General features: G+C 72.6%; 102 protein-coding genes, 2 pseudogenes and 1 riboswitch (2 of these 105 running past the window's edge). Of the genes and pseudogenes, 49 read left to right on the forward strand and 55 right to left on the reverse strand.

Annotated elements, in window-relative coordinates:
- Together BAY60_RS24260 and BAY60_RS24265 are read left to right on the forward strand one after the other, a co-directional pair.
- Positions 1 to 1,116: the 3' portion of an amidase gene (locus BAY60_RS24260; RefSeq protein ID WP_112283320.1), read on the forward strand. The gene continues 378 nt to the left of window position 1, outside the view; 1,116 of the gene's 1,494 nt are visible here — the last part of the coding sequence; its start codon lies beyond the left edge, outside the window; the stop codon is at positions 1,114 to 1,116.
- Between the two features lie 156 nt (positions 1,117 to 1,272).
- Complete coding sequence (locus tag BAY60_RS24265; protein WP_112283321.1) at positions 1,273 to 2,610, forward strand: MFS transporter; 1,338 nt, start codon at positions 1,273 to 1,275, stop codon at positions 2,608 to 2,610.
- Between the two features lie 28 nt (positions 2,611 to 2,638).
- Here the strand turns inward: BAY60_RS24265 and BAY60_RS24270 are convergent, their stop codons facing one another.
- From BAY60_RS24270 to BAY60_RS24280, 3 genes are read right to left on the reverse strand one after another with little or no spacing between them, the layout of a single operon-like run.
- On the reverse strand, positions 2,639 to 3,142 hold the full coding sequence (locus BAY60_RS24270; RefSeq protein ID WP_112283322.1) for a Pycsar system effector family protein: 504 nt from the start codon (positions 3,140 to 3,142) through the stop codon (positions 2,639 to 2,641).
- A gap of 27 nt (positions 3,143 to 3,169) precedes the next feature.
- Positions 3,170 to 3,859 (reverse strand): hypothetical protein, encoded by a 690-nt coding sequence (locus BAY60_RS24275; RefSeq protein WP_112283323.1) that lies wholly within the window; start codon positions 3,857 to 3,859, stop codon positions 3,170 to 3,172.
- A gap of 60 nt (positions 3,860 to 3,919) precedes the next feature.
- Positions 3,920 to 5,068, reverse strand: a complete 1,149-nt coding sequence (locus BAY60_RS24280; protein WP_112283324.1) for a glycosyltransferase — start codon at positions 5,066 to 5,068, stop codon at positions 3,920 to 3,922.
- A 129-nt stretch (positions 5,069 to 5,197) separates the two neighbouring features.
- On the opposite strand from BAY60_RS24280, the gene BAY60_RS24285 reads away from it, so the two are divergent.
- The 3 genes from BAY60_RS24285 (at position 5,198) to BAY60_RS24295 (ending at position 8,522) form a co-directional block, all read left to right on the forward strand.
- Entirely contained in the window at positions 5,198 to 5,572 is a 375-nt protein-coding gene (locus tag BAY60_RS24285; RefSeq protein ID WP_112283325.1) for a hypothetical protein, read from the forward strand.
- A gap of 324 nt (positions 5,573 to 5,896) precedes the next feature.
- Complete coding sequence (locus BAY60_RS24290; RefSeq protein ID WP_170160528.1) at positions 5,897 to 7,564, forward strand: hydrogenase maturation protein; 1,668 nt, start codon at positions 5,897 to 5,899, stop codon at positions 7,562 to 7,564.
- Between the two features lie 52 nt (positions 7,565 to 7,616).
- Positions 7,617 to 8,522 carry an aldo/keto reductase family oxidoreductase gene (locus BAY60_RS24295; protein WP_112283327.1) on the forward strand — a complete coding sequence of 302 codons (906 nt, stop codon included), beginning with the start codon at positions 7,617 to 7,619 and terminating at the stop codon, positions 8,520 to 8,522.
- A 6-nt stretch (positions 8,523 to 8,528) separates the two neighbouring features.
- Here BAY60_RS24295 and BAY60_RS24300 read toward each other — a convergent pair whose 3' ends face one another.
- Both BAY60_RS24300 and BAY60_RS24305 read right to left on the reverse strand, forming a co-directional pair.
- Positions 8,529 to 9,860, reverse strand: a complete 1,332-nt coding sequence (locus tag BAY60_RS24300) for a YjiH family protein (protein WP_112283328.1) — start codon at positions 9,858 to 9,860, stop codon at positions 8,529 to 8,531.
- A 114-nt stretch (positions 9,861 to 9,974) separates the two neighbouring features.
- Positions 9,975 to 10,643 (reverse strand): ArsR/SmtB family transcription factor, encoded by a 669-nt coding sequence (locus BAY60_RS24305; RefSeq protein ID WP_245992779.1) that lies wholly within the window; start codon positions 10,641 to 10,643, stop codon positions 9,975 to 9,977.
- An 85-nt stretch (positions 10,644 to 10,728) separates the two neighbouring features.
- Here BAY60_RS24305 and BAY60_RS24310 point away from each other — a divergent pair, with 85 nt between their 5' ends.
- Positions 10,729 to 12,087, forward strand: coding sequence for an MBL fold metallo-hydrolase (locus tag BAY60_RS24310; protein WP_112283330.1), 1,359 nt, complete (start codon positions 10,729 to 10,731; stop codon positions 12,085 to 12,087).
- On the forward strand, positions 12,084 to 13,355 hold the full coding sequence (locus BAY60_RS24315; protein WP_112283331.1) for an MFS transporter: 1,272 nt from the start codon (positions 12,084 to 12,086) through the stop codon (positions 13,353 to 13,355). The genes BAY60_RS24310 and BAY60_RS24315 overlap by 4 nt, the downstream gene beginning before the upstream one ends.
- Here BAY60_RS24315 and BAY60_RS24320 read toward each other — a convergent pair.
- Positions 13,347 to 14,528: an MFS transporter gene (locus tag BAY60_RS24320; protein ID WP_112283332.1), complete on the reverse strand. Its 1,182-nt coding sequence runs from the start codon at positions 14,526 to 14,528 to the stop codon at positions 13,347 to 13,349. The two genes, BAY60_RS24315 and BAY60_RS24320, sit on opposite strands and share 9 nt — an antisense overlap.
- A 130-nt stretch (positions 14,529 to 14,658) precedes the next feature.
- Between BAY60_RS24320 and rraA the strand changes: the two genes are divergently transcribed.
- The 3 genes from rraA (at position 14,659) to BAY60_RS24335 (ending at position 16,872) form a co-directional block, all read left to right on the forward strand.
- Positions 14,659 to 15,129, forward strand: coding sequence for a ribonuclease E activity regulator RraA (gene rraA / locus BAY60_RS24325; protein ID WP_112283333.1), 471 nt, complete (start codon positions 14,659 to 14,661; stop codon positions 15,127 to 15,129).
- A 102-nt stretch (positions 15,130 to 15,231) separates the two neighbouring features.
- Entirely contained in the window at positions 15,232 to 15,615 is a 384-nt protein-coding gene (locus BAY60_RS24330; RefSeq protein WP_112283334.1) for a YciI family protein, read from the forward strand.
- Between the two features lie 6 nt (positions 15,616 to 15,621).
- Complete coding sequence (locus BAY60_RS24335) at positions 15,622 to 16,872, forward strand: RNA polymerase sigma factor (protein ID WP_281272760.1); 1,251 nt, start codon at positions 15,622 to 15,624, stop codon at positions 16,870 to 16,872.
- A 54-nt stretch (positions 16,873 to 16,926) separates the two neighbouring features.
- Here the strand turns inward: BAY60_RS24335 and BAY60_RS24340 are convergent, their stop codons facing one another.
- Entirely contained in the window at positions 16,927 to 17,529 is a 603-nt protein-coding gene (locus BAY60_RS24340) for a TIGR03086 family metal-binding protein (protein ID WP_112283335.1), read from the reverse strand.
- 158 nt (positions 17,530 to 17,687) lie between these two features.
- On the opposite strand from BAY60_RS24340, the gene BAY60_RS24345 reads away from it, so the two are divergent.
- Positions 17,688 to 18,605, forward strand: coding sequence for an AurF N-oxygenase family protein (locus BAY60_RS24345; protein ID WP_112283336.1), 918 nt, complete (start codon positions 17,688 to 17,690; stop codon positions 18,603 to 18,605).
- A 4-nt stretch (positions 18,606 to 18,609) separates the two neighbouring features.
- A complete protein-coding gene (locus BAY60_RS24350; protein ID WP_112283337.1) occupies positions 18,610 to 20,127 on the forward strand; it encodes an FAD-dependent oxidoreductase in 1,518 nt (505 codons plus the stop codon).
- Positions 20,128 to 20,196: 69 nt separating this feature from the next.
- Here BAY60_RS24350 and BAY60_RS24355 read toward each other — a convergent pair whose 3' ends face one another.
- Positions 20,197 to 21,159 carry a sensor histidine kinase gene (locus tag BAY60_RS24355; RefSeq protein ID WP_112283338.1) on the reverse strand — a complete coding sequence of 321 codons (963 nt, stop codon included), beginning with the start codon at positions 21,157 to 21,159 and terminating at the stop codon, positions 20,197 to 20,199.
- Positions 21,156 to 22,058: an MEDS domain-containing protein gene (locus BAY60_RS24360; protein ID WP_112283339.1), complete on the reverse strand. Its 903-nt coding sequence runs from the start codon at positions 22,056 to 22,058 to the stop codon at positions 21,156 to 21,158. Before BAY60_RS24360 ends, BAY60_RS24355 begins: the two co-directional genes overlap by 4 nt.
- A gap of 116 nt (positions 22,059 to 22,174) precedes the next feature.
- Here BAY60_RS24360 and BAY60_RS24365 point away from each other — a divergent pair.
- The 3 genes and pseudogenes from BAY60_RS24365 to BAY60_RS24375 all read left to right on the forward strand — a co-directional run bounded on the left by BAY60_RS24365 (position 22,175) and on the right by BAY60_RS24375 (position 25,685).
- Positions 22,175 to 23,239: pseudogene (locus BAY60_RS24365) on the forward strand (LLM class flavin-dependent oxidoreductase).
- A 257-nt stretch (positions 23,240 to 23,496) separates the two neighbouring features.
- Complete coding sequence (locus BAY60_RS24370) at positions 23,497 to 24,636, forward strand: S1 family peptidase (protein WP_112283590.1); 1,140 nt, start codon at positions 23,497 to 23,499, stop codon at positions 24,634 to 24,636.
- A gap of 125 nt (positions 24,637 to 24,761) precedes the next feature.
- Positions 24,762 to 25,685: an AraC-like ligand-binding domain-containing protein gene (locus BAY60_RS24375; RefSeq protein ID WP_112283340.1), complete on the forward strand. Its 924-nt coding sequence runs from the start codon at positions 24,762 to 24,764 to the stop codon at positions 25,683 to 25,685.
- 17 nt (positions 25,686 to 25,702) lie between these two features.
- Here the strand turns inward: BAY60_RS24375 and BAY60_RS24380 are convergent, their stop codons facing one another.
- The 7 genes from BAY60_RS24380 to aztB all read right to left on the reverse strand — a co-directional run bounded on the left by BAY60_RS24380 (position 25,703) and on the right by aztB (position 34,247).
- Positions 25,703 to 27,142, reverse strand: coding sequence for an aldehyde dehydrogenase family protein (locus BAY60_RS24380; protein ID WP_112283341.1), 1,440 nt, complete (start codon positions 27,140 to 27,142; stop codon positions 25,703 to 25,705).
- Positions 27,143 to 27,170: 28 nt separating this feature from the next.
- Complete coding sequence (locus BAY60_RS24385; protein ID WP_112283342.1) at positions 27,171 to 28,295, reverse strand: NDMA-dependent alcohol dehydrogenase; 1,125 nt, start codon at positions 28,293 to 28,295, stop codon at positions 27,171 to 27,173.
- 137 nt (positions 28,296 to 28,432) lie between these two features.
- Positions 28,433 to 29,791, reverse strand: coding sequence for an MFS transporter (locus tag BAY60_RS24390; RefSeq protein WP_112283343.1), 1,359 nt, complete (start codon positions 29,789 to 29,791; stop codon positions 28,433 to 28,435).
- Positions 29,792 to 30,007: 216 nt separating this feature from the next.
- Positions 30,008 to 31,195: a zinc metallochaperone AztD gene (gene aztD, locus BAY60_RS24395; protein ID WP_112283344.1), complete on the reverse strand. Its 1,188-nt coding sequence runs from the start codon at positions 31,193 to 31,195 to the stop codon at positions 30,008 to 30,010.
- 39 nt (positions 31,196 to 31,234) lie between these two features.
- The gene (aztC, locus tag BAY60_RS24400; RefSeq protein ID WP_112283345.1) at positions 31,235 to 32,173 is read right to left on the reverse strand and encodes a zinc ABC transporter substrate-binding protein AztC; all 939 of its coding nucleotides are present in this window, start codon (positions 32,171 to 32,173) and stop codon (positions 31,235 to 31,237) included.
- Complete coding sequence (locus tag BAY60_RS24405; RefSeq protein WP_112283346.1) at positions 32,170 to 33,378, reverse strand: hypothetical protein; 1,209 nt, start codon at positions 33,376 to 33,378, stop codon at positions 32,170 to 32,172. Before BAY60_RS24405 ends, aztC begins: the two co-directional genes overlap by 4 nt.
- Entirely contained in the window at positions 33,375 to 34,247 is an 873-nt protein-coding gene (gene aztB / locus BAY60_RS24410; protein WP_112283347.1) for a zinc ABC transporter permease AztB, read from the reverse strand. Before aztB ends, BAY60_RS24405 begins: the two co-directional genes overlap by 4 nt.
- 50 nt (positions 34,248 to 34,297) lie before the next feature.
- Here aztB and aztA point away from each other — a divergent pair, with 50 nt between their 5' ends.
- The gene (aztA, locus tag BAY60_RS24415) at positions 34,298 to 35,014 is read left to right on the forward strand and encodes a zinc ABC transporter ATP-binding protein AztA (RefSeq protein ID WP_112283348.1); all 717 of its coding nucleotides are present in this window, start codon (positions 34,298 to 34,300) and stop codon (positions 35,012 to 35,014) included.
- Positions 35,015 to 35,133: 119 nt separating this feature from the next.
- On the opposite strand, the gene BAY60_RS24420 is transcribed toward aztA, so the two are convergent.
- Positions 35,134 to 36,084 carry an AraC family transcriptional regulator gene (locus BAY60_RS24420; RefSeq protein WP_112283349.1) on the reverse strand — a complete coding sequence of 317 codons (951 nt, stop codon included), beginning with the start codon at positions 36,082 to 36,084 and terminating at the stop codon, positions 35,134 to 35,136.
- An 82-nt stretch (positions 36,085 to 36,166) separates the two neighbouring features.
- Between BAY60_RS24420 and BAY60_RS24425 the strand changes: the two genes are divergently transcribed.
- Positions 36,167 to 36,595, forward strand: a complete 429-nt coding sequence (locus BAY60_RS24425; RefSeq protein WP_112283350.1) for a pyridoxamine 5'-phosphate oxidase family protein — start codon at positions 36,167 to 36,169, stop codon at positions 36,593 to 36,595.
- Positions 36,596 to 36,600: 5 nt separating this feature from the next.
- Here BAY60_RS24425 and BAY60_RS24430 read toward each other — a convergent pair whose 3' ends face one another.
- Positions 36,601 to 37,542: an AraC family transcriptional regulator gene (locus BAY60_RS24430; protein WP_112283351.1), complete on the reverse strand. Its 942-nt coding sequence runs from the start codon at positions 37,540 to 37,542 to the stop codon at positions 36,601 to 36,603.
- A gap of 142 nt (positions 37,543 to 37,684) precedes the next feature.
- Here BAY60_RS24430 and BAY60_RS24435 point away from each other — a divergent pair, with 142 nt between their 5' ends.
- Together BAY60_RS24435 and BAY60_RS24440 are read left to right on the forward strand one after the other, a co-directional pair.
- Entirely contained in the window at positions 37,685 to 38,908 is a 1,224-nt protein-coding gene (locus BAY60_RS24435) for a cytochrome P450 (RefSeq protein ID WP_112283352.1), read from the forward strand.
- A 1-nt stretch (position 38,909) separates the two neighbouring features.
- Positions 38,910 to 39,920 carry a 2Fe-2S iron-sulfur cluster-binding protein gene (locus BAY60_RS24440; RefSeq protein ID WP_112283353.1) on the forward strand — a complete coding sequence of 337 codons (1,011 nt, stop codon included), beginning with the start codon at positions 38,910 to 38,912 and terminating at the stop codon, positions 39,918 to 39,920.
- Here BAY60_RS24440 and BAY60_RS24445 read toward each other — a convergent pair.
- Genes BAY60_RS24445 through BAY60_RS24455 form a run of 3 tightly spaced genes read right to left on the reverse strand, consistent with a single transcriptional unit; the run spans position 39,917 to position 43,187 of the window.
- A complete protein-coding gene (locus BAY60_RS24445) occupies positions 39,917 to 41,131 on the reverse strand; it encodes a dihydrolipoamide acetyltransferase family protein (protein ID WP_112283354.1) in 1,215 nt (404 codons plus the stop codon). The two genes, BAY60_RS24440 and BAY60_RS24445, sit on opposite strands and share 4 nt — an antisense overlap.
- Positions 41,128 to 42,120 (reverse strand): alpha-ketoacid dehydrogenase subunit beta, encoded by a 993-nt coding sequence (locus BAY60_RS24450; protein ID WP_112283355.1) that lies wholly within the window; start codon positions 42,118 to 42,120, stop codon positions 41,128 to 41,130. Before BAY60_RS24450 ends, BAY60_RS24445 begins: the two co-directional genes overlap by 4 nt.
- Positions 42,117 to 43,187 carry a thiamine pyrophosphate-dependent enzyme gene (locus BAY60_RS24455; protein ID WP_112283356.1) on the reverse strand — a complete coding sequence of 357 codons (1,071 nt, stop codon included), beginning with the start codon at positions 43,185 to 43,187 and terminating at the stop codon, positions 42,117 to 42,119. Before BAY60_RS24455 ends, BAY60_RS24450 begins: the two co-directional genes overlap by 4 nt.
- 114 nt (positions 43,188 to 43,301) lie before the next feature.
- Here BAY60_RS24455 and BAY60_RS24460 point away from each other — a divergent pair, with 114 nt between their 5' ends.
- The 3 genes from BAY60_RS24460 to BAY60_RS24470 all read left to right on the forward strand — a co-directional run bounded on the left by BAY60_RS24460 (position 43,302) and on the right by BAY60_RS24470 (position 45,618).
- Complete coding sequence (locus BAY60_RS24460) at positions 43,302 to 43,784, forward strand: Lrp/AsnC family transcriptional regulator (protein ID WP_112283357.1); 483 nt, start codon at positions 43,302 to 43,304, stop codon at positions 43,782 to 43,784.
- A 54-nt stretch (positions 43,785 to 43,838) separates the two neighbouring features.
- Positions 43,839 to 44,501, forward strand: coding sequence for a transcriptional repressor LexA (gene lexA, locus BAY60_RS24465; RefSeq protein WP_112283591.1), 663 nt, complete (start codon positions 43,839 to 43,841; stop codon positions 44,499 to 44,501).
- Between the two features lie 220 nt (positions 44,502 to 44,721).
- A complete protein-coding gene (locus BAY60_RS24470; protein ID WP_112283358.1) occupies positions 44,722 to 45,618 on the forward strand; it encodes an LLM class flavin-dependent oxidoreductase in 897 nt (298 codons plus the stop codon).
- Positions 45,619 to 45,628: 10 nt separating this feature from the next.
- Here BAY60_RS24470 and BAY60_RS24475 read toward each other — a convergent pair whose 3' ends face one another.
- The 10 genes from BAY60_RS24475 to BAY60_RS24520 all read right to left on the reverse strand — a co-directional run bounded on the left by BAY60_RS24475 (position 45,629) and on the right by BAY60_RS24520 (position 60,172).
- Entirely contained in the window at positions 45,629 to 46,399 is a 771-nt protein-coding gene (locus tag BAY60_RS24475; RefSeq protein WP_112283359.1) for a group II truncated hemoglobin, read from the reverse strand.
- A gap of 40 nt (positions 46,400 to 46,439) precedes the next feature.
- Complete coding sequence (locus BAY60_RS24480) at positions 46,440 to 48,107, reverse strand: PucR family transcriptional regulator (protein ID WP_211330436.1); 1,668 nt, start codon at positions 48,105 to 48,107, stop codon at positions 46,440 to 46,442.
- 76 nt (positions 48,108 to 48,183) lie between these two features.
- Positions 48,184 to 49,290: an o-succinylbenzoate synthase gene (gene menC, locus BAY60_RS24485; RefSeq protein ID WP_112283360.1), complete on the reverse strand. Its 1,107-nt coding sequence runs from the start codon at positions 49,288 to 49,290 to the stop codon at positions 48,184 to 48,186.
- Entirely contained in the window at positions 49,287 to 50,222 is a 936-nt protein-coding gene (locus BAY60_RS24490; protein WP_112283361.1) for a GNAT family N-acetyltransferase, read from the reverse strand. The genes menC and BAY60_RS24490 overlap by 4 nt, the downstream gene beginning before the upstream one ends.
- A complete protein-coding gene (locus tag BAY60_RS24495; RefSeq protein ID WP_112283593.1) occupies positions 50,219 to 51,370 on the reverse strand; it encodes a M20/M25/M40 family metallo-hydrolase in 1,152 nt (383 codons plus the stop codon). Before BAY60_RS24495 ends, BAY60_RS24490 begins: the two co-directional genes overlap by 4 nt.
- Before the next feature lie 19 nt (positions 51,371 to 51,389).
- Positions 51,390 to 54,722 (reverse strand): serine hydrolase, encoded by a 3,333-nt coding sequence (locus BAY60_RS24500; protein WP_112283362.1) that lies wholly within the window; start codon positions 54,720 to 54,722, stop codon positions 51,390 to 51,392.
- A 23-nt stretch (positions 54,723 to 54,745) separates the two neighbouring features.
- A complete protein-coding gene (locus BAY60_RS24505) occupies positions 54,746 to 55,687 on the reverse strand; it encodes an ABC transporter ATP-binding protein (protein WP_112283363.1) in 942 nt (313 codons plus the stop codon).
- The gene (locus BAY60_RS24510; protein ID WP_112283364.1) at positions 55,680 to 57,581 is read right to left on the reverse strand and encodes a dipeptide/oligopeptide/nickel ABC transporter permease/ATP-binding protein; all 1,902 of its coding nucleotides are present in this window, start codon (positions 57,579 to 57,581) and stop codon (positions 55,680 to 55,682) included. Before BAY60_RS24510 ends, BAY60_RS24505 begins: the two co-directional genes overlap by 8 nt.
- A gap of 3 nt (positions 57,582 to 57,584) precedes the next feature.
- Positions 57,585 to 58,577, reverse strand: coding sequence for an ABC transporter permease (locus BAY60_RS24515; RefSeq protein WP_112283365.1), 993 nt, complete (start codon positions 58,575 to 58,577; stop codon positions 57,585 to 57,587).
- A gap of 14 nt (positions 58,578 to 58,591) precedes the next feature.
- On the reverse strand, positions 58,592 to 60,172 hold the full coding sequence (locus BAY60_RS24520) for an ABC transporter substrate-binding protein (RefSeq protein ID WP_112283366.1): 1,581 nt from the start codon (positions 60,170 to 60,172) through the stop codon (positions 58,592 to 58,594).
- A 181-nt stretch (positions 60,173 to 60,353) separates the two neighbouring features.
- Here BAY60_RS24520 and BAY60_RS37605 point away from each other — a divergent pair, with 181 nt between their 5' ends.
- Positions 60,354 to 60,971 carry a YdcF family protein gene (locus BAY60_RS37605; protein ID WP_245992780.1) on the forward strand — a complete coding sequence of 206 codons (618 nt, stop codon included), beginning with the start codon at positions 60,354 to 60,356 and terminating at the stop codon, positions 60,969 to 60,971.
- Positions 60,972 to 60,984: 13 nt separating this feature from the next.
- On the opposite strand, the gene BAY60_RS24530 is transcribed toward BAY60_RS37605, so the two are convergent.
- The 3 genes from BAY60_RS24530 to BAY60_RS24540 all read right to left on the reverse strand — a co-directional run bounded on the left by BAY60_RS24530 (position 60,985) and on the right by BAY60_RS24540 (position 63,622).
- Complete coding sequence (locus tag BAY60_RS24530; protein WP_112283367.1) at positions 60,985 to 61,860, reverse strand: LLM class F420-dependent oxidoreductase; 876 nt, start codon at positions 61,858 to 61,860, stop codon at positions 60,985 to 60,987.
- Between the two features lie 88 nt (positions 61,861 to 61,948).
- On the reverse strand, positions 61,949 to 62,281 hold the full coding sequence (locus BAY60_RS24535) for a YnfA family protein (RefSeq protein WP_112283368.1): 333 nt from the start codon (positions 62,279 to 62,281) through the stop codon (positions 61,949 to 61,951).
- 42 nt (positions 62,282 to 62,323) lie between these two features.
- Positions 62,324 to 63,622 carry a flavin monoamine oxidase family protein gene (locus BAY60_RS24540; RefSeq protein WP_170160529.1) on the reverse strand — a complete coding sequence of 433 codons (1,299 nt, stop codon included), beginning with the start codon at positions 63,620 to 63,622 and terminating at the stop codon, positions 62,324 to 62,326.
- A 73-nt stretch (positions 63,623 to 63,695) separates the two neighbouring features.
- Here BAY60_RS24540 and BAY60_RS24545 point away from each other — a divergent pair, with 73 nt between their 5' ends.
- Positions 63,696 to 64,058: an ArsR/SmtB family transcription factor gene (locus tag BAY60_RS24545; protein ID WP_112283370.1), complete on the forward strand. Its 363-nt coding sequence runs from the start codon at positions 63,696 to 63,698 to the stop codon at positions 64,056 to 64,058.
- On the forward strand, positions 64,055 to 66,049 hold the full coding sequence (locus tag BAY60_RS24550) for a heavy metal translocating P-type ATPase (protein ID WP_112283371.1): 1,995 nt from the start codon (positions 64,055 to 64,057) through the stop codon (positions 66,047 to 66,049). The genes BAY60_RS24545 and BAY60_RS24550 overlap by 4 nt, the downstream gene beginning before the upstream one ends.
- Here the strand turns inward: BAY60_RS24550 and BAY60_RS24555 are convergent.
- Both BAY60_RS24555 and BAY60_RS24560 read right to left on the reverse strand, forming a co-directional pair.
- The gene (locus BAY60_RS24555) at positions 66,039 to 66,452 is read right to left on the reverse strand and encodes an OsmC family protein (RefSeq protein WP_112283372.1); all 414 of its coding nucleotides are present in this window, start codon (positions 66,450 to 66,452) and stop codon (positions 66,039 to 66,041) included. The genes BAY60_RS24550 and BAY60_RS24555 overlap by 11 nt on opposite strands.
- Positions 66,449 to 69,915: pseudogene (locus BAY60_RS24560) on the reverse strand (indolepyruvate ferredoxin oxidoreductase family protein). The gene BAY60_RS24555 and the pseudogene BAY60_RS24560 overlap by 4 nt, the downstream one beginning before the upstream one ends.
- A gap of 183 nt (positions 69,916 to 70,098) precedes the next feature.
- Here BAY60_RS24560 and BAY60_RS24565 point away from each other — a divergent pair.
- A complete protein-coding gene (locus BAY60_RS24565) occupies positions 70,099 to 70,563 on the forward strand; it encodes an Lrp/AsnC family transcriptional regulator (RefSeq protein ID WP_112283595.1) in 465 nt (154 codons plus the stop codon).
- 25 nt (positions 70,564 to 70,588) lie between these two features.
- Here the strand turns inward: BAY60_RS24565 and BAY60_RS24570 are convergent, their stop codons facing one another.
- The 3 genes from BAY60_RS24570 to helR all read right to left on the reverse strand — a co-directional run bounded on the left by BAY60_RS24570 (position 70,589) and on the right by helR (position 73,812).
- Positions 70,589 to 70,843, reverse strand: a complete 255-nt coding sequence (locus BAY60_RS24570; protein ID WP_112283373.1) for an Atu4866 domain-containing protein — start codon at positions 70,841 to 70,843, stop codon at positions 70,589 to 70,591.
- 78 nt (positions 70,844 to 70,921) lie between these two features.
- Positions 70,922 to 71,521, reverse strand: a complete 600-nt coding sequence (locus BAY60_RS24575; RefSeq protein ID WP_112283374.1) for an LURP-one-related family protein — start codon at positions 71,519 to 71,521, stop codon at positions 70,922 to 70,924.
- Between the two features lie 86 nt (positions 71,522 to 71,607).
- On the reverse strand, positions 71,608 to 73,812 hold the full coding sequence (gene helR / locus BAY60_RS24580; RefSeq protein WP_211330437.1) for an RNA polymerase recycling motor ATPase HelR: 2,205 nt from the start codon (positions 73,810 to 73,812) through the stop codon (positions 71,608 to 71,610).
- 321 nt (positions 73,813 to 74,133) lie between these two features.
- Between helR and BAY60_RS38060 the strand changes: the two genes are divergently transcribed.
- The 4 genes from BAY60_RS38060 to BAY60_RS24600 are packed head-to-tail and all read left to right on the forward strand — an operon-like array spanning position 74,134 to position 77,901.
- The gene (locus BAY60_RS38060; protein ID WP_112283375.1) at positions 74,134 to 74,961 is read left to right on the forward strand and encodes an Rv1678 family membrane protein; all 828 of its coding nucleotides are present in this window, start codon (positions 74,134 to 74,136) and stop codon (positions 74,959 to 74,961) included.
- A gap of 32 nt (positions 74,962 to 74,993) precedes the next feature.
- Positions 74,994 to 76,124, forward strand: a complete 1,131-nt coding sequence (gene fadE16, locus BAY60_RS24590) for an Rv1679 family acyl-CoA dehydrogenase (RefSeq protein WP_112283376.1) — start codon at positions 74,994 to 74,996, stop codon at positions 76,122 to 76,124.
- On the forward strand, positions 76,121 to 76,933 hold the full coding sequence (locus BAY60_RS24595; protein WP_112283377.1) for an Rv1680 family SBP-like protein: 813 nt from the start codon (positions 76,121 to 76,123) through the stop codon (positions 76,931 to 76,933). Before fadE16 ends, BAY60_RS24595 begins: the two co-directional genes overlap by 4 nt.
- Positions 76,927 to 77,901 carry an Rv1681 family radical SAM protein gene (locus BAY60_RS24600; RefSeq protein WP_112283378.1) on the forward strand — a complete coding sequence of 325 codons (975 nt, stop codon included), beginning with the start codon at positions 76,927 to 76,929 and terminating at the stop codon, positions 77,899 to 77,901. Before BAY60_RS24595 ends, BAY60_RS24600 begins: the two co-directional genes overlap by 7 nt.
- Before the next feature lie 15 nt (positions 77,902 to 77,916).
- Here the strand turns inward: BAY60_RS24600 and BAY60_RS24605 are convergent, their stop codons facing one another.
- The 6 genes from BAY60_RS24605 to BAY60_RS24630 are packed head-to-tail and all read right to left on the reverse strand — an operon-like array spanning position 77,917 to position 85,016.
- Complete coding sequence (locus BAY60_RS24605; RefSeq protein ID WP_112283379.1) at positions 77,917 to 78,969, reverse strand: LLM class flavin-dependent oxidoreductase; 1,053 nt, start codon at positions 78,967 to 78,969, stop codon at positions 77,917 to 77,919.
- Positions 78,970 to 78,988: 19 nt separating this feature from the next.
- Positions 78,989 to 80,413, reverse strand: coding sequence for a gamma-aminobutyraldehyde dehydrogenase (locus BAY60_RS24610; protein WP_112283380.1), 1,425 nt, complete (start codon positions 80,411 to 80,413; stop codon positions 78,989 to 78,991).
- On the reverse strand, positions 80,410 to 81,930 hold the full coding sequence (locus BAY60_RS24615) for an APC family permease (protein ID WP_112283381.1): 1,521 nt from the start codon (positions 81,928 to 81,930) through the stop codon (positions 80,410 to 80,412). The genes BAY60_RS24610 and BAY60_RS24615 overlap by 4 nt, the downstream gene beginning before the upstream one ends.
- Positions 81,931 to 81,982: 52 nt before the next feature.
- Entirely contained in the window at positions 81,983 to 82,240 is a 258-nt protein-coding gene (locus BAY60_RS24620; RefSeq protein ID WP_112283382.1) for a hypothetical protein, read from the reverse strand.
- Positions 82,237 to 83,754: an FAD-binding oxidoreductase gene (locus tag BAY60_RS24625; protein WP_112283383.1), complete on the reverse strand. Its 1,518-nt coding sequence runs from the start codon at positions 83,752 to 83,754 to the stop codon at positions 82,237 to 82,239. Before BAY60_RS24625 ends, BAY60_RS24620 begins: the two co-directional genes overlap by 4 nt.
- Positions 83,751 to 85,016 carry a (Fe-S)-binding protein gene (locus tag BAY60_RS24630; protein ID WP_112283384.1) on the reverse strand — a complete coding sequence of 422 codons (1,266 nt, stop codon included), beginning with the start codon at positions 85,014 to 85,016 and terminating at the stop codon, positions 83,751 to 83,753. Before BAY60_RS24630 ends, BAY60_RS24625 begins: the two co-directional genes overlap by 4 nt.
- A gap of 207 nt (positions 85,017 to 85,223) precedes the next feature.
- Between BAY60_RS24630 and BAY60_RS24635 the strand changes: the two genes are divergently transcribed.
- The 6 genes from BAY60_RS24635 (at position 85,224) to BAY60_RS24660 (ending at position 91,772) form a co-directional block, all read left to right on the forward strand.
- On the forward strand, positions 85,224 to 85,973 hold the full coding sequence (locus BAY60_RS24635; RefSeq protein WP_112283385.1) for a FadR/GntR family transcriptional regulator: 750 nt from the start codon (positions 85,224 to 85,226) through the stop codon (positions 85,971 to 85,973).
- Positions 85,974 to 86,019: 46 nt separating this feature from the next.
- Positions 86,020 to 86,766 (forward strand): cache domain-containing protein, encoded by a 747-nt coding sequence (locus tag BAY60_RS24640; protein WP_112283386.1) that lies wholly within the window; start codon positions 86,020 to 86,022, stop codon positions 86,764 to 86,766.
- 116 nt (positions 86,767 to 86,882) lie between these two features.
- The gene (locus BAY60_RS24645) at positions 86,883 to 88,586 is read left to right on the forward strand and encodes a CocE/NonD family hydrolase (RefSeq protein WP_170160530.1); all 1,704 of its coding nucleotides are present in this window, start codon (positions 86,883 to 86,885) and stop codon (positions 88,584 to 88,586) included.
- A 21-nt stretch (positions 88,587 to 88,607) separates the two neighbouring features.
- The gene (locus BAY60_RS24650; protein ID WP_112283388.1) at positions 88,608 to 89,696 is read left to right on the forward strand and encodes an LLM class flavin-dependent oxidoreductase; all 1,089 of its coding nucleotides are present in this window, start codon (positions 88,608 to 88,610) and stop codon (positions 89,694 to 89,696) included.
- The gene (locus BAY60_RS24655) at positions 89,693 to 89,938 is read left to right on the forward strand and encodes a hypothetical protein (RefSeq protein ID WP_112283389.1); all 246 of its coding nucleotides are present in this window, start codon (positions 89,693 to 89,695) and stop codon (positions 89,936 to 89,938) included. Before BAY60_RS24650 ends, BAY60_RS24655 begins: the two co-directional genes overlap by 4 nt.
- 34 nt (positions 89,939 to 89,972) lie before the next feature.
- Positions 89,973 to 91,772: a sigma-54-dependent Fis family transcriptional regulator gene (locus tag BAY60_RS24660; RefSeq protein WP_170160531.1), complete on the forward strand. Its 1,800-nt coding sequence runs from the start codon at positions 89,973 to 89,975 to the stop codon at positions 91,770 to 91,772.
- Positions 91,773 to 91,777: 5 nt separating this feature from the next.
- Here the strand turns inward: BAY60_RS24660 and BAY60_RS37295 are convergent, their stop codons facing one another.
- Positions 91,778 to 91,936 carry a hypothetical protein gene (locus BAY60_RS37295; RefSeq protein WP_170160532.1) on the reverse strand — a complete coding sequence of 53 codons (159 nt, stop codon included), beginning with the start codon at positions 91,934 to 91,936 and terminating at the stop codon, positions 91,778 to 91,780.
- A 128-nt stretch (positions 91,937 to 92,064) separates the two neighbouring features.
- Here BAY60_RS37295 and BAY60_RS24665 point away from each other — a divergent pair, with 128 nt between their 5' ends.
- A complete protein-coding gene (locus BAY60_RS24665) occupies positions 92,065 to 92,985 on the forward strand; it encodes an intradiol ring-cleavage dioxygenase (RefSeq protein ID WP_112283597.1) in 921 nt (306 codons plus the stop codon).
- 160 nt (positions 92,986 to 93,145) lie between these two features.
- Here BAY60_RS24665 and BAY60_RS24670 read toward each other — a convergent pair whose 3' ends face one another.
- On the reverse strand, positions 93,146 to 93,976 hold the full coding sequence (locus BAY60_RS24670; protein WP_112283391.1) for a helix-turn-helix domain-containing protein: 831 nt from the start codon (positions 93,974 to 93,976) through the stop codon (positions 93,146 to 93,148).
- A gap of 57 nt (positions 93,977 to 94,033) precedes the next feature.
- Positions 94,034 to 94,579: a dihydrofolate reductase family protein gene (locus BAY60_RS24675; RefSeq protein WP_112283392.1), complete on the reverse strand. Its 546-nt coding sequence runs from the start codon at positions 94,577 to 94,579 to the stop codon at positions 94,034 to 94,036.
- Positions 94,580 to 94,662: 83 nt separating this feature from the next.
- Here BAY60_RS24675 and pdxR point away from each other — a divergent pair, with 83 nt between their 5' ends.
- From pdxR to BAY60_RS24695, 4 genes are all read left to right on the forward strand, one after another.
- The gene (gene pdxR / locus BAY60_RS24680; protein WP_112283393.1) at positions 94,663 to 96,105 is read left to right on the forward strand and encodes a MocR-like pyridoxine biosynthesis transcription factor PdxR; all 1,443 of its coding nucleotides are present in this window, start codon (positions 94,663 to 94,665) and stop codon (positions 96,103 to 96,105) included.
- Positions 96,106 to 96,314: 209 nt separating this feature from the next.
- The gene (locus tag BAY60_RS24685) at positions 96,315 to 96,605 is read left to right on the forward strand and encodes a hypothetical protein (RefSeq protein WP_112283394.1); all 291 of its coding nucleotides are present in this window, start codon (positions 96,315 to 96,317) and stop codon (positions 96,603 to 96,605) included.
- Between the two features lie 67 nt (positions 96,606 to 96,672).
- Positions 96,673 to 97,479, forward strand: coding sequence for an arsenate reductase/protein-tyrosine-phosphatase family protein (locus BAY60_RS24690; protein ID WP_245992781.1), 807 nt, complete (start codon positions 96,673 to 96,675; stop codon positions 97,477 to 97,479).
- Positions 97,480 to 97,481: 2 nt separating this feature from the next.
- Positions 97,482 to 97,874, forward strand: coding sequence for a VOC family protein (locus BAY60_RS24695; protein ID WP_112283395.1), 393 nt, complete (start codon positions 97,482 to 97,484; stop codon positions 97,872 to 97,874).
- 27 nt (positions 97,875 to 97,901) lie between these two features.
- Here BAY60_RS24695 and BAY60_RS24700 read toward each other — a convergent pair whose 3' ends face one another.
- The 3 genes from BAY60_RS24700 to BAY60_RS24710 form a co-directional block, all read right to left on the reverse strand.
- Positions 97,902 to 99,482, reverse strand: coding sequence for a CocE/NonD family hydrolase (locus BAY60_RS24700; protein ID WP_112283396.1), 1,581 nt, complete (start codon positions 99,480 to 99,482; stop codon positions 97,902 to 97,904).
- 152 nt (positions 99,483 to 99,634) lie between these two features.
- Positions 99,635 to 100,321: a glycoside hydrolase family 11 protein gene (locus BAY60_RS24705; protein WP_245992782.1), complete on the reverse strand. Its 687-nt coding sequence runs from the start codon at positions 100,319 to 100,321 to the stop codon at positions 99,635 to 99,637.
- 320 nt (positions 100,322 to 100,641) lie between these two features.
- Complete coding sequence (locus tag BAY60_RS24710; protein ID WP_112283397.1) at positions 100,642 to 101,766, reverse strand: hypothetical protein; 1,125 nt, start codon at positions 101,764 to 101,766, stop codon at positions 100,642 to 100,644.
- Positions 101,767 to 102,005: 239 nt separating this feature from the next.
- On the opposite strand from BAY60_RS24710, the gene BAY60_RS24715 reads away from it, so the two are divergent.
- The 5 genes from BAY60_RS24715 (at position 102,006) to BAY60_RS24735 (ending at position 107,730) form a co-directional block, all read left to right on the forward strand.
- The gene (locus tag BAY60_RS24715) at positions 102,006 to 102,905 is read left to right on the forward strand and encodes an RNA polymerase sigma-70 factor (protein ID WP_112283398.1); all 900 of its coding nucleotides are present in this window, start codon (positions 102,006 to 102,008) and stop codon (positions 102,903 to 102,905) included.
- Positions 102,906 to 102,907: 2 nt separating this feature from the next.
- Positions 102,908 to 103,093: riboswitch (cobalamin riboswitch) on the forward strand.
- Between the two features lie 53 nt (positions 103,094 to 103,146).
- Positions 103,147 to 104,187, forward strand: coding sequence for an ABC transporter substrate-binding protein (locus BAY60_RS24720; RefSeq protein WP_112283399.1), 1,041 nt, complete (start codon positions 103,147 to 103,149; stop codon positions 104,185 to 104,187).
- The gene (locus tag BAY60_RS24725) at positions 104,184 to 105,218 is read left to right on the forward strand and encodes a FecCD family ABC transporter permease (protein WP_112283400.1); all 1,035 of its coding nucleotides are present in this window, start codon (positions 104,184 to 104,186) and stop codon (positions 105,216 to 105,218) included. The genes BAY60_RS24720 and BAY60_RS24725 overlap by 4 nt, the downstream gene beginning before the upstream one ends.
- Entirely contained in the window at positions 105,215 to 106,015 is an 801-nt protein-coding gene (locus tag BAY60_RS24730; RefSeq protein ID WP_112283401.1) for an ABC transporter ATP-binding protein, read from the forward strand. The genes BAY60_RS24725 and BAY60_RS24730 overlap by 4 nt, the downstream gene beginning before the upstream one ends.
- Before the next feature lie 110 nt (positions 106,016 to 106,125).
- A complete protein-coding gene (locus tag BAY60_RS24735; protein WP_245992784.1) occupies positions 106,126 to 107,730 on the forward strand; it encodes a penicillin-binding transpeptidase domain-containing protein in 1,605 nt (534 codons plus the stop codon).
- A 35-nt stretch (positions 107,731 to 107,765) separates the two neighbouring features.
- Here BAY60_RS24735 and BAY60_RS24740 read toward each other — a convergent pair whose 3' ends face one another.
- Positions 107,766 to 109,169 (reverse strand): DUF2254 family protein, encoded by a 1,404-nt coding sequence (locus tag BAY60_RS24740; RefSeq protein ID WP_112283402.1) that lies wholly within the window; start codon positions 109,167 to 109,169, stop codon positions 107,766 to 107,768.
- A 149-nt stretch (positions 109,170 to 109,318) separates the two neighbouring features.
- On the opposite strand from BAY60_RS24740, the gene BAY60_RS24745 reads away from it, so the two are divergent.
- The gene (locus BAY60_RS24745; RefSeq protein ID WP_112283403.1) at positions 109,319 to 110,071 is read left to right on the forward strand and encodes a hypothetical protein; all 753 of its coding nucleotides are present in this window, start codon (positions 109,319 to 109,321) and stop codon (positions 110,069 to 110,071) included.
- Between the two features lie 7 nt (positions 110,072 to 110,078).
- Here BAY60_RS24745 and BAY60_RS24750 read toward each other — a convergent pair whose 3' ends face one another.
- Positions 110,079 to 110,654: a TetR/AcrR family transcriptional regulator gene (locus BAY60_RS24750; protein ID WP_211330438.1), complete on the reverse strand. Its 576-nt coding sequence runs from the start codon at positions 110,652 to 110,654 to the stop codon at positions 110,079 to 110,081.
- An 86-nt stretch (positions 110,655 to 110,740) separates the two neighbouring features.
- On the opposite strand from BAY60_RS24750, the gene BAY60_RS24755 reads away from it, so the two are divergent.
- Both BAY60_RS24755 and BAY60_RS24760 read left to right on the forward strand, forming a co-directional pair.
- On the forward strand, positions 110,741 to 111,127 hold the full coding sequence (locus tag BAY60_RS24755) for a nuclear transport factor 2 family protein (protein ID WP_112283404.1): 387 nt from the start codon (positions 110,741 to 110,743) through the stop codon (positions 111,125 to 111,127).
- Positions 111,128 to 111,141: 14 nt separating this feature from the next.
- The gene (locus BAY60_RS24760; RefSeq protein ID WP_112283405.1) at positions 111,142 to 111,426 is read left to right on the forward strand and encodes a putative quinol monooxygenase; all 285 of its coding nucleotides are present in this window, start codon (positions 111,142 to 111,144) and stop codon (positions 111,424 to 111,426) included.
- A 57-nt stretch (positions 111,427 to 111,483) separates the two neighbouring features.
- Here the strand turns inward: BAY60_RS24760 and BAY60_RS24765 are convergent, their stop codons facing one another.
- Both BAY60_RS24765 and BAY60_RS24770 read right to left on the reverse strand, forming a co-directional pair.
- A complete protein-coding gene (locus BAY60_RS24765; protein ID WP_112283406.1) occupies positions 111,484 to 112,392 on the reverse strand; it encodes an NAD(P)-dependent oxidoreductase in 909 nt (302 codons plus the stop codon).
- 109 nt (positions 112,393 to 112,501) lie between these two features.
- On the reverse strand, positions 112,502 to 112,784 hold the 3' end of the coding sequence (locus BAY60_RS24770; RefSeq protein ID WP_112283407.1) for a haloacid dehalogenase type II. The gene runs 428 nt beyond the window's last position; 283 of the gene's 711 nt are visible here — the last part of the coding sequence; its start codon lies beyond the right edge, outside the window — the gene reads right to left on this strand; the stop codon is at positions 112,502 to 112,504.

The following is a 112,784-nucleotide window of genomic DNA, read 5'->3' on the forward strand; positions in this document are numbered from 1 at the left end:
GCCGTCACGGAACCGGAACTGTTCGGCCCGGCCCGCAACCCGTGGAATCTGGCCCGCACACCGGGCGGCTCGTCCGGCGGCGCCGCGGCGGCGGTGGCCGCGGGCATCGTCCCGGTGGCGGCCGCCAGCGACGGCGGCGGCTCCATCCGCATCCCGGCCGCGTGCTGCGGCCTGTTCGGCCTCAAGCCCGGTCGCGGTGTGGTGCCGTCCGGCCCGGCCAGGGGCGAGGGCATGCACGGGGCCGTCACCGACGGCGTGATCTCCCGCTCGGTGCGCGACACCGCCGCGATGCTCGACGTGCTGCGCGGCGCCGACCCGGACGCACCCTACGCCCCGGCGGAACACCCCGGCTCCTACCGCGACGAGGCAGGCCGCCCGCCGGGCCGCCTGCGGATCGGCGTCCACACCGGCTCGCGCCTGAACCCGCGGCCCCACCCGGAGGCCGTCGCCGCCGTGGACGACGCCGTGGCGCTGCTGACCGACCTGGGCCACGAGGTCGAGCCCGTCGACCCCGGCTACGACGACGCCCAGCTGGCGAGCGACTTCCTCCTGGTGTGGTTCGTCCACATCGCCGCCGAGGTCGAGCGTGCGAAGGCGCTGTCGGGCCGTGGCACCGGTGTCGAGCTCGACTCGCGCGTCATGGCGGCCATCGGCAGGGCGACCAGCGCGACCGAGCACGAGGCCGCGCTGCAACGCAGGCACCGCTACGTCCGGGCGCTCAGCGCGCTGCATCGCCGCTACGACCTGCTGCTCACGCCGACCATCGCGCGACCGGCGCCGCGCCTGGGTGAACTCGATCTCCCCGCCGGTGAACGCCTCGCCGCCGAGGCGATGCTGGCGGCGCGCGCGGGCAGGCTGCTGGGCAGGCTGGGCCGCGTGCGGCAGGCCGTGCTGAAGAACCTCGCCTGGGTGCCCTACACCCAGCTGGCCAATCTCACCGGACGGCCCGCGGCCAGCGTGCCGCTGTACTGGACGCCCGACGGGCTGCCGCTGGGCGTGCAGTTCGTCGCCCCGCTCGGCGGCGAGGCGCTGCTGCTGCGGCTGGCCGCGCAGCTGGAGCAGGCACGCCCGTGGTTCGACCGCCGCCCGGCCGAGCCCTTCGGCAACGCCGGATGACGGGGTGGCGACAGCGACATTTGACGTAGGCGGAACGGGTTGTTGCCACCATGACGCGCGACGGCACGCCTGTTTCCATCGCAGGGACCGGCGCGGCAGGCGTGCCCGACCTCGGTGCGCGCAGGCCGCCAGCTGACGTCCAAAGGAGTACGCAGGATGGCTTCGTCGCGAGCTGGCAGTGCCCCGTCGAAACGGGGGATCTTCGCCGCGAGCTTCATCGGCACGTCGATCGAGTGGTACGACTACTACATTTTCGGCACCGCCGCGGCACTGGTGTTCGGCTCGCTGTTCTTCCCGGAGTTCTCGTCCACGGCGGGCACGCTGGCGGCGTTCACCACGTTCGCCGTCGGGTTCATCGCCCGGCCGCTCGGTGCGGCGGTGATCGGCCACTTCGGCGACCGCATCGGCCGCAAGTCGATGCTCGTGCTCACCCTGTTGCTGACCGGCGGGACGACCTTCGCGATCGGTGTGCTGCCGACCTACGCGGCCATCGGCGTCGCCGCGCCGGTCCTGCTGATGCTGTTGCGCCTGCTGCAGGGTTTCGGTGTCGGTGGCGAGTGGGGCGGCGCCGTGCTCATCGCCACCGAGCACGCGTCCCGGCGCAGGCGCGCGATCTACGGCAGCTTCGCCCAGTTCGGTGTCCCGGTCGGGGTGCTGACGTCGAACCTGGCCTTCCTCGCCGTCTCCGGCATGTCGGACGAGGCGTTCCTGGAGTTCGGCTGGCGCATCCCGTTCCTGCTGAGCATCGTGCTCGTGGCCGTCGGCATCATCGTGCGCAGCAGGCTGCGGGACGCGCCCGAGTTCGAGCAGGCCAAGAAGGACAAGGCGCTCAGCAAGGTCCCGATCGTCGAGCTGTTCAAGCGCCAGCCGCGCAACCTGGTGCTCGCGAGCCTCACCTCGATCGCGCCGCCCGCCGTCGGCTACACGGTGATCGTGTACATGCTGACCTACGGCACCACCGTGATCGGCTTCGACCGCACCACCCTGCTGACCCTGATCCTCACGTCCACCGTGCTGTGGATCGCGACGATCGCGTTCTCGGCCGTGCTCGCCGACCGGTTCGGCGCGAAGCGGATCTACGCCATCGGCGCGTTCACGGCCGTCGTCTGGCCACTGCCGATGTTCGCCCTGGTGAACACGGGCGACACCGGGCTGGCGCTGCTGGCGTTCGTCGTGGCGGCGATCGTGCAGGGCATCATGGCCGGCGCCCAGGGCGCCCTGCTCAGCGAGATCTTCTCCGTGCAGGTGCGCTACAGCGGCATCTCCATCGCCTACCAGCTCGGCGGCATGGTCGGCGGCGCGGTGACGCCGATCGCGGCCACCGCGCTGTACGGCGCCTACGGCTCGTCGACGCCGATCGCCCTGTACGTCACCGGCCTGTGCCTGCTCAGCTTCGCGGCCGTGTTCGGGCTGCGGGCCGTCGGCTCGGCCGACGGCGCCCCGGCGCCGGAGGGTGCGCGGGCGACCGTCCGCGAAGCGGGGCCGGTGGACTGAGCCGGGCTCGACCGGAGTCCGGCGCCGGTCAGGCGGTCGCCGCGGCCAGCACCGCCGCGGCGACCGCGACGAGCACGGCCGCCCCGACGAGCTGGGTCGCCGTGCGGAGCAGCCCGAACTTCACGGCGCCGACGCGGGCGATCACCAGCAGCCGCTCGCGGTGCCAGCGGACGGGATCCTCGGCCGCCCGCACGAAGTGTCGCTGCAGGTCGGCGTCGCTCATCCGCGCGTAGGTGGCGAAGCCGCTGCCCCGCAGCCGCGGTCGGACGTTCCAGAGCAACAGCAGCAGCGCGGCGGTGAGCAGGCCGAGCGCCGCCCAGAACGCGGCCGTCGCAGGCGGCGAGGTGTCCGATCGGGGCAGCACGGCGACCCCCGCGGTCACGATGGGGCTCAGCACGGCCAGCAGGATGCTCGTCTTCGTCTCGGTGCGCGCCAGCGCGGCGTCTCCCCTGGCCACCTCGTCGGCGAGCAACTCCGCCAGGTCGCTGTCGGCTGGGGCGGGCTCGCGGCGATCGCCTTCCGATGCGGTCATGGCCGCATCCTGCCTGACCCGCCCCGGTCAGTAGGTGCTGCCTCCCGACCGCCGGGCTCGCGCCAGCGGCGGCCCGAAACGCTCGCGCACCGCCTGCCACGCGTCGGCGATCTCCTGCCGTTCGGGTTCGACGGCCTCCGGGTCGGCGCGGTCGCCCTGGAACGACAGCAGCGTCTGCACCACGCGGCCCACCACGTCGGGATGGCCGAGCGGCACGGGCGGCCCCACCCGCACCGCGGGATCACTGTCGCGGTGGACGAAGCACTCCACCCGCACCCCACCGGACAGCAGCCGCTTGCGGCTCGCCGCCGTGGTGCGGTCCCACCAGTCGGCGACCGAGGCGTAGTCGTCGGGGCGCGGCCCGGCGGGATCGGCGGGAGCCGGATCGACGGCCACGACGCTGCGCACCCGGTCGGCGTGGTCGAGCGCCAAGGCCAGGGCGGGCTCGGCCGCCGTGCCGGAGGCGACCAGATGCGCCCGCTGCCCGAGCTCGGCCAGGATGTCGGCCACCGACGGTTCGTCGCCGTGCTCGGCGGGCAGCCTGCACCAGCCGATCCGCACGTGCTCGGCGAGCGGCCGCCATGTGGCGGGCAGCTCGTTGTGCTTGGCCTCGCCCGCCGGGTCGAGCACGAGAATCACCGGCGCGTCCTGCGGTCCCTGCCAGACCACCGGCGGTCCCGCTCCGCGCACCTCATCGTCTCGCAGTTCTTCCGCCATGGGGCAGGCGTACCCACCGCGCGGCGGCGCGACACCCGGCGCGCGGCGTGCACGCCGCGTTCAGCGCGACCCGGAGTAGCTGCGGCCCTTCCAGCTCGCGCCGGAGCCCGCGTGGTGCCTGCGGGCGGAGTCCAGGGTCATCAGCACATACAGCAGCGCCGTTGCGGGCAGCAGGAGCGCGGCAGGCACGGGCCTGCCGTAGTGGCGCAGCGTCGGCGCGAACGTCCCGGCCATGAGCAGCCACGCGACCGCACCGAGGCCGAGCAGCACCGCGTCGCCCGTGACGGCACCGGCGACCGTGACGGCCGGAGGCGCCAGGAACACCACCGCGAGCCCGAGCACGGTACCGGCCAGCAGCACCGGCGAGTGACGCAACTGGGTGTAGGCGCTGCGCGCGACCATCGCCCACAGATCGGCCAGCCCGGGGTAGGCGCGCACGCTGCGCACCGTGTCCGCCAGCCCCAGCCAGATCCGGCCGCCCGCACGCTTGACCAGCCGCGCGAGCGCGACGTCGTCGATCACGGCGCCGCGGATGGCCTCGAACCCGCCTGCCCTCGCCAGGACCTCACGGCGCACCAGCACGCAGCCGCCCGCGGCGGCCGCCGTCCTCGCCGAGGGCCGGTTGACCCGGCGGAACGGGTACAGCAGCGCGAAGAAGTACACGAACGCGGGCACGATGATCCGCTCCCAGCGGGTCTCGGTTCGCAATGTCGCCATCTGCGACACCAGGTCGTGGCCCCCGGTCGCGGCCGCGACGAGGGTGGCCAGCGAGCGGGGGCCGTGGGCGATGTCGGCGTCGGTGAGCAGCAGGTAGCCGTCCTCCCCCGCCTCGGCGACACCGTGGGCCACGGCCCACGGTTTGCCCGCCCAGCCGGGTGGCGGCGGGCCCGGTGAGACGACGGTCAGCGGCAGCCCGCCGGTCGTGCCGGCCAGCCGCCGGGCCAGCTCGCCGGTGCCGTCGGTGCTGCCGTCGTCCACGACGATCACCCTCGCCCGGCCCGGATACTGCTGGGCCAGCAGGGTGGGCAGGGTGGCGGGCAGCGTGGCGGCCTCGTCGCGGGCGGGAACCACGATCGCCACGGACGGCCAGTGCGACGGCTCGACCAGCGCGGGCAGCCGTTGGTCGGTACGCCAGAACCAGCTCCGGCACAGCAGCAGCCACAGCCATGCCGCCACGCTCACCGCGCCCGCCGTCAGCCAGCCGATCACCGCGCGAGCGTGCCACGGCGCCGGTCACGCACGCCAGCACGGGTAGCGGACCCGGAGACCGGGAACCCCCGGATAGCCGGCGCGCACCACCGGATCCTGCCCGGCCGCGACAGCGAAGGATACGCGATCATGACCTGGTTTCCCCGTGTGCTCGGTGTGCTCACCGCCGGATTCGGCACGGCCGTGCTCGTGAGGCCGGCCCTGCTGGCCGGTCCCGTCGAGCTCACCGAGCGCGACGGCACCGTCTCACCGGGCGTGGCGGCGCTGACGCGCGCCCTGGCCTGCCGCGACATCGCGAGCGGGCTGGCGATGGCCTGCGCCCCGACACCCCGGGTGCTGGCGGCCGGTCTCGCCGTGCGCACCGCCTCCGACGCGGCGGACGCGGCCGTGTTCGGTACCCGCCTGCCGAGCCCGGCGGCGCGGCACAAGGCGGTGCTGGCCGCCGGAAGCTGGGCCGTCCTGTGCGCGCTGAGCGCCCTCTCGCTGCGGAGGCGGCTGTCCTGAGCCGTCCCGGCGGGCGGCCGGGTAATGCGTTCCGTGCGTGACCGGCCACTTGCCCACGGTGATTGTTTCACACGTGACCGGAAACACTCCGCCAGCAATTCGAGAAATGTGCTGACCGTCAGTTCCGGGGAGCGCGCTTTTCTGCGGCCAACCGGGAAGTAGGCGCTGGACCACGTCGCACGCTGTGACCGCATGGTCCGGTCGGAGCAACACAGAGCATTCGGTTGGCCGCATAGGATCACGGGTGGCGTTGGGGTAATTTCTCTAGTCAATTCCCGCACCGCATTTTTCCCGCCCCGAAGCGAAAAACGAGCGGAGGCCCCGTTGAGGATTCTCCTGCTGTGCTCCGCGTTCAACGGCCTCAGCCAGCGAGCGTGGAGCCGGCTCCGCGCTCACGGCCACGACGTCACCGTCCACACCGTCACCGATCCGGGCCTCATCCCCGCCGCCGCGGCCGACGCCGACCCCGACCTCGTCATCTGCCCGTTCCTGCGGCAGCGGGTACCCGACGTGGTGTGGCGCAAGTACCGCACCATCATCATCCACCCCGGCCCGCTCGGCGACCGTGGCCCGTCCTCATTGGACTGGGCCATCATGGATGCCGCGCCGCACTGGGGAGTCACCGCGCTGCAGGCCACCGACGAGCTGGACGCGGGCCCGGTCTGGGGATCCCGCGGGTTCGCCATGCCCGGGCAGCCGCCCCGCAAGAGCGCGCTGTACAACGCCGAGGTCGCCGATGCGGCGATGAGTCTCGTCAGCGAGGTGGTCGCCAAGGCGGAGGATCCCGGGTTCGTGCCCCGGCCGCTGGACTACCGGAGCCCGGACGTCGTGGGCCGGGAGCGCAGGGCTGTCCGGCAGGCAGACCGCGCCTTCGGCTGGGAGGACGACACCGAGCACATCCTGCGCCGCATCCGCGCCGCCGACGGCCGCCCCGGCGTGCACACCACGCTCGCCGGTGTGCCGGTCGCGGTCTTCGACGCCCGGCCCGGCGCGGCCCCGCCCGGCGAACCGGGCACGATCGCGGCGCGCAGGCACGGTGCGGTGCTCGTGCGCACCGGTGACGACGCGCTGTGGATCGGGCACGCCCGCAGGCTCGACCCCACGGGCGGGCCCGCCGTGAAGCTGCCCGCGACGCTGGCTCTGGGCTCCGCCCTCGCCGGCGTGCCCGACGTGGCCGAACCGACGGGTGCGCCCGAGATCGGCTACCGGCGGGCGGGCGAGGTGGGCGTGCTGACCTTCGACTTCTACAACGGGGCCATGTCCACCGCGCAGTGCAGGCGGCTGGTCACCGCATTCCGGCACGCCGCCGCCCAGGACACGAAGGCGATCCTGCTCGCGGGCGGCGAGGTGTTCTCCAACGGCATCCACCTGGGCGTCATCGAGGCGCATCCCCACCCCGCACTGGAGGCGTGGCGCAACCTCAACGCGATCAACGACCTCTGCCGGGAGATCATCGGCTGCACCGGCCAGCTGGTCGTCTCCGCGCTCACCGGAGGCGCGGGCGCGGGCGGGGTCATGCTGGCGCTCGGCGCCGACGCCGTCATCGCGCGCGACGGGATCGTGCTCAACCCGCACTACCGCACGATGGGCCTCTACGGCTCGGAGTACTGGACTTACGTGCTGCCCCGCAGGGTCGGCGAGGCCTCGGCGGGCCTGCTCACCGCACGGTGTGAGCCGGTGCCGGTGATCGAGGCGGCGAGCCTGGGCCTCGTGGACGAGATCGCCGGGGGCGACCGGCAGGGCTTCGCCGAGGCCGCGCTCGACTACGCCACCGGGCTGGCCACCGGCCCGGGGGCGCGCACGCTGCTGGAACGCAAGCAGACGACGAGGGCGGCCGACGAGCAGCGCAGGCCACTGGAGACGTACCGGATCGCCGAGCTGGCGGAGATGAGCCGCGACCTCTTCGACGATCGCCACGGTTTCGCCGCGGCCAGGCGCGCGTTCCTGAGCAACCGGCCCCGCCCGCCACGGCCGGTGCTCGACGCCGCCTGAGCGCGCACGCAGTCCCGGCACCGCTCTGCGCGGGCCGGCCCCGGCGGAGAGGATGGGGGCGAGAACCGACGACCTGGAGAGGACGCCCTCGTTGACCTCGATCACGCCCCCCGCCGGCACGTTCCCCCTCGGCGACCTGACGGTGACGCGCATGGGGTACGGCGCCATGCAGCTGGCGGGCCCGCACGTCTTCGGCCCGCCGGCCGACCGTGACGCGGCCGTCGCCGTGCTGCGGGAGGCGCTCCGGCTGGGCATCAACCACATCGACACGGCCGACTTCTACGGCCCGCACGTCACCAACGAGATCATCAGGGAGGCGCTGCACCCCTATCCGGACGAGCTGCACATCGTCACCAAGGTCGGCGCGCTGCGCGACGCCGAGGGCAACTGGCCGCGTGCGCTGGCGCCCGGCCAGCTGCGCCAGGCCGTGCACGACAACCTCAAGCACCTGGGCCTGGACGTGCTCGACGTGGTGAACCTGCGCGTCGGCGGTTTCGACAGCCCGGAACCCGGCTCGCTCGCCGAGCCGTTCACGGTGCTCGCCGAGCTTCAGCAGGAGGGACTCATCCGCCATCTCGGCCTGAGCACGGTGTCGGCCGAGCAGGTGGCCGAGGCGCAGTCCATCGCGCCGGTGGTCTGCGTGCAGAACCACTACAACGTCGCGCACCGGGTCGACGACCCGCTCATCGACTCCCTCGCCGAGCAGGGCATCGCCTATGTGCCGTACTTCCCGCTCGGCGGCTTCTCCCCGTTGCAGGCTCGCGAGCTGGACGCCGTGGCCGCACGGCTCGGCACCACGCCGATGGCCGTGGCACTGGCCTGGCTGCTGCGGCGCTCACCGAACATCCTGCTGATACCCGGGACGTCGTCGGTGACGCACCTCAGGGACAACGTTGCGGCCGCAGGTCAGTCCATCCCGGACGCGGAGCTGGCCGAACTGGACCGCATCGGGGCGTGACCGGAGTCAGTAGAGCAGCAGCGCCACCGGGGTCACCAGCACGAGCGTGAGCACCACCCGCTGGAACCAGATCACGATCATCTTCGGCACCGAGATCGGGATGTCGGTCGCCACCACGCACGGCACGAGCGCCGAGAAGAAGACGATCTGCGACACCGACACGACGGCCACGATGAACTTCACGGCCGCCGCCGATTCCACCACCAGCAACGCGGGCAGGAACATCTCGGCCACGCCGACCGAGGCGGCCTTGCCGACCAGCAGCGGCTCCGGCGCCTGCACGAGCCAGGCGAACGGGTAGAACAGGTAGCCCAGCCAGTCGAACACCGGCGTGTAGGTCGCCAGCACCAGGCCGAGCAGCCCGATCGAGAGGATCGACGGCAGGATCGCCATCGTCATCAGCAGCCCGGCCCTGGCATTGGCGGCGATGTTGCGGCCCAGCGACGGCGCCGCCGCGACGGTCTGCCTCGCCTCCTGCCAGGCGTGGGCGAACCGCCGCCCGCGGGCGTCCTGCTCCGGTTGCGGCACGGTGCCGTCGAGGTAGCTGTCCGGGACCGCCGACAGCGGCCAGATCCGGACCGTGATCGCCGTGACCGCGAACGTGATCAGCAGCGTCGTCCAGAAGTAGGTGTTCCAGCTGCCCATCAGGTCCAGCGTGGACGCCACGACGACCATGAACGTCGCCGACACCGTCGAGAAGCCGGTCGCGATGATCGCCGCCTCCCTGCCGGTGTACTTGCCCTCGCGGTACACGCGGTTGGTGATCAGCAGGCCAAGCGAGTAGCTGCCGACGAACGAGGCGACGGCATCGATCGCGGAGCGGCCCGGCGTCTTCCACACCGGGCGCATCACCGGCCGCAGCAGCACCCCGACGAACTCCAGCAGGCCGTAGCCCACGAGCAGGGCCAGGAACACGGCACCCACCGGCACCAGCAGCCCGACGGGGATGACGAGCTTGTTCAGCAGGAACGGGCCCATGTCCTCGGCGAACAGCCACGCGGGGCCGATCTCGAACACGAGCATGACGCCCACGGCGAGGCCGACCACCTTGGCGACCGAGAACACGACCGACACGCGCGAGCGGTTCCACGTACCCGAGGCGAACGGGTGCACCGCGCCGGCGAGGATCACGGCCAGGGCCAGGTAGGGCAGCACGTCCGGGAGCGCCGACTCGATGGCGTTCACCAGGTGGTCCAGCACGATGGAGCTCTCGCCGCCCACCGGTATCGGCACGAAGAACACGAACGCGCCGACGAGGCTGTAGACGAAGAACTTCCACATGGGAACGTCGCCGGTGTCCCGGCCCGCCTGCCGACCGTGCCGCTGCTCGACCGCCATGCGCACACCTCCTCGGTGTCCTCGGTGTGAGGCAGCGTCGCACCGGCCCCGCGCCTGGTGAACACGCCCGGCGCGCAAACCGTCTCGGATTCCAGACACCGGGGGACGCGGCGGCTACTCCCCCGCGGCGGCCGTGGCGACGGGCAGGCCTGCCAGCCGCCACTCGAGCATCCCGTCGCTGAGGCGCCGGGCGCGGCGGCCGTGCCGGGTGAGCAGCCGGACGGCGTCGTGGGCGAACACGCAGTAGGCGCCGCGGCAGTAGGCCACCACCTCCTGGTCGGCGGGCAGGTCGGCGAGCCGGGACGCCAGCTCGTCGACGGGAACCGACACGGCACCGGGGATGTGACCGGCGGCGTACTCCTCGCGGGGCCGCACGTCGAGCACCACCACCTCACCGGACTCCGCCCTGCGCAGCAGCTCCGCGCGGCTGACCTGCTCGGTGTCCGGGCCCAGGTACGCGGCGCGGGCCGCCTCCACGTCGGGCAGGTGCGCGTTGGCGACGGCGCGCACGAGCGCGTACAACGCGGCGACGTCGGCGCCGGCCAGCCGGTAGTGGATCCTCGTGCCGTCGCGGCGGGTCGCGACGAGGTTGGCCTGCCTCAGCGCCTGCAGGTGCGCCGACGCGGTGGTCAGGCCGAGCCCGGTGGCCCGCGCCAGCGCCTCCACGCTGCGCTCGCCCTGCGCGAGCAGGTCCAGCAGTTCCAGGCGCTTGCCGCTGCCCAGCGCCTTGCCCACCCTGGCGAACTGCTCGAACAGCTCCCGCTTCGTATCATGGCTGCTCAATGACATTCCTCCAATACTCCTTGGAATAACGTACAAGACGGCGTAGGGTTTGGCCACGGGCACGAAGGCAAGGAGGGACCCAGCGATGAGCTCGGTCGACGTGGTGGCGCTCGTGGACGAGGGACTGGGCAACTCCGCCTACCTCGTGGATCTCGGCGACGGGCGCGCGCTGCTGGTGGACGTCAGCCTCGACCTGCGGTCCGCCTGGGCGGCCACGCGCAGGCGCGGGCTGCGGCCCGCCTTCGCCGCCGACACCCACCTGCACGCCGACTTCCTCTCCGGCGCACGTCACCTCGCCGACAGCGAGGGCACGCGCGTGCTCGCCTCGGCCGCCGGGGGACGGGAGTTCGGCCACACCGCACTGCGCGACGGCGACGAGGTCGATCTCGGCGGGCTGCGGCTGCGCGCGCTGGCCACCCCCGGCCACACCCACGAGCACCTCGCGTTCCTGCTGCTGGACGGCGACACCCCCGCCGGGGTGTTCACGGGAGGCTCCCTGCTCGTGGGCGCCGCCGCCCGCACGGACCTGGTGGCGCCCGAGCGCACCGAGGAGCTGGCGCGCCTGCAGTACCGCTCGCTGCGCAGGCTCGCCACACTGCCGGACGACGTGGCCGTGTGGCCCACCCACGGCGCGGGCTCGTTCTGCTCCGCCCCGCCCGGCACGCGGCGCACGAGCACGATCGGGGCCGAGAAGGCGGGCAACGCACTGTTGCGTGCTCCCGACGAGGAGGCCTTCACCGAGGCGCTGCTCGGCTCGCTCGGCAGTTTCCCCGCGTACTTCCTGACGCTGGCCGAGACGAACCGCCGTGGCGTGCTGCTGGACGGTGAGCCCGGGCTACGGGCGCTGGACGTGGACACGGTGCGGGGGCTGCTCGCCGACGGCGCGTGGCTGCTCGACACCCGGCCGGTCGCGGAGTTCGGCGCGGCCCACGTGCCGGGCGCGTTGTCCATCCCGCTGCGGCCGGCCTTCGCCTCCTGGCTGGGCTGGCTCGTGCCGCCCGGACGGCCGCTGGTCATCGTGCGCGGCCCCGGCCAGGATCCCGCCGAGGTCGCCTGGCAGGCCGCCAAGATCGGCTACGGCCCCCTCGCCGGCGAGCTGGCCGGAGGGCTCGGCGCCTGGACCGCCGCGGGACATCCGGTCGTCCGCACCCCGCTGGTCCGGGCGGAGGATCTCGGAGGGCGGCGCGTGCTCGATGTGCGGCAGGAGGCCGAGTTCGCCGCCGGTCACGTGCCCGGCGCGTCGCACGTGGAGCTGGGCGCGCTCGCCGCCAGGGCCGGGGAGCTGCCCCGGGAGCCGACGGTGGTGATGTGCGGCCACGGGGAGCGCGCGATGAGCGCGGCCGCGCTGCTGGAGCGATCAGGCCACCGGGACCTCGCCGTCCTGGACGGCGGCCCGCGGGACTGGGCGCGGGCGGAGGGCCGCCCGCTCGCGGACGGCACATGACCGGCACGGCGAAGGTTCCCCGGCTCGGCCTGCGGCCCAACCTCGCCCAGTTCGGCCTGCTCGTCGCGGTCAACGCGCTCGTGGGCGGAGTCCTCGGCCAGGAACGCAGTGTGCTGCCGCTGCTGGCCGAGCGGACGTTCGGCCTGACGGGGTACACGTTCCTGCTGACCTACGTCCTGGCTTTCGGCGTCACCAAGGCCGCCACCAACTACGTCGCGGGAACGCTGTCCGACCGGCTCGGCCGCAAGCCCGTGCTGCTGGCGGGCTGGCTGGTCGCGATCCCGGTGCCGCTGCTGCTCATCTGGGCGCCGAGCTGGGGCTGGGTCGTCGCCGCCAACGTCCTGCTCGGAGTGAACCAGGGCCTGACGTGGTCGACCACCGTGATCATGAAGATCGACCTCGCCGGCCCAGCGCGCCGCGGGCTGGCGATGGGCCTCAACGAGGCGGCCGGCTACGCCGCGGTGGCGCTCACCGCGGTGGCCACCGGCTACCTCGCCGCCCGTTACGGCCTGCGCCCCGCGCCGTTCCTGCTCGGTGCCGCCTACGTCGCGCTCGGGCTCGGCCTGACGGCGGTGTTCGTCCGGGAGACGCACGAGCACGCGAGGCTGGAGGCGGGCGGCCACACCGCCCGCGCCGACGGCAGGCACGACCATCTCCACGCGGGACTGAGCAGCAGGGAGGTGTTCGTCCACACGAGCCTGCGCGAACCGGCGCTGTCGGCGGCGAGCCAGGCGGGGATGGTGAACAACCTCAACGACGGGCTCGCGATGGGCCTGTTCCCCGTGCTGTTCGTGGGTGCAGGCCTGTCCATTGCGGACATGGGAGTCCTCGTCGCGCTGTACCCGGCGGTCTGGGGCGCGGGCCAGCTCGTCACGGGGCCGCTGTCCGACCGCTGGGGCCGCAAGCACCTCATCACCGCGGGCATGCTGACGCAGGCCGCCGCGCTGGCAGTCATCGCCGTCGGCGGGTCGTTCGCCACCTGGGCCGTGGCGGCCGTGGTGCTCGGCGCGGGCACGGCGATGGTGTACCCGACCCTGCTCGCGGTGGTCGGCGACGTCGCCCACCCGGCGTGGCGCGCCCGCGCCGTCGGGGTGTACCGCTTGTGGCGCGACGGCGGGTTCGCCGTCGGCGCGCTCGTCTCCGGCGCCGTCGCCGACCTGTGGGGGCTGCGGGCGGCCGTGTGGGTCGTCGCCGCCCTCACCGCCGCGTCCGGGCTCGTCGTCGCGGCGCGCCTGTACGAGACGCACCCGGCCCGCCGGTCATCGTGACCGCGCGGCCCGCAGCACGGCCAGCGCCACGGCGACGAGCACGGCCAGGCCCGCGGCCAGCAGGAACACCCGGCCGAGCCCGACGGAGTCCACCACGGGCTGGGCGAGCAGCGGCGAGCTGAACTGGCCGAGGAACAACGCCGAGGTGAGCATTCCCAGCGCCCTGGTGCGGGTAGCGGGATCGACGGTGGCCACGACCCAGCCGTTCAGCACCGGGTTCTGCAGCCCGATGCCCACGCCGATCACGACCATGCCCAGAGCCATGACCCACAGCGAGCCCGCCAGCCCGACCGCCGCCAGCCCCACGGCGTAGGTCACGAACACGGCGGTGGCGAGGGCCGGGAAGCCGCGGTGCGCCCTGACCCGCCCGAAGTTGAGGCCCACCAGCGTCATCACCAGGTTAAGCAGGGCCATGAGCACGCCCGTCACCACCGGCCCCGCGCCGCCGACCTCGGCGACCAGGAACGGCGCCTGGGTGGGCACCACGTAGAACACGACGACGCCCAGGAACATCAGCGCGTACATGCCCAGCACCCGCGGCGTCCACGGCGTGCTCGCCGAGTTGTCCTCTGTGGACGACGAGCGCGGTTGCGGCTCGGGGACGAACCGGAGCACGACCAGCAGCAGCGGCACGGCCAGCAGGTAGACGGCGAAGGGGCCACGCCAGCTCAGCGCCGCGAGCAGCCCGCCGAACAGCAGGGCGATGACACCACCGAACCCCATGGCCGCACCCTGCAGGCCGAGGACCCGGCCGTGGTCGGCCTCGGCGTGGTGGTCGGCCAGCAGCGCCGTGGACGTCGCCATGATCCCGCCGATACCGATACCGAGAACGACCCGCCCGGCGAGCAGCCCCGGCAGCCAGTCCAGCACGAGCCCCGAGCCACCACCCACGACGTAGAGCAGCAGACCGGCGGCGAGCACCCGGACGCGACCCACCCGGCCACTCAGCCAGGCGAGCACGGGCGCGGCGATCATGATGGCCAGGCCCGGCACCGTGAGCACGAGGCGCACCAGCAGGTCCGCATGGGGCACCGCGGCGAAATGCCGCTCCATGCCCGGCAGGGCGGGCGTGATGGTCGCGCTGGCCATGATCGTCATGGTGCTGACGCCGAGCAGCGTCACCAGCGTCGCGCGCGGTGGCCGCCGCAGCCCCGGGGTCGTCGTCTCCGTCATGCCGACGACGCTAGAACCTCGAGTTCGCTTCAGGTCAAGCGCGCGGTACCCGCGCCGCGGCGCTCACCCGCCACGGTCTCGCTACCCTCACCTCTGATCCGGACACCGACCGACCCAGGAGGACCGAGGCGTGACCGTCTCCACCGCCGACCTCGTCGACGAGCACGGCGACCGGCTGCTTGTCTGCGACACCCAGTTCCGCCAGTTCGGCGCGCACCGCGAGTTCTCGGGCCGGGTGCGGACCGTGTCGTGCTACCAGGACAACGGCGCGGTCCGCGAACTGCTGCGGACTCCCGGTGACGGCTGCGTGCTCGTCGTCGACGGGGGCGGATCGGTGCACACCGCGCTCACCGGCGACCTCATCGCCCGCTCCGCGGCGGACAACGGCTGGGCCGGGCTGGTCGTCCACGGGGCGGTGCGCGACAGCGCCGTGCTCGCCACGCTGCCGCTCGGCATCAAGGCGCTGGGCACCAACCCGCGCAAGAGTGCCAAGACCGGAGCCGGTGCGGTGGACGTCCCGGTGGGCTTCGGCGGCATCACCTTCACCCCCGGCGACACGGTGTACGCCGACGACGACGGCGTGGTCGTGCTCCCCGGCTGAGCGGCGCAGAATACTGCTCGCGGGGTGTCGAGTTCGGGCACGCCCGCTCGTCATTCTCTGTGCCGGCTCACCGAGCCGGCATCGACGAGGTCTGGAGGGCGTGTGAAGTACCTGCTGCTGATCTACAACTGCGAGCGGCCGGAACCGGCGGATCCGGGTTTCGCCGAGGCGGTGGCCCGGGTCAACGCGTTCGCCGACGAGTGCCGCCGCCGGGGCGTGTTCGTGGCGGGGGACCCGGTGCTGGACGAGCACACGGCCACCACCGTGAGCGTGCGGGAGGGCCGCCCGATCATCACCGACGGGCCGTTCGTGGAGACTCACGAGCACCTCGGCGGCTACTACGTGCTCGACTGCCGTGACCTGGACGAGGCGCTCGAACTGGCCGCGCTGTGCCCGTTGGCCGAACAGGGCAGCATCGAGATCCGGCCGCTGGCGGGGGCGCGCGGCGCCGACCACGCCGGGCAGGCCGAGCGGCGCGGAGGGTGAGCTGAGGTGGCCGGGCCTGCCGAGCTGGTGGACCAGGTCTACCGGGAACACCGCGCGCGGATGCTCGCCGCACTGGTCCGCGTGCTCGGTGACTTCGAACTCGCCGAGGAGGCGCTGCAGGACGCGGCCGCCCTCGCCCTGCGGCGCTGGGCGGGGCGGGCGCCGGACGACCCTGTCGGGTGGTTGCTGACGGCGGCCCGCAACCGCGCGATCGACCGGCTGCGCCGGGCGCGGCTGGGCAAGGACAAACAGCAGCAGGCCGACGCGGCGTATCGCGGCGAACCGGGCGGGGTGAGCATGAGTGACTTCGGCGAGGACCGGCTCGCGGCCGTGGGCGACGAACGGCTGAGCCTGATCTTCACGTGCTGCCATCCCGCGCTCGCCCCGGAGGCGCGCGTGGCGCTGACCCTGCAGGCCGTGGCCGGGCTGACGGCGGCCCAGATCGCCAGGGTGTTCCTGGTCAGCGAGTCCACACTGGCGCAGCGGCTGGTCCGCGCCAAACGCAAGATCCGCGACGCGGGCATCCGGCTCGCGGTGCCGCCGGACCACCTGCTCCCCGACCGGCTGGCCGGGGTGCTGTCGGTGGTCTACCTGATCTTCACGCAGGGCTACACCGCCGACGCCGAGACCGGCGAGTACCGCGCGCTGCGGGCCGAGGCGATCCGGCTCGGCAAGCTCATCGCCGCGCTGCTGCCCGACGAGCCCGAGGCGCTCGGGCTCGTCGCGCTGCTGCTGCTGCACGACTCCCGAGCCGCCGCCCGCTACGGCCCTGCGGGCGAGGTGGTGCTGCTGGAGGAGCAGGACCGCTCCCTGTGGGACCGGGCCGAGATCGCCGAGGCGGTCGGCCTGCTGGACCGGGCACTGCGCCGCGGCGCGCCGGGCCCCTACCAGCTGCAGGCCGCCGTCGCGGCCGTGCACGCGCAGGCCGCGTCGGCGGAGCGGACCGACTGGGACCGCATCGTCGCGCTCTACCGCGAGCTGCTCGCCGCGTGGCCCTCACCGGTGGTGGCACTCAACCACGCGGTGGCGGTGGCCATGGCCGACGGCCCCGAGGCCGGGCTCCGCCTGCTCGACGACGTCGACGGACTGGACGGCTACCACCTGTTCCACGCCGCCCGCGCCGACCTGCTGCGCCGCCTCGGGCACGCGGGCGAGGCGGCCGCCGCCTACCGCCGAGCGCACGAGCTGGCCACGAAGCCCGCCGACCGGCGCTTCCTCGCCGGGCGGTTGCTGGCGCTCGACGAGCCCGGCGCCTGAGCGACGGCACGACGGGGGCGGCGGCCACCCGGCTGCCGCCCCCGTCCAGGCTCGTCAGGCCGGGACGGACTCCCAGGCCGGCCGGCCCAGGTAGGCCAGCAGGCGGGTCTGCGCGTCCGCGTCGCCGGGCGGCGTCAGCTCGGGCCCGAAGAAGCCCGGACGGCGCACCACGTAGTCCCGCGCCCAGTCGAACGCGACGTCGACCAGCCGGGACTCGATGGTGACGTCCAGCCCGAGCGCGTGCCCGATGTCCCACGTGTGCGCCACCGTGTCGGTGATCACCAACGGCAGGACCGCGATCAGCGGGACGTCGCCGATGCCGGTGATGGAGGTCGTCCGGCCCAGCGCCTCGCCGGTCAGCGCCGGCACCGACTCGGCGCGCGCCGCGCGCCACGTGGCCACCGGGTCGTCCCCGGTCAGCTCGCCCGGGTGCGGCGAACCGGGCGCACCGGTGCGGGGCGGGTCCTGCTCGCCCGCCGCCCAGGCCCGCAGCTGCCGCTGGGCCCAGACGACGTGCCCGGCCACGTCCCGCACGGTCCACTCCGAGCACATCGACGGGGCGTCCCAGGCCTGCGCCGGCACGGCCGCCAGCACCGCGTCGAAGCCGTCCAGCGCACGGCGGTACTGCTCCATCGTCTCCGCAACGTCGGTGTTCATCGCCATCGTCCTTTCTCGTGAGGCACTGACACGGCAAGGACGAGCGGCGGGCCCGCGACTCGACAACCCGGCGACAGGAATTTCCCGCGGGCCCGAGTGTGTGTTACCGTTGGTAACTGTAAATCCAAGTAACAGGCAACGACGTCAGGGAGTGCGCCATGACCAGGGCCGACACACGCACGCAGGCGGACGAGGCCGCGCCCGACCGCCAGGCGGTCGCGCAGCGGTTGCTGGACTCCTCGCAGACGCTGTCGTACGACCCCGCGACGGAGGTCGACTGGGAGACGCCGCTCGACCCGAGCTACCACGGCGCGAGCCCCGAGTGGAGCACGCTGTACGGGACGTCGTACTGGGACGACCTGACCGCCGAACAGCAGCGCGAGCTGACCCGCCAGGAGGCGGCGTCGGTGGCGAGCACCGGCATCTGGTTCGAGATGATCCTGCAGCAGATGGTGCTGCGCGACTTCTACGCCAAGGACCCGACCGACCCGGCGTTCCAGTGGGCGCTCACCGAGATCGCCGACGAGTGCCGGCACTCGATCATGTTCGCGCGCGGTGCGGCCAAGCTGCGCGCCCCCGCCTACCGGCCGCGGCGGTTCGTGGTCGAGCTGGGCCGCGCGTTCAAGACCGTCGCCGCCGGCGAGGCCGCCTACGCGGCGATCCTGGTCGCCGAGGAGGTCCTCGACGTCATGCAGCGCGACTGGATGCGCGACGAGCGGGTGGTGCCCTTCGTCCGCACCGTCAACAACATCCACGTGGTGGAGGAGTCGCGTCACATGAAGTTCGCCAGGGAGGAGACCCGGGAGCGGCTCAAGGGCGCGGGCAGGCTGCGCAAGCAGATCAACGCCCTCGTCGTGGCCATCGCCTCCTACTTCATCGTCACCAGCATGGTGAGCAAGGACGTCTACGCCAACGCCGGGCTCGACCCGAAGCGCGCGATCCGCGAGGCGAAGGCCAACGAGCACCACAAGTCGATGATGCGCTCGAGCTGCGCAGGGCTGATGGAGTTCCTCGACTCCGCCGGCCTGCTCACCCGCGCGTCGATGTGGTTCTACAAGCGCGCCAGCCTGATCTGACGCCATGGCTTTCGCGATCACGCAGACCTGCTGCAACGACGCCTCGTGCGTGGCCGTCTGCCCCGTCAACTGCATCCACCCGACGCCGGACGAGCCCGATTTCGGCAGCACCGACATTCTCTACGTCGATCCGGCGGCGTGCATCGACTGCGGGGCCTGCGCCGATGCCTGCCCTGTCGACGCGATCTTCCCCGTGGACGCCCTCACCGGACCGCTGCGGGCGTACGCAGGCATCAACGCGGACTACTACGCCGGGCAGGACGGCAGGGCGAGCGCCGACCCCGCGCCGAACTTCCACGCGTGGGGCCCGCCGACGTTCGACCGCGCCATCCCGAGCGACTTCCCGGTGCTCGACGTCGCGGTGGTGGGCACAGGGCCCGCGGGGATGTACGCCGTCGAGGACCTGCTGCTGCACACCAACGCCAGGGTGACGCTCATCGACCGGCTGCCCGTGGCGGGCGGCCTGGTCCGCTTCGGTGTCGCACCGGACCACCCGTCGACCAAGAAGATCGGCGAGACGTTCGCGCGCTTCCACCACCACCCGCGGCTGCGGCTGCGGCTGGGGGCCGAGGTGGGCCGCGACGTGACCGTCGACGAGCTGGCGGCGCGGCACGACGCGGTGATCTACGCCGTGGGCGCGTCCTCGGCCCGCGCGCTCGGCATCCCCGGCGAGGACCTGCCGGGCAGCCTTCCCGCCACCCGGGTGGTGAGCTGGTACAACGGCCACCCGGACGTGCCCGCCGACGCGGTGGACCTCTCGGCGGAACGGGTCGTGCTGGTCGGCAACGGCAACGTGGCACTCGACGTGGCCCGCATCCTCACCGCCGACCCGGGTGAGCTGGAGGGCACCTCCATCTCACCGGAGGCACTGGCCCAGCTGGCGTCGAGCAAGGTGCGCGAGGTGGTGCTGCTCGCGCGCCGCGGCCCCGACGCCGCGGCCTACACCACACCCGAGATGCTGGCCCTCACCCAGCGCACCGGCGTGGACCTGGTCATCGACGACCACGATCCCCGGGTGGCCGAAGCCATCGACACGGCCTCCCCCGGCAGCAAGACGGCCCTGCTGCAGGGCCTGCCGAGGCGGCCCGTCGACTGGTCGGCGCCGCCGCCGCACGGGCGGCGCCGGATCGTGCTGCGCTTCCACTCCGCGCCGAAGGAGATCCTGGGCGCCGAGCAGGTGCGCGGCCTGCGCGTGACCGCGGCGGCCGGGGAGACGGCCATCGCCACCGGCCAGGTGGTGCGGGCGGTCGGCTATCGCGGCGCGCCGGTGCCCGGCCTGCCCTTCGACGAGGACACCGGCACCATCCCGCACAGTGCGGGCCGGGTCGAGGGACGCCAGGGCGACTACGTGGTCGGCTGGATCAAGCGCGGCCCCTCCGGCGGCATCGGCGCCAACAAGACCTGCGCACAGGAGACGGTCGGCACCCTGCTCGACGACGTCGTGGCGGGCAGGCTCGCGGTGCGGCCTCGCCGCTCCCCCGGCGGCGGCAGGCTGGCGTCCCGGCTGCTCCGCCGGTCCTGACGCCCCTCACGGGTGCCGTCCGCGCGGCGCGGTTACATGCGCGGCACGGGGTGTCCTCCTCGGGGCTGCTCACAGCAGGGCCGGCGTCGACCTGCCGCCCCGCAGCCGGACGGTGAACCCGTCGGGCCCGGCCAGCAGCGCCACCTCGACGTCGAGCTGGTGGGTCAGCCAGAGCCCGAGCCCGGAGTTCGTCGGGCTGTTCGCCACCGGCGCGAGCCCGGCGAGCGGGTCGGCGGGCCCGGAGCCGCTGTCGCTGACGTGCACCACGACGCGTTCGGGTTCCGCCCAGATGCGGACCGTCGCCGGGGCACGACCGTGTACTCGCGCGTTGAGGACGGTCTCACTGACACCGATGACCAGGTCGGTCAGCGTCTGCTCGTCGACCCGGCGATCGGCCACCTGTTCCAATGCATGCCGGGCCTCGGCCGGGGTGGGGTTCTTGAGCTCGGCCGTGGGCGCGGAGGCCTCGATCGGGTCCGGGGCGGAGGCCAGGCCGCCCAGCACCGGCGTGCCGTCGTAGCGGTCGTTGTCCCGGCGGTCTCCGGATGGCGTGCCCAGGACGGGATGGGTTCGCTCGACCACGTCGCGGACTGCCGGGCTCACGGTGGTGGCGTCGTACAGGCAGAGGCTGCGCAGAGGGTAGGGCGCCCACAGCACGTTGAGCGCGGCCTCGTAGCGGTCCCAGCCTTCGAACCGGCCACCGTTGCCGACATGCGGGACCTCCCCGGCGAGGCGGACACCGGGTGCGCCCGCGTCGAGGTGCCGCTGGAACAGCCGTTCGTAGGACGAGATCGCCCGGGCCGGTGTCCCGTACAGCTCGTCTCCGGAGACGAACGTCACCGCCGACGGGTCGTGGAGCCAGCCCTGGAGCAGGCCGGTCTTGCGCTCGTCGTAGCCGAGGATCACCGGCTCGCCCGCGGCGAGGCCGTCCTCGACGAACGGCACGATCATCGCCCGGAACTCGGCGTCGGAACCGTAGAAGCCTGCCTCGTGCACATGCGGGCGCCGCAGTGCCGCCACACCGTGGTTCATCGTGTTCTCTCGCTGTCGGGTGCCCTCCGGAGGCCGTCACGTGGCCGCCGCCGCACGGGGTCGACGCGCACGCCGGACAGCCCCAGCACCTCGGTCAGTCTGGCAGCCGACGACGGGCCGTCGTGCAACACCACCGAGCCGCCTCGCTGCCGCGCGTACTCGGCCAGCTCCAGCAGACCGCGGTGGGAGATGAACTCCAACCCGGCCGCGTCGAGCACCAGCCGGTCGTCGCTGTCCGGGCGGGGCCGTGCCCACCGCAGCGCGTGCGTCCACAGCTTGACGCTCGCCGCGTCCACGTTGCCGCTCACGGTGGCGGCACACCCGGGACGCCCGCCGGCGTGGACGCGGAACGCGGCCGCGCCACTGTTCGCGATCGGGTGCATGCACGCGATCTGCTCGATGCGGGCCTGACCCAGCTCGGTGCGGTCGTATGCGCAGAGCGCGCTCAACGGCGCGCTCGCCATGTAGCTGTCGACCAGGTGCTCGTACCGCGCGAACGCCTCGACCTGGTCGGCGGTGCGGACGAGCGAGGTGGCGTCGGCGGCCAGGCGCAGGCCGCGGAAGCCCTCCGCCAGTGCCTGTTCGGTGAGCTGCGCGTAGGTGACGACCTGTTGCGCGGGATCGACCACGGCGCGCGCGGTGTAGGTGCCCTCGACCGACGCGACGCCCGCGGCCCCGGAAGTCAGGGCGTCGTCCCAGCCCCGGACCTGCCGGAGCTCTGCCGCCAGCGCTCCCGGCTCGCCGCCCGCGATGTAGAGCACGCGCTGGCCCGCCCGCAGGCCGTCGGCGAGGAACTCCGCCGCCCGGGCCCGGAACTCGGCCCGGGTGTCGAAGCACCAGCACACGTGATCGTGCACACCGAGGCCCCGCACGTGGTCGACGACGCCAGCTGTCCGCACACGAAAACCGTACGCATAATCCGGCGGGCGCGACAATCGGGAGCGCCCGGCCGACGCGCACGGAATAGGCTCGTCTCCCCATATGTTTGAGCGTTCAACTGCTTGAGGAGTGGGGCATGGGTGACGAGATTCTGGGCACGCGGCAGCGGCCGACCTTCGGACTGGACACCTTCGGCGACGTGGAGAACTGACCGGACGGCCAGCCCGTGAGCCAGGCGGAGGCGATCCGCCAGGTGGTGGCCGAGGGTGTGCTGGCCGACCAGGTCGGCGTGGACTACTTCGGCGTCGGCGAGCACCACCGCGCCGAGATGGCGGTGTCCTCGCCCGACGTCGTGCTCGCGGCGATCGCAGGGCAGACCGAGCGGATCCGGCTCGGTACCGCCGTCACCGTGCTCAGCTCCGATGACCCGGTGCGGGTCTACGAGCGGTTCGCCACGCTGGACGCCCTCTCGCGCGGCCGCGCCGAGCTGACGCTGGGACGGGGCTCGTTCACCGAGTCGTTCCCGCTGTTCGGCTACTCGCTGTCCGACTACGAGGTGCTGTTCGCGGAGAAGCTCGACCTGTTCACCCACCTGCAGCGGGAGAAGCCGGTGACGTGGAGCGGCACGGTGCGAGCCCCGCTGGACGGCGCGCAGGCCTACCCGCTCACCGAGTCCGGGCGGCTGCCCGCCTGGGTGGGCGTCGGCGGCACCCCGCAGTCGGTGGTCCGCGCGGCGGCCTACGGACTGCCACTGGTGCTGGCGGTGATCGGCGGCTCGCCCGCACAGTTCGCACCGCTGGCGACGCTGTACCGGCGCGCCCTCGCCGAGGCGGGCCATGCGGAGCTGCCGGTCTCCCTGCACAGCCCCGGCCACATCGCAGCCACCGACGAACTGGCGATCGCCCAGCACTTCCCGCACCACCAGGCCGCCTTCGCCAAGATCGGCGCCGAACGGGGATGGGCACCGATGACGCGCGCCGACTACGACGCCATGGCGGGCCCGCGCGGCGCGTTGTTCGTCGGCTCGCCCGAGACGGTCGCCCGCAAGATCGCCTGGGCCGTGCGCACGCTCGGGCTGTCGCGCTTCCAGCTCAAGTACGGCGGCGGGCCACTGCCTCACGAGCATCGGCTGGAGTCGATCCGGCTGTACGGCGAGCAGGTGGTGCCCCGCGTGCGCGAACTGCTCGCCGGCACCGGCTGAGAAACCCTTCACTCCTCAGTAGACAGACCAGTCAGGCCTTCTGCCGTGCGCCGCGGCCGAGCCGAAGGGCACCTTGGGTACCGCACGTGCACCCAAGGTGCCCTTCGGCTCGCTGCCGGGCGAGCAGAAGCGCGTCACTCACTGTAGAACGTGAAAGGTTCACTGGTCTAGACCTTGACGCGGCAGGTGCCGACGTACCACGTTGGTAGGTGAGCGCGCTCTCCCTCACCCAGTCCCTGCTGCGAAACGAGAGCATCATGAACAGAAGACGGACACTGTTGGGAGCGCTGGGCGCCTGTGCGCTGATGGCGCTCGGTGCGCTGTCCGGCGGCACCTCCGCGCCCGCCGAGGCGGCTCCTGCCGCACCGGACGGCATGGTCACGGCGCTGCAGCGCGATCTCGGCCTGAGCAAGGCGCAGACGGTCGCGCGGCTCAGCCAGGAGTCCGCGGCCCTGCGCATCGGCCCGGCCGCGCGCAAGGCCGCGGGCGAGGCCTACGGCGGCTCCTGGTTCGACCCCCGGCGCGGCAGGCTCGTGGTGGGGCTCACCGACCGGAGCCGGGCAGCCGCCGTCGAGGCCACCGGCGCCGCGACCACCCAGGTCGAGCACACGCAGGCGGAACTGGACGCCACGAAGTCGGTCCTCGACGCCTACGCCGCCCGCGGCGAGGTGCCCGGCGGCGTGGCAAGCTGGCACGCCGACCCGCGGTCCGGGAGCGTGGTCGTCTCGGTCCGGGACGGCGCGACCGGCGTCGCGGAGTTCCTCGACCGGGCGCGCGACGCGGGCCCGGTGACCGTCACCGAGATCGCTGGGCAGCCGCGCACCTTCGCGGCGGGCACGGTGGGTGGCGATCCCTACTACATCAACGGCAACACCCGCTGCTCCATCGGGTTCTCCGTGCAGGGCGGCTTCGTCAGCGCGGGGCACTGCGGCGGGGTCGGTGCCTCGGTGTCCGGCTGGGACGGCTCCCGGATGGGCAGCTTCGCCGGCTCGTCGTTCCCCGGCAACGACTACGCGTTCGTCCGCATCGGCAACGGCTGGTGGACCGAGCCCGTTGTGCTCGGCTGGGGCGCGGTACCGGACCGGCTGGTCCGCGGCTCGGCCGAAGCACCCGTCGGTTCGTCGATCTGCCGGTCGGGGTCGACCACGCACTGGCACTGCGGCACGGTGCTGGCCAAGAACGAGACGGTCAACTACTCGCAGGGCGCGGTCCATGAGATGACCAAGACCAGCGTGTGCGCCGAACCGGGCGACTCCGGCGGCTCGTTCATCACCGGCGACCAGGCACAGGGCGTCACCTCCGGCGGCTGGGGCAACTGCGGCAGCGGCGGCGAGACCTGGTTCCAGCCCGTGAACGAGATCCTCGACGTCTACGGGCTCTCTCTCGTGACCTCCTGACCCCGTGGCGGCGGTGCCGGGGCTGCCCCGGCACCGCCGCCACGGCATCGCGGCCACGCTTGAACGTGCCTGGCCGGAGGCTTATCGTGGGCGATCATTACCCGAACGGTCGGTAGGCTGAGCACATGACGTCGGTGAGCGTGGACGAGCACGTCGCCTCGTTCGAGGCAAGCGCCTCGACGGCCTTCGCGCCGCTGCGCATCCGGCCGCTGGGGCCGGGCCCGTTCACGGGCGCGCTGCGTGCCGCCACCGCGGGCGACGTGGTGGTCACGCGCATCCGCTGTGGGCCCTGCCGGGTACAGCGCCTGCCGAGCCTCATCACCTCGGCCGACCCCGACCTGGTGAAGGTGACCGTACTGACCGCGGGCCGCGGGGAGGTGGAGCAGGACGGACGCCGGTGCGTACTGGGCCCGGGCGACCTCGTCAACTACGCCACCGACCGCCCCTACCAGCTCACTTTCACCGAGCCGTACGACACCACCGTGGTGGCCGTGCCGAAGTCGCGGCTCGGCGCCCACGCCGACACGCTGGCCCGGCGCACGGCGATGGCCGTGCCCACCTCGCACGGTGTCCAGCGCGTCGTGGGCGGGTTCTTCCGCACGCTCACCGACGTGCTGCCCGGCGACGGCGGGATGTTCACCGGCGACGCGACGCACCACCTCACCGACGCGCTCGTGTCGATGGTGCTCTCGGAACTGACCACGCTGCGCCCGGAACCGGGTGACGACCTCGCCGACCGCGTCCTGGCCCACTGCCTCGCGCGGCTCAGCGATCCGGACCTGACGGTGGAGTCGGTCGCGCGTGCTCACCAGGTGTCCGTGCGCTACCTGCACAAGGTGTTCCGGGCGCGAGAGCTGACGCTCTCGGCGTGGATCCGGCGACAGCGGCTGGCCCGCATCCGCAGGGACCTGGCCGATCCCGCCCTGGCCGATCGCACGACGGCGGCCATCGCCGCCCGGTGGGGCCTGCTCGACGCCACGCACCTCAGCCGGGCCCTCAAGGCGGAGTTCGGGCAGACGGCGGCCGAGATCCGGCGGGCGGCGCGATAGCCACCCGCCGGAGGCGCTCAGGCCAGGCTCGTCCAGATGCTCTTGACCTCGGTGAACGCCTCGATGGCCTCCCAGCCCATCTCGCGGCCCTGCCCCGAGGACTTCATCCCGCCCCAGGCGGCGCCCGCGTCGAGCAGGGGCGGCATGTTGATCCACACCGTTCCCGCCTTGACCTGGTGCGCGAGCCGGTTCGCGACCCCGATGTCGCGCGACCAGATGTAGGCGGCCAGGCCGTACTCGGTGTCGTTGGCCCGTGGCGCGAGCTCGCCGGGGTCGTCGTAGGGCAGCACCGTCAGCACCGGCCCGAAGATCTCCTCCCTGGCGATGCGCATGTCCTGCGTCACCCCGGCGAACACGGTCGGCCGGTAGAAGTAGCCGCCGGCCAGCTCCCCGCCCGCCCGGCTGCCGCCCGCGAGCAGCTGTGCGCCCTCCGCCTTGCCGATGCCCACGTAGTGGTCGATCTGTTCGAGCTGTTCCCGCGAGACCACCGGGCCGAGCTGGGTGTTCTCGTCCAGCCCGGAGCCGAGCGTCATCGAGTCGGCGGCGCCCGCCATCTTCTCGGCGAACTCGTCGGCGCGGCGGCGGTCGACGTAGAACCGGGTGGCCGCCGCGCAGACCTGCCCGGAGTTGAGCAGGCCGCTCATCAGGTTGCCCTCGACGACGGCGTCGAGGTCGGCGTCGGCGGCGATGATGCTGGGCGCCTTGCCGCCCAGCTCCAGCGACACCCTCTTGAGCGCGCGCCCGGCCTCGGCCGCGATCTCCCTGCCCACCGCGGTGGAGCCGGTGAAGGAGATCTTCGCGACCTTCGGGTGCGCGACCAGTGCCTTGCCCGCCTCAGGGCCGCCGGTCACGACGTTGACTACGCCGGCGGGCACACCGGCCTGTTCGAGCACCTCGGCGAGCAACAGCGTGGTCAGCGGGGTCTGCTCGGCGGGCTTGACGACCACCGTGTTGCCGGTCGCCAGCGCGGGCGCGAGCTTCCACACCAGGATCATCAGCGGGAAGTTCCACGGCGTGATCAGCCCGCACACGCCCAGCGGCTCACGCCGGGTGCGGTAGTCCACGTCGGGCACCGACAGCGGCGCCGTGACACCGGTGATCTTGGTGACCCAGCCCGCGTAGTAGCGGAAGTGCTCGACGGCGTTGGGCACCGAGAAACCCCCGCTGATGGCCAGCGGCTGCCCCTGGTCGGTGGTCTCCAGGCGGGCGAACTCGTCGGCGCGTTCCTCCAGCAGGTCGGCGACCCTGAGCAGCAGGCGCGCCCGCTGCGCGGGCAGCAGCCCCGCCCACGCCGGCGAGACGAACGCCGCTGCGGCGGCCTCGACAGCGGCGTCCACATCGGACACCGTTGCCTCCGGCAGCTCGGCGAGCACCTCACCGGTCGCGGGGTTGTGCGTGGCGAAGGTGGTTGCGTTGCCACCCGTCCACTTTCCGTTGATGTACATATCGGTACGCATGGCAGGTACTCCTGGGGTCGGTGTGGTGTCAGTCGAAGACGATGAGGCCACGGATGTTGCGGCCGGCGTGCATGTCCTCGTAGGCCTCGGCGACCTGGTCGAGCGTGTACGTGCGGGTCACGAGCTCGTCGAGCTTGAGCTGTCCCGCCTGGTACATGCGCAGCAGGTTGGGAATGTCGCGGCGCGGGTTCGACTCGCCGAACAGCGAGCCCTGCAACCGCTTCTGCATCAGCGTCAGGTCGCCGAGCGCGATCGGTGCACCGGCCGCGGTGATGTCCCCGAGCCCGGTGAGCACCACCGTGCCCGCCTTGCGGATGGAGGCCAGCGCCTGCCCCACGTGCTCGCCCCGCACGACGCCGATGGTGACGATCGTGGCGTCGGCGCCCTGGCCGTTGGTGATCGATCGGGCGAACTCGGCGGCCTCCTCGATGCTCGCGTAGCCGTGCGTGGCACCGAACTGCTTGGCCCACTCCAGCTTCTGCGGCACCGGGTCCACGGCGATGATCGTCGTGGCGCCCGCGTGCGCCGCACCCTGCAACGCGTTGGCGCCGATGCCGCCGATACCCATGACGATCACCGTGTCGCCGGGGAAGATGTTCGCCGAGTTCACCGCGGAGCCCCAGCCGGTCGGGACGCCGCAGCCGACGAGTGCGGCGGAGCGCAGCGGGATGCTCCTGTCGATCTTGACCACGGAGTCGACGGCCGCGGTCGTGTACTCGCTGAAGGTGGAGATGCCGCACTGCTGCCCGACCGGCTCGCCGTCGAGGTGCATCCGGAAGCTGGCCGGGTCGTTCGCCCGCGCGCCGGTGAGCAGGGACGCGCCGAGGTCGCACAGGTTCGACTGCCCGCGCGCGCAGAACTCGCACGCACCGCAGGCGGGCAGGAACGAGAACACGACGTGGTCGCCGACCTCGAAGCCCGGCGTGTCCGGGCCGACGGCCGTCACCACGCCGGCGCCCTCGTGCCCGCCTGCGAAGGGATAGATGCCGACCGGCACGTCACCGGTGGCGACGTGGTCGTCGGAGTGGCACAGCCCGGACGCCGCGAGTCTGACGGTGACCTCACCCTGGCGCGGGTCGTCGAGCTCGACCTCGACCGTTTCGTAGCGGCCCGGTGCGCCGCGCACGATCGAGGCGCGGGTGGTGATCGTCATTGATACCTCCACGGTTAGCTGGGGCAGGGCAGCCGGACAGGCACTGCACCCGCCGTGTCGGGTGCAGTAGACCGCCCGCCCCCGGCCGTCGCGTCTCCGATTCGTGCACCGGGACTCGCCAATTCGTGCACCGCGGGTCAGTCGGTGGCGAGCACGAACGCCTCCCGCTCGGCCGCCGGGCGCTCGCGCAGCGCGAGCACGGCCACGAGGCTGACCGCGCAGACCAGCAGCATGTAGGCCGACACCGACAGCGAGGTGCCGGTCAGCTCGACGAGCCAGGTGGCGATCAGCGGCGCGAAGCCGCCGCCGAGGATCGCGCCGAAGGCGTAGGCGAACGAGACGCCGCTGTAGCGGATCGCGGACGGGAACAGTTCCGCGTAGGTGGCGGCCTGCGGGCCGTAGGTCAGGCCGAGACCGAAGGCCAGCACGATCACCGACAGCAGCATCAGCGGCACGGACCGGGTGTCGAACAGCAGGAAGAACGGGAAGGCCCACGCCCCCATGGCGAGGGTGCCCACGAGGTAGGTCCTGCGGCGGCCCCACGTGTCCGACCATCGTCCGGCCAGCAGGGTGAACACGCCCCAGGCGACGGCGCCGACCATGCCGACGAGCAGCATCGTCGAGCCGGTGAGGCCGAGCGTGCGCGTGCCGTAGGAGTTGGTGAAGGCGATGAGGATGTAGCCGACCATGTTGTTGGCGATGAACAGTCCGATCGCGACGACCAGCTCGCGGCGGTTGCCCTGGAACACCTCGATCAGTGGAGCCGACCGGCGGGTCTTGCGCTCGCGCAGTTCGGCGAACACCGGGCTCTCGGAGACCTTGGCGCGCACGAAGAACCCGACCGCGATCAGCACGACCGACAGCAGGAACGGGATCCGCCAGCCCCAGGACAGGAACTGCTCCTCGGTGGTCGCCGCGGAGACCGTGAAGAACACGAGATTGGCCAGCAGCAGGCCGATGGGGACACCGATCTGCGGGAACGAGCCGAAGAAGCCGCGGCGACCCGGCGGGGAGTGTTCCACCGACATCAGTGCGGCACCACCCCACTCCCCTCCCGCGGACAGTCCCTGCAGCAGCCGCAGCACGACGAGCAGCACCGGCGCGGCGACACCGATCGAGTCGTAGGCAGGCAGCAGGCCGACGCCCACCGTGGAGACGCCCATCAGCAGCAGGGTCGCGATGAGCACCGCCTTGCGGCCGAAACGGTCGCCGAGGTGACCTGCGATCACGCCGCCGACGGGCCGCGCGACGAAGCTGACGCCGAGCGAGGCGAACGACGCCAGCAGACCGGTGGCGGCGTCCAGCGCCGGGAAGAACTGGGTGCCGAAGACCAGGCCCGCGGCCGAGGCGTAGATGAAGAAGTCGTACCACTCGATGGTGGTGCCGACCAGGCTCGCGCCCACCACGCGCCGCACCTGGCTGCCGTCCGAGACGGCGTGCGAGGTGGCGGACGTGGCTGGGCCGGAGGGTGAGGCGGCCTGGGGGCTGTGCGTCATCGGCAGTCCCTTCCCGTCATGGGGGCTCGTGATCGCCACCGCCGGCGATCAAATGTTTGACTGTCGAGGGACCGTAAGGGAGCCGGCGAGCGAACACCAGAAGCAATCAAAGCTTTTACCGATGCCTGTGAGTGATATGCGACACACCCGGGCGAGCACCGGCCCGCCCGGTGTTGCTCGCCGGGCGGGCCGTGGTGCGTGCCGGAGCGGGTGCGGTCAGTGCGCGCTGACGCCGCTGAGCTCGTTGGGCTCCTGCGGCAGCGTGGTGCTGGCCCGCTTCTCGCCGGAGGCGAGGTCGACCAGGTGCACCTGCTTGGTGGCGGGATCGCTGACGTAGACGTCACCGCCCCGGACGAAGATCGCCGGGCGCGGCTCCTGCCACTCCAGTGGCTCCTCCCACGAGCCGGTCACCGGGATGCTGCGCGTGACCTTCGCGGCGACCGGATCGATCACGTGGATCTTGCCGTCGGTGCCGAGCACCAGCGCCTCACCCTCGGGACCCCGCGCCAGCGAGCGGAAGGTGTAGCTGGCGCCGAGCTCGACCCGCGTGAGCGTGGCGGTCCGCGTGTCGATCAGCGACACCTGCCGCGGGCGCTCCAGCTCGGCGTCCTCGTCCTGCTTGTAGTCGCCGAGCACGATGGGCGAGTGCTCCGAACCCGCCTGGTTTCCGATGCGGCCGTACTCGGTCGGGCTCTGCACCTTCGTGATCCTGCCGTCGCGGTAGATCAGGACGCCGTCCTCGCAGCCGATCACCACCGCCTCGTCCTCGGCGGTCGCCTCGCCGTGCACCCCGGGGCAGTTCTCGTTGCGCGCGATCTCCTTGCGGTTCTCGTCGAGCACGGCGATCCCGCGGCGCTCCTCCTCGTTGCCGAGGGTGACGACGAGCCGCCCGTCGGCCAGCTCGATCGCCACGCCGTGGTGTGGTTCCTTCGCCTGGTACGTCTCGGTCCGCGGGCTGCCGTCCGCGAGGGTGGCCGGGTCGAAGGAGTTGACCTCGCCGGTCCCGTCGGTGAAGAGCACGGTCTTTCCGGCATGCCGCACCACGTGCCCCGGCTCGGCGCCGGGGAACCGGATGTCGGTGAGTCGCCCGGCCACCGCGTCGAGGACCTGGAAGCCCTCGGACGTGGACACCATCACGTGCCGTTCGTCACCGGCCGGGTTCACGCGGTTGAAGCCGGGCAGCCTCACGTCGGCCTTCCGCTCCAGCGTGGCGCCGTCGAGCACGTACAGCCCGCCGTCGTAGGTCAGCACGACCGGCTCGGCGATGTCGGCGCGCTGCCCCTCCTGCTGCCCCGACCGCTGCTCCGCGGCGGGCTCACTCGTCCCGCATCCGGCGAGCACCGCCACGGAGCAGGCCAGTGTGGACAGTGCCAGGGGCAGGCGGGCACGCGAGGGCTTTCTCATGGTTGACTTCACTTTCTCTCGGTGGGGCAGGGACAGGTCTCAGGTGGACGTCAGGCCCGCGACGATCGCGTCGGTGTTGGCTCGCATGAGCTCCAGGTAGGTGCCTGCGCCGCCGCCCCGCTCGGTGAGCGACTCCGAGTACAGCTCGACGACCTGCACGCGCACGCCCGCCTGGTCGGCCAGCACCGTGGCGAGCCGGTCGGGCTGGGAGGAGTCGGCGAACACGGCACCGACCCCGGCGTCGCGGATGGTCGCCGCCAGCCCGGCCAGGTCCGACGGGCTCGGTGAGGCCAGCGTGGTGCCGCTGGGCACGACCGCGCCGATGACCTCGAAGCCGTAGCGTGCGGCGAGGTAACCGAACACGTGGTGGTTGGTGACGAGCTTGCGCTTCCCGTCGGGAATCGCGGCGAACCGGCCGGTCATCCAGGAGTCGAGCTCGTCAAGGTCACGCAGGTACCGGTCGGCGTTGGCGCGGATCGCCCCGGCGTCGACACCGGCGACGTTCTCGGTGACCTGCCTGCTGATCGCCTGCACGGCCGTGCGCACCCGCCGGGGGTCGGTCCAGAAGTGCGGGTCGGGCTCGCCGGCCTCCTCGCCGCCGGAGAACCGGATCGGGTCGACGGCCGCGGCGACCTCGAGTGCGGGCGTGCCCGCCTGTGCGGCGGCCTCGACGTTGCGCAGGACGCCCTCCTCCAGACCGAGTCCGTTGTAGACGAGCAGGCCCGCGGTCTCCAGTTCCGCCGCCTGCCGGGCCGAGATCGCGAACGAATGCGGGTCCGCGTTCGGCCGCATCAGCACCGTCACCTCGGCCTCGTCGCCGACGACGGCGCGGGTGATGTCGCCGAGGATGTTCGTCGTCACCACGACGCGGCCGCGGTCGCTGCCCTGCGCGGCACATCCGGTGAGCAGCAGTGCGACGGTGGTCAGGGCGGCGAGCCAGGCCACGATCCCGCGCCCCTGGGTCCTGGCTGGGTTCATCGTCCGGTCTCCAGCAGGTGCGTCGGGGCGCTGTCGAGGCGGAACGTCCTGGCCACGCGCAGGTCGTCGGCGTAGTCGATCTCGCGGATCGTGCGCGCGGCGGCGTCGTTCACGTAGGCCCGGCTGGTGTCGGCCTGGATCACGGGCGCCGGGTTGCCGTCCGCGGGCACGGGCTCGGACAGCACGCGAGTCCGTGCTGTCTCCACGCCGGTCTCGGAGTCGAGGGCGCGCAGCACTCCGTCGCGGCCGAGGACGAGCACGGGTCCGCCAGCCCCGACGGCGCTGACCGCGGCGACGGGGCCGGTGTCGAACAGCCGCCACGTCTTCGCCCTCACGTCCAGTGCCCACACGCCGCCGCGGCCTGCCGGTGCGGCCAGAGTCGTGCTGCCCGGCCGGTGGCTGAACGCGCGTGCCCGGTCAGCGGAGGACCGCCGCGGGTACCGGATCTTCTCGGCGGTGAACCTCCCGTCGTCCTCGGACACCAGCAGCGCGCCGTCGGCGCAACCGAACACCGCGCCACGCCGGGTGATCGCGGTGCCCTCGGCGTCGGCGCACGTCTCGGCCAGCGCCGACAGCCGCCGCCCCGCACGGTCGCGCAGCTCGACGGCACCGTCCTCAGTGGACACGACGAGCCGCTCGGCCAGCGGGACCGCGGTGCCGCCCGGCAGCGTCACGCGGCGGGCGACGGAACCGTCCTCCAGACGGGCACGGTCGAGCAGCACGGTGTTCCCGTCCGCGGTCGTCAGTGCGGTGACGGTGCTGTCGCTGTGCGCGCCGGTCACCGTGGCCGCCTCGGCGGTGCCGGTGGCGGCGGGACCGGTGCGGTAGTAGTGCTGGTGGTCGCCGTGGTCGACGGTCCAGGTGCCACCGTCGATGACGTGCACCGTCCGGCCGGCCGACAGGTACGCGAACCGGCCGTCGGTGACGGCCCGGTCGGCCCCGGGCACCCTGCCCACGTCCGTGGTCTCCCCGGTGCCGAGGTCCAGCACGCGCACCTGCCCGGTGCCGCCGTCGGCCACCACGAGCCGGGGCTGTGGCTCCGCGGTTTCCTCGGCACCCTCGACGTAGCCGTGCGGAGCCTGCCCGGGCGACGGCGTGTGCCCGGCGCCGGCGTCGGCCGCACCACCACCTCCGCAGGCGGCGAGCGCCAGCACCGCGAGGAGTCCGGCGGCGAGGGCTGGTGTTCGGATTCTGCGTGTGCTCACGCTGCTTGCTCGACTTTCTCGATATCGGCGGGGACGGACAGCACGGCGGGGCGCACGCGGTCGCGAACGCGAGCGGCCGCCGAGGTCAGGAAGAACAGCGCCACGGCCACCGCGGCGATCGTGGCGCCCGCGGCCGTCCCCCAGTGCCAGGAGACGAGCAGCCCGGTGACCGTGGCCGTCGCGCCGAGCGCGGTGGCCAGCAGCATGGCGACCGGGATGCGCCTTGCCCAGGCCAATGCCGCGGCCGGGGGTGCGATGAGCAGGCCGAACACGAGCAGCGTGCCGACGATGTGGAACGAGGCGACGATCGCCAGTGTGACCAGGCCCAGGAGCGCGGCATGCGCACGGCCGGGACGCAGGCCGAGGGTGTGCGCCGTGCGCGCGTCGAAGGTTAGCGCGACGAACGACCGGTAACCGAGCACGGACACCAGAACGGCCACCGCCAGAGCACCGGTCAGGTAACCGAGGTCGCGCTCGCCCACGGCCAGCACGTCACCGAAGAGGAAGCCGGTGAGGTCCACGGCGAACGACTGCGACCGCGAGACGATGATCACGCCGAGCGAGAGCATCCCGACGAACAGCAGGCCGATCGCCGTGTCCTGATACAGCTTTCCCGTGCGCCCGAGTGCGGTGACGCCGGCCGCCATCACCACCGCACTCACCGCGGCGCCCAGCAGCAGGTTGCCGCCGAGCAGCGACGCGAGTGCCAGCCCCGGCAGCATGCCGTGCGCCATCGCGTCGCCGAGAAACGCCATGCCCCGCAGCACGACCCAGGTGCCGGCGAGCGCGCAGACCGCCGAGACGAGCAGGCCACCCCACAGCGCCCGCTGCACGAAGGACACCTCGAACGGGGCGATCAGCCACTCCATGACTCAGCACCCTATAATGAAAACGATTGTCGTTTCAAACCTGAGGTGTCATGACACACAACACGCCCGAACCGGGCGCGATCCTGCGCGCGGTGTCGGCCGGCTATGCCCGGCACACCGTGCTGCACGAGGTCACCGCCGAGATCCCCGGCGGTGCCGTCACCGCCGTCGTGGGCGCCAACGGATCCGGAAAGTCCACTGTGCTCGGTGTGCTCGCGGGCATCGTCCGCCCGGCGGAAGGCGCGGTGCGGTTGCCGCGGGACACCCGGCCCGCCCTGGTGGTACAGCAGAACGCCGTTCCCGCGCTGCTCCCGATCACCGTGCGCGAGACCGTCACGATGGGCAGGTGGGCGATCCGCGGACCGTGGCGGCGGCTGCGCGGCCACGACCGGCAGGTGATCGAAAGCTGCCTCGCCCGGCTCGGTATCTCCGACCTCGCCGATCACCGGCTGTCCGAACTGTCCGGCGGCCAGCGCCAGCGAGCCCTGCTGGCGCAGGCACTCGCCCAGCAGACGAGCCTGCTGCTGCTCGACGAACCGACGGCGTCACTCGACGCGCCCACCAGGGAGTCGATCTCCCGCGCGATCGATCACGCCAGGAAGGCCGGGACCACCGTCGTCCACGCGACGCACGATCTCGACGAGGCACTGAGTGCTGACCACTGCCTGCTCCTGCGGCACGGCAGGATCCTCAGCCAGGGACCACCGCGGAACGTTCTCACCGCCGAGACCCTGCGCCGGGCATGGGGCGCGCCCGTGCTGCCGTAGCGGCTCAGGCGCCACCATGGTCGGGGCATGGCAGCACCGCAACCGGCCGCCACTCCCGCACTCACCCTGGCGCGACACCGGAACACTCCGCCGCGAGCGAGACCGTGACCGTGTACCCGTCACCTAGTTCGGTCGCGCGCGGTGCGCCGGAAGTCGCTGGGGCTGACGCCTCGGACGCGTTTGAACGCGGCGCTGAATCCGAACGGGTCGGAGTAGCCCACGGTCCGGGCGATGTCCGCGATGGTGGTGGACTCCTGCTCGGTCAGAAGGTCCGCCGCGAGTGTCATGCGCCAGCGCGTGAGGTAGGTCAGCGGTGGCTCGCCCACCAGGTCGGTGAAGCGCTTGGCCAGCGTCGAACGCGACGTCCCGGTCCGCTTGGCCAGCGCGGCGACCGTCCACGATGCCGCCGGCTCGGCGTGCAGCAGGCGCAGCGCGTCGCCGGCCACCGGGTCCCGCTGCGCGGCCCACCAGCCCGGTGGCTCACCTCCGGGCTGGTCGAACCACTCGCGCAGCGTGCAGACCAGCATCCAGTCCAGCAGCCGGTCGAGCACCACCTGCTGGCCCGGTGTGTCGACGGCGACCTCGGCGGCGAGATGGTCCAGCACGGCGTCAGCCGTGCCCCCGGCGTCCACACGCAACACGACGGGCAGCGCGTCCAGCAGCCGTCGGCTGATCTCGCCGCGCACCGGGTAGGCGCCGACGATCAGGGTCGTGGCACCGCGGCCGTCGGCGGCCGCCCCACCGTGGTCGTACCAGCCGAGCCGGTGCCGGGTGCCACCCTGCTCGGGTGTCGCGCAGTGCGCGCCGCACGCGACCGGCTCGGCCCGGGTACCGACCTCGTCGACGAAGGTGAACGTCGCGGGGCCGCGGACGACGATCGTCTCCCGCGCGCGCAGCGGCTCGGGTGGGTGGTCGTCCGGCACGATCCAGCCCGCCCCGGCGAGCACGGTGCACAGGGTCAGTGGCGCGCCGTCCACGAACCGCAGCGACCAGGGTGGGGTGAGGGTCGAACTGCCGAACAGGGAGCCGTGGGCACGCACACCACGGATCAGGTCGCTGAACACGTCCACCGTGCCGACGCTAGACGAACACGCAGGCGATCCGGTGTCCTGCCTATGGGATTGTCCGAACCGGCGTTGTTGAATCGGCGTCATGAGCACGGCCATGACCTCGCTGACCGCCGAAGACCTCGAGTTCCTCCGGCGCCCCCTGCACGGGTTCCTGTCCGTGGCCGGGGGGCCATTGCCGCCCCAGCCCCGGCCGGTGTGGTTCGAGGCCACCGCCGAGGGCGCGATCCAGCTGTTCACGGGCCCCGACTCGCCCAGGATGCGGCACCGGCGCCGCGACCCCCGCGCGTCGATCGTCGTCGCCGCCCCGGTGGGGGAACGGGAGCGCTGGGTGTCCGTGGCCGGCCACACCACGGTGGAACCCGACGGAGCACATGACCTGATCGCACGACTCGCGGCCCGCTACTGGGACCTCGACGACCCGGCCCGCGCCGACGACCTCGCCGAAATCCTGGCCGCGGACTGGGTCCGGCTCGTCATCCACCCGGACACCATCAGTCGCTACCTGATGTGACCCGGTCAGCGCCGGGCCTGTGCCGGGGACACGCCGTAGCGACGGCGATACGCCGCGGCGAACCGGCTCGCGCTGGAGAAGCCCCATCGGGCGGCCACGTCGCTGACAGTGGCGTGGCGGTCGGCAGTCAGGTCCGCGTGCGCCCGCTGAAGCCGCACGCCCAGCAGGTACTCGGTCGGCGGGCAGCCGACCCACTCCCGGAAGCCCTCCTGCAGCCGCCGGACACTGGTTCCCGCGACCTCCGCCATGTCGCCGACCGTCCAGGCGCGGGCGGGGTCGTCGTGGAGCCGGTCGACCACGCGCGCGACGACGCGCGGCCTGGGCAGCGGGCCCGCGCCCGCCTCGGGACAACCCGCCAGCAGGAAGCTCGCGGCGAGCGCGCCCGCCAGCTGCTCGCGCACGGGCGCGCACTCGCCGAACAGGCCGGGATCGTGCAGATGGGCCGCGAGGCTGCCGACCAGCTGCCGCCACGCGCGGCCCCGGCCGCCACCCAGCTCCAGCTGGTCGGGCAGGTCGCCGCGCAGCGTCACCCGATCGCCGCCGAGCACCCGTTCCGCCTCGCGGTCGAGCCACGCGCTGTCGAACTTGACGCCGAGCACCGTGCAGGTGGCGTCCCAGTGAGTGATCAGGGACGGGGTGTCGGCCCGGAACACCGTCGCCTGCCCGGGCACCGATGTCGTCACCGCGCTGTGCCGTCCGCGACTTTCCAGATGCCCGGTCAGCGGCATGTTGATCTCGTAGGCGCCGGGATAGTCGCAGGCGATCGCCACGTCGGCTCCCCAGCCGACATGGCCCACCAGCACCGGGCCCAGATCGAGGGTGCGCAGGGTGAGGCGCGGATCGCGGCCCCCGCCGAGCGGGTCCAGCTCGTGCGGGAAATACGCCTTCGCGACCTCCCGGGAGGCGTCGTCCCAGTCCCGGGGCGCGGCACTACGCCGTGCGGGCATGGCGACGAGGTTACCAGAGACACAGCTCACAAAATCGCCGCGCAATCGGTGCTGACCTCGCGCGATCCGTGTCGCCAGGTGCCGCGCCACCGCCCTAACGTCCCGAGCCGTTCCTGGACGACGACGTTGGGAGGACACACCGATGACGACAACCGAACGGCCCGATCTCTCGTGGCTGGACACGGTCACCATGAGCGAGCTGGAGCGCGACCCGTACACCACGTACGAGCGGCTGCGCGCCGAGGCGCCGCTGGCGTACGTGCCGGTGCTGGGGTCCTACGTCGCCTCCACCACCGAGGTCTGCCGCGAGGTCGCCACCAGCCCCGACTTCGAGGCGGTCATCACCCCGGCAGGTGGCCGCACGTTCGGGCATCCGGCCATCATCGGGGTGAACGGCGACATCCACGCCGACCTGCGGTCGATGGTCGAACCCGCGTTGCAGCCCGCCGAGGTCGACCGCTGGATCGACGACCTCGTGCGGCCGATCGCCCGCCGGTACCTGGAGCAGTTCGAGGACGACGGCCACGCCGAACTGGTGGCGCAGTACTGCGAGCCGGTCAGCGTGCGGTCGCTGGGCGACCTGCTCGGGCTGCAGGACGTCGGCTCCGACAAGCTGCGCGAGTGGTTCGCGAAGCTGAACCGTTCCTTCACCAACGCGGCGATGGACGAGAACGGCGAGTTCGCCAACCCGGAGGGCTTCGCCGAGGGCGACGCCGCGAAGGCGGAGATCCGCGCGATCGTCGACCCGCTGATCGACAGGTGGATCGTCGAGCCGGACGACAGCGCCATCTCCCACTGGCTGCACGACGGCATGCCGCCCGGCCAGACTCGCGACCGCGAGTACATCTACCCCACCATCTACGTGTACCTGCTCGGCGCGATGCAGGAGCCGGGCCATGGCATGGCGTCCACCCTGGTCGGGCTGTTCAGCAGGCCCGAGCAGCTGGAGGAGGTCGTCGACGACCCCGCCCTCATCCCCCGGGCGATCTCCGAGGGCCTGCGCTGGACGTCACCGATCTGGTCGGCCACGGCACGCATCTCGACGAAGCCGGTGACGATCGCAGGCGTCGACCTGCCGGCGGGCACACCGGTGATGCTGTCCTACGGGTCGGCCAACCACGACACCGGCCAGTACGAGGCGCCCTCCACCTACGACCTGCACCGTCCGCCACTGCCCCACCTGGCGTTCGGCGCGGGCAACCACGCGTGCGCGGGCATCTACTTCGCCAACCACGTCATGCGCATCGCGCTGGAGGAGCTGTTCGAGGCCATCCCCAACCTGGAGCGCGACACCCGCGAGGGCGTCGACTTCTGGGGCTGGGGGTTCCGCGGGCCGACGAGCCTGCACGTCACCTGGGAGGTCTGAGGTGAGCTTCGCGGTCACCGCCGGCGGCCACCGGGTCGAGTGCGCACCCAGCCAGACACTGCTCGACGCCTGCCTGCGCGCCGGGGTCTGGATGCCGAACTCGTGCAACCAGGGCACCTGCGGCACCTGCAAGCTCCAGGTGCTCTCCGGCGAGGTCGACCACGGTGCCTCCCCGCGCGACACGCTCACCGACGACGAGCGGGCCACGGGTCTGGCACTCGCCTGCCAGGCCCGTCCGCTCGCCGACACGGAGGTGCGCGGTCACGGGACCGCGGGGCGCACCACCCACCGGCTGCGGGACCTCACGACCACGGTCCGGGCCGTCGAGGACATCGCCCGCGACACGCGCCGCGTGCTGTTGGGCCTCGCCGAGCCGCTGGCCTTCGAGCCCGGTCAGTACGTCGAGCTCTCCGTTCCCGGTTCCGGCGCGCGACGGCAGTACTCGCTGGCCAACACCGCCGACGAGGACAAGGTTCTGGAGCTGCACGTCCGGCGGGTGCCGGGCGGGCTGGCCACCGACTGCTGGCTCTTCGGCGGACTCGACGTCGGCGACCGCGTCGAGGCGACGGGGCCGCTCGGCGACTTCCACCTGCCACCGGCCGAGGACGACGACGGCGGCCCGATGGTGCTCATCGGCGGCGGCACCGGCCTCGCGCCGCTGGTGGGTATCGCCCGCACGGCACTCGCGCGGCATCCGACCCGCGAGGTCCGGCTCTACCACGGCGTGCGGGGCGCTGCCGACCTCTACGACCTCGACCGGTTCGCCGAGCTGGCGGCCGCCCATCCGGGCCTGACCTTCGTGCCGGTGCTCTCCGACGAGCCGGACCCGGCGTATCGCGGCGGCTTTCCCACCGACGCGTTCCTGGAGGACGTCGCCAGCGGGCGCGGCTGGTCGGGCTGGCTGTGCGGCCCGCCCGCCATGGTGGAGGCCGGGGTGAAGGCGTTCAAGCGCAGGCGCATGTCGCCGCGGCACATCCACCGTGAGAAGTTCACCCCGGCCGACGCGAGCTAGAGGTCGGCCAGCGCGGAGGCCGGTGACTCGATGGTGTCGGCGACGAAGCGCAGGAACCCGGCCGCGGTGCCGCCGTCGCAGACCCGGTGGTCGAACACCAGCGACAGCTGGGTGACGTGCCGCGGCACCACCTGCCCCGCGACCACCCACGGGCGTTCGAGAATGCGGCCCATGCCGAGGATCGCGACCTCGGGATGGTTGATGATGGCCGCGCTGCCGTCCACCCCGAACGAACCGTAGTTGTTCAGGGTGAAGGAGCCGGAACCCAGGTCCGCGGCGGTGGCCGAGCCGTCCCGCGCCGCCGCGGTCACCCGCCGCAGCTCGGCGTCGAGCTGCCGTGCGGTGCGGCGGTGGGCGTCGCGCACCACCGGCACCACGAGACCTCTGTCCGTCTGCGTGGCGATGCCGAGGTTCACGCCGTCGAACACGTGGATCTCCTGGCGCTCGGTGTCCACTGTGGAGTTGAGCACCGGGTAACGGCCGAGCCCGGCGACGACGAACCGGGCGACCAGGGCCAGCAGGCCGGGGCCGTCGGCCAGTTCGGTCCGCAGCCGCACCAGTTCGGTGGCGTCGACGTCGACCCACGTGGTCGCCTCGGGGATCTCCGACCTGCTGCGCGACAGCACCTCGGTGATCGCCGCGCGCATGCCCCGCAGCGGGATCCGCTCGGCCACCCCGAGCCCGGTCCGGCTCGGCCCTGTCCCGCCGCTGGGCTGGGCGGCCCGCTCGACGTCGGCCCTGGTGATCAGCCCGTCCGGTCCCGTGCCGCGCAGCGCCGTGAGATCGAGCCCCCTGTCCTTGGCGAGCTTGCGCACCACCGGCGAGGACACCGCGGGCCGTTCCGCGACCGCCGGTGTCGCGGGACGCGCGACCCGGCGGCGGCGCCTGCCGTTGGCGCGCGTGCCGGTGCCGTAGCCGATGAGGACATTCCCGGAGCCGGCCCGCTCCTCCTCGACGTAAACGCCGGCGGTGCCGGTGCTCACCGAGATCAGCGGCGCACCGACCGCCAGCGTGGCGCCCTCGTCGCCGTGCAGTTCGGCGACGACGCCCGCGAACGGCGAGGGCACCTCGACCAGGGCCTTGGCGGTCTCGACCTCGGCGACCGGGGCGTCGACGGCGACACTGTCGCCGGGCCGCACCAGCCAGCGCACCAGCTGCGCCTCCGTGAGCCCTTCCCCGAGGTCGGGCAGCGTGAACGTCTCGCGGCTCATGCGTCCTCCCACTGGAGGTCGTCGACGGCGTCGAGCACCCGCTCGACGGAGGGCAGGTGATGGTGCTCGAGCTTCGGCGGCGGGTACGGGATGTCGAATCCGGTGACCCGGCGCACGGGTGCCTCCAGGTGGTGGAAGCACTGCTCGGCGACGCGGGCGGCGACCTCGGAGGCGACCGAGGCGAAGCCGGGCGCCTCGGCGACCACGACGGCCCGCCCGGTGCGGCGCACCTCGGCCATCACGGTGGCGTCGTCGAACGGCACCAGCGAACGCAGGTCCACGACGCCGAGGTCGCGGCCCTCGGTGGCGGCCAGCTCGGCGGCGGCCAGCGACACCGGCACCGCCGGCCCGTAGGCGATCAGCGTGGCGTCCGCGCCGGACCTGCGCACGGCCGCCCGCCCGATCGGCGGCACCGCCGCGGCGAGGTCGACTTCCTCGGCGGCGAAGTAGTGCTTCTTCGGCTCCAGGAAGATCACCGGATCCGGGCTGCCGATCGCGGCGCGCAGCAGGCCGTAGGCGTCCTGGTTGGTGGCGGGGGCGAGGACGGTCAGCCCGGCGGTGTGGGCGTAGTAGGCCTCGGAGGAGTCGCAGTGGTGCTCGACGCCGCCGATTCCGCCCGCGTACGGCACGCGCACCACCACGGGAAGGCGCAGGCGGCCACGCGTGCGGTTGGCCATCTTCGCCAGGTGACTGGTGATCTGCTCGAAGGCGGGATAGGCGAACGCGTCGAACTGCATCTCGACCACCGGCCGGAACCCGTTCATCGCCATGCCGATGGCCATGCCGACGATCCCGGACTCGGCCAGTGGCGTGTCGAAGCACCGCTGTTCGCCGAAGGCGGCGGTGAGCCCGTCGGTCACCCGGAACACGCCGCCCAGCGGTCCGACGTCCTCGCCGAACACCACCACCGACTCGTCGGCGGTCATCGCGTCCCGCAACGCGGTGTTGAGGGCCTGCGCCATCGTCAGCTTCTCCGGCTCGGTCGTCATCGGGCGTCCTCCCCCGCGGCCAGCTCCGCCCGCAGCAGCGCCGCCTGCGCGGCCAGCTGGGGCGTGGGCGTGGCATGGACATGGGCGAACAACTCGTCGGTGGGCACCGGCCGGTCCTCGCCCAGCGCGGCCCGGACCCGGGCGGCGACGGCCTCGGCCTCGGCGGCGAAGGCGTCCTCGCGGGCGTCGTCGAGCGCGTTCTCGGCCCGCAGGTAGGCGCGCAGGCGCCGCAGCGGGTCCCGTTCCGCCCACTCCCGCACCTCCGCGTCGGTGCGGTAGCGCGCGGCGTCGTCGGCGTTGGTGTGGGCCTCGATCCGGTAGGTGTCGGCCTCCACCAAGGTGGGTCCTCCGCCGGTCGCGGCGCGCCCGACGGCCTCACCGAGCACGGCCGTCAACGCGGCGGCGTCGTTGCCGTCCACCAGCACGGCGGGCATGCCGTAGCCGACGCCCTTGTGCGCCAGCGTCGGCGCCGCCGACTGCCGGGCCAGCGGCACGGAGATGGCGTACTTGTTGTTCTGCACGAAGAACACCACGGGCGCCGTGAACACCGCCGCGAAGTTGAGCGCTTCGTGGAAGTCGCCCTCGCTGGTGGCACCGTCACCGCACAGGGCCAGCACCACGGTGTCCTCTCCCCTGAGCCGGGCGGCGTGCGCCACGCCGACGGCGTGCGGCAGCTGGGTCGCCAACGGTGTGGCCTGCGGCGCGACGTGGTGGTGCACCGGGTCGTAGCCGCAGTGCCATTCGCCGCGCAGCAGCGTCAGGACCTCGACCGGGGCGACCCCGCGCTCGACGATGGCGACGGTGTCGCGGTAGGTGGGAAACAGCCAGTCCCCGGGCCGCAGCACCGCCGCCGCCACCACCTCGCACGCCTCCTGGCCGCGCGAGGACGGGTACACCGCGAGCCTGCCCTGCCGCACCAGCGCGCTGGCCTGCTCGTTGAGCCGTTTGCCGCGCACCAGGCCGCGGTAGCGCTCCAGCAGCACATCCGGCGGCGGCATCGGGTACCGGCCGTCGCCGGTCACCGTCCCGTCGGCGTCCAGCAGTCGCACCGGTGCCAGGTCGGTCATACGCACCTCCGCATGAGACAGAACGCCTCGATACTGCGAGGTGCTGCTACGTTGTGACCAGATCAGTGCCGATACGCGAGACGAATTGCTCGCTCAGCCGCCTAAGGAAGCCAGATGTCCAGCACCAGCCCGAGTCCCGTGCCCGCCGCTGGACAGATTGCCCCGGCACTCGACGACATCGACCAGGCGATCCTGCGCGAGCTCACGCGCGACGGCAGGCTCGCGATCCGGCTGCTCGCCGAGCGGCTCAACATCTCCCGTGCGAGCGCCTACGCGCGGCTGGAACGGCTGAAGGAACGGGGCGTGCTGACCGGGTTCACGGCCGTCGTCGACCCCGCCCGCGCCGGACTGTCCACATCGGCCTACATCACGCTCACCGTGCGGCAGAGCTCGTGGCGCGACCTCGCCGGTCACCTGCGGCGGATTCCCGAGGTCAAACACATGGCGCTCGTCGGAGGCGAGTTCGACGTGATGCTGCTCGTGCGCGCGGTGGACAACGAGCACCTGCGCCGGGTCGTTCTCGACGTACTGCCCGGCATTCCCGGCGTGCTGGGCACCCGGACGTTCCTGATCTTCGACGACCTCGTCAACCCCTGATCGACACGGCGCCCACCCGTTCGAGCACCGGCGGCGAGGCCTATCATGCGGCGGGTGACCACCTTCGATGATCTTGAGGCGTTCGAGCACCTGGACACGTCGATCCTGCCGCCGCGCCAGCAGCGGATCCTGGCGACGATCCGGGACTGGGTGGTCAGGCACGGGTACTCACCCAGCACGCGCGAGATCGGCGACGCCGTCGGGCTGCGGTCCTCGTCGTCGGTGTCGAAGCATCTGAAGAGCCTGGAGGACAAGGGGTTCCTGCGCCGAGGCAGCACGGTGTCCCGGCCGATCGACGTGCGGCTGTTCCTGCAAGGCTCCGCGCGCCGGGAGCCCGAAGGGGACTCGGTGAGTGTGCCCGTGGTCGGCGACATCGCGGCGGGCGCGCCCATCGCGGCCGACGAGCACGTCGACGACATGCTGAACCTGCCCCGGGAGATCACCGGGCGGGGCACCGTGTTCGGCCTGCGGGTGCGCGGCGACTCGATGATCGACGCCGCCATCTGCGACGGCGACATCGTCGTGGTGCGCCAGCAGCCCGAGGCCCATTCGGGCCAGATCGTCGCCGCGATGATCGACGGCGAGGCGACCGTCAAGGTCTACCGCCGCCGCAACGGCCACGTCTACCTCGAACCACGCAACCCGGACTACGACGTCATCGACGGCGACGAGGCCGTCGTTCTCGGCACCGTCGTGTCGGTGCTGCGCAGCGTCTGAATCACTCCACGGTGGCCCGGGGCGCCGCGCGTAGGTCCTGGCCACACGCTCCCGCCCACGCTCACCACGCCGAGTGGTCTCGGCGCCCGGCGGTTGGTGCCCGTACACTTCGACGGCTGGGCCCACTTCACCGAGGGCCGGGCCGGCTGGTGGACGCCTCCACCACGGCCGGGCTCGCCGGCCGGCTCCGATCCACGTCCGGGCCCCGAGGGGAGCACGCATGCCCGACTACGGACACGACCTGCTGTTCGGCACGTTCGTCACACCGTCCGCCGCCCCCGTCCACCATGCGGTGGACCTCGCGATCGCCGCCGACCGCGCCGGCCTGGACCTGGTGACGTTCCAGGACCACCCCTACCAGCCCCGCTTCCACGACACCTGGACGCTGCTGTCCTATGTGGCCGCTCAGACCGAGCGGGTGCGCCTGAGCGGCAATGTGCTCAACCTTCCGTTGCGCGAACCCGCCGTGCTGGCGCGCAGCGCCGCCAGCCTCGACCTGCTCAGCGGCGGGCGAGTCGAACTGGGGCTCGGTGCGGGCGCCTTCCGGGACGCGATCGAGGCCATGGGCGGGCGCAGGCTCTCCCCCGCGCAGGGGGTGGCGGCCCTGGAGGAAGCCATCGACATCATCCGGCAGGTCTGGGCCACCGGCGAGCGCGGCGGCGTCCATGCCGGGGGCACCTACTACCGGGTCACCGGCGCCAAGCGAGGACCGGCACCCGCCCATGACATCGGAATCTGGCTGGGTGCCTACAAGCCGAGGATGCTGGCGCTCACGGGCCGCGCCGCCGACGGCTGGCTGCCGACGCTGTCCTACCTGCCCGGTGGTCCCGGCGACCTGACCGAGCTGAACACGCGGATCGACGACGCCGCGAGCGCGGCCGGGCGCGAGCCCTCGGACGTGCGGCGGCTGCTCAACGTCGGCGGACAGTTCACCGCCATCGGGCGGTCGCTGCTCAACGGGCCTGCGGACCAGTGGGCGGAGGATCTCGCCGGGCTGACCCTGGAGTACGGCATCAGCGGCTTCATCCTCGCCACTGACGAGCAGGGCACGATCGAGCGCTTCGCCGCCGAGGTCGCCCCCGCCACCCGGGAACTGGTGGCCGCCGAGCGGCGATGAGCACGGCGGGTCAGCCTCCGGACGCCGGGTCCTTCCAGGGCGGCATTGTCCAGTCCCAGCGCGGCATCGGCTCCTCCACGTCGACCTCCGCGCCCGGCCGGGAGAACACCACGGCGAGCCTGCTCCCCCACTCCAGGTAGCCGGCGAACGCGGCCCGGAACTCGGGATCCGCGGGCAGCCCCGCCTCGTCGGCGGCGTCGAGCAGCAGCGACACCCACCGCCGCCGCTGCTGTTCGGTGATGGCGCGCCCCAGGTGGCGGCCGATCATGTGGCGGTGGCCGCCGCGGTGGCCGCTGTAGGCGGGCGGGCCGCCGAACACCTCGCCGAGCCAGTCCGCGACGTGCCGCGGGTGCGCGGGATCCATGCCGCGAAACACCGGTTCGAGCAGCTCGTCCTCGAGCACCGTGCGGTAGAACGTCTCCGTCAGCCGGAGTAGTGCGGACCTGCCGCCCGCCCACTCGTAGAGCGTCGGCGGGCCCGCCGGACCCGCGACGCTCGTCGGCTCGTAGTGCCGCATCTCCTGGATGTCGGGGACGTACTCGCGGATCTCGGCGAGAAAGCGCCCGAACTCGGGGCTGCCCCGGAACCCCTCCAGATGGTCGTTCACGGATGTCCAGGTGATCCGCAGGATGTAGTCGCCCGGGTCCTCCACACAGCGCGCGAGTTCGTAGTCCACGCAGTGCGGTGACTCCCCGAGTGGTGTGGCCGCACGCGCGTAAGCGGCCTCGAAGGCGGCAGCGCGGCCGGCGCCGACGCGGTACCTGATGTACTCGATGGTCACAGAGCACACGCAACACCATGCGTGTGGCGCGGGCAAGTACTCACCCGACGGTGTGCGACACGAGCGGACGGGTTCGCCGATCCGCGGTGACGACCCGCAGTTGCAGCATCGCGGCGAAGCGCGCCTCGGGGTCGCCGAGGTCGAGGCCGCCCACCTCGGCGAGCCTGCGCAGCCGGTAGCGAAAGGTGTTGGGGTGCACGCGGAGCTTCGCCGCCGCCTGCGTGACGTCGCCGAAGGCGTCGAGCCAGGCGCGCAGTGTGCCGACGAGGTCGCTGCCGTGCTCGGCGTCGTAGTCGAGCAGCCGGGCGACCGGCCCGGTGGGTCCCTCGCCGCGCGCGGTGACGAGATCGCGCAGTTCGAGAATCAGCGCCTCCACGTGGACGTCGGCGAGGCGCGCGACCCGCCCCGAGCCGTCCGGCCGCGACCGGAGGACTCGCAGCGCCCGATCGGCGCTCGCGCGGGCGGCGGCCAGCTCGCCCGCGTCCTGCGCCCGGGGTCCGATGCCGATCACCGCCCGTCCGCGGTCGCCGACCCGCTCCAGGAAGTCGGCGGCCACGTGCACCGCGCGCCGATCGCCGTCGTCGCGGCCCACGGGCACAAGCCCGTAGACGACGTCGCCGACCAGCGCCGCCGCGCTGCGCGAGTGCACGGCGCTCAGGTGCAGGGCCAAGCCGTCGGCGAGGCGCTGCCGCTCCGTGACGGCCGAGGCGTCGGCGCCCGCGGTGTCCGGCATGGCCATGGCGAGCACGACGACCGGCTGGTCGCCGAGACCCAGCCGGTGCAGGGCGTCCCGCGCGCCGGCGCCGCCCTCGAGTGCCGTGCTCACCAGGTCGGTGCGCAGCCGCCGCTGGACGTCGGCACCCGCGCGGTTCCGGAGCATGTGCAGGGCGGCCAGTTTGGCGGCGTCGCACAGCGCCTGCGCCCGCTCGTCGGTGAGCGGCTCGTGGACCGCGGCCCAGATCGAGCCGAGGATCTCGTCGCCCGCCCGCACGGCGACCGCGACCCTCGGCATGGTGAAGCTGTCGCGGGTCTCCTCGAGCGGTTCGACGTAGAGCGGGCGGTCGCTGCGGTACAGCTCCCGGAACACGCCCAGTTCGGTGAGCATCCGCGAGTACCGCTCCGGCACCTGCCGGCCCAGGATCGTCGCGACCCGCGACGCGTCGGCCTCGTCCTGCCTTCCGGAGAAGGCCAGCACCCGCGACGTACGGTCCTCGATGGTCACCGGCGCGTTGAGCAGTGCGGCGATCGCGTTGGCGAGCGCGAACAGGTCCCCGGAGGGCATCCCGCCCAGCGTCTCGGGCCCGGCGTCGCCCACGTCGTCCTCGGCGAGCAGGGAACGCAGCATCGCGGCGAGCTGCGCCCACGACGCCCCGGGCGTGAGCCCCAGCAACGCGACACCCGACTCGTCGGCGGCCGCGGCCAGCTCCCGCGACAACGCCACGGGCGCGCGCAGCACCAGGCCGGTGGCCTCGTGCCTGCTGAGATCGCGCAGCAGCCGCACCACCTCGCCGGGTTCGTGCACACCGACCCCCAGCACGAGCGCGTGCTGCGGCAGCGCGGGCTCCTCCAGCGGGTCGTGGATGGCGATGCCACCGATGACGCCACCGCGGTCCGCGTGGCCGTGCAGCAGTTCCAGCAGCGTCGTGCCCAGATCGTCGAGCACCCGCCCGAGGCTGGCGTGCGGTCGCTGGTTCACCGGATCGAGCACCACCCGAAACTAGGCCCCCACCCGGCAGCCTAGTTCGTCGCACCGCACGAAACCAGGGTGATCGTTTGGTCCGCTCCTACAACGGCACCCACTCCGAGCCGACCGTGACCGCCTCGAGTTCGTCCGCGAGCGGCTCGACGCCCAGCCCGGGACCTGCCGGCACCGGCAGATGCCCTTCGGCCAGCACGAACGGTGCCGTGATGTCGGTGCGGTAGTACCGGTCGGACGCGGAGGTGTCGCCGGGCAGGACGAACCCGGGCAGGGCCGCCAGCGCGACGTTCGCCGCCCGGCCGAGGCCCGTCTCGAGCATGCCGCCACACCACACGGGAACGCCGTGGGCGGCGCACACGTCGTGGATGCGCCGCGCCTCCAGGTACCCGCCCACGCGGCCCGGCTTGATGTTGACGATCCGGCACGCGCCCAGCCGGATCGCGTCCGCGGCCGCACGCGCAGAGACGATCGACTCGTCCAGGCAGATCGGCGTCGTGACGACCTTGGCCAGCTCCGCGTGGCCGAGCACGTCGTCCTCGTCGAGCGGCTGCTCGATCAGCAGCAACCCGAACGGATCGAGCCCGGCGAGCGTGCGCGCGTCCGCCAGCGTGTAGGCGGTGTTGGCGTCGACCTGCAGCAGCACGTCGTCACCGAAACGCTCCCGCACCGCGCGCACCGGCTCGACGTCCCAGCCCGGCTGGATCTTGAGCTTGATGCGCACGTACCCGGCTTCGAGAAAGCCGCCGACGGTGTCGAGCAACTCGCCGACCGAGTCCATGATGCCGACCGACACTCCACACGGCACGCTGTCGCGCACCGCGCCGAGCTCGCGCGCCAGCGGCCTGCCCTGCTCGCGCAGCTCGGCGTCGAGCACGGCCATCTCCAGCGCGGCCTTGGCCATCCGGTGCCCGCGAAACGGCGCCAGCGCGGGAGCCACCGCCGCGGCGTCGAGCCGGGGCAGCGCCGCCAGCGCGGGCACCAGGAACCGGCCGAGCACATCGGCCGCGGCCCACACGTACTCCGAGGAGTACAGCGGTGCGGCCATCGCGACGCACTCGCCCCAGCCCTCCGTCTCGTCGGTCACCACGCGCACCAGCAGCACGTCCCGGGTGGTCTCGGTGCCGAACGACGTGCGAAACGGCGCCACCAGTGGCATCCGGATCCGCCGCAGCTCCACTCCGGTCAGCTTCATCGCCGGTTTCCTCCCTGTGCCGTGGAGATCACGTACCAGCCCGCCCGGTCGAACCCGGTGACCCTGCCGCCGTCGGCGAGCAGCGGGCCGAGCGTCGCCCGCAGCGCGCGACGCCACCGGACGGCGCCATCCGGGTCGGTGGCCCGCAGCCGTTCGATGTCGCGGGGCACGGCGACGAGCACGGTGGCCGCGTCGACGGTGCCGGGGACGGGCCGGTCGTCGGCCGACCTGCCCAGCCCGGCCACCGCGCCCAGCGCCCGCGCCGCGTCCGCGTCGCACACCGCCGGTGTCCCCGCGCAGGCCGCGCGGACCCTGGGCGAGCCCAGCTCCCAGCGCACGAGCAGCCGGTCGGTGTCGTCGGTGCCGTTGATGCCGTCGTTGACCCCGCCGTAGAAGTTGGTGAGGTACTCGGCGGGCACCGCGGCGAGCTTGCCGAGGTTGAAGTAGGCGTTGCGGCAGACCAGCGGATCGAACGTCCAGCTGATCGTCGCGACGCCACGCGCGAGCGCCCACGCCCGCTGGTGCAGTTTCAGCGCGAAACCCACGCTGCGCCCCGCGGCCGCCGGGGACACCCCGGCGATGTGGCTGTGCATCGTGCCGTCGGAGGGTGCGCCGAAGAACCCGACACACGCACCGAGCAGCCGGTCGCCGTCGTAGGCACCGGCCACGTAGTTGCCGCCCTTGGTCAGCGCGCGCAGCAGCTCCGTCGTCACCGGCGGGTTGCGGGGGTCCGGCCGCCAGATCCCGTCGTAGAGCTGGTAGACGGCTTCCAGGTCGGCGAGGTCGGTGAGCTCACGGACCTGGACCCCGGCGGCCCCGGCGGCCGCCTCGGCCGCCCACCGCGCGTGCTGTGTCTCCGGTCGTGGCTGGAGCGGCTCCGGTGGGTGCTCCAGGCGGCTGCCGATCCCGGGAACCCCGTGGGCGCCGGTCATGACGATCTCCCTCCCCTGCTCGCGGTCGCCGTCCGCGCGCTGCCGCGCCCGGACTCGAGCACGTCGGCGACGAGGGCGGCGACCAGCGCCGTCCGCGACGGCAGCTCGGCGACCAGAACGTGTTCGTCGTCGGCGTGGGCGCCGCCCCCCACCGCGCCGAGGCCGTCGAGCGTGGGGGTGCCGACTCCGGCCGTGAAGTTGCCGTCGGAGGCGCCGCCCACGGCGACGCCCCGCGGTGGCGGCAATCCGAGAGCGCTCGCCAGCGTCGCCGCCCTCGCCAGCAGCGGCCCGGAGGCGGATGCCTCCAGCGGCGGACGGTTCGGCCCTCCGGTGACCTCCAGGGTCGCGCCGCCGACCACGGGCCGCAGCGCGTGCATCGCCGCGTCGATCCGCTGCTGCTCGGCGATGGCGGCCACCCGCACGTCCACCGACAGCTCCGCCCCGGCGGGCACGGTGTTCGTCGTGCTGCCCGCCGCGGCCACGGTCGGCGTGACGGTGGTGCCCACCGCGGGGTCGGCCAGCGCGTCGACGGCCAGCACCTGGTGCGCGAGCTCCACCGTGGCGTTGACCCCGCGCCACGGCTCCAGTCCGGCGTGGGCGGCCCTTCCGGTCACCCCGACCCGGTACAGCGAGACGCCCTTGCGCTCGGTCTTGAGCGCGCCACCCTCGGCCGCGGCCTCGAGCACCAGCGCCGCGGCGCATCCGGAGGCGGCCGAGCAGATCAGCTCCCGCGACGTCGGCGAGCCAACCTCCTCGTCCCCGGTCACCAGCAGCGTGACACCGGCGAGGTCCGGCAGCGCCGCGAGCGCGTGCAGCGCGATCACCAGCCCCGCCTTCATGTCGAAGCAGCCGGGGCCCCGCAGCACGCCGCCGTCCACGGTGTACGGATGCGTGGCGAGCGAGCCGAGCGGCCACACCGTGTCGTGGTGGCCGAGCAGCAGCACCCGCGCCGGGCCGTCGCCGAACCGCCAGCGCAGGTGCGTGCGCCCCGCGTGCACGATCCGCTCGGGCGCGACACCGAGCCTGCGCGTGCCGACCCTGGCCACCACCTCCGCGCTCGCCGCGACGGCGGCGAGGTCGGACGACGGCGACTCGCAGGTGACCAGCTCCTCGATGTCGGCTAGCAGGGCGGGCAGCCTGGCGCGCATCGACTCGACCGAGACCACGTCAGCCCACCCTCGGGGTGGCGCGGGCTCCGAAGTGGACGTACCGCTCCCCTGTCGCCAGCTCGTAGAAGGTCACCGGGATCCACATCCGCATGTCGGGGTCCTTGGCGACGAACAGGTTCTCCTCGACGGGCACCAACGCATACTCCTGGGTGGGCTCCGGCGTCAGTTCCGCGAGCGCGCCGGTGACGGTGGTGCGCAGTGCGGGCTTGCCGTCCTTGCCCTCGGCGAGCACCTCCATGCGCACGCTCTCCCGCTCGTAGGTTCCCTCGTGCCGCTGCACGTCCACCTGTACCGGCTCGGCGGGCGGCTCCAGCGGCTGGGGCATCGCGACACCGGCGACGTCGGCGAAGATCTCCCGGAACAGGTCCTCGTAGAGGTCGTGCGCGTGGTCGCCGTTGGTCAGCAGCGTCACGGCGAGACCCTGTTCCGGCAGCAGTCGCAGGAACGCGGACTGGCCGATGGTGTTGCCGTCGTGGCCGATCAGGCGGTGGGAGTCCCAGTCGCACCGGCTCCAGCCGAGCCCCCACGAGTCGCCGAGCAGGTACTTGTCAGGCACGTCGGCCTGGAACGCCGCCATGGCCTGCGCCGAGGCCTCGCTGAGCACGCGGCTGCCGTCGGGCGCGAGCCCGCCGGTGAGGTGCATGCGGGCGAAGGCGAGCACCTCGGCGGCCGTCGAGCAGATGAGCCCGGCGGGACCGGCCGCCCGGTGCAGCACCCACACCGGCGCGCGGTGCGAGCGCCCGTCCTGGGTGACGTGGCCCACGGCGGCGCGGTGCAGCAGGACCTCCTCCGGCAGCGTGCCCGTGTGCGTGAGCCCGAGCCGGTCGAAGATCCGCTCCCGCACCGCCTGGTCCCACGTCTGGCCGGTGAGCTTCTCGATCACCCTGCCCGCCAGCGAGAACCCGGAGTTGCAGTACGACCAGGTGACGCCGAGCGGGTGGTTCTGCGCCACGTCGGCCAGCGCGGCCGTGTACTTCTCGAGGCAGTCGTCGCCCCGCCCGGTGTCGGTGAAGACGTCGCCGTCGACACCGCTGGTGTGGGTGAGCAGGTGCCGCATGGTGACCTTCTTCGCGGTGTCCGGATCGGACAGCCGCAGTTCCGGCAGCACCTCCGCGAGCGGCTGGTCGAGATCCAGCAGCCCCTCGTCGACCAGTTGCAGCACCACCGTCGCCGTCCACACCTTCGACACCGACCCGATCTGGAACACCGAGTCGGTGGTGGCCTCCACGCCGGTGTCGACGTTGAGCACGCCGTGGGCGGCCTCGGCCAGTTCGTCCTCGGCGCCCGGCCGCAGCCGCAGGATGCCCAGCGTGGCACCGGGAACACCGTGCCGGGTGGCGAGCTCGGTGAGCCTGCGCTGCCAGTGCCCGGCGTCGAGCCGGGGCCTGCGCGGGCCCGCCGCGTCACCGGCGTACTGCTCGACCCAGTCGGCGACCCTGCGGTTGTAGTCGACGCGCTGCGAGGGCGGCCCTTCCAGGATGAACAGGTGCGACGCGCCGGGGTAGAGCACGAGCCTGCTCGGCACCCCGCGCTCGCGCAGGGCCGTGTGCCACTGCTCGGCCTGCCCCGCGGGGCACAGCAGGTCCGCCGCGCCGTGCAGGATCAGGGTGGGGGTGCGCACGTCGTCCACCTTGGACAGGGGGGACATCGCCGCGTACCGTTCCGGCTGTGCCCAGGGCGTCCCGCCGAGCTCCAGGTCGCTGAGGTAGTGACCGTCCACCGAGGATCCCGCGGCGCTCACCAGGTCGGTGATGGGGCCTCCGGTGACCGCCGCCGCGAACCGGTCGTCGCGGCTGGTCAGGTAGCAGGTCATGAAGCCGCCGTAGCTGTAGCCGGTGACGGCCAGCCGCTTCGGGTCGGCGACGCCCTCGGCGACCAGTGTCTCCACGGGTTCGAGGAAGTCCTGCGCGTCGGCCTGGCCCCAGCCTCCGCTGACGGCGGTGAAGAAGCGCTCGCCGTAGCCGTCGCTGCCTCGGGGGTTGAGCAGCAGCACGGTCCAGCCGCGCGCGGCGAGTTCCTGGTGGTACAGGTGGATCTCGTCGGCCGCGCCGTTCCAGGCGTTGTGCGGCCCGCCGTGGATGTCGAGCAGCAGCGGGCCCGGGGTCGCCGCCTCCGGGTCGCGGATCAGCCAGCCCTGCACGACCGTGCCGTCGGAGATGGTGAACTCGCGCTCCTCGCGGGCGAACAGCGTGACGTCGTCTCCGGCGCCGCCGTGGTCGGTGCGCACGGTTTCGGTGCCGTCACCCAGCTCGACCTCGACGACCTCGCCGTAGGACTCGGGCGTGCCCAGCACGACGGCAGCGGTGTCGCCGGACACCGAGAGGCCGGTGACGTTGCGCCCGGCGCCCGTGACGACCGGCCGCGGGGTGCCGCCGTCGACGGCGACGGTGTAGAGGTGGGTGCAGCCGCGGTCGCGGACGCAGAACACGACCGTGCGGCCGTCACCGGTCAGCTGCGGCGCACCGCCGGGATAGCCGGGGTGGCCGGTCATCACGTTGCGGTCGAGCGCGGCGGTGAGGTCGGTGACGGCGCCGCCGTCCATCGGCACGCGCAGCAGCCTGGTGTGTCCCACCGGGCTGCCCTCGGTGCCGCCCACCAGCAGGGCGGCGCCGTCCGCCGTCCAGCAGACGGTCTGCGCCACTCCGTCGGGAAGGCCGGCGAGGACCGGTTCGGCATGCCGGTCGGTCACGTCCAGGGTGTAGACGGGGACGCGCAGGTGCAGATCGGTGTCGGGCGCGGTCGCCGCGCCGAAGGCGAGCCGGTCCGAACCGGGCGCCCAGCAGGGCAGGCCCGCGTGCCAGTCGCCGCCGGTGACCTGGCGGCACTCGCCCGTGGCGACGTCGAGGACGTGCAGGTGCGCGCGGGTGCCGCGCAGCAGCCCGGCGCCGTCGGCGCGGTAGTCCAGCCGGTCGGTGACGACCGGGGCGACGTGGTCGTCACCGTTGCCGAGGATGTCGACGGGAGCGGTGAAGGCGATGCGGGTGCCGTCCGGGCTCCACACGGGCGCGCCCGCGCCGAGCGGCAACGAGGTGAGCGGTTCCGGCTCGCCGCCGTCGGCGGGCAGCGACCACAGTTGCGGCGGGCCGTCCTGGGCGCGCAGGAACGCGATCCGCGTGCCGTCCGGTGACCAGGCGGGCGCGGTGTCCGCCGGTCCCCTGGTGAGCCGCCGCGGCTGCCCCGTGCTCGCGCACCAGAGGGCGTGTGCGTTGCGGTCGTGCTCGGTGTCGGCGGTGCGCAGCACGTACACACAGCGTGTTCCGTCGGGGGACAGCGCGGGCTGACCGGGCACGGTGAAGCCGGTCAGGTCCTCGGCGCGTTGGCGGTGGGGCATGGGATCCTCCTCGGTTCGACGGGTCAGCGCCCGGCCGCGAAATGGCAGGCGGCGAGGTGCCGGTGTCCTTGTGGGACGGGTTCGCTCTCGCGGCAGAGGTCCCGGCCGTCGAGGACGGCGGGACCGACCGGGCACCGGGGGTGGAACCGGCAGCCGGGCGGCGGGGCGTGGGGGTCGGCGGGTTCGACGTCGGCGACTGCCCGCAGGGCCGGGTCGGCCTCGCCGGTGCTCACCGGTTCGGACACCGCGGCGAGCAGCTCCCGCGTGTACGGGTGGCTGGGGTCGGTCAGCACCGCCTCGGCCGGGCCGTACTCGACGATGCGGCCCAGGTACATCACGGCGATGAAGTCGCTGACGTAACGCACCACGGCCAGGTCGTGCGAGATGAACAGCAGGGACAGGCGCAGCTCCCGCTGCACCTCGCGGACGAGGTTGAGCACGGCGCCCTGGATCGAGACGTCGAGCGCCGAGGTGATCTCGTCCGCGATGAGCACGCGCGGGTCGCCCGCCAGCGCCCGTGCCAGCGCGACCCGCTGGCACTGGCCGCCCGACAGCTGGCCCGGGTAGGCGCGGGCCCGGTCGGCGCCGAGCCCGACCAGGTCGAGCAGCCGGGTCACCTCGGCGCGGCGGGCGGGGCCGCGCCGCGGGGTGGCCTCGGCGATCGAGTCACCGATCGTCATGCGGGGGTCGAGCGAGGAGTACGGGTCCTGGAACACCATCTGCAGGGCGGGCCGCGAGCGGCGTCCACGGCGGACCGGCTCGCCGTCGAGCAGGATGCGGCCCGCGTGCAGCGGGGCCAGCCCGACGGCGGCGCGGGCCAGCGTGGACTTGCCGGACCCCGACTCCCCCACCAGCCCGACGACGCTGCCGCCGGGCACGGTCAGGTCGACGCCGTCGACGGCGGTGAGCCCGTGCCTGCGGCCGCCGAAGCGCACGGACACCCCCTCGAACGTCAGCTCACTCACCGACGCGCACCTCCTCGGCCACCAGGGGAAGTCCGGTGACGGCGTCGGCGTGCCAGCACGCCACGCGCCGTCCGTCCTCGTCGGGCACGAGGGGCGGGTCGGCGCTCGTGCACTGCTCGTCGGCCAGCGGGCACCGGGCGGCGAACGCGCAGCCGCGCGGCACGTCGGCCGGATCGACGGGACGGCCGGGAATGACCGCGAGCGGCCGCTCGCGGTCGGTGCTCATGTCGGGCACCGCCGCCAGCAGTGCCCGGGTGTAGGGGTGCCGGGCGCGGGCGGGCAGGTCGGCGGCGGGCAGGTCCTCGACGATGCGCCCGGCGTACATGACGAGCACGCGCTCGCAGAACTGGCGGACGACGGTGATGTCGTGGCTGATGAGCAGCAGCGCCACGTCGTCGGCGGTGCGCACCGAGTCCAGCAGCCGCAGCACCTGCCGCTGGACGGTGACGTCGAGTGCCGTGGTCGGCTCGTCGGCCACGATGAGCGCGGGCGCGCCCATCATGCCCATGCCGATCATCGCCCGCTGCCGCATGCCCCCGGAGAACTCGTGCGGGAACTGCTTCGCGCGGCGCGCGGCGGCCGGCACGCGCACGGCCTGGAGCCGGTCGACGGCGCGGTCGAGCGCCTGCCCGCGCGTGAGCCCGTCGTGCTGCTCGGACACCTCGGCAAGCTGGCGGCCGATGCGCTGGGTGGGGTTGAACGAGGTCATCGGGTCCTGGAACACCATCGCGAACGACGTGCCGAGCAGGTGCCTGCGCTCGCGGGCGGGCAGGTCGAGCAGCGGCCGGCCCAGGAAGTCGAGCCGGTCGGCGCTCACCTCGCCGGGTTCCTCGATGAGCTGGGCGAGGGCGAGCGCGGTGAGGGTCTTGCCGGAGCCGGACTCCCCCACGATGCCGACGGCCTCCCCGCGCCGCAGCGCGAAGCTCACGCCCCGCACCGGGGTGCTGCCGGGGAAGGCGACCCGCAGGTCGTCCACGGCGAGCACCGGCTCCTGCTCGCCGGTCACCGCGGGGCGGGCGGCGGGCGCGGAGCGGACGCGGGGACGCAGCAGCACCGGTGTGGTGCGCATCCCGATGCCCTTCGCGATCGCCTCGCCGAAGAGGTTGAAGGCCAGCCCGGCGACGACGACCGCGGTACCGGGCGCGAGCGCGGCGGCCGGGTGGACGTAGAGGCTGCTGAGCCCGTCGCCGAGCAGTCGGCCCCAGTCGTAGAGCGGCGCCTGCACGCCCAGCCCGAGGAACGACAGCCCGGAGAACGTCAGCAGCGCCGCGCCCGCCGCGATGGTCGCGTTGACCACGAGCGGCTCGGCGATGTTGGGCAGGACGTGCCGCACGAGCAGGCGGAGCCTGCCGAGCCCCGCGATGCGTGCCGCGGCGACGTAGTCAAGGCCGGCGACCTTGGCCACCAGCGTCTGCGCGAGCCGCGCGAAGGCGGGCGCCAGCGCGAACCCGATGGCCAGCACGGCACCGGTGGCGCCGACGCCGAACACCACGGCGAAGAACAACGCCAGCAGCAGGCCGGGAAACGCCACCGCGATGTTGACCACCGCGGTGACCAGCCTGCCCGCTCGCCTGCCGAGCAGCATCGGGGCCGTGCCGAGGAGCAGCCCTGCGCCGACGCCGACGGCGGTGGCGAGCAGCGCCAGTCCCACGGACAGCCCCGTGGCGACGAGCACCCGGAAGAAGATGTCCCTGCCAAGGCCGTCGGTGCCCATCCAGTGCTCGCCCGAGGGGCCCTCCAGGATCCGCCCGGTGTCGACGGCGCTCGCCTGGTCCGACCACAGCAGCGGCGCCAGCACGGCCAGCAGCAGCACGGCGGCGAGCAGCCCGGCGGCGCCCGCGCCGACCGGCGTGCGCAGCACACCGGCCCAGGTGGACTTCGCGGGTGAGGTCACGGCTCAGCTCTCCTTGATCGTCGAGCGGGGGTCGAGCAGGGCCAGTGCCACGTCCACGGCGAGGTTCACCAGCAGCACCGCGGTGCCGTACACGAGGACGATGCCCTGCACCAGCGGGTAGTCCTTGGCGATGATCGACTCCACGATCGTGGTGCCCAGTCCGGGCCAGGCGAAGACGTTCTCCACGAGCACGGTGCCCGCCACCATGGCGCTCAGCAGCAGGCCGCCCACCGTGATCGTCGCGGTGAGCGCGTTCGGCAGCGCGTGTCTGAAGTAGACGATCCGGTCGGGAAGGCGCTTGGCCCGCGCCGTGCGGATGTAGTCGGCCTCCAGCACGCTCAGGGTCTCCACGCGCAACAGCCGGGCCAGCACCGCGGCGGGACCGACCGCCAGCGCGAGCACCGGCAGCACGTACGAGCCGAGCCCGGAGCGCCCCGCGACCGGCACCCAGCCGAGCTGGACCCCGAACACGTAGACCAGGCCGACGGCCAGCAGGAACTCCGGCACGGCGCCGAGGACAACGCTCGTGGACGTGAAGGCCAGCTCGGTCTTGCGGCGCCTGCCGCGCCGGGTGAGCACGGCCATGCCGACGCCGACGGGGACGGACACGACCACCGCGATCAGAAAGGCGTAGCCCGCCAGCTCCAGCGTGGCGGGCAGCCGGTCGGCGATCACCTCCGACACCGGCAGCCCGGTGCCCACCGAGGTGCCCGTGTCGCCGGAGAAGAGGCCGCCGAGGTAGTGGACGTACTGCAGCCACAGCGGCTGGTCGAGGCCCAGCGCCGCGCGGCGGGCCTCGACCAGCTCCGGTGACGCGGTGGGTCCCAGCGCCACCCGCACCGGGTCGCCCGGGATCAGGTGGATCATCAGGAACGCCGCGGTCACCAGCACCCACACCGAGATCAGCAGCCGCGCGAGCCTGCGGGCCGCGAAGCGCGTCCACGCGTTGCCCGTGAACCCGCGCGGCGGCCGGACGCCGGTGAGCAAGGTGGTCATGTCGCGGTCCCCGTTCAGCCGAGCATCCGGATCGAGCTGGGCGCGACGCTGCCTTCCGACAGCACGAACGTCGCCCCGTTGCCGAACAGCGGCCGGTTGGAGTTGGCGAAGGGCACCACGTCGAGGTTCTCGACCACGGCCCGTTCCGCCTCGGCCCAGGCGTCGCAGCCGTCGGCGCCGGTGGCCTGCGAAGCCCGCTTCACGGCAGCGGTGTAGCCGGGGTTGTCGACGAAGGAGAAGTTGTTGCCGCCCGGCGGCGTCGCGCCGGACAGGAACGGCACCAGCTGCGTCGGCAGGGTCACGTTCAGCGGAAGGAACGCGGCGTGCCAGGTGCCCTGCCCCGCGGCGACGACCTGCTCGACCTGCGTGTCGGGCCCGCCGCGCAGCTGCACCTCGACACCCACCGCCCGCCAGGCGCGCTGCACCAGCTCCGCTGCCGACTGCATCGGGGCACCCAGCTTGCTCGGGTAGTAGAACGTCATCGACAGCCGCTTGCCGTCCTTGGTGCGGATGCCGCCCTGCCCCGGTGTCCAGCCCGCCTCGTCGAGCGCGGCGGCCGCCGCCTGCGCGTCGTGCCCGGGCAGCTTCGGCGCGGTGCCCTCGCACGGGCCCATCCCGGTGGCCACCAGCCCGGAGGGCGGCTCGCCCATCCCGCCGGTGATGACGTTGGCCAGTTCGGTCAGATCCAGCGCCTGGGTGAGCGCCCTGCGCACCTCCGCCTGCTCGGTGGGCAGCCCGGGCTTCTGGTTGAACCACAGCTCGCCGAGCACGGCGACGATGTCACGCCGGAGCAGTTGCTGCGCCTCCAGCCGCCTCCGGTCCGGGCCGATCACCGAGCCCGCGTTGACCTCGCCGGAGGCCAGCAGGTTGGCCGCGGTCGTCTCGTTCGGCACCACGCGCAGCACGACCTTGTCCGGCAGCCCGGGCTGGTCGGCCTTCCAGTCGCCGGGTCCCCACGCGTAGTCCTCGCGCCGGTCGAGCGTGTAGTGGTCCCCGGCGACGGCCTCGGTCACCGTGAACATCCCGGTGCCCGCGCCGCCCTTCTTGAGCACCTCGCGGTTGTCCAGACCCTGTTGGCACACGATCGGCAGGCTGCCGATGTTGCGGGCCAGGAACGGGTCCGGCGAGGGCGCCGTGACCGTGACGGTGCGGGCCGCGTCGTCGGCGGTGGCCTTCGCCCCCGGCGGCACGTACAGCCCGAGCAGCGCCGCCGCGTTCTCCGGGTCGCCCACGAAGTTGATGTTGTCGGCCACCGTGGCCGGGGTGAGCGGGCTGCCGTCGGCGCAGCTGAGGCCCTCGCGCAACGTGAACGTCGCCTCGGTGGTGCTCGACTCCCACTGCTCGGCGAGCCCGGTGACCAGCGCGCCGTTCTCGTCGACGTGCAGCAGGCGGTCGTAGAGGAAGCGGTCCACCTGCATCGTCACCGCGAGGGTGGAGAAGTGCGGGTCGAGGTTGCCGGGGTCCGCGCCGAGCACCATCGTGAACGTCTTGCCGTCGACGAAGTTCTGCCCGCCCTGCGCTCCCCCGGAGCCTCCGCACGCGGCGAGGGTCAGAGCGAGCGCACCGGCCGTGGCGATGGTCAGCACCGATTTCATGACGCCTCCAGCTCCAACGGATTCTTGGAGCAGGAGCCTGCCGACCCCAGGCGCCGCTGTCTTTGTCCGGCTCGACCAGAAATCGGGGGCCGGTTCGTCGGCTCGCCCGAATGCTCAGCGGCGGGGTTTCGGCCGGGAGCCGGCCCGGCCGCCTCCGGATGGTCCTGGCACGATCACGATCGTGACCACCGTCCGGAGGCGCGCTGGCGTCGTTCTCGGGCTTGTCGGTGTGGCCGCCTGGGGCGAGCTCGTGCACTGGCGGGCCTCCCGTGCCTTGGCGCAGGAGCGGCTGCCCGCTCGCTCCGAGGCCGTCGTGGTGCTCGGGTACCGCAACAAGAACGCCGTGCGCGCGAACGCCCTGAACCGCTGGCGGGTACGGGCGGCGCTGCGGTCACTCGACCCCAGCCTGGACCGCTCGGTCCTCGTCTGTTCCGGCGGAAGCCGCCACGCGACCGTCCCGGAGGCCGTGCTGCTCGCGCGCTACGCCACCGCGGAGCGGGGGTTCACCGGCACCGTCAGGCTCGACGAGCGCTCCCGCAGCACCTGGCAGAACATCGAGAACGTGATCCCGCTGGTCGAGGACGTCGATCAGATCAAGATCGTCTCGAACCCGTTGCACGCGCTGAAGGGCCGCCTCTATCTGCATCGCCTGCGTCCCGACCTGGGTGAACGGCTGGTACGCGCCGCCGACTACCGGCCCGGCGAGGCCTTGCCGCTCACACCGTTCTTCGCCGTGTACGGCCTCCGCGACCTGGTTCGCCTCAGGCGCAACCGGGCCGCCGCGCTCCGAGCACGGTGAACCCCGCCGCGAGTCAGCCCAGCTCGGCCAGCCGGGGGACGACGGGAGCCATGCCGTCGATCCAGGCCGCGGGCCTGCCCGCGGGCGGCATGACGATCGCCGTCCGCACACCCAGCTTGGCGTAGTCGGCCATCGTGCGCACGAACTCGTCCCGGCCGTCCTGGTCCGGCTGGGGGCTGCCCGCCAGGACCGTCTTGCGGATCTCGCCGTAGTCCCTGCCGACGTCGTCGCAGTGCCGCCGCAGCACGTCGAGCTTGTGCTCGACATCGGCGGGTGAGGTGGCGAACAGGTTGCAGGCGTCGCCGTACTGGGCGACGAGACGCAGCGTCTTGCGCTCGCCGCCACCCCCGATGAGCACCCGGGGCCGGTGGATCGGCTGCGGCGAGCACAGCGTCTCGGCCAGCTGGTAGTGCCTGCCCTCGAAGGGCCCGTTGTCGTCCGGGTCCCACATCTGCCCGCAGATGCGCAGTGTCTCCTCCAGCCGCTCGAAGCGCTCGGCGACCGGCGGGTACGGCACGCCGAGGCCGTGATGCTCGCGCTCGAACCACGCGGCGCCGATGCCCAGTGCGGCGCGGCCGCCGGAGAGCACGTCGAGCGTGGTGACGATCTTGGCGAGCAGTCCCGGGTGCCGGTAGGTCACGCCGGTGACGAGCAGGCCCAGCTCCACCTCCGAGGTGTGCGCGGCCAGGTAGCCGAGGGTGGTGTAGCCCTCCAGCATGTTCGCCTCGGCAGGCAGGCCGGTCTGCTCGATCTGGAAGAAATGGTCCATGAAGGACAGCCAGGTGACACCGGAGGACTCGGCGGCGGCTCCCACCCTGGCCAGCTCACCGGCGATGGCCGTGGTGCCCCCGTCGATCTCGAAGATCGGGACGTGAATTCCCAGTTCCATGGAAGCGATCCCCTTCGCGCGTGGACGAAACCCTGTGCGCCACGCTAGGTCCTGGAGTGCGCTCCAGGTCAAGCCGCGCTCCGGCGGTTCAGCCCCGCGGGGCGTACATGATCACCGCGACCCCGGCGAGGCAGAGCAGGGCGCCCAGCACGTCGAACCGGTCGGGCCGGTACCCGTCGACCGCCATGCCCCAGGCCAGTGACCCGGCGACGAAGACGCCCCCGTAGGCGGCGAGGATCCGTCCGAAATGGGCCTCGGGCTGCAGCGTCGCGACGAACCCATACAGGCCGAGGGCGAGCACCCCGGCGCCGATCCAGATCCAGCCACGGTGCTCGCGGACGCCCTGCCAGACGAGCCAGGCGCCGCCGATCTCGGCGAGCGCGGCCAGCAGGAACAGCACGATCGACCGCAGCACGAGCACGTCCGCATTGTGCCCGACCGGCCAGGGAACTCCTGACCCAGCTCAGGTCAGGGCGCCCTGGTCGGCAACCAGCTTCTCAGCGGCGGCCTCTCCACTGCCGACCGCGCCCTCCATGGAGTTGGGCCACGCGCTGTGATCCGCGCCGGCGAACCGCAGCCGTCGCGTATCCCCCGCGGCCAAGGCGGGACCGTGGCGGGTGAGCTGCCCAGGTGCGCAGGCGAGGTAGCTGCCGCCGATGTACGGCTGCTCCGTCCATGCGGTGGCGCGCACCTCGGCGAGGTCGGACTTCTCAAGGCCGAATGCGGCCGCCAGCCGTGCGGTCAGTTCAGCATGCTCGTACCCGCGTACGTCCGAGGCGATCGCCGCCAGAGTCCGGCCGTGGCGCCAGCCGATCGCCAGCGGCGCGCCACCGACCACGGCCCGGTGCCTCACCGGTGGCGTCGCCGCGGCGACGGCGACGATCTTCGTCGCCGAACCGTAGTCCAGTGCGCCGATGGCGGCCCGCCACGCGGCTGAGGGCAACGGTTCGATGGCGAGCCCCCGCAACGCGGGCAGGGGCACCGCGACGATTGCGGCCTTTGCGTGCCACCGGGTTCCGGAGCCGGTCGTGGCCTCCACGCCGCGCGCATGCTGCTCGATCGCGGCTACTGGTGTGCTGAGCCGGACCGCGTGGCCGAGAGAACGGGCGAGTCGCTGCGGTATCAGGTGCGCTCCGCCGGCCACCACGGCCTCGTGCCCGGACCGCAGGGCAGGCAGCAGACCGCCAGCCGCCGCGATCCACCAGGCTGCGTGGGCGGCCGAGAGGCGGTGTGTACCGACGGTCGCGAATCCGCCGATCAGGGCCTCGGTGACCGCCAGGCCCTGCTGGGTCACACCCCGCTCGCTCAGCCACGCCGCCAGGTCGAGGCCGTCCAGGCGGACCGCGACGCGACCGCGCCACGGCCGGGTGGGGTCGAGCGCGGCTGCGTGGCGGCGCAGCCGCCACCAGCCCAACGCCAGTCGTGCGAGTTCCGGCGTCGCGATCGGCGGCAACCAGGACACGGATTCACGGCCGGGCAACCGCCACAACAGTGGAGCGCGGTCCAGCCCGGCGGGTGCCGTGCGCAGCCCCAGGGCGCCGAGCAGCCGTCGCAGCCGCAGATGGCCTCGGCCGACGAACTCCGCGCCCGTGTTCAGCACCGGGTGCGCACCCTCAGGTGCGGCCCGGACACGGCCTCCGGCCTGGTCGTCCGCCTCGAGCACGCGCACGTCGGCGCCGGCCAGGCTCAGCTGCCGTGCGGCCACCAGCCCGGCCAGCCCGGCCCCCACGACGACCACATCGCAACGCGACGGCGATTCCATGGTGCGCACCTTCCGCATCGTCCGATCAGACTCACTCTTGCCCGAACATATCAACAGGCGTTAGTTTGACGATATGAGCGATGACCGGTGTGAGCTGCTGTGTATCGACCTCGACCACGCCGAGGGCCTGCGCACGGCGCTGCCCGCGGCGAACGCACTCGACCGGCAGGCCACCCGGATGCGCGCGCTGGGCGATCCGACCCGGCTGCGGATCGCCCACGCGCTGCACGCGGGCGAGGAGCTGTGCGTGTGCGACCTGGCCTGGATCGTCGGCTCCTCGCAGGGCCTGGTGTCGCACCACCTGCGGCAGCTGCGCGCGGCGGGCCTGGTCGCCTCCCGCCGCGACGGCAAGCTCGTCATGTACCGGCTGGAGCCCTCCGGGCGGCAGCTGCTGGCCGCGCTCACCACACCCGTCGCGGAGGTGGACCCGGTATGAGCGCGGACTGCTGCGGCGCCGACGCTCCCCGGCCCGACGCCCCCGGACACGAGGACGAGCACGAGGACCGGCCGCGGCCGCTGTGGCAGGTGCGCGAGGTGCGGCTCGCGGCGGCGGCCGGGCTGCTCGCGGGTGGCGGCTTCGCGGCGGGCCTGCTCGGTGCGCCCACCGCCGAGCTGGTGCTGCACGCGCTGGCCGCCGCGGCAGGCGGCGTGACCTTCGTGCCCGGCACCCTGCGTGCGTTGTGGCGGCGCCGCATCGGCGTCGGCACCCTGATGACGATCGCGCTGGCCGGCGCGCTCGTGCTGGGCCAGGTGGCCGAGGCGGCGATGCTGGCGTTCCTGTTCTCCATCAGCGAGGCGCTGGAGGACTACTCGCTCGCCCGCACCCGGCGGGGACTGCGGGCGCTGCTCGCGCTCGTGCCGGAGCGGGTCATGGTGCTGCGCGGCGGCCGCGAGACCGTCCTCGCCCCCGAGGAGCTGCGCGTCGGCGACCGGATGCTCGTGCGGGCAGGGGAACGGGTGGCCAGCGACGGGGTCGTCGTCGAGGGCCGCTCTGGCGTCGACACCTCCGCGATCACCGGTGAGTCGATGCCCGTCGAGGTCGGCCCCGGCACGGAGGTGTTCGCGGGCTCCATCAACGGCAACGGCGTGCTCACGGTCGAGGCCACCGCGACCGTGGCCGACAACTCACTGGCCAAGGTGGTGCGCACGGTCGAGGACGCCCAGCAGCGCAAGGGAGCCCGGCAGCGCATCGCCGACCGCATCTCACGGCCGCTGGTGCCGGGGGTCATGGTGCTCGCCGCACTCGTGGCGGGTCTCGGCGCGCTGTTCGGCGATCCGGCCTCCTGGCTCGAGCGTTCCCTCGTGGTGCTCGTCGCCGCCGCGCCGTGTGCGCTGGCCATCTCGGTACCGGTCACCGTGATCGCCGCCGTCGGCGCGGCCACCCGGCTCGGCGTCCTCGTCAAGGGCGGAGCCGCGCTGGAAACCCTGGGCGCCGTGCGCACCGTGGCGCTGGACAAGACCGGCACCCTCACCCGCAACTCCCCCGCCGTCGTGGAGGTCGTGCCCGCCGAGGGCACCGAGGCGCGTCAGGTGCTCGCCGTCGCCGCCGCGCTGGAAGCCCGCAGCGAGCACCCGCTGGCCACCGCCATCCTTGCCGCCGCGCCGGAACCCGCACCGGCACGGGACGTCACGACCGTGCCCGGCGCCGGGCTGCGGGGCACCGTCGCCGGGACCGCCGCACGGCTCGGCAAGCCCACCTGGCTCGCTCCGGGACCGCTGGAGCCGGAGGTCACCCGGCTGCAGGACGCCGGGGCGACGGTGGCGGTCGTCGAGCACGGCACCACGGTGCTCGGCGTCATCGGTGTCCGCGACGACCTGCGCCCCGAGGCCGCGGAGGCGGTCCGCTCCCTCGGCGCGACCGGGGTGCGCGTGACCATGCTGACCGGTGACAACACGCGCACCGCCACCGCGCTCGCCGCCGAGGCGGGCATCGCCGAGGTCCACGCCGAGCTCCGCCCGCAGGACAAGGCGGAGCTCGTCGAGCGGCTGCGCGGCCGGCATCGCGGCCCGGTCGCCATGGTCGGCGACGGCGTCAACGACGCGCCGGCACTGGCCACCGCCGACGTGGGCATCGCCATGGGCGCCATGGGCACCGACGTCGCCGTGGAGACCGCCGACGTCGCGCTGCTCGGCACCGACCTGCGGCACCTGCCACAGGCACTGGCGCACACACGCCGGGCGCGCGGCATCATGCTGCAGAACATCGCGCTGTCGGCGGCGATCGTGCTCGCGCTGGTGCCGCTGGCCGCGCTCGGCGTCCTCGGCCTGGCCACCGTGGTGTTCATCCACGAGCTCGCCGAGGTCTTCGTCATCGGCAACGGCGTGCGCGCCGGGCGGCTGCGCCCACTCGCCGGCGCCACGCCGCCCCCGGGGCGGGTCACCACCGGCGAGCCGCGCGCGTGGCACGGCGCCGCGGCTACTCGATGACCGTCCGGACCGGCGTGCCGAGCTCGACCGTGCGGCTGACCGTGCAGAGCTTGTCGTGCGACAGGGCGACCGTGCGGGGCAGCATCGCGCGTGCCGCGTCACCCTGCTCGCCCTCGGGGAACCGCACGTCGAACGACACGCTGAGGTTCTCCATCCGGTTGCCCGACTCCCGGTCCGACACCTTGTCCCCGCTGACCGTCACCGTGAACGAGGCCGGCTCGGTCCGCCTGCTGGTCGCCACGTCGGTGTCGATGGCCGTGCAGCCGCCGATCGCGGCGAGCAGCAGCTCGACCGGGCTGAAGTCGTCGCCTCCGAGCGCGATCGTGCCGCCCCGCTCGTTGTGTGCCACGTACCGTCCGGGGGCCACTCGCTCGATGCGCACCGACCTGGGCTCTGTCGTCATGCCCCGAACCTACCGGCACCCGCGGCGGCGGATTCCGCCGCGGGCAGCAGCTCGGCCTGCCGCCTGCGGTAGGCCGCGACGGCGTCCAGCTTGATGTCCTCGTAGCCCCGGACCAGGTCCGGCAGCTCGGCCAGCTCGACCAGAGCCGGGTCGTCGGCAGGCAGTGCCTCGATGCCGCGCAGCACGGCGTCGCGGTACTCGGCGATGAGCTCCCGCTCGGCCCTGCGGACCCGGGCGTAGCCGAACACGTCGAGCCGGGTGCCGCGCAGCACGCGCGCGGCACGCAGCAGGCGCAGCACCGGCCGGACGCCGCGGCCGAGGCGCAGCTTGCGGCGCAGGCCGAGCGCCCGCAGCACCGGAGGGTGCAGGTGGAAGGCGTAGCGCGACCCGGCGCCGAACCGCGCTTCCAGGTCGGCGGTCAGCCGCGGGTCCAGCGACAGTCGCGCGACCTCGTACTCGTCCTTGTAGGCCATGAGCTTGTAGAGGTTGCGGGCGACGGCCTCGGTGACCGCGCCGCCGCCGAGCCGGGCGCGCACGTGCTCGACCGTCTCGGCGTAGTCGCGGGCATAGCGCTCGTTCTGGTAGGCGATCAGCTCCGGGATCCGGACGTCGAGCAGGCGGGCCAGCTCGCTGCCCTGCTCCGCCCGCACCAGCGCCCGCACGCTGCGGACCGCTGCCACATCGGCTCCCGGCACCTCGCCGTCCCCGCTTGCCGGTGCGGCCAGCTCGGCGGCCAGCGCGTCCGGGTCGGCCGCGAGCTGCCGCCCCCGCCGGAACGCCTGGAGGTTGGTCTCCACGGCGGCGCCGTTGAGCTCGATCGCCGTCTCGATCGCCCTCGCGCTCACGCCGAGGGCACCGCTCTGGTAGGCGGCGCCGAGCTGGAGCAGGTTGGCGAACTGGTCGTCGCCGAACAGCGTCTCGGCCATCCCCCTGGCGTCGAGGTAGGAGGCGCGGGCGGTGGCCGCGTCGAGCGCGGAGGAGATGGCCGACGGCTGCGGGAACGACACGGCGGGATCGACGATCATCCTGCCGGTCGGCACCTCGGAGGTCGACACGACGGCGACGGTGCGCCCGGGGTCGGTCGCCGCGAGGTGCGCCGGGTCGGTGGCGACGAGCGCATCGCAGGCCAGGTACAGGTCGCACTCCCCCGCCGCCAGTTTCGGCGCCTGCGCCACGGGGCGTTCGGTGATCTTGACGTCGGAGACGACGGCGCCGCCCTTCTGCGCCAGACCGGTCTGGTCGAGCGTCCGGACGGCCTTGCCGTCGACCACGGCCGCGGTGGCGAGGATCTGGGCGACGGTCACCACCCCGGTGCCGCCGATGCCGGTGATCCGGACGGCGACGTCGCCGCCGCGTGCCGGGGGCGGCTCGGGCAGGTCCGAGGCGCCGAGCGCGGGCAGCGCGCGGTGCGTGGGGTGCCCGCTCGGGACCACGGTGACGAACGAAGGGCAGTCACCGTCCACACAGGAGTAGTCGAGGTTGCACGACGACTGCGGGTCTTGCGGCCGAACTCGGTCTCCACCGGCTGGACGGAGAGGCAGTTGGACTTGGTGCCACAGTCGCCGCAGCCCTCGCAGACTCGCTCGTTGATGACGACTCTCCTCGCCGGTGTGTCCAGCGTGCCGCGCCGTCGCTTGCGCCGTTTCTCGGCGGCGCACTCCTGGTCGTAGACGAGCACGGTGACACCCGGTGTGGCGGCCAGTTCCTCCTGCGTGCGCAGCAGCTCGTCCCGGCCCCGCACCGCGACGCCCTTCGGCAGGACACGGCGACGGTAGCGCTTCGGCTGGTCGGTGACGACGACGACCTTGGTCGCACCCTCGGCCAGCAGGAGCTCGGCGACCCGGGGCACCGGCTGGGTGCCCACGGCGTCCTGGCCGCCGGTCATGGCGACCGCCGAGTTGTAGAGCAGCTTGTAGGTGATGTTCGCCCCGGCCGCCACGGCCGCGCGCACGGCAAGGCTGCCGGAGTGGGTGAACGTGCCGTCGCCGATGTTCTGCACCAGGTGCGGGGTGTCCACGAAGGGCGTCATCCCGAGCCACTGCGCGCCCTCCCCGCCCATCTGCGTGATGCCGAGCACGTCGCCCACCTGCGCGGGGTCCATGAACAACGCCATGGTGTGGCAGCCGATGCCGCCGCCGACGAGCGTGCCGTCGGGAGTCCTGGTCGAGGAGTTGTGCGGGCAGCCGGAGCAGAAGTACGGCGTGCGCGCCAGCAGCGGCACCGAGATCCGGCCCGGCCGCCTGCGCCGCCGCCAGTCCTCGACCGAGCCGATCTCGCCGTGCGCGGTCAGCCTGCGGGCGAGCTCGGCCGCGATCACGTCCGGGTCCAGCTCACCCAGCTCGCTGAACAGCGTCCTGCCGTCGCCGTCGCGCTTGCCGTGCACCGGCGGCGCCCCGGCGCGGCCGTAGAGGATCTCCTTGACCGCGGGTTCGACGAGGCCGCGCTTCTCCTCCACCACCACGATCTCGTCGAGGCCAGTCGCGAACTCCCGGACGATCACCGGGTCGACGGGGTGGATCACGCCGAGCTTGAGCACCCGGATGCCGAAGCGCCGCTGCGCCGCCTCGTCGAGGCCGAGGTCCCGCAGTGCCTGGGCCAGGTCCAGATAGGACTTTCCCGCCGCGACGAGGCCGATCCGGTCGCGCGGTGTGGACGACACGATGCGGTTCACGCCGCTGGCGCGCACGTACTCGAGGGCCTGCGGCAGCCGCACCCGGCGGAGACTGTGTTCGAGCGTGGCCAGTTCCGGGCCGAGCAGCCTGCTGCTGGGCCGGTGCGCGTACGCGGCGGCCGGGTCGGGCAGCTCCGGCGCGGTCCACGAGGTGCCGACCGTGGCGGTGGTGGCCGCGTCGGCGACGTTGGCCACGATCTTCATCGCCGACCAGACCCCGCTGGCGCGGGACAGCTCCACCGCGTGCAGGCCGTGGTCAAGGATGTCCTGCGAGTCGGCGGGGTAGAACACCGGCATTCCCAGGTCAGCGAGCACGTGTTCCGAGGCGCTGGGCACCGACGACGACTTGGCGTTGGGGTCGTCGCCGACGAAGGCGACGGCGCCGCCGCGCGGATGCGTCCCGGCGAGGTTGGCGTGCCGGAGCGCGTCGGCGGCCCGGTCGAGCCCGGGCGCCTTGCCGTACCAGAACCCGGTGACACCGTCCGGGCGCAGGGAGCCCGTCCTCGCCGCGAGCTGGCTGCCCAGCACCGACGTGGCGGCCAGCTCCTCGTTGAGCCCCGGCCGGTGCACGATGGCGTGCTCGGTGAGCAGCTCCGAGCGGCGCGCGAGCTCCAGGTCGAAGCCGGCCAGCGGTGAGCCCTCGTAGCCGGACACGAAGCCCGCGGCGTCCAGCCCCGCGCGCCGGTCGTGCCGGATGCGGTCGAGCAGCACCCGCACGAGGGCCTGCACCCCGGTCAGGTAGACGACTCCTTCGTCGCGGACATAGCGGTCGGCCAGGCTGAACGAGTTCACGCCACGCGTTCCTTTCTCGCGGCGGCGGCCGGTGTGACCGCCGTCGCATCGTCACCGGACGGCCACAGCTCAGCCGACGGCGCGCGGCGCGCGCAACAACCACGCGGCAAACCCCGGTCAGGACGCAAAGAACGTGAGTGACCCGGCCGGCTCAGCCGGATCCGTTGCGCGACAATGGCCGCCATGAGTGACGAGACGCTGGACGCGACCGACCGGGAGATCCTGGAACTGCTGCGCGAGGACGCGCGGCGAACCCTCTCCGACATCGCCGCGCGGGTCACGCTGTCCACGGCGGCGGTGAAGCGGCGCATCGACCGGCTGCAGGAGGCGGGCGTCATCCTGGGCTACACGGTGCGGGTCGATCACTCCAAGCTCGGCTGGGGCGTCGAGGCGTTCACCGAGCTGCGGTTCTTCGGCACCACCAACGTCGACGAGATCGTGCAGACGACCACCCGGATGCCCGAGGCGCAGGCCGTGTTCACCATCGCGGGCGACCCGGATGCGCTCGTGTGGCTGCGGGTGCGCGACATGGCGCACCTGCAGCGCACGATCGACGAGCTCCGCCGCAGCCACCGGGTGACGAGCACGAAGACCCTGATCGTGCTGGACTCCTGGGCCGGTGGCGAGTACCCGCCCGACGGCGCCTGACTCGACGCCCGGGCCGGGCGGCGGCTCACTCCCGGTAGAGGACGAGGTGCTCGTGGTAGAGGACGCCGTCGCGGACGTCGCCGGTGGCGGTGAAGCCGGTGTCGTCGACGTAGTCGATGTGGTTGCCCGTGACGGTGTAGCTGCCGGTGTAGGCACTCCTCCGGTTGCCGCGCGCCTCGTCGTAGCGGCCGTCGGCACGCAGTTCCTGGCGAATGTGGCCGTCCGCGGTGACCCACATGCCGACGAACGGGTGCGGTGCGCTGTCCTTGCCCTTGGTCATGGCTCCAGCATCGGCCGCGCCGCCGGCAGGGACCAGGGCACGCTCACCCTGGGAGCCGCGCACCCACCCTGGCCCGGCTCAGCGGGACTGCAGCGCGTCCAGCGCGATGGCCTGGGCGAGCAGCAGCCTGCGGTCCAGCGCAGGATCGTCGATGCGGAGGCGGTAGTGGTCGCGGAAGCGGGTCTTCTTCTCGAACACCGCGACGGTCTCGGCGCCGCGGACGAAGTCGAAGTGATACATCCACGGAAACGGCAGGTCGCCGACCCACGGCAGGAAGTCCCAGGCGCGGCGGAACAGCGCCATGGCCATGCTCCGCTCGCTGATGTCCACCGGCTCGGCGCCGGGCTGGTCGAGCTGCCACGTGGAGCGCAGCAGCGACTTGCCGAACTTCTTGCCGAAGTAGCCCAGCGACCGCCCTTCGGCGTCGGTCACGTCGTAGGCGCTGGCCAGGTCGATCACCTTGCGTGCCTTGAAGGTGCCGAGCACCGCCTGCTTGCTCTGATCGGTGTAGAGGGTGACGTGTTCCCTGAAGGCCATGCGCTTCTGCTCCACGAAGGCGACGAGCTGCCCCGGCTCGCCGTGGCCGTCGTCGGCGAACACCTCGTACCGGTTCACCATCATCGTGATCTTCTGGTGCACGTGGAACTGCTGCAGTGCCTGTAGCTGCTGGACCAGCATCCAACCCCCATCGACGTTCGGCGCCACCGTGGTGCGGGACGTGGCGAGGAGTATCCCACGGGAGCCTCCCGGCGCGGGCACGCCCGTCACCGGCGGTTCCCGGCGTCGGCGGGCGTCCTCGCGACGAGTCCGGTCAGCGCCTCCGGAAGGGGGCCCTGGTGCAGGACTCCCAGGCGCTGCGTGGCTCGGGTGAGGGCGACGTAGAGCTCGGCGGCGCCGCGCGGGCTCCGGGTGAGGATCCTCATCGGTTCCACGACCAGGACCGCGTCGAACTCCAGGCCCTTCGTCTGTGCGGGCGTCACCGCGCCCGGTGTCCCCGGCGGCCCGATCACGACGCTGGTGCCCTCACGCTCGGCCTCTTCCCGGACGAACTCCTCGATGGCGGCGGGCAGCTCGTCCTCGGTGACCTGGCGGGACCAGGGCGGCACCCCACAGGAGCGGACCGACTCGGGCGGCTGCAGCCCGGGTGCGAACTCGGCGAGCACTCCGGCGGCGACGGCCATGATCTCCGCGGGCGTGCGGTAGTTCACCGACAGCGACCGGTAGAGCCAGCGCCCGGGCACGTAGGGCTCCAGCATCGCGGCCCACGAGGTCGCTCCGGCTGCCGACCGGCGCTGGGCGAGATCGCCGACCACCGTGAACGAGCGGCCGGGACAGCGCCGCATCAGCACCCGCCAGTCCATGTCGGACAGCTCCTGGGCCTCGTCGACGACGATGTGCCGGTACGTCCAGCTCCGGTCCGCGGCGGCCCGCTCGGCCAGCGTCCGGGTGTCGCGCTCGACGAACCGCTCGGCCAGCGCCCCGGCGTGGAGCAGGTCGTCGGCGCGCACGAGGACGTCCTCGTCCATCTCCTCGTGATCCAGCCTCAGGAGGTCCAGCACTCCGGCGGCGTAGGACGCCTCGTCCCTGCGCTCCCGCTCGGCGGCCTGCTCGGCGGCCTTCTCCGCCACCGTGTCGCGGCCGAGCAGCTCGGCCAGCTCGTCGAGCAGCGGCACGTCCGACACCGTCCAGGCGGCGCCGTCCGCCCGCCACAGCCCCCGGTCGGCGCCGGCCGCCCGCAGCCGTTCGGGCGATTCGTACAGCTCGGCCAGCAGTGTCTCCGGCGTCAGGATGGGCCAGAGCTCGTCGAGCGCGGCGGCGAAGGTGTCGCTTCCCGCCAGCTCGGTGAGCAGCTCCGACCGCAGCTGCTCCCAGGCGTCGCGGTCGGCCCGGGTCAGCCAGCCCCGGCCGATCCGCGCGATCGCCCGCTCGGTGAGGACGTAGGTGACGATCTCGGTGAACACCGCGCGGGCCTCGTTGTGCGGCAGACCGCTCGCCCGCGCCTCCTCGACGGCCCACTCCGCGGTCTCGGCGTCGATGCGCATCGTGACGCCGCCCAGCGTGATCGGCAGCGGGTGCTCCGGCAGCCGTTGCCGGTCGGCGATCGCGGCCGCGAGCACGTCCAGAATCCGCAGCGAGCCCTTCGGCCGCGCCGCCTCCGGCTCGTCCTCGGCGGTGACGTGCAGGCCGGGCACGAGGTCACCGGGCGTCATGAACACCACGTCGGTCTCGCCCAGCGACGGCAGCACGCGGCCGATGTGGTGCAGGAACGCTGGGTTCGGCCCGACCACCAGCACCCCGTGGCGTTCCATCCGCTCGCGCTGGGTGTAGAGCAGGTAGGCGACGCGGTGCAGCGCCACCACGGTTTTGCCGGTGCCCGGACCGCCCTCGATCACCAGCACGCCCGGGTGGTCGAGCCGAATGATCTCGTCCTGCTCGGCCTGGATCGTGGCCACGATGTCGCGCATTCCGTCCCCGCGGGGCGCGTTGACCGCCGCGAGCAGGGCCGCATCCCCTCGCTCGTCGCCGGTCGGCCTGCCGAAGACCTCGTCGGTGAAGTCGACCAGGTGCCGCCCTGCCGAATGGAACTGGCGGCGCAGGCGCAGGTTCTCCGGGTTCGCTCCGGTGGCGGTGTAGAACGGCCGCGCCGCGGGCGCCCGCCAGTCGAGCAGCAGCGGCTCGTAGTCGTTCTCCTCGTCGGCGAGGCCGATGCGGCCGACGTAGCGGCGCTCGCCGGACAGGCTGTCCAGCCGGCCGAAGCACAGCCCGCTGTCGGCCACGTCCAGCCGCCTCATCTCCCTGGCCCGCGCGTGGACCTCGACGTCGCGTTGCACGGGCGTCTCGTCCTTGCTCCGCAACGCCGCGTCGTACTCCTCCTTCACCCGTGCGCGTTCGGCGTCGAGCCGCGCGTAGAGCCCGGCGACGTAGCGTCGCTCGGACCGCAGTTCCCCGTCGTACCCCTGAGTTGACACATTCCCCTCGCAGCGCCTAAACTGAAATCGGATTCGGCGGTCGTTCATTCTTCTCGAATGGCACGCCGATTTTTTGTTGCCCGTCACGTGTCGATTCCCACGACTCCCTTTCGTGGGTCTTCCCTTCGGCCGACCGATTCTGCGGCATCACCGGGGTCTTGCCGCAAGCCCCGGGGTGCGCTATAAGTTGAGAGTGGGAGGGAGCGCGCGCTCCCCCTTTTTTTTTGTTTCTCGTCGCCGCAGGCTCCGCGGGGGCTCGTCAGAAATCCGTAAGGCCGGATCCCGTTGTGCTCCGGTGCGCAGTGGACTTGCATCGAGCACATGGACGCAACGACCGCGGCACCCCGTGACGGCGCCCGCACCCTGCGCGGCTCCGTGCGGTGGCTGCCCGCCGTACTGCGCATCGGTGTCGCGTTCCTGTGGATCCAGAACGCCGCGTGGAAAGTGCCGCCGACCTTCGGGGAGGCGGGCGGCGGAGGCCTGTACCACTTCACCCGGTTCGCGGTCGACCGGCCGGTGTGGGGACCGTACGCGTGGCTCGTCGAGCACGTGGTCCTGCCGAACTTCACCTTCTTCGGCTGGGTCACGCTCCTGGTGGAGGCCGCGCTCGGCGCGTTCCTGCTCGTCGGCCTGTTCACCCGGTTCTGGGCCGTCGTCGGCCTGGGGCAGACCCTGGTGATCACGCTGTCGGTGCTCAACGCGCCCCACGAGTGGCACTGGTCCTTCTACCTGATGTTCCTGGCCCACCTCGCCCTGCTGACCAGCGCGGCGGGCCACGCGTTCGGCGTCGACGGGGCTCTGGCCACCGGGCGGGCCGCCCGGGCCCCGCTGGCGCTGGGCATCGGTGCGCTGCTCTGCACCGTGTTCGCGCTGAGTCCCGGTTCGCACGGCCGTACCGACTTCGTGCAGCTCCAGGATGCGGGCCTGTACGTCGTGCTGGCCCTCGGAGCGCTCGCGGTGGTCGCCGGTGCGCTGCGGAGCAGGCTGCTCACCTTCGCCGCGGGTGCCGGGTTCGCGGGTGCGGCCGTGGTGCAACTGCTGCAGGCGGGCCGGGACACCAACTGGCTGGCGGGCAACGGCTCGACCGTCGCGCTGCTCGCCGGCTTCGGAGCCGGCCTGCTCGCGGTGGGCCTGGCGCGCCGCCGCTGACGACACACATCCGACCTGAAAGGACACTGCCGATGGAGCTTGCCGAACGACTCGATCCCGTGCTCACGGTGGCCGCCAAGGCCGCGTCCGAGGTGGACTCCGAGGGGAGGTTCCCCGACGAGGCCGTGTCGGCGCTGCGCGACTCCGGGCTGCTCGGGCTCACCCTGCCCGCCGAGGCAGGCGGCCTCGGCGGCGGACCACACGACCTGGTCGAGGTCGTCACGGCGCTGGCGGGCGTGTGCGGCTCGACGGCGATGATCTATCTCATGCACGTCAGCGCCGCCATGCCGGTCGCCGCGGCGCCGCCACCGGGCCTGCCGACGCTGGTCGCCGACCTGGCGGCGGGCAAGGTGCTCGCGTCGCTGGCGTTCTCCGAGGCGGGCTCGCGCTCGCAGTTCTGGGCGCCGGTGTCGCGGGCCGAGCAGCACGGCGAGACGGTGCGCGTGCGCGCCCGCAAGAGCTTCGTCACCTCGGCAGGCCACGCCGACGTCTACGTCACCTCCACGCTGACGCCGGGCGCGGAGACGGTGGACGTGCTCGCGCTGCCCGCGAACGGTGCGGGGATGACCGTGTCCGGGCCGTGGCGCGGGCTCGGCCTGCGGGGCAACGCCTCCGCACCGATGGACCTCGACACCGAGGTCCCCGCGGGCTACCGGCTGGGTGAGCGGGGCGGCGGGCTCGACCTGATGCTCAACACCGTGCTGCCGTGGTTCAACCTCGGCAACGCGGCGGTGTCGGCTGGGCTGGCGGGCGCGGCCGTGGACGCGGCCGTGCGGCACGCGAGCGCGGCGCGGTTCGAGCACCTCGGCGAGTCCCTCGCGGACCTGCCCACCATCCGCGCGCAGCTGGCCAGGATGTCGATCGACCTCGCGAGCACGCGGGCCTACCTCGACCGGGCGGCGGACCGGCTCGCCGCGCCCGCCGAGGACACGATGCTGCACGTCCTCGGCGTCAAGGCGGCCGCCAACGACGCCGCCCTGCGCATCACCGACTCGGCCATGCGGGTGTGCGGCGGCGCCGCGTTCGCCGAGCACCTGCGCATCGACCGCTACTTCCGCGACGCCCGCGCCGGCCACGTGATGGCACCCACCGCCGACGCACTGTACGACTTCTACGGCAAGGCACTCACCGGCCTGCCGCTGTTCGAAGGGAGCCGGTCGTGACCAGGCCGCTGCTGGTGGGCGCCGTCGCCTACACACCGAACGTCGTGCCGATCTGGGAGGGCATGCGGGACTACTTCGCCGACGGTCCCGCCGAGATGGACTTCGTGCTGTTCTCCAACTACGGGCGGCAGGTCGAGGCACTCCTCGACGGTGCCATCGACATCGCGTGGAACACCAACCTCGCGTGGGTGCGCACCGTGCAGCGCACCGGAGGCGCGTGCCGGGCGCTGGCGATGCGCGACACCGACACGGTGTTCCGCACCGTGTTCGTGGCCCGCGCGGGCAGCGCGCTCGGCGGGCTGGAGAAGCTGCGCGGCAAGCGGCTGGCCCTGGGCTCGAAGGACTCCGCGCAGGCGGCGATCCTGCCCGTGTACTACCTGCGCCGCGCGGGGCTCGGCGAGGACGACGTGGAGCTGGTGCGGATCAACAGCGATGTCGGCAAGCACGGCGACACCGGCCGCAGCGAGCTGGACGCACTGCGCGCGGTGCTGGAGGACCGGGCCGACGCGGCGGCGATCGGCGGCAACACCTGGGACGCGATCGGCGCGGGCGAGCTGATGCCCGGCGGCTTCGAGGCGGTCTGGACCTCACCGCCGTACTCCCACTGCAACTTCACCGCGCTGCCGGCGCTGAGCGACGAGCGGGCCCGGCCGTGGGTCGAGCAGTTGCTGGCGATGGACTGGGACAACCCCGGGCACCGGCGCATCCTCGAACTGGAGGGACTGCGCCGGTGGGTGCCGCCGCAGCTGGACGGCTACGCGTCCCTGTTCGAGGCGGTTCGCGAGCAGGGGATCCCGGCGCGATGGTGAGGATCCTGCTGGACCTCGTGGAGCGGGTCGGTGCGGTCGCCGCGGGCGCGAGCGTCACCGTGCCGCTCGGCGACGCCGATCCGGGCATCGTCGCCGACTGGTGCGCGCGCACCGGCAACGAGCTCCTCGGCGTCTCCGGCGGTGTCGCCACCGTCCGGCGCGGGCGCAGGCCGGAGCCGCCCGAGCACCTGCTGCCCGGCACCCGCGTGTGGCTCTACACCAACTTCGACTGCAACCTGGCGTGCGACTACTGCTGCGTGCGCTCCTCGCCCCGCACGCCGCGCCGGGCGCTCGGCGCCGACCGGGTCGCCCGGCTGGCGCGGGAGGCTGCCGGAGCCGGGGCCGGCGAACTGCTGCTGACCGGGGGCGAGCCGTTCCTGCTGCCGGACATCGCCGACCTCGCCGCCTCCTGCACCGCGGTGCTGCCGACCACGCTGCTGACCAACGCGATGCTGCTGCGCGGCCGCAGGCTGGAGGCGCTGCGCCGCATGGACCGCGACCGGCTGGCCCTGCAGGTGAGCCTGGACTCGGCCACCCCGGACCAGCACGACCGGCATCGTGGCGCGGGCTCCTGGCAGCGGGCCGTCACCGGGATCCGCACGGCACTGGCCGAGGGCTTCCGGGTGCGCGTCGCCGCGACCCTGCCCGCGGGGCACGACGGCGCGCTGGCGCCGTTCCACGCGTTCCTCGACGAGCTGGGCATCGCCCGCGAGGACCAGCTCGTGCGGACCCTCGCCCGGCGCGGCGTCGCCGAGGCCGGTGTGGAGCTCACCGTGGACTCGCTGATTCCGGAGATCACCGTCACCGCCGACGGCGTCTACTGGCATCCCGTCGCCGCCGACCACGACGACCAGCTGGTGACCACGGAGTTGTTCCCGCTGGCCGACGCGATCGCGCGGGTACGCCAGCGCTTCGCCGAGTACCGGGCCCGCGCCGACGAGGCCGCGCAGTGGTTCCCCTGCGCGTGAGGCGCGGCCCCGGACTCAGGCGCCCACCGCGGGCATCACCTTGTCGTGGACCAGCCTCAGCTGCTCGGCCATGCTCAGCACACCGGGCAGGTCCATGCCGGAGAACGCCTTCACCAGCGCGGAGTCGGTGATCGCGAGGATCATGTGGTTCACGCCGCTCGGCGCGATCTCGCGGTTAATCTTGTCGGCGCACTCCTGCGGGGTGCCCGCGATGGAGAGTTTCTCGGCCAGCTCGGGCGGGGTCAGCTCATAGGCCCGCTTCAGATCGCCCGCCCCGACCGCGGCGATGATGTCCTCCAGCGACTCCGGCGGCACGTCGTTGCGCTGCAGCTGTTCGGCGGGCATCGAGGAGGCGTAGAGGCCCACCATGGCGCGGGCGGCCTGCTTGGCGGCCTCGCCGTCCTCGCCCGTCGCGAACACCACCCAGGCACCGATGTCCAGCGAACGCCAGTCCCGGCCCGCCCGCTCGGCGCCGATCCTGACGTTCTCCACGACGTAGTCGTAGGCCTTCCTCGTGTAGCTCAGGGCGTGGTGCACGCCGTCGGAGAGCTCGCCGGCGGCCTGGAACGACTTGGGCCCACGCATCGCCCCGAGCTTGAGCGGCAGCCGGTCCTGCACCGGGCGCGCGAAGCTGAACAGGCCCGAGTAGGTGTAGAACTCGCCCTCGAACGTGATGGCTCCGTCATCCAGGAAGGTGCGCATCACCTGATGCGCCTCCTTGACCCTGGACAGCGGTTTCGTCGTCGTCCAGTCGATGCCGTACTGGGCGAGCAGGCCGAAGTTGCCGCTGGAGATGACGCACTCGGCGCGGCCGCCGGTGAGCTCGTCGAGCGTGGCGGCGGCCTGGCAGATCAGCGTCGGCTCCCGCAGCGCGATCGGTGACAGGCTCGGACCGAACCGGATGTTCGTCGTCTTGTCCGCGGCCGCCGCGAACAGCAGCCACATGTCCTTGTGCCAGGTCTCGTCCGCCGCATAGGCGGCGTAGTAGCCGAGCTCGTCGGCCAGTGTGATCGACTCGATGCTCTCGGCGAGTGGATAGTCGGGAAGCATGACGTAGCTGAATCTCATGGTGGCGCACCTCTCACGTTCAACTGTCCAGGCTGGACATCACGTGCTTGACCCGGGTGTAGTCCTCCAGCCCGTACAGGGACAGGTCCTTGCCGTAGCCGGAGTGCTTGAACCCGCCGTGCGGCATCTCCGCCACGAGCGGGATGTGGGTGTTGATCCAGACACAGCCGAAGTCCAGCCGCCTGGACATCCGCATGGCGCGCCCGTGGTCCCGGGTCCAGACCGACGACGCCAGGCCGTACTCCACCCCGTTCGCCCAGCGCACCGCTTCGTCCTCGTCGGAGAACCGCTGCACGGTGATCACCGGACCGAAGATCTCCTGCTGGATCGCCTCGTCGTCCTGCCGGAGACCGGAGACGACCGTGGGTGCGTAGAAGAACCCGCGGTCGCCGACACGGGAGCCGCCCGCGCGCACCGACGCGTGGCCGGGAAGGCGGTCGACGAAACCGGCGACTCTCGCGAGCTGGCCCGCGTTGTTCACCGGCCCGTACGCCGCGTCGTCTCCCGTGCCGGTCGAGGTGGACCTGGCCTGCTCGGTCAGCGCGTCGAGGAAGTCGTCGTGCACCCGCGGCCCGGCGAGCACCCGGGTGGCCGCCGTGCAGTCCTGGCCCGCGTTGAAGTACCCGGCCTCGGCGATCGCCGCCGAGGCGGCCTCGACGTCGGCGTCGTCGAACACCACGACCGGTGCCTTCCCTCCGAGCTCCAGGTGCACGCGCTTGAGGTCGGAGGCGGCGGCCTGCGCCACCTCCCTTCCGGCCCGCACGCTTCCGGTGATCGACACCAGATCCGGCTCGGGGTCGGCCACGAGTGCGCGTCCCGTCTCCCGGTCACCGCAGAGCACGTTGAACACGCCGGGCGGCAGGAACTCCGCCATGATCTCGGCCATCAGGATCGTGGACACCGGTGTCGTGTCGGACGGCTTCAGCACGACGGTGTTGCCCGCGGCCAGCGCGGGCGCGAACTTCCAGATGGCCATGAGCATCGGGTAGTTCCACGGCGTCACCTGCGCGCAGACGCCGATCGGTTCACGGCGGATCCAGGACGTCAGCCCGCTCATGTACTCCGCACTCGCGCGCCCCTCGAGGCAGCGCGCCGCGCCCGCGAAGAACCGCAGATGGTCCAGCACCATCGGCAGTTCCTCGGAGCGCGTCAGCGCCTGCGGTTTGCCCGTGTTCTCGCACTCCGCCGCGAGCAGGTCGCCGGCGCGCCGCTCGAACGCGTCGGCGATGCGGTTGAGCGCGAGCTGGCGTTCGGCGGGCGTGGTGTCCCGCCACTCCTCGAACGCCGCGCGTGCCGCGCGCGTGGCCTGCCGCACGTCCTCCGGCCCGGACACCGGTGCCTCGGCGAACGGCTCGCCGGTGGCCGGGTCGATCACGGGTGCGGTGCGCCCGTCCGCGGCGTCGACGAGCTTGCCGCCCACGAAGTTGCGCAGTACCCGCGTCATACGATCACTCCGTCCTCAGTGGTCTCGTTCCGGGGAATCGCGTCGCCCGCGGGCGCGTTGCTCCTGCCGTACGGCCGGGTGGTGACCAGCAGCACCAGCCCCGACCCGACGACGAGCACGCCCGAGAGCAGCGTGAGGTAGTTGTCGTACCAGGGAGCGTCCGGCGTGCGCGGCCACACCATGTTGACGATCGCGGCGACGCCGTACAGCAGCGCCAGCACGTTCACCGCGAGGCCCCAGCGGCCGAGCGTGAACGGTCCACTGGGGACCCAGCCCTTCAACCGGGCGCGCAGGGCCGCCAGCACGACCATCTGGAACCCGAGGTAGATGCCGAGCACCGCGAACGACACGATGCGTGCGGTGGCGTCCTCCGAGATACGCGAGGCCAGCACCACCAGTGCGGGCACCACGGCCGCGAGGAGCAGGGCGTGGGGCGGCACGTGCAGGCGCACCGAGACCTTCGAGAACAGCCTGCTGGCGGGCAGCATCTTGTCCCTGGCGTAGGAGTAGGTGAGCCTGCTGGCGGCCGCCTGGAGGCTGAGCGCGCACGACAGGAACGACACCAGCACCACCAGCAGCACGACCTTCGACCCTGCGCTGCCGAACGCCGCGCCCAGCACGGTGGAGACGGGGTCGGCGTCCGCACCGGACATCACCGCGGCGAAGTCGGGTACCGCGAGCACCAGCGACAGGCAGACGAAGGTGGCCGCGAACCCGCCGACGTAGATGGTCATGCGCATGGCCTTGGGGATGCGCCGTGCCGGGTTCGGCACCTCCTCGGCGACGTCGCCGCACGCCTCGAAGCCGTAGTACTGGAAGATGCCGATCAGTCCGGCCGCGAGGAACGCCGCCAGATAGGAGCCCTCCCCTGCCGCGCCGAAGCTGTCGAAGAGCACGCCGAGTCCGTGGTGCCGTTCGCTGATCAGCAGCCAGCCGCCGACGACGAGGGCGCCGAGGATCTCGGTGGTGAAGCCGATGAGCGCGGCGATGGCGAGCACGCGGGTGCCACCGAGGTTGATGACGGTGGCCGCCACCAGCAGCGCCAGTGCGCACAGGATCGTGTTGCCCGTCGTGGTGTCCAGGCCGAACAGCATCGACACGTACGGGCCTGCGCCGTAGGCCACGCTGGCGATCGTGACCAGCAGCGCGATGAGGTACACCCAGCCGGTGAGCCAGGCCCAGCGCCTGCCCCACAGCCGCCTCGCCCACGGGTAGACGCCACCCGCGAGCGGGTACTGTGACACGACCTCGCCGAACACCAGGGCCACCAGCAGCTGCCCGACGCCGACGACGACCAGGCTCCACACCATGGGCGGGCCTCCGGTCGCCAGCGCGAAACCGAACAGCGTGTAGATCCCCACGACCGGCGACAGGTACGTGAAGCCCAGCGAGAAGTTCGCCCACAGGCTCATGTCCCGGCGGAACTCCGACCGGTAGCCGAGTGCCGCCAGCTGTGCCTCGTCCGAAGCCGCCTGGTCGTCCACGGGGGACTGCCGGGAAGGGACCTGCTCGACCATGGTCCGTCCTCTCGTCGAAAGGGTGCAGGAAGGGACTGCGCCGATGCCGCTGTCAGTCGTCGAGCTCGTCGAGCAGGCGCTGGCCGGACACGACCTTCTCGGCCCAGTGCCGGTGCATCCAGTCGAGATGGTCGTGGCGGCTCGCGACGATGCGCAGGGTGTCCCAGTTGGGAAACACCTGCTGCACGACGTGGGCGGTCATCAGCTTCGGGTCGACCTCGAAGATGTCGGCGAAGCGTTCGATGGCGACGTCGGTGACCTGCCTGGCCTCCGGCGGCCGGTACTGCTCGGAGTAGCGGTAGGTACTCATCGGGCACCTCCGGCCTCCGGCTCGTAGGCCCGGTCCAGGCCGTACTTGCCGGGGTTCATGATGTTGTTCGGGTCGAGCGCGCGCTTGACGTCGAGCATCACGTCGTAGCCGCCGCCCAGCTCCTGCGGCACCAGGTCGACCTCGCCCTCCCGGCAGGAGCCGTGGCAGGCGCTGATCGACCCGCCGTAGCGGAGCGCGACCTCGGCGATGTCCTTCTTCGCCTGCACCCAGGCGGCCCAGGACTCGTCGTCCAGTCGTTGCTCCCAGATGCCGACGTCGATCTCGGTCAGGTAGTCCACGCCGGTGTCGGCGCTGGTGTAGGCGAACATGCCCCAGTCGTCGAACATGTCGAACCGCTCCCGAAGCCTGCGCACGATCTCGTGCCACTCCAGCCGCACCTGGGGCAGGTTGGTGTAGTTGATCGCCGCGTCCTCGCAGTGCCAGCTCATCGGGATCACCTGCCCCGCGAGGGTCCTGCCGTGCAGCGGCGTGGCGTACCGGTCGTGCCGCGCGGCCCAGTCGCCCTCGGACACCTCGTCGCCGAGGTAGCGGCCGCCGTTGTCCCTCGCGATGCGCATCAGCCGCCTGCCGCCCGCGACCACCTCGTCCTCGTAGCCGTACGCGACCGCGCACACCAGGGCCCGCACGTCGGCGGGCTGCGGGATGTAGGCCTCGTCGTCGCGGCGCAGGTAGTCGACCTTCCACTCGTCGAACAGCACGGCGCCCGCGAAGGTGGCGATGCCCGCCCGGGCCAGCTCGCCGACCGCCCGGTACGCGCTGTCGTAGTCGGGGAAGGCGAAGAACGGCGACAGCTCGGCCTCCGGCTTCGGGTACAGCTTGAGCGTGGCCTCGGTGGCGATGCCGAGGGTGCCCTGGTGGCCCATGAACAGGTGCTTGAGCTGGTATCCGCTGGAGCTCTTGGACAGCTTGCGGCCCGCGCCGTCACCGACGTGGATCACCCTGCCGGTGGGCAGCACGAAATCGAAGCTCAGCACCAGGTCCCTGCTGTGCCCGTAGCGGCTCCCGATCAGCGACCAGCCGCTGGTGCCGATGCGGCCGCCGACCAGCGAGCACGGGTAGGACGCCGGGTCGTCGGGGTAGATCAGGCCGTACCGGCCCAGCACCTCGTTGAGCTTGAGCATGTTGATGCCGGTGCCCACCGTGCACGTGCGGTTGACCTCGTCGATCTCCTTGATGTCGTTCATCCGTTTGACGTCGACGACGATGCCGTGCCGCAGCGGCACGGCGCCGTCGGTGAGCCCGGTGCCGCCGTCCCGCGGCACGATGGGGATCCGGTGCGCGTTGGCGATCCGGACCACTTCGGACACTTCCTCGGTGGATCCGGGCAGCACCACCAGGTCGGGCACACGTTCGGACCACCGGTGCACCGGGAACGGAGCGGGCACCCTGGCCCGGTTGAAACGGGCGGCCCTGTCGGTCAGCACGTGCTCGCCGCCGACCACCTGACGGAGGTCGTCGAGCACCGGCTCGGTGAGCGCGGGCGCGATGGTCACTGCCCTCGCCTCCCCCCGACCTCGATGCCGAGCGACTCGGCGAGCAGTTCGTGGATGTCCACGACGTCGATCGCCTTCGCGTCACCGGCCTCGGACAGCGGGCGTTCCGACCACGGGCACGCCGACACCAGGGTGTCCACCCCCAGCTGCGCGGCCTTGTCCACGCGCGACTCGCTGATCCTGGCGGTGAGCTCGGGTTTCTCGATGGGCAGCCCGCCACCGCCTCCCGAGCAGTAGGACCACTGGGTGACGCGGTCGACGTCGTGGAAGGTGAGCCCCGGGATGGCGGACAGGATCTGCCTCGGCGCCTGCCAGATGCCCTTGCGCTTGTTGAGCCTGCACGGGTCGTGGTAGGTGATCGTCCGCTCGATCGGCACGCTCGGGGCCAGCCTGCCGTCCGCGATCATCTCGGCGAACAGCTCGACCACCAGCACGATCTCGATGTCGTACTCCTCGCCGAAGTACTTCGGGTAGTCCTCGGTGAAGGTGATGTAGTCGTGCGGGTCGAGCACGAGCACGCGCTTGACGCCGCCTGCGCGCCAGTCGTCGAGGTTGTGCCGCGCGAAGCGCTGGGACTGCTCGAGGTACCCCATCTCGGCCGCGGGACCGCCACAGCACCACTGCTCGTTCATCAGCCCGAACTCGTAGCCTGCTCGCCGCAGGATCTGGGCGACGGCCCGGGGCACCGAGGTGCGGTAGAACGCCGCCTCGCAGTCCACGAACAGGATCGACTCGCCGCCCACGGGGATGTCGAGGCCCTGCGACCAGTCGCGCACGTGGTCCTGGCTGACGGGCACCTCGCCGAGCACCGGCTCGTGACTTCGCTCGTCGGTGAGCAGGTTCCAGCGCTGCCAGCCAGGCTGGTGGATCCCCTGATCCACGGCGAGCGCGCGCATCGCCTTCACCAGGTCCACGGTGCGCGTGCGGAACCGGTAGAAGTCGCCGGTGAACAGCGTGTTGGGGCAGCGCAGCTCGCAGGCGCCGCAGCCGGTGCAGTTCACGTAGTCGTCGGCGATGTCGGTGAGCTGGAGCTCGCCCTGCTCCATCGCGACGACGTTGGCGTGGAACGCGGTCGGGGTCCAGGACTCGTTCCTCGTCACCTGCATGACGGGGCAGACCTCACGGCAGAACTTGTGGCCGGAGGAGAAGCAGTTGTACGCGGCGTTGCGCCACTGTTGCACGAACTCTCCGGTGGCGCCGGAACCGCCGTCGCCGTTCGGGGACGGGAGGCTGCCCGTGTCGTGAGGGGAGATATCGGTCATCAGTCAGTCCACTCCAGAGGCGGCTGCGGGCTGCGGGACGTGGTGGTGGCCAGTGCTTCGGGTCGTGACTCGGGTCACTGTCGCCATTTAAAGTATGAAACCATAGTTCAAATCGCAAGCCCTCTTCGCGCGGGCGACGCGGCCGTAACGCAAACTCAACAAGGACAGCCGCCACGCCGGCGGCGTGCGGAGCACGAGAGGGGGCCCGTGGACGGCGACACGGTTTCGGGGGCCGCACGGCATGCGGCGTTCGCGCCGCTGGAGGACGGCGGGCGCGCCGAGGTCGTCGCGCGCCGTCTCGGAGAGGCCATCGCGCTCGGCCTGCTCGCCGACGGCGAGCAACTGCCCAGCGAACCCGAGCTCGCCGCCCAGCTCAGGGTCGCCACCGTGACCCTGCGCGAGGCGCTGTCCACGTTGCGGCACGACGGCCTCGTGGAGACCCGTCGCGGCCGCGGCGGCGGCAGCTTCGCCCGCTCCCCCACCGAGGCGTCGATGGACCGGCTGCGCACCACGCTGCGGGAGCTGAGCGTGCACGAGCTGCGGGAGATCGCCGACCAGCACCTGGCGATCAGCGGGGTGGCCGCGCTGCTCGCGGCGGAACGGGCCGACGACGGCGACATCGCCGCCCTGCACGGGCTCATCGAGCGGCTCGAGGCGGCGAGCACGCCGGGTGATCGCAGGCGGGCCGACGCCCGCTTCCACATCGAGATCGCCGCCGCCGCGCAGTCGTCCCGGCTCACCCGCCAGGAGATCGACCTCCAGGCCGAGGTGAGCGAGCTGCTGTGGATGCCGTCCAGTGAGGCGATCCCGCACCGGGAGGCGGTCGCCGACCACCGTGAGATCCTGCGGGCCATCGAGTCGGGCGACACCGCGCTCGCGCGGTCCGCGGCCGAACGGCACGTCACGCGCGGCATCGAGCGCCTGATCGAATTCCACCTGCGGCTTGCCAGCGCATGAGAATGTCTGTGCAACGACGCGACCGGAGCCGGGAAGTGGGGCGAACGTGACGACCGACGCGCGACGCGCAGAGATCCGCACCGCGGCCGACCGGGTCGCCACCGTGCTCGACGACGCCTTCGCCTGGCTGGCCCGGCTGGCCGACCGGCTCCGCGCCCTGCACGAGCACGCGCTGTCCGAGCAGCGCGCGCTGCGCTCCGGCGAACTCACCGCACTGCGCGAGCCGATCTTCGCCCGGCTGCGCGAGCAGCCCGCGCTGATCGCGGGCACCGGCGTCATCCTCGCCGAGGATGTGCTGGCCGACCGCGCGCACTGGCTGGAGTGGTGGCAGAACGAGCCGGACGGGCGGCTGACCTTCCTGGAGGTCGACCACAACCCCGCCAGCGTCGCCTACTACGACTACGCCAGCGCGGCCTGGTTCGCGCTGCCGCGCCGGACCGGCAGCCGGGTGGTCGTCGGGCCGTACGTGGACTACTCGGGCACCGATGAGTACATGCTCACCCTCGCGCACCCGGCGCACTCGGGCCAGCGGTTCCTCGGCGTGGCCGCCACCGACATCCGCGCCGACGTGTTCGAGTCACTGCTGCTCCGCGCGCTGGCCGGCACCGGGCCTCCGGCGGCGCTGGTCAACGCGAAGGGCCGGGTCGTCGCCTCCAACACCCCGCACAAGATCACCGGGTCGCTGGTGACGGACGCCGAACTGGATCGAGACTGGCCGGGGGTCACCGTGGCCGCGCCCGGAGCCGGCGAGTGTGCCGGGCTGCCGTGGCGGCTGTCCGTCCTGCGCGGCTGATCCCCGCCCGCACCGGCCGGGTACCCCGGTCTCACAAGTGAGACGGCGCGTCGCCCGGTTGTCCGTAGCGTCATCGGCAGCCACCCGCATCAGGGCTGATGAAGGGGTCGATGCCGATGACCGGGACGCTGCCGGGCCTGGCCACCCGTGTGGTGGAGCGGGTTCAGGTGCCCGTGAGGGACGGGCTGGAGCTGCACGGGATGCTGTACCGCGCGGCCACCGGCGACGCGCGGCCCGTCCTGCTCGTCCGGACGCCCTACGCCGAGCCCATGTCGCGAAGCCTGCCCGTCCTGCCCGCGCTCGACGCGGGATTCGCGGTGCTCGTCCAGGACTGCCGCGGCACCGGCCGCTCGGACGGCGAGCTGCGGACGTTCGAGAACGAGACCACCGACGGGCTGGACACGCTGCGCTGGCTGCGGGACCAGCCGTGGTGCGACGGCAGGATCGCGATGTTCGGGATGTCCTATCTCGGCATGGTGCAGCTCGCCGTCGCCGGCCACCGCCCCGAGGGTCTGGCCGCCATCGCCCCGGCCGTCACCCCCGACGACTACCGCGACGGCCTAGTGTACCGGCAGGGCGCCTTCCAGCTGGGGCAGGGCCTCGCGTGGCATCTGCTCAAGGCGGCGGAGGCGATCGGCGAAGCGGCGGACCGGGGTGAGGACGTGGCGGCGCGGATGGCCGGGCTGCTGGCGCTGACCCGCGACACCGAGGCCGCCTACCGGGCACTCCCGCTGCCCGACCGGCCTGGCATCACCGGCGTCCTGCCGAGCTGGCGGACGTGGCTGGACAAGGAGAACGACCCGGCCTACTGGCGCGACATCGGCTACGCCGCGCGGCGCGCCGAGGCGACGGTGCCCGGCCTGCACGTCGGCGGCTGGTTCGACCTGTTCCTGCGCGGCACCCTCGGCAACTACGTCACCATGGCCGCCGCTGGCGCGGCCCCCCAGCATCTGGTCGTCGGGCCGTGGTCGCACGCAGACACCTCCGGCATCACCGGCGAGGTGTTCTACCGCGGCGGCAGCGCCCAGGCAGTGCGGCTGGAGCAGCAGCAGCTGCGGTTCCTGCGCGACAGCGTCGACGGCACGCCGAGCTCGCTGCCACCGGTGCAGATCTACGTCATGGGCGACGACCACTGGCGCGCCGAACAGGAGTGGCCGCTGGCGCGCACCGACTGGCAGGACTGGTATCTCGCGGCGGACTTCTCGCTCGGCCCCGCGCTCGCGGGGACCGGCACGGCCGAGTACCGCCACGACCCGAACGACCCGGTGCCGACCGTGGGCGGAGCCATCCTGCTGGCAGGCAGCCGCGACGGCAGGCTCGGCTACCAGCCCGGCTCGCGCGACCAGCGTGAACTCGACGGCCGCCGCGACATCCTGCGCTTCACCAGCGCCCCGCTGGCCGCCGACCTGGAGATCACCGGCCCGCTGCGGGTCCGCCTGTTCGCGGCGACGTCGGCCACCGACACCGACTTCACGGCCAAACTCGTCGACGTGCATCCCGACGGGCGTGCCATGGGCATCGCCGACGGGATCGTGCGAGCCCGCTACTGCACCGGGATGGACACCCCGCTGCCCGTCGTGCCCGGCGAGGTCTGCGAGTACGCGATCGACCTCGGTGCCACGAGCCAGGTGTTGCGGGCCGGGCACTGCCTCCGCGTCGACATCGCCAGCTCGAACTTCCCCTGCTTCGACCGCAATCCGGGCAACGGGACACCCGCGGGGCAGGTCACCGAGGCCGACTTCGTTCCCGCCACCCAGCGGATCTTCTTCGGGCCCGGACGGCCGAGTTCCATCCGGCTGCCGGTCATCCCCCGCGACTGAGCGACCAGAAAGGACATCGCCTTGCTGCACATCGGGCTCAACCTCGGCTTCGCCGCCCACCCCGGACTCTCCGACGAGGACATGTACCACCACGAACTCGACCTCGCCGTCGAGGCGGACGCGCTCGGCTACGACTCCGTCTGGGTCGTCGAGCACCACTTCTCCGACTACTCGCTGTGCCCCGACAACTTCGTGGTGCTGGCGCACCTGGCAGGCCGCACGTCGCGGATCAAACTCGGCACCGCCGCGGTGATCCTGCCGTGGAACAATCCGCTGCGGGTGGCGGAGAAGGCGCTGATGGTGGACGCGATCTCCCGCGGACGGCTGCTGCTGGGTGTCGGCAGGGGACTGTCCCGCACGGAGTACGAACCCTTCCGCATCCCGCTGGACGAGACCAGGGACCGTTTCGACGAGGCCGCGCCGATGATCTTCGAGGCGCTGGAGACCGGCGTGCTGCACGGCGACGGCCCGTTCTACCCGCAGCCGCGCGCCGAGCTGCGGCCCCGTCCGCGCGGGTCGTTCCTCGGCCGCCGGTACATGGTGGCGGGATCCCCGGAGTCGGTGGTCGCCGCGGCCAGGCTGCGGGCGAGCATGATGTCGTTCATCGTCAAACCGGTGCCCGACCTCATGCCCACCTTCACCCGCTACCGGGAGCTGTTCGAGGCCGAGCACGGCGAGATCGCCCCGCCGATCGCCCTCAACGTCAACATGTACTGCCACGCCGACGACGAGCTGGCGAAGGAGCGGCACTTCGAGTACGTCAACCGGTTCTTCCTGGCCAACGTCGAGCACTACGAGATGGCCGGGGAACACTTCGCCTCCATCAAGGGGCACGAGCGGTACGCGGCCAACGCCGAGTACTTCCGCGAGATCGGGCTGGAGAAGGCCGCCCACAACTACGCGGCCACCGCGCTGTGGGGCAGCCCGGAGCGCATCCTCGGCCAGATCGAGGCGATCCGGGACGAGCTCGGCGACTTCGAGCTCACGGTGGCGCCGTCCTTCGGCGGCATGCCCTACGACCAGGCGCGGGCGAGCCTCGAACTGTTCGCCCGGGAGGTGCTGCCCAAGGCCCGCTCCCTGCGCGGCAAGCCGGTCAGCACGGCGGCATGACCACGGACGGGGCCGGGTGCAGGCTCGTCCCCACCGGCGTCCGCGCCGACGCGGTGGAACCAGCCGCCGACCGACGACGGGACGAGGGGATCGCCGCCGTGCCGGACGAGGCGGCCGGCCCGGAAGGCGTGGCCAAACGGCCGGCGGCACTGCGAGACTGGGCAGCCGAGTGCGAGTGGATCGTCCGCCGCCGCGGCGACGAGGCGGCACCCGAAGTCCGGTGCGGTGCCCGCGGGAGCTGACGGCGGAGGCCACCCGGGAAGGTCAGGGATGTCCATGCCGGCTGCGTCCAGCGGCCCGCCGGTGCCGCACACCACCGCGGAGTGGGAGCGGGTCCGGCAGGCCAAGCTCGACGTCCTCACCCGCGACCCGTTCGCCGTGGATCCCGCGGACTATCCCGGTGTCCGCCCGGAGGTGGTGGCCTCGTGGCGGCGTTCGATGCTGGCCGGTGTCGACCCCGGCGCCCGGCACTACGCGCCCGACGACGACTTCCAGCCGCGCACCCGGCTGGCCGCCGTGGCGCAGCCGATCATGAACCGGCTGAAGGACGAGATCTCCGATCTCAACTGCTGGGGCTTCCTCGCCGACCGCGCCTGCAGGCTGCTCACCGTCGTGGTCGGGGACTTCCCGCTGGCAGGCCGGGTGCACCGGCAGAACCTGCGCCCCGGCATGTGCTTCGCCGAGGAGGTCATGGGCACCAACGGCATGGGCTGCGCCCACGAGACCCAGCAGGCCTTCATCATCGCCGGCACCGAACACTTCCGGACCGACTCGGAGATCCTCACGACGACGGGGGTGATCATCCGTGACCCGTTCACCAAACGCTACGCCGGAACGCTGGGCGCGCACTGCCTGCGCGAGTACGGCACCACCGCCCTGCTGCCGCTGGTGGTCGAGCTCGGCCGTTCCATCGAAGCGCAGTTGCTGGCGAGCCGGGAGGACGGCGAACGGGAGTTCTTCGATGCGTTCGCCGCGGCGCAGCGCAGGCACCGCGCGCCGGTGGTCGGGGTGAGCAGGCGGTTGTGCGTGGTGAGCACGCGGGCGCGCACGGTGGTCCACGAGGCGGACGAGGAGCTGTTGCGGCGCCTCGCCGAGGAGTCGGGTTCGCGGAGCCGCACCGTGCAGCGGCAGCTCAGCTCCGGGGTGACCGTGACGATCCAGGTGCATCCGGTGCCGCAGCCGCGGGGCGAGTTCGCCGCCGTGCTCGTGCTGCTGCCGTCCGGGACGTCCATGGTGGACGACACCGGCGGTGACGCCGGGCCGGGCTGGGTCTGGGAGGGCGCGCCTGCCGACTTCCGGACACAACTGGCTCGCGCGCTGCGCAACGGCCGTGCGGTACTGCTGACCGGCGAGCGGGGGTGCGGCAAGCGACACGAGGCGCGGCAGGCACTGCGAGGCCTGGCGGGGTCCGGCGGGATCGCCGAGTTCGACTGCGCCCTGGCGCACCTGCGCCCCCGTGAGTGGCTGCGCAGCCTCGCCTCGGCGGTGTCCGGCGACAGCCCGGCGGTCCTGCTCGGGCACGTCACCGACCTGCCCGCGGAGCTGACCACCGCGGTGGCCGACCTGCTGGCCCGCGCGCCCGTCCCGGTGGCCGGCACCACGACCGACGACGCGGGCCACGACGGCGCCGTCGCGCGGGTCCGCGAGAGCTTTCCCGTGTTGCTGACGGTGCCTCCGCTGCGGGAACGCCGCAACGAGTTCGGGCAGCTGTGTGCGAGCCTGCTCGCCGAACTCGGTGGAGGCGACGAGGACGGCGAGCAGGCGGTGACCCTCGCGCCCAGGGCCGTGGCCGCGCTGCTGGCCAGCGACTGGCCCGGCAACGTCCGCCAGTTGCTCCAGGTGCTGGCGAGTGCGCGGGTGCGCGTGAGCGGACCGGTGATCGATGTGGGCGATCTGCCCGCGCGGCACGGCCGCAACCAGCCCGCCCACCCGCTCGACGAGGTGCGGGCGGCCGAACGGCGGGTGCTCATGGCCGCGTTGCGCGAGACCGGGGGCGACCGGAACGCCGTCGCCGAACGGCTCGGCATTTCCCGCGCGACCGTCTACCGCAAGCTCAAACGCTACGAACTGGACTGAACCGGTCAGTCCATCCCGGTCGGGGCGCCGCCGTCGCCTCGGCCGCACGCCAGCCGGATCCCGTCGCGGACCGCGGCACGCACGACGAAGTAGAGGGCGAACAGGAAAACAGCCGGAAGCAGCGCGTACAACAGCATGGTCAGAAACACCGGACCGGTCGACATCCGAACAACGGTAGCCGATTCCGGACCCGGTACCGGTCACGATCGCGAGTCGGTGTGCACACTCGCTGCCAGGCTCGGCTCAGCCACTACACAGCCAGCACACAGGGTCGCGGCCGATGCTGGTGTTCATGCGAAGGCCTGAACGGACCTACGAGGGTCGCCCGCTGCCCCGGCCCCACGACGAGATCGTCGACCAGGGCCTGGGTTTCGATGTCGCCACCCTGCTCGACCGCCGCCGCGCGTTGCGTGTCCTCGGCCTCGGCGCGGCGGGTGTGGTGCTCACGGCCTGCAGCACCGGCTCCGGCGGCTCCTCCTCCCCCGCCACCACCACGGCCACGGCTTCGGGGTCGTCGGCGTCGGCCGGGGAGATCCCGGAGGAGACGGCAGGGCCGTTCCCCGGTGACGGCTCCAACGGGCCCGACGTGCTGGAACAGAGCGGCATCGTGCGCGGCGACATCCGGTCGAGCTTCGGCGACTCCAGCGGCACGGCGCGGGGCGTGCCGATGACGCTGGAGCTCACGGTCTCCGACCTGGCCGGCGGCGGCGTACCGTTCGAGGGCGTCGCCGTCTACGTCTGGCACTGCGACCGGGAAGGCCGCTACTCGATGTACTCGGACGGCGCCGAGGACCAGAACTACCTGCGGGGCGTGCAGGTCGCCGGTGCCGACGGCCGCGTGCGCTTCACGAGCATCGTCCCCGCCTGCTACAGCGGACGCTGGCCGCACATCCACTTCGAGGTCTATCCCGGTCAGGACAGCATCGCCGACGTCGCCAACGTGATCGCGACTTCCCAGGTCGCGTTGCCGAGGAACATGTGCGACGCCGTCTACGCCGAGCCGGGCTACGAGCAGTCCGTCGCCAACCTCGCCGGGCTGAGCCTGCGGGGTGACACCGTGTTCGGCGACGACGGCGGCGCCTCGCAGCTGGCGACCGTCACCGGCGACGTCGGCCGCGGTTACGTCGTCCGCCTCGGCGTGGGCGTGGACACGACGACCGAGGGGGGCGCGGGCAGCCCGCCGGGCGGAGGAGCCCCGCCACCCTCCCGCTGACACCCCGGAGAGGGGCAGTTCAACGCCGGTTCGCCTCGCCGGTCAGCGCGGGCGCCCGTGCCCAGGGTGCCCCTGGGTACCTCAGGTGTGCCCGAGGTGCCCTCGGGCTCGCCGCCCCCGGATCACGAGCGCGCCTGCGTTACGCCGCCCGGCTCCGGTCTCAGGCGTCCTGCCGGGCCGTGGCCGCCAGTGCCCCCAGCAGGGCGAGCGCCTCGGCGCTGGGCGAGCCCGGCTCGGCGTGGTAGACGACGAGTTCCTGGCCGGGGCTGGACCGCACGTCGAAGGTCTGCATGGTCAGGGTCAGGGGCCCGACGTCGGGGTGCTCGAAGCTCTTGCGTTCGAGCGCCTTGCCGCGGGCATCGTGAGTGGCCCACAGCCGGGCGAAGGTGGCGCTGACCTCCAGCAGCTCGGCCAGCACCTGCCGGACGCGGGGATGGTCGGGGTCCTTGCCGTACGCGAGCCGGAACCCGGCCACCGCGTTGCGGGCCACGTCGGGCCAGTCCCGGTAGAAGCCGCGCGCGGCCGGGTCGGTGAACACGACGTGCAGCAGGTTGCGGGAGTGCGTCCAGCCGTGGAACAGCGCGTCGGCGATCGCGTTGGAGGCCAGCACGTCGTACGCGCGGCCGTAGACGAGGGCCGGGTTGTCCGGCCAGGCGTCCATCAGCTGCAGCAGGCCCGGGTCGACCCGTTCGCTTGCCGCGGCGTCACGGGCCCGCGGGCTGAGCCCGGCCAGCCGGAACAGGTGCTCGCGGCCGTCCGGGTCGAGTCGCAGTGCGGCCGCCAACGCGTCGATCAGCTGCGCCGACGGCGTCCGTTCGCGGCCCTGTTCCAGCCGGACGTAGTAGTCGACGCTCATCCCCGCCAGCAGGGCCACCTCCTCGCGCCGCAGGCCGGGCACCCGGCGCGGTCCCGTGCTGGACAGGCCCACCTGCCCGGGTCGGAGCCGCGCTCGCTGCGCCCGGAGGTAGGCGCCCAGTTCGGACTGTGCCATACCGGCATCGTAGGCCGGTGGCGCCACCGCAACCTGGGTGCAGCGTTCCCAGGAACCTCAGGTCCGGTAGGTCAGGATGACGACGCCCGAGGCCAACCGCCGCACCTCGGCGAGGTCGAACCTCGCGAGCGATCCCTGCCGGAAGAGCAGATCGTCGGCGCTGCCTGTCCGGAGGAAGAACGGGTGGAACCACAGCCGCACCTCGTCGAGGAGCCCGTGGTCGAGCAGAGTGTGCGCGATGCCGCCGAAGCCGTAGTGCACGATGTCCTTGCCCGGCTCGGACTTGAGCTGCTCGACGTGGGCGGCCACGTCGCCCGCGACGACGGTGGTGTTGCGCCAGGTCGGATCGCGCAGCGTCGTCGACACGACGTACTTGCGCATCTCGTTGATGCGGTCGGTGTAGGGATCGCCCGATCTGCCCTCCCACACCCCGGCGAAGGACTCATAGGTCTTGCGGCCCAGCAGCACGGCGTCGCAGGCACCCAGCAGTTCGGTCTGGAGTGTGGTGCCGGCGTCGTCGCCGCCCTCGGTCGCGGGCCAGTTCTCCACACCGCCGATGACGCCGTCGAGGGTGATGTAGGTGGCGTTGATGATCCTGCGCATGAGCGCTCCTTCGGTCGTGTTTCCCCGGTTTCCGGTGCCCACGAGCGTGCCGGGAATCGGATCAGTGGATAAGGTCCGATTCGATGCCCGAATCGTGGACCAATTCCGGCGCGGCGGAGCGCATGCACATCGAGCTGCGCCGCGCTGGGGCCACGTCGCTGCACCGGCAGCTCGCGGAGGCCATCCGGCAGTCGATCCGCTCCGGACGGCTGCCCCTGGGCGCCTCGCTTCCCCCCACGCGGACGATCGCGGCGGATCTCGGCGTGTCCCGGGGTGTGGTGGTCGAGGCGTACCAGCAGCTGGTCGCCGAGGGTTACCTCACCAGCAGGCCGGGCGGGTACACCCGCGTCGCCGCGGGTGCCGAGGCGCCGACCGCGCCTGCCGTGCCGCGGCCGCCGCCCGCCCCGCCACGCAACAGGATCGACTTCGGCTACGGTCGCGCGGACGTCTCGAGCTTCCCCCGCGCGGCGTGGCTGCGTTCCGTGCGGCGGGTGCTCAACGAGACACCGGCCGATCGGCTCGGTTACCTCGACGGCCGCGGCGCCCCCGAGCTGCACCGCGCTCTCGCCGACTACCTGAACCGGGTGCGGGGCACCGCGGCACGGCCGGAGAACGTCCTGGTCACCAACGGCTTCGCACAGGCGGGTGCGTTGCTGGTGCAGACACTCGCCGCCGCGGGTGCCAGCAGGATCGCCGTGGAGGACCCCTCGGCCGACGACGACGTCCGCCCCGCCGCGCGGGCGGCCGGGCTCGATGTCGTCGGCGTCGCCGTCGGTGGCCACGGTGTCCGCGTGGAGCTGCTCGAGGGGTTGCGGGCCGACGCGCTCGTGCTCACCCCGTCCCATCAGTGGCCCACCGGCGGGGTGCTGCCCGCGGAGTCGCGGCTGCGGGTGCTGCGGTGGGCGCGCCGCACCGGCGCGATCGTCGTCGAGGACGACTACGACGCCGAGTACCGCTACGACCGCCAGCCGGTCGGCGCCATGCAGGGGCTCGACCCCGATCACGTCGTGTACGCGGGCACGGCGAGCAAGACCCTCGCCCCCGGCCTGCGGCTGGGCTGGCTCGTCCTGCCGCCCGGCCTCGTCCCTGCCGTGACGGGGGCCAAGATCGCGGCCGACCGCGGCTCACCGGTACTGGACCAGCTCACCTTCGCCGACTTCCTCGTGCACGGTGAGTTCGACCGGCACCTGCGGCGGATGCGCCCGGTGTACCGGCGGCGGCGCGACGCGCTGTTGAACGCGCTCCGGACGTACACGCCCGACCTCGAACCCGCTGGGGTGTCGGCGGGCCTGCACCTGGTCACCTGGCTCCCCCCGGACGTCGACGAGACGGCGCTCGTCCGGGCCGCCGCGCAGCGCGGCCTCGGCGTGCACGGCGTGTCGCCCTACCGGCTCGGCGACGGCGGCCGCGGCGGGCTGATCTTCGGCTACGCGACGCTCGGCGAGGCTGCCATCACCCGCGGCGTCGCCGAGCTCGCCGGCGTCCTCGGGCGGGTCCGCCGCGGCGCCCCGCCGGGCGGGGGCTGACCGCCGGGATCGCATCGAGGTGGCCCGCGGCCACCGTCTGCTACCCTGACCGCCATGCAGCCGCGCCTGACGTCGAAGCGAGACGTAGTAGCGAGGCGCGCCGGCTGAACCCAGGTCGCCGGCGCGCAGCGCCGCCGACCGTGGACGAGCGGCCTTCACTCATCGGGACCTGGCCCGGACCCCGTTCGGTTCCCGACCTGGAGCTCCCCATGTCTCTCGATGTCAGCCCGTCGTCACAGCGCATTCCGGCAGCCCGGCCGTCCTTCCCGGTGCGCCGCCGGATCGCCACCTACTTCACCGGCGGTGTCGACGGGCTGCTGACCCTGTCGGCGACCCTGCAGCAGGGTGGCTGCAAGGTCCACGACCTGGCCGTCGACATCCACGACGGCGTGGCCGAAAGCAGCATGGTGTGCACGGTCCTGATCGCCGACGGCGGTGTCGAGCCGCTGCTCGAGCGCCTCCGCACGCTGCCCGCGGTCGTCTCGTCCGAGCTGCTGTAGCCCGACCACGCCGCGATCAAACAATTGGGATTGATTGATCTATCTGGATTGATGTACTCTCGGGCTCGTGCGTTCCCTGACGGTCCCGGGCGGTGCGGCTGCCACACCACCGGACGTGCTCCGGCTGACCGGCCACCCCGTGCGCTGGCAGCTGCTGAGCGAGCTGGCACGCAGTGACCGGCAGGTGCGCGAGCTGACGGCCCTGGTCGGCCAGCGGCAGAGCCTGACCTCCTACCACCTAGCCCAGTTGCGCGACGCCGGTCTGGTGACGATGCGACGGAGCTCGGCCGACAAGCGCGACGCGTACTACAGCCTCGACCTGGCCGCGTGCCGGGACCGGCTCGCCGCAGCGGGGGCCGCACTGCACCCCGGGCTCCGGCTCGTGCCCGCCGCGCCGACCCCGGCGCCCGGTTCCGGCCGGGGGCGAGCCCGGCCCGTCCGGGTGCTGTTTCTCTGCACCGGCAACAGTTCCCGGTCGCAGCTCGCGGAGGCGATCCTGCAGCAACTGGGCGGCGCGCGGGTCGAGGCCGCCAGCGCCGGAAGCGACCCGAAAGGTCTGCACCCCCACGCGGTGCGGGCGATGCGCGAGCGCGGCGTCGACATCGGCGGCCGCCGCTCCAAGCATCTCGACGAGTTCCTCGAGCAGCGCTTCGACTACGTGATCAGCCTGTGCGACCGCCTGCGGGAGCGGTGTCCCGAGTTCCCGGGACCCGCGCAGACAGCACATTGGAGCATTCCCGATCCCGCCGCCGAAGCGACCGCCGAGGACGACAACTACTCCGCGTTCGCGCGCACCGCCGACGAACTGCACACGCGTATCCAGTTCCTGCTGTACGCGATCGAGCGCGCGACATCACCTCCGGAGAGGGGCTAGACATGTCCGGCACCGTCGCCGACCTGGTCAGCGTCCGATACATGGTCGACAACGTCGAGAAGGCGATCGACTTCTACACCACGCACCTGGGATTCGCCCTCAACACCGGCGCGGCGCCTGCCTTCGCCGACGTCGTCCGCGGCAACCTGCGGCTGCTGCTGAGCGGACCGGCCAGTTCGGCGGGCAGGCCCATGCCGGACGGCGCCCAGCCGGCACCGGGCGGGTGGAACCGCATCCATCTCATCGTGGACGACCTCGCCGCCGAGGTGGAGCGGCTGCGGGCCGCGGGACTCCCCTTCCGCAACGACATCGTCACCGGCCCTGGCGGCAGCCAGATCCTGCTGGAGGACCCTTCCGGCAACGTCGTCGAGCTGTTCCAGCCCGCGGGCGGCTGACCACGGCACCGCCGGGGGCGGTCGCGATCAGCGCAGCCCGCTGGAGTTACCGAGCACCGTGATCGTCGCCGCCGACCCGTGGGCTCCCACGCGGACGCCGACCCTGCCCGCGGGTGCGGTGGAGTCGATCTCCGGGTAGTCGTCGCTGGAGATCGTCACCCGCAGCCGGTGACCGGCGCTGAGCCGGTAGTGCGTCGGCCAGACGTGCACCGGCAGGGTGTACACGCGTCCCGGTTCGACCGGAGCGAGCCGCTCGTGACCCGCCCGGTGGCTGGCCTTGAGCCAGCCCGCCGTGATCCGGACGGCGCTGCCGTCTGGCGCGACGTCCTCGACGACCACCGCGACCGCACCGTCGTCGGCAGTGAACGACGCCCGCACGGTCGCGGTGATCGATCCGGCCAGCACGACATCACGCCGCAGGGGCCGGCTCTGATACCGCAGCCGCTCCCCTGCCCCGGCCGGCTCGGTGTCGGTGTTGACGTCGAAATACTGGATGCCAGGCCGGGTGCGGCCCCTGGTCAGCGTGGCGTCCGCGCCCAGCGACAACCGGACCGTCCGCGCATCGGCCGGCGGCCACTGGCCGAACTGCCGCCAGCCGGTGCCCGCGCCCGGTTCCGGGATCTCGTACGAGGTCACCTTCGCCCGCGGCAGCGGCGCGCGGGGATCGTCGCGCAGCCAGTGATCCCACCAGGCGAGGTACCCGCCGAGCCCGATGTCGCCGGGCTGCCCCGCCGGATAGCCGTGCTCCCAGGGGCCGGAGACGAGCCACACGTTGCCGGGCCGGGCCTGAAAGTTCTTGACCATGCCGTCCCGGTAGCGGTCGTACCAGCCGTTGATCTCGAGCGTGGGCACGGTGAGCCGGTCCCAGCGCGCCATCACGCTGCGTCCCCGCCAGAAGTCGTCGTACAGGGGATGCTCGGCATACGTGCGCAGGGTGTGGGGCGCGACCGCCTGCTGCCATCCCCGGATCCGGGCAGAGTAGATCCCGCCCCGGTAGATCGTGTTGGCATACCAGTCGTGGATGCCGTTGATCGGGATGATCGCCTCCAGGTGCGGCGGCTGGTTCACGGCCACCAGCAGCGAAGAGTGACCGCCGTAGCTGACCCCCATCTGGCCGATCTGTCCCGTGGACCACGGCTGTGCGGCGAACCATTCGATGACGTCGTAGTTGTCCCGCTGCTCCTGCGGGCTGAACGGGTCGAGGTGGCCGGGCGAGTCGCCGGAGCCCCGTGCCTGACAGACGAGCGCGTTGTAGCCACGGCTCACGAAGTACGCCGCGCCGCGGCCGAACTCCTCCGCGTTGCCGGCGTAGGCGGTGTACTCATAGACGATTCCTGGGAAGCGTCCCTCGGCGGCGGGCCGGTACAGGCGGCACGCGATCACACTGCCGTCCCGGACCGGCACCCGTACCGCCGTACTCGTCACGTCGTACCGCGCGGGACGGTGATACGAGAAGAACGGATCAGCCGGCCCTGCCGCTGGTTCGACCGCGGTCGCCGTGGGCCTGCTCAGTGCCGTGCCGCCGAGTGCGGCCGCAACCGCGACCACGAGCGCCAGGCTCTTGCCGGCGTAGCCGCGCCCGGCACGGCGCTTCCCGACCGTCCACATGCGGTTGCCTCCTCGCAACTCGGCTGGCTGCCGCCGAAGCGTAGAAGCGCGCGGATTCCCGGGTCCAACACCTATCCCGCATCAGTTGATGCCGGCCGCGCATGGATGGCGTGCCCCGTCCCCCGGCTGCCGCCCGGGGGACGGGGCGATCCTCACCGCACCGTGATGTTCGAGCTTCCGCTGCTCTGGTAGCCCTCGGTCGCCATGATCATGTAGTACCTGAAGCTGCCCAGGTTCATGCCCGCCCTGGCCCACGCGTCGAAGTGTGCGCCGGTGTTGATCGTTCCGCCGACCCTCTTCGACTGCCGGACACTCCAGTACTGCGGGAAGGTCTGGGTGCCTTCGACGGACGGGGCGTTGTAACGCATCGTCCGGTAGATGTCGTAGGTGCCGCCGTCGCTGGTGACCGTGCCACGGTGCTCACCCGTCGGCCGGTAGGTCCCCCAGCTGTCCACAATGTAGTACTCGACGAGTGGGCTCGACGTCCATCCGTAGAGGCACAGGTAGCCGTTCCCGGACGGGCTGAAGCTTCCCGAATAGCTCACGGTGCGCCGTCCGCCGTTGCTCCATCCCTTGCCACACACGAAGTTCCCGGTGTTGCGCCACGAGGTGCTGTAGTTGCCGCCGGAGCCGAGCGTCATGGACACCGTTCCGTTGGCATCGGTCCAGAACGAGTAGAAGTACCCGTTGTGCGTTCCCGTTTGGTTCGTGGTGATCGTCTGGGCATGGGCGGTACCGGGCAGCAGGAGCGCGGAGGTGGTCAGTGCCAGCGCACTCGCGCCGCCGATGAAGGTCCTGCGGCTGACCGGGCGCGCGGGGGCGTCCTTGTCCATGGTCATTTCTCCTCCTCGTCACAAAGGCAGGAAACAAAAGAGGGAATGGATGATGTCCGAATTCGCCGACGAAAAGAATCTGCGACGTTGCGCCTCCTCCTCGCTGAGGCTGACAGAACGGCAAGCGTGTCGACGGAAATCAGTATCCGTTTGGTCGCCACGGGCCGTCAACGAGTTTCGTAAATGTTTCGGTTATTTCTTCGTTCCATGTCGGCAACTCACGTTTCAGATCGCTCGCCGGTGACGCACGTTGCCGAAAGTTTCGCCAGGCCCGGGACGCGGTACTCCACTGTGGACCGACCGGACGCTGCCGCACGGGAACGGAGTCAGATGGAGTGGGGTTGCGCGACCAGGGCATAGGCACTGAACCAGAGGCCGAAGGTCACGATTCCCGCCGTGAGCGCGGCGGCCACGTGGGCACGTTGACGCGCGAGCCACAGCGCGAGCAGCACCAGGATCGGGAAGGCCGACAGCAGCTGGCGCACGCGGTCGTGCTCGGCGCCGGAGTGGCCGATGGCCAGGGCGATGGTCAGCGCGGTGTAGACCCACACCGGCCAGGGCAGGCGGCGCCATGCCGCCACCAGCGCGAGCACGGCGGCGACGCACAGCAGGGCGGTCAGCACGCTGTAGGCCTCGCGCTCCGTGGCCAGCGTGTGGCCGATCCAGCCCACGAAGCTCAGATCGAGGTCGTTGCGCCAGCCGTCGCGGGTGATCGCGAAGTACCCTCCCGGCACGCCGCTGGTGAGCTGCACCCACACCAGGTAGCCCAGCAGCCCGGCGGGTGCCGCCACGGCAGCCAGCGCGGGGCGCCACCCTCCGCCCTGGCCCCGGTAGGCGGCGAGCAGGCCGGCGACCGCCACGACCGCGACCAGCGGCGCCCCCATGGGGTGGGTGTAGCCGGCCCCCGCCGCGCAGGCACCCGCGAGCAGCCAGCGCCGTTCCAGCAGCGCGACCAGCCCCCACACCACGGCTGCGATCAGCAGCGATTCCGGGTACGGCATCGAGTACACTACCGACATCGGCGCACCGGCGACCAGGGCCACCGCGGTCAGCCCGGCGCGCCGGCCGCCGCCGAGCAGCCGCACGAACCGCACCACCCCGTACGCGCCGAGCACCCCGAGCGCGGTCGACAGCGCCGCGGCGAACCACACGTACGGCCCGGGGATCTCCGGCGCCACGAGACCCAGCAGCTGCGGGTAGCCCGGGAAGAACACCATCGCCGTGTAGTCGTGGTGGACGCCGAACGAGTCGGTCATGCCCGCGTCGACGTTGTCGTAGCCGCCGGCGGCGATCTGCATGTACCAGCCCGCGTCCCAGTGGTGCAGGCTGAACGGCCGGTCGTTCGCGGCGCTCAACGCCCACAGCGCCAGCAGCCCGAGGCCCCGGACCCCGAGATGGCCGAGTGCGGGGGCAAGCGCCCGGGCAAGTTCGCGCCCGCCGGGCAGCCGCAACCGCGTGCCGAGCGGGCGCAGCCGCTCCTCCAGTCGAGTCAGGGCCGACCCCTCACCTGTCGTCGCCGGGTTTCGCTGCCGTGCCGGCGAGGATAGTGCCTGGTCACCGTCGCCCGTCCGGCGGCGAGCCGTGCCGGAGTGGATTCGTCACCCGACGACCCGCCGAGGTGTCACAAACCGGTGGTGCCCGGTGTCTGGTGGGTGGCACAGTCGGCAACACGCAGCTTCAGGAGCCACTCATGACGCGCGAGGACGCCCGTCCGGATCCCGCCACCGAGGCGTTCGTCACCCACCGCAACCTGCTCTTCACCGTCGCCTACGAGCTGCTCGGCTCCGCGGCCGACGCCGAGGACGTTCTCCAGGAGACCTGGTTGCGCTGGGCGGGGGTCGACCTCGGCACGGTGCGGGACCAGCGCGCGTACCTGGTCCGGATCACGACGCGGCAGGCGCTCACCCGGCTGCGCACGCTCGGCAGGCGCAGGGAGTCCTACGTCGGCCCCTGGCTGCCCGAGCCGCTGCTCACCGCGCCCGACGTGGCCGAGGACATCGAGCTCGCCGACAGCCTGTCCATGGCGATGCTGCTGGTGCTGGAGACGCTGAAACCGACCGAGCGGGCCGTGTTCGTCTTGCGTGAGGTGTTCGGTCTGGACTACGGCGAGGTCGCCGAGGCCGTCGGCAAGAGCCCGGCCGCCGTGCGCCAGATCGCCCACCGGGCCCGCAGCCACGTCGCCGCGCGCAGGCCGCGCGACGTCGCCTCCCCCGCCGAGACCAGCGCCGCGCTCGACGCGTTCCGGCGGGCGGTCGAGACGGGCGATCTGCAGGGCTTTGTCGACGTGCTCGCACCGGACGTCGTCGTCCTGAGTGACGGCGGCGGCATCAAACAGGCCATTCTGCGGCCCGTCGTCGGTGCCGACAAGGTGATGCGCCTGCTGGCCGTCTTCCGGCAACAGGTCGGTGCCGAGCTGACACTGGAGCCGGTGCAGGTGAACGGCTCCCCGGCGCTGCTGGCGCGCCTGAACGGCGAGCTGGACAGCGTGCTCGCGATGCGGGTCGAGGGTGGCGTGGTCACCGGCCTCTACACCGTGCGCAACCCCGAGAAGCTGTCGCATGTGGAGCGGGCGACCGCCGTGACGCGCTGACGTGATACGTTCCTCCCGCCAGTCGTACTCACGCACGTCGTGAGTCAGGAAATCCGGTGCGAATCCGGAACTGACGCGCAGCGGTGAGGGTGACGGGCGGGACACGTGGCCACTGGAGCCGTGCTCTGGGAAGGCGTCCCGACCGGATGATCCCGAGTCCGAAGACCTGCTGGCACCCCGGCCGCGGCCGGGAGTCACCGTCCGCTTCGGGCTTCGCGTCTGGGCCCGCCGACACCAGAGGATGCACGTGCCTCGTCGCCTCGCACTCCGGCCGCTCGGCCTGCTGCTCTCGCTGTCCCTGCTGGTACCGCCGGCTGCCTGCGGTGGCGGCGCCGCCACCCAGGAACGGCAGCCGGCCCCCGGGTATCCGCGGGCGGTCGGCAACTGCGGCCAGCACACGGAAGTCACCGCGCCCCCGGCCAGGGTGGTCTCGCTCAACCAGGGCAGCACGGAGATCCTGCTCTCGCTCGGCCTCGCCGGCCGGCTGGCCGGCACCGCCACGTGGACCGATCCGCTGCCGGACGACCTCGCCGAGGCGAACAGCCACGTGCCGCGGCTTGCCGACAACATGCCGTCGTTCGAGGCGGTGCTGGCCGCCGAGCCGGACTTCGTCACGGCCTCCTTCGCCTCCACCCTGGGCGTCGGCGGGGTGGCCACCCGCGCACAGTTCGGCGAACTGGGCGTGCCCACTTACCTCTCCCCCGCCGACTGCGTCAAGGACAACAGCGGCGCAGGCGACGGACGCCGCGACGAAACCCTGACGATGGACACGATCTATCGGGAGGTCACCGATCTCGCGAGGCTGTTCGGCGTCGAGGAGCGCGGCGACCGGCTCGTGGCCGACCTGAAGGACAGACTGCGGCGAGCGAGCAGCGGGCTCGAGGCCTCCGGAGTGAGCCTGCTGTACTGGTTCGCCAACGCGGACGCGCCGTATCTCGCGGGCTGCTGCGGCGCGCCCGGCATCATCACCAGGGCCGTCGGCGCGACGAACGTCTTCGCCGACACCCGCGAGGAATGGCCGCAGGTCAACTGGGAGACCGTCGCCGAGCGCAACCCCGACGTACTGGTGATCGGCGACCTGACGCGCAGGTCGCAGTCGGCGGAGTCGGCGGCGAGCAAGATCGAGTTCCTGGAGTCCCACCCGGTCACCCGCACCATGGACGCGGTCAGGAACAAGCGGTACGTGCTGCTCAGCGGGCAGGCGATGAATCCGTCCATCCGCACCGTCGAGGGTGTGGAGCGGCTCGCGGCCAAGCTGCGCGAGTTCGGGCTGGCCGGGTGAGCGTCACGCGGCTCGGCGCAGGCTCGCGGCTGCCGCTGCTGCTGCTCGGCGCGACGGCGGCGCTCGCCGTGTCGATCGCCGTCGCCATCACCATCGGGCCCGCGGACATCGGCGTCGGCGACGTCTGGTCGGCCGTGGCCGCTCGTCTCGGCATCGGTCACTCGGACCTGTCGGCGATCCGCGACGGCATCGTGTGGAACCTGCGGCTGCCCAGGACCGTGCTCGCCGCCGTCTGCGGAGCGGGGCTCGCCGTCTGCGGCACGATCATGCAGTCGCTGCTGCGCAACCCGCTGGCCGATCCGTTCGTGCTGGGTGTGTCGTCAGGCGCGTCCACGGGGGCCGTCCTCGTGGTGGTGCTCGGTGCGGGCGGCGGGGTGCTCTCGCTGTCGGCCGGGGCGTTTGCCGGTGCGGCCGTCTCGTTCGCCTGCGTGCTCGTGCTCAGCCACGTCCTCGGCGGCACCACCGACCGCGTCGTGCTCTCCGGAGTCGCCGTGATGCAGCTGTTCTCGGCGCTGACCTCGTTCGTCGTGCTCACCTCCGCCGACGCCGAGACCACGCGCGGGGTGCTGTTCTGGCTGCTCGGTTCGCTCAGCAACGCGGGCTGGGCCGAGGTGGTCACCTGCCTCGCGGTCCTCGCCGCGACGTTGCTGGTCTGCGCCGGATACGCGCGCTCGCTCGACGCGTTCGCGTTCGGCGAGGACGCGGCGGCCACGCTCGGGATCGCGGTCGCGCGCACCCGCCTGGTGCTGCTGTGCGCGACGGCGCTGCTCACGGCCGTACTGGTCAGCTCGGTGGGCGCGATCGGTTTCGTCGGGCTGGTCCTGCCGCACGCCGCCCGCACCGTCACGGGCCCGAACCACACGCGGCTGCTGCCGGCGACCGCACTCGCCGGCGCGGTGTTCCTGGTGTGGGTCGACACGCTCGCCAGGACGGTGCTCGACCCGCAGGAGGTGCCCGTCGGCGTGGTGACCGCGCTGATCGGCGTGCCCGCGTTCGTCCTCGTCCTCTACCGCGCCAGGGGGGCACGATGACCTGCCGTGGCCTCTCCGCCGACCGGGTGTCGCGCACGCTCGGCGGCAGGCTGGTGCTCGACGGTGTCAGCCTGACGCCGGAGCGGGGAGCCACGGTGGGCCTGCTCGGACCGAACGGATCCGGCAAGTCGACCCTGCTGCGCCTGCTGGCCGGGCTGCTGGAGCCGACGTCGGGGATCGTGACGCTCGACGGCCGCTCGCTCGGCGACCTCGGCCGCCGGGTGCTCGCCCGCCGCGTCGCCGTGGTGGAACAGCAGACCGACACGCAGCTGCCGCTCACCGTGCTCGACGCGGTGCGGCTCGGCCGGATCCCGCATCGCGGGGCGCTGCAGCCGGTGTCGGCCGAGGACCACGCGGCCGTGCGGGCGGCGCTGGACCACACCGGCCTTGCCGACAAGGCCGACCGGCGCTGGCAGACCCTGTCCGGTGGCGAACGGCAGCGGGTGCAGATCGCCCGCGCGCTGGCGCAGCGTCCCCGCGAGCTGTTGCTGGACGAACCGACCAACCACCTCGACATCCAGCACCAGTTCGACCTGCTGAACCTGCTCGCGGACCTGCCACTGACCACCGTGGTGGCACTGCACGATCTGAACCTCGCCGCGATGTACTGCGACCAGCTCGTGATCATGGATCGGGGGCGCGTGGTCGCCGCGGGCCGCCCGCCGGAGGTGCTCACCGAGGAGCTCATCGCCCGCGTCTACGGCGTCCACGCCGTCGTCACCCGCGAGCCCGGCGGCTACCCGCACGTGCGGTTCGTGCGCTCCGGCGTGCGCGAGCGCGAGTGCGGCGTGAGCTGACAGCCGGAGCGCCGGATCGGCCGACAAGCCGATTCGGCGCGCACCGATCATGGTTAGAGTGCGGTGCGGAGTGCGGCGAACGCCGCCTCCAACGGACCTGGGGGAAGACCATGACGACGGCGGCCAAGCGCTGGGTGCTGACCGCGGCCGCCCTGGCGGTGGTGGCGATGGTCACGGCGAGTGTCGTGATCCTCTTCGGAGGCGGTGATCGGGGCACGGCCGGCGAGACCGAGGGCGGGCCCGAGGCGGAGCGGATCGCCGCCGACTTCCTCACGGCATTCGCCCATCGCAACGCGGCCTCGGCATCGGCGTGGACCGACGACCCGCGCGCCGCGCGGCGGGTGCTCACCGAGGCGGTCGCCGACCTCGGCGCGACCGCGGTCGAGACCGGCGCGGCGACGGTACGGCCCGCGGGCGACGGCGCGATGACCGGGAGTTTCACCGTGCGCTGGACGCTGGGTGAGGGCCGCGTCTGGACGTACGAGAACACGCTGGAGCTCCGGCTGACCGACCGCGGCTGGCGGGTGCGTTGGACCCCCGCGCTGATCCATCCCCGCCTGCGGGAAGGGCAACGCCTCGTGCTGCGCACCCACCCGGGCACCCCGGCCGCCGTCGACCGGGACGGCACGCCGCTGTTGGTGTGGCGGCACGACGGTCCCCGGGCTGCGCCCGGCGTCGAGGCGCCGGTCCTGCTGCCCGGGATGGCCAGGGTCACGCGTGAGCACGGCGGCGGAAACGGCTGGTCGGTCGTGCTGGTCGACGCCCGGGGCGGCGAACGGCAGCGACTGACCGGAGAGCGGGGCGGAGACAGCCGGCCGCTGGCCTCCACGCTGAGCATTCCGGTCCAGCGGGCCGCGCAGGCCGCGGTGGACGGCGCGGGCGCACCGGCGATGCTCGTCGCGATCCAGCCGTCGACCGGCGAGCTGCTCGCGGTCGCGCAGAGCACCGAGGCGGGCGCGGCGCCCGGCGCGCTGACCGGCCTCTACGCGCCGGGCTCGACGTTCAAGATCGCCACCGCGACGGCAGTGCTGGAACACGGCGTGGCCGCCCCGGACACCGTGCTCCCCTGCCCCGGCACCGCACGGATCGGCACCCGCACCATCCCCAACGACGACCGCTTCGACCTCGGTGCCGTGCCGCTGCACACCGCGTTCGCGCACTCGTGCAACACGACCTTCGCCCGGCTCGCGGCCGACCTGCCCCACGACGCGCTCGCGACCGCCGCCTCGCAGCTCGGGCTGAACGCCGACTTCACCATTCCCGGTATCACCACCGAGGCGGGCAAGGTCGAGGCGGCCGCCGACCCCGTGCGGCGGCTGGAGGACGGCATCGGCCAGGGCCGGGTGCAGGCCAGCCCGTTCGGCGTCGCGCTCATGGCGGCGACGGTCGCGCGCGGCGCCCCGGTGACGCCCACGCTGTGGCGGGACGTGGAGACCACCGTCGGCACCGGTTACCAGGCGCCCTCCCCCGCCGTGCTGGACGCCGTGCGGGCGATGATGCGCGAGACCGTCACCTCGGGCACCGCGCAGGCCCTCGCCGGGCTGGGTGAGGTGCACGGCAAGACCGGCACCGCGCAACTGCCCGACCGCACGCAGGCCCACGGCTGGTTCGCGGGCTACCGCGGCGACCTGGCCTTCGCCGTGCTCGTCCAGGGTGCCGGCTCCTCCCGGCCTGCCGTCGACGCCGGCGCCGCCTTCCTCGCAGCCGTCTCCTGACAGCCAGTGGCGACGGGGGGCGGCGCGGGAGCGCGTCACCGGCCATGGGTGTCCGCCCGGTCGCCGGGAGCGGCGGGCCGGTGATCCTCCTCCAGGATCCGCCTGATCTCGGTGACGCGCTCGCTCTCCCCGGCGAGCCCGGCATGGTGGAGTGCGTCGTGGATGGCGGTGAGCGCCTGTTCGATCTCCCGGCTGAAGATCTGGTGCGTCACCGTCGGCAGGACGCGGTGCAGCCGGTCGACCGCCGCGCGCCGGTCGCCGGGGGTGAGCTGCGGCAGCACCCTGGCCAGCGCATGAATGGCGTAGCTGCAGCTCTGGTGCTGCCCGCTGGCGCCCGCTGCGCCGACCACGCTGGTCAGCGCGTCGAGAACCTGGGGAACAGCGCGGTCACGGTAGACGATCGGCAGCGGCGGTGCGCCGTCGAGGTCCTCGCGCGACGCCGGGACCGCCCAGTGCGCGAGCAGGCTGTGCAGGGTGCGGATGGCGACCCGGGCGCCTTCGGGGTCGCTGCCCGCGGCCGTGGTCCAGGCGATGTTGCCGAGCTGGTCGACGGCGTGCCCGGGGTCCCGGTCCAGGTCGGGCATGCGGCCGAGCGTCACCGCCGCGGTCACCTCCGCGGCGAGCCGTTCGCGGGCGCCCGCATCGCCGCCCCGGATCCGGGCCACCACACTGCCGGGGACGACGTGCTCCCCCATCACGATCTCGAACTCCACCTCGAGCTCGCCCGCGCCGCTCTCGGTGTCGAGCGCCCGGCCGAGCCGGGCGAGGTCGACGCCGACGACGTAGCCGGACGCGTCCAGGTGCACCGCATGCGCCGGATGCCCGGTCAGCCGCGGGGCGGGTCGGCACCGGGCCACCTGTGCGAGCTGTTCGGCGTGCGCCGTGAGCGCGAGCTGCTCGATCATCCAGACGATCGAACTGGGCCGCATCTGGTCGACCGTGCTGTAGATGAAGACGAGCAGCAGCACCAGCGTCGCGACGACGGCGACGAGGGCCACGGCGCCGGACAGCACCGTGCGCCCGGTGGGCACCAGCGTCAGGATCAGCATGCAGAAGGCGGCCTCTCCGATCAGGATCCCGAAGAACGCCTGGTTGCTCCGGCGCCGCAGGAACTGGTCGAGCACCACCGGGCTGTAGTTCGACGACTGGTGCTGCACGGCCATCACCAGCACGAAGAACACGATCGAGTTGAGGGTGATGAGCCCGGTCACCGCACTGCTGAGCAGCGTGCTGGTCGACTGGGGCGGGACGACGGTCCCGACGGCGGCGGCGATCGGCCCGGTGGAACCGAACAGGCCGCGGTCGAAGCAGATCACCAGTGCGGCCAGGAGCAGCCAGCCGCCGATCACCAACGCCGGGATCCGCAGGAACTCGTGCAGCGCAACCCGCGCCCGGTTCTGGTGTCGCGGAGTCCGGACCTCGCGTCGCCTCGCCGTCACGACGTGCTGGCTACCCGCCGACCGTCCACACTATTCACCAAGTCCAGCGAAGATCCGTCGGAAGACACCGGGCTTCGTCCAGGTGGTCGCCGGGTACCCGCCGGGCCGCCGGGGACGCCGCACGATCGGGCAAGGGAATACACGACTGCATGACCGCCGCACTGCTCGGGTCGCTCGCCGCCACGCTCGTGCTGGCTCTACTGCACGTGGCCGCTCCGCACCTCCGTGGCCTTCCCGGCGTGCCGGAGCGGGCGACCGGGTCGTTCGCGGGCGGCCTGGCGGTGGCGTACGTGTTCGTGCACCTGCTGCCTGAGCTCGCACAGGGCAACGAGGCCATCGGTGAGGCGCTGAGCGACGTGATCGAACCGACTCCGTTGTTCGAGCTCGCCGTCTTCGTGGTCGCCCTGGCCGGTTTCGCCGTGTTCTACGGTCTGGAACGGCTCGCCGTCCGCGGCCGCGGACCGGACCACGCCGAGCCGTCGGCGTGGGTGTACCGGGTGCACCTGGGAGCGTTCGCGGGCTACAACTTCCTCATCACGTACACGATGGAGCTCCGCGTGCGCACGGGACTGCTGTTCGCCGCACTCTTCGTGGTCGCGATGGGGCTCCATTTCGTACTGACCGACCGGAGCCTGCGCGCCCATTACCCGCGACGGTTCGCCCGCCGCGGCCGGTACGTGCTCGCCGCCGCGCTGGTTCTCGGCTGGGCCGTCTCGGCCGTCCTCGCGCCCACCAGTGTGCTGCTGGTGAGCCTGCTCACCGCCCTGCTGAGCGGTTCCGTGCTGCTCAACGTGTTCAAGGAGGAGCTGCCGGACACCGGCAGGTCCAGCTTCGGCTGGTTCCTCACCGGGCTCACCTGCTATGCCGGGCTGCTGGCACTCGCCACCGCTTTCGGCGGCTGACCGGCGGTCAGCCGGCCTGGTCCAGCACGGCCTCCGCCAGCGCTCGCGCCACCCGGCCCGGGTGGGCCACCGTCGAGGCGGCGCCGGTGGCGAGCACGCCCTCGATCAGCAGCTGCAGCTGTTCCGCGGCACGGCGGGGCCAAGGATGGCCCAGTTCCACCAGTTCGTGCTGGACCATCGCGCGCACCCGGCGGCGATAGGCGGACGTCGCCTGGTGGATGGGATGGCCCGCATCCGCGAGCCCCAGGTCCGCGCCAAGGTAGCGGCAGCCGCGGAAGCCTGGCTGGGTGACCACCCGGTCCAACGCGTCGAAGACCCCGAGTAGCCGCTTTCGCGGGTCGCGGCCACCCGCCTCCAGCGTGGCGCGCATCCACTCCGCGTCCTCCGTCGCGGCCTGCCGGATCACCTCGAGCAGGAGCCCATCCTTTCCGCCGAAGTGTTCGTAGAGGGACCGCCGCGCCACCTGGGCCTCCTTGAGCAGCGCGTCCACACCGATCCCCGGGCCCTCGCTGTAGGTGAGCCGCTTGGCGGCCTCCAGCAGCCTGTCCCGCGGACCCCCACGCACGGCCGGTTTCGTCGTCACGACGACAGCATCGCAGACCGTTGACGGTAGATCAACCGTTCTATATGGTTGGTAGACCGATCGATCTATCTATCTGGAGGGCAACCATGACGACAACCGGCCAGAACGGCGACACGACGACGGTCCGCACCACCCGCGAGGTCCTGGACCGCTACAACGACGCGTTCCGCCTCCACGACCCGACACTGCTCGGCGAGGTCGTCGCCGACGACTGCGTCATCGAGGACACGAGCCCGGCCCCGGACGGACTGCGCCGCGAGGGAGGCCCCGCCTGCCTGGCGAGGTGGTCCGAACTCGCCGCCGACCGCGCGCTCGAGTTCACCCCGGAGACAGTCGAGATCCACGGAGACCTTGCGATCGCACCGTGGGTTCTTCGGTGGGGCGGCGGCGAGGACGACCGAGTGCGCGGCGTGAACCTCATCCGCGTGCGCGACGGCCGGATCGTCGAGGCACGCGGGTACGTGAAGGCCTGACGGGGAGCGCAGACATGATCATCATCGCCGGTCACGAACTCGTGGACGCCGAGCAGCGGGACGCCTTCGTCGCCGCCTTCCGGGGTCTCGTCACCCGTGCGCGGGACTTCGAGGGATGCGTCCACGTGGCCATCACCGCGGATTCCGTGGATCCCGAACGGGTCAACGTGGTGGAGGTATGGCGGGACGCCGAGGCGCTGAACAGATGGCGGAGGCGGGCCACCGGCCCGAAGGTCGGCAAACCCAGGCACGTGGAGGTGAAGCGGTACGACGCGATCGACGGTGGGCCGCTGTTCTGAGCGCCGCGAGGCGCGGCCGCGCCTGTCACCCGTGGTCGGCGCGGCCGCTGCATCGCCTCAGGCGCTCACCTCTCCGGGCCGCTTCGCGAGCACCTCGAACAGGCTCGAGAACCCTTGGTCGCCGTGCCCGTCGGCGATGCGGAGATCCATCAGGTCCTTGACCTCCCGCATGCGCACGGCCTCCACGCCCAGGGATTCCCGGTGGCTGATCAGGTCGTCCATCAAAGCGGCCTGGACGTTGAGCGAACCGAGGTCGGGACCGTACTGCCCGCTCTTGATCGCCTCACCGAACGACGTCAGCAGAGCCGGGTACGCGCTCAACGACCCGGCGACGCGTCCGGCGAACTCGGCGACGTCGACACCCTCCTCGTTCATCAGCCTGAGCGTGTGCAGGAAACCGACGAGGAACTCGTAGCTCACCGCCACCTGCCCCAGGAACTCTACGGCGGCCAGGCCGGGATCGGTGCCGTGGTAGGCGATGCCGCCCAGTTCTCTCAGCACCGGCTCGTGCGCCTCGAACGCGCTGCGGGAACCGCTGACCGGAATCAGGATGTTCGGCGTGCCCACGTACGGCGGATCGCCCATGAGCTTGCCGTCGAGGTACACGCCGCCCCGCTCGGCCACCCAGCGATCGCGCGTGCGCGCCTGCGCCGGCGAGCCGCTGGTGAGGTTCACCAGCACGCGACCGGCGACCCCGGCATCGACCGACTCCAGCACCTCGTCGACCGCGGTGCTGTCGAGCAGGCAGACCACGACGAGCGGGCTCGCCGCCACCGCCTCCGCGGCCGTCGCCGCCGCAGTGGCGCCGGCCTCGACCAGCGGCGCGCTCCTGCTCGCGGTCCGATTCCAGACCGTCGTGTGGTATCCACGGTCGGCGAACGTCCTGGCGATCGCCGATCCCATGGCACCCAGACCGAGCACGCTGACCCGACCGCTCGCCTGACCGTCCACTGTGGTTGTCGTCATGGCCGTCCTTCCCCTTGCGACTCGCATGTTTTGTGCTCGCCGACGCGAGCATCGCGATCATGCAACCTCAAGCAAGGTAGAGGTCAACTGGCCCGCTCCGGTACGGACGTCAGGCGCTCACGGCCGTCGCTGTCGTCGCGCCGAGCTGCTCCGCCAGACCGGCCAGACCATCGGCGTACAGGTCGAAGCGGTCGGAGGAGGCGGGCGGGTCACCGACGGGCCGGGCGACGTAGGCGGTGCGCAGACCCAGGGCCTGGGCGGCACGCAGGTCCCAGGCGTGCGCGGCAACCATCAGCAGCCGCTCCGGCGGCACCCCGGAGACGGCGACCGCGAGCTGGTAGACCGCGGGATCCGGCTTGTACGTCCGGGCGTCCTCGGCGGACAACGCCTGA

Source organism: Prauserella muralis (assembly GCF_003202285.1).
GTDB lineage: Bacteria > Actinomycetota > Actinomycetes > Mycobacteriales > Pseudonocardiaceae > Prauserella_B > Prauserella_B muralis.

Coding starts and splice junctions, on each gene's coding strand:
- BAY60_RS24265 (WP_112283321.1), top strand. CDS start 1,273: ATGGCTTCGTCGCGAGCTGGCAGTGCCCCGTCGAAACGGGGGATCTTC.
- BAY60_RS24270 (WP_112283322.1), bottom strand. CDS start 3,142: ATGACCGCATCGGAAGGCGATCGCCGCGAGCCCGCCCCAGCCGACAGC.
- BAY60_RS24275 (WP_112283323.1), bottom strand. CDS start 3,859: ATGGCGGAAGAACTGCGAGACGATGAGGTGCGCGGAGCGGGACCGCCG.
- BAY60_RS24285 (WP_112283325.1), top strand. CDS start 5,198: ATGACCTGGTTTCCCCGTGTGCTCGGTGTGCTCACCGCCGGATTCGGC.
- BAY60_RS24295 (WP_112283327.1), top strand. CDS start 7,617: ATGGGGGCGAGAACCGACGACCTGGAGAGGACGCCCTCGTTGACCTCG.
- BAY60_RS24300 (WP_112283328.1), bottom strand. CDS start 9,860: ATGGCGGTCGAGCAGCGGCACGGTCGGCAGGCGGGCCGGGACACCGGC.
- BAY60_RS24310 (WP_112283330.1), top strand. CDS start 10,729: ATGAGCTCGGTCGACGTGGTGGCGCTCGTGGACGAGGGACTGGGCAAC.
- BAY60_RS24315 (WP_112283331.1), top strand. CDS start 12,084: ATGACCGGCACGGCGAAGGTTCCCCGGCTCGGCCTGCGGCCCAACCTC.
- BAY60_RS24320 (WP_112283332.1), bottom strand. CDS start 14,528: ATGACGGAGACGACGACCCCGGGGCTGCGGCGGCCACCGCGCGCGACG.
- BAY60_RS24340 (WP_112283335.1), bottom strand. CDS start 17,529: ATGAACACCGACGTTGCGGAGACGATGGAGCAGTACCGCCGTGCGCTG.
- BAY60_RS24345 (WP_112283336.1), top strand. CDS start 17,688: ATGACCAGGGCCGACACACGCACGCAGGCGGACGAGGCCGCGCCCGAC.
- BAY60_RS24350 (WP_112283337.1), top strand. CDS start 18,610: ATGGCTTTCGCGATCACGCAGACCTGCTGCAACGACGCCTCGTGCGTG.
- BAY60_RS24355 (WP_112283338.1), bottom strand. CDS start 21,159: ATGAACCACGGTGTGGCGGCACTGCGGCGCCCGCATGTGCACGAGGCA.
- BAY60_RS24370 (WP_112283590.1), top strand. CDS start 23,497: ATGAACAGAAGACGGACACTGTTGGGAGCGCTGGGCGCCTGTGCGCTG.
- BAY60_RS24375 (WP_112283340.1), top strand. CDS start 24,762: ATGACGTCGGTGAGCGTGGACGAGCACGTCGCCTCGTTCGAGGCAAGC.
- BAY60_RS24380 (WP_112283341.1), bottom strand. CDS start 27,142: ATGCGTACCGATATGTACATCAACGGAAAGTGGACGGGTGGCAACGCA.
- BAY60_RS24385 (WP_112283342.1), bottom strand. CDS start 28,295: ATGACGATCACCACCCGCGCCTCGATCGTGCGCGGCGCACCGGGCCGC.
- BAY60_RS24390 (WP_112283343.1), bottom strand. CDS start 29,791: ATGACGCACAGCCCCCAGGCCGCCTCACCCTCCGGCCCAGCCACGTCC.
- aztD (WP_112283344.1), bottom strand. CDS start 31,195: ATGAGAAAGCCCTCGCGTGCCCGCCTGCCCCTGGCACTGTCCACACTG.
- aztC (WP_112283345.1), bottom strand. CDS start 32,173: ATGAACCCAGCCAGGACCCAGGGGCGCGGGATCGTGGCCTGGCTCGCC.
- aztB (WP_112283347.1), bottom strand. CDS start 34,247: ATGGAGTGGCTGATCGCCCCGTTCGAGGTGTCCTTCGTGCAGCGGGCG.
- aztA (WP_112283348.1), top strand. CDS start 34,298: ATGACACACAACACGCCCGAACCGGGCGCGATCCTGCGCGCGGTGTCG.
- BAY60_RS24425 (WP_112283350.1), top strand. CDS start 36,167: ATGAGCACGGCCATGACCTCGCTGACCGCCGAAGACCTCGAGTTCCTC.
- BAY60_RS24430 (WP_112283351.1), bottom strand. CDS start 37,542: ATGCCCGCACGGCGTAGTGCCGCGCCCCGGGACTGGGACGACGCCTCC.
- BAY60_RS24435 (WP_112283352.1), top strand. CDS start 37,685: ATGACGACAACCGAACGGCCCGATCTCTCGTGGCTGGACACGGTCACC.
- BAY60_RS24445 (WP_112283354.1), bottom strand. CDS start 41,131: ATGAGCCGCGAGACGTTCACGCTGCCCGACCTCGGGGAAGGGCTCACG.
- BAY60_RS24450 (WP_112283355.1), bottom strand. CDS start 42,120: ATGACGACCGAGCCGGAGAAGCTGACGATGGCGCAGGCCCTCAACACC.
- BAY60_RS24455 (WP_112283356.1), bottom strand. CDS start 43,187: ATGACCGACCTGGCACCGGTGCGACTGCTGGACGCCGACGGGACGGTG.
- BAY60_RS24460 (WP_112283357.1), top strand. CDS start 43,302: ATGTCCAGCACCAGCCCGAGTCCCGTGCCCGCCGCTGGACAGATTGCC.
- BAY60_RS24470 (WP_112283358.1), top strand. CDS start 44,722: ATGCCCGACTACGGACACGACCTGCTGTTCGGCACGTTCGTCACACCG.
- menC (WP_112283360.1), bottom strand. CDS start 49,290: ATGAAGCTGACCGGAGTGGAGCTGCGGCGGATCCGGATGCCACTGGTG.
- BAY60_RS24490 (WP_112283361.1), bottom strand. CDS start 50,222: ATGACCGGCGCCCACGGGGTTCCCGGGATCGGCAGCCGCCTGGAGCAC.
- BAY60_RS24495 (WP_112283593.1), bottom strand. CDS start 51,370: ATGCGCGCCAGGCTGCCCGCCCTGCTAGCCGACATCGAGGAGCTGGTC.
- BAY60_RS24500 (WP_112283362.1), bottom strand. CDS start 54,722: ATGCCCCACCGCCAACGCGCCGAGGACCTGACCGGCTTCACCGTGCCC.
- BAY60_RS24515 (WP_112283365.1), bottom strand. CDS start 58,577: ATGACCACCTTGCTCACCGGCGTCCGGCCGCCGCGCGGGTTCACGGGC.
- BAY60_RS24520 (WP_112283366.1), bottom strand. CDS start 60,172: ATGAAATCGGTGCTGACCATCGCCACGGCCGGTGCGCTCGCTCTGACC.
- BAY60_RS24530 (WP_112283367.1), bottom strand. CDS start 61,860: ATGGAACTGGGAATTCACGTCCCGATCTTCGAGATCGACGGGGGCACC.
- BAY60_RS24540 (WP_170160529.1), bottom strand. CDS start 63,622: ATGGAATCGCCGTCGCGTTGCGATGTGGTCGTCGTGGGGGCCGGGCTG.
- BAY60_RS24545 (WP_112283370.1), top strand. CDS start 63,696: ATGAGCGATGACCGGTGTGAGCTGCTGTGTATCGACCTCGACCACGCC.
- BAY60_RS24550 (WP_112283371.1), top strand. CDS start 64,055: ATGAGCGCGGACTGCTGCGGCGCCGACGCTCCCCGGCCCGACGCCCCC.
- BAY60_RS24555 (WP_112283372.1), bottom strand. CDS start 66,452: ATGACGACAGAGCCCAGGTCGGTGCGCATCGAGCGAGTGGCCCCCGGA.
- BAY60_RS24565 (WP_112283595.1), top strand. CDS start 70,099: ATGAGTGACGAGACGCTGGACGCGACCGACCGGGAGATCCTGGAACTG.
- BAY60_RS24570 (WP_112283373.1), bottom strand. CDS start 70,843: ATGACCAAGGGCAAGGACAGCGCACCGCACCCGTTCGTCGGCATGTGG.
- BAY60_RS24575 (WP_112283374.1), bottom strand. CDS start 71,521: ATGCTGGTCCAGCAGCTACAGGCACTGCAGCAGTTCCACGTGCACCAG.
- BAY60_RS38060 (WP_112283375.1), top strand. CDS start 74,134: ATGGACGCAACGACCGCGGCACCCCGTGACGGCGCCCGCACCCTGCGC.
- fadE16 (WP_112283376.1), top strand. CDS start 74,994: ATGGAGCTTGCCGAACGACTCGATCCCGTGCTCACGGTGGCCGCCAAG.
- BAY60_RS24600 (WP_112283378.1), top strand. CDS start 76,927: ATGGTGAGGATCCTGCTGGACCTCGTGGAGCGGGTCGGTGCGGTCGCC.
- BAY60_RS24605 (WP_112283379.1), bottom strand. CDS start 78,969: ATGAGATTCAGCTACGTCATGCTTCCCGACTATCCACTCGCCGAGAGC.
- BAY60_RS24610 (WP_112283380.1), bottom strand. CDS start 80,413: ATGACGCGGGTACTGCGCAACTTCGTGGGCGGCAAGCTCGTCGACGCC.
- BAY60_RS24615 (WP_112283381.1), bottom strand. CDS start 81,930: ATGGTCGAGCAGGTCCCTTCCCGGCAGTCCCCCGTGGACGACCAGGCG.
- BAY60_RS24620 (WP_112283382.1), bottom strand. CDS start 82,240: ATGAGTACCTACCGCTACTCCGAGCAGTACCGGCCGCCGGAGGCCAGG.
- BAY60_RS24630 (WP_112283384.1), bottom strand. CDS start 85,016: ATGACCGATATCTCCCCTCACGACACGGGCAGCCTCCCGTCCCCGAAC.
- BAY60_RS24645 (WP_170160530.1), top strand. CDS start 86,883: ATGACCGGGACGCTGCCGGGCCTGGCCACCCGTGTGGTGGAGCGGGTT.
- BAY60_RS24655 (WP_112283389.1), top strand. CDS start 89,693: ATGACCACGGACGGGGCCGGGTGCAGGCTCGTCCCCACCGGCGTCCGC.
- BAY60_RS24660 (WP_170160531.1), top strand. CDS start 89,973: ATGCCGGCTGCGTCCAGCGGCCCGCCGGTGCCGCACACCACCGCGGAG.
- BAY60_RS37295 (WP_170160532.1), bottom strand. CDS start 91,936: ATGTCGACCGGTCCGGTGTTTCTGACCATGCTGTTGTACGCGCTGCTT.
- BAY60_RS24665 (WP_112283597.1), top strand. CDS start 92,065: ATGCGAAGGCCTGAACGGACCTACGAGGGTCGCCCGCTGCCCCGGCCC.
- BAY60_RS24670 (WP_112283391.1), bottom strand. CDS start 93,976: ATGGCACAGTCCGAACTGGGCGCCTACCTCCGGGCGCAGCGAGCGCGG.
- BAY60_RS24675 (WP_112283392.1), bottom strand. CDS start 94,579: ATGCGCAGGATCATCAACGCCACCTACATCACCCTCGACGGCGTCATC.
- pdxR (WP_112283393.1), top strand. CDS start 94,663: ATGCCCGAATCGTGGACCAATTCCGGCGCGGCGGAGCGCATGCACATC.
- BAY60_RS24685 (WP_112283394.1), top strand. CDS start 96,315: ATGTCTCTCGATGTCAGCCCGTCGTCACAGCGCATTCCGGCAGCCCGG.
- BAY60_RS24695 (WP_112283395.1), top strand. CDS start 97,482: ATGTCCGGCACCGTCGCCGACCTGGTCAGCGTCCGATACATGGTCGAC.
- BAY60_RS24700 (WP_112283396.1), bottom strand. CDS start 99,482: ATGTGGACGGTCGGGAAGCGCCGTGCCGGGCGCGGCTACGCCGGCAAG.
- BAY60_RS24705 (WP_245992782.1), bottom strand. CDS start 100,321: ATGACCATGGACAAGGACGCCCCCGCGCGCCCGGTCAGCCGCAGGACC.
- BAY60_RS24715 (WP_112283398.1), top strand. CDS start 102,006: ATGACGCGCGAGGACGCCCGTCCGGATCCCGCCACCGAGGCGTTCGTC.
- BAY60_RS24720 (WP_112283399.1), top strand. CDS start 103,147: ATGCACGTGCCTCGTCGCCTCGCACTCCGGCCGCTCGGCCTGCTGCTC.
- BAY60_RS24730 (WP_112283401.1), top strand. CDS start 105,215: ATGACCTGCCGTGGCCTCTCCGCCGACCGGGTGTCGCGCACGCTCGGC.
- BAY60_RS24735 (WP_245992784.1), top strand. CDS start 106,126: ATGACGACGGCGGCCAAGCGCTGGGTGCTGACCGCGGCCGCCCTGGCG.
- BAY60_RS24745 (WP_112283403.1), top strand. CDS start 109,319: ATGACCGCCGCACTGCTCGGGTCGCTCGCCGCCACGCTCGTGCTGGCT.
- BAY60_RS24755 (WP_112283404.1), top strand. CDS start 110,741: ATGACGACAACCGGCCAGAACGGCGACACGACGACGGTCCGCACCACC.
- BAY60_RS24760 (WP_112283405.1), top strand. CDS start 111,142: ATGATCATCATCGCCGGTCACGAACTCGTGGACGCCGAGCAGCGGGAC.
- BAY60_RS24765 (WP_112283406.1), bottom strand. CDS start 112,392: ATGACGACAACCACAGTGGACGGTCAGGCGAGCGGTCGGGTCAGCGTG.